At 43.1% G+C, this 115,343-nt stretch carries 97 protein-coding genes, 1 tRNA gene, 2 pseudogenes and 1 riboswitch (2 of these 101 cut by a window edge); of the genes and pseudogenes, 52 read left to right on the forward strand and 48 right to left on the reverse strand.

All coding sequences use genetic code 11. The annotated features are described in order from the left end of the window. A protein-coding gene (gene serB, locus CZ794_RS00220; RefSeq protein WP_087039651.1) for a phosphoserine phosphatase SerB crosses the window boundary here: on the reverse strand, positions 1 to 619 show its 5' portion. The gene continues 572 nt to the left of window position 1, outside the view; 619 of the gene's 1,191 nt are visible here — the first part of the coding sequence; the start codon lies at positions 617 to 619; the stop codon falls past the left edge of the window. 452 nt (positions 620 to 1,071) lie between these two features. Between serB and CZ794_RS00225 the strand changes: the two genes are divergently transcribed. From CZ794_RS00225 to CZ794_RS14140, 8 genes and pseudogenes are all read left to right on the forward strand, one after another. After that, entirely contained in the window at positions 1,072 to 2,550 is a 1,479-nt protein-coding gene (locus tag CZ794_RS00225) for a hypothetical protein (RefSeq protein ID WP_087039652.1), read from the forward strand. Positions 2,551 to 2,717: 167 nt separating this feature from the next. Beyond that, positions 2,718 to 2,951, forward strand: coding sequence for a PA3496 family putative envelope integrity protein (locus CZ794_RS00230; RefSeq protein ID WP_062845472.1), 234 nt, complete (start codon positions 2,718 to 2,720; stop codon positions 2,949 to 2,951). A 278-nt stretch (positions 2,952 to 3,229) separates the two neighbouring features. Further along, the gene (locus tag CZ794_RS00235; protein ID WP_087039653.1) at positions 3,230 to 3,787 is read left to right on the forward strand and encodes a YecA family protein; all 558 of its coding nucleotides are present in this window, start codon (positions 3,230 to 3,232) and stop codon (positions 3,785 to 3,787) included. A 106-nt stretch (positions 3,788 to 3,893) separates the two neighbouring features. Next, entirely contained in the window at positions 3,894 to 4,331 is a 438-nt protein-coding gene (locus CZ794_RS00240; RefSeq protein ID WP_087039654.1) for a YbjQ family protein, read from the forward strand. Between the two features lie 53 nt (positions 4,332 to 4,384). Further along, on the forward strand, positions 4,385 to 4,861 hold the full coding sequence (locus CZ794_RS00245; RefSeq protein ID WP_087039655.1) for a YbjQ family protein: 477 nt from the start codon (positions 4,385 to 4,387) through the stop codon (positions 4,859 to 4,861). 323 nt (positions 4,862 to 5,184) lie between these two features. After that, positions 5,185 to 6,120: a hypothetical protein gene (locus tag CZ794_RS00250; protein ID WP_087039656.1), complete on the forward strand. Its 936-nt coding sequence runs from the start codon at positions 5,185 to 5,187 to the stop codon at positions 6,118 to 6,120. 429 nt (positions 6,121 to 6,549) lie between these two features. Further along, a pseudogene (locus tag CZ794_RS14135) lies at positions 6,550 to 7,100 on the forward strand (bile acid:sodium symporter family protein). Continuing rightward, positions 7,097 to 7,384 carry a hypothetical protein gene (locus CZ794_RS14140; protein WP_256958797.1) on the forward strand — a complete coding sequence of 96 codons (288 nt, stop codon included), beginning with the start codon at positions 7,097 to 7,099 and terminating at the stop codon, positions 7,382 to 7,384. Before CZ794_RS14135 ends, CZ794_RS14140 begins: the two are co-directional and overlap by 4 nt. A gap of 156 nt (positions 7,385 to 7,540) precedes the next feature. Here the strand turns inward: CZ794_RS14140 and CZ794_RS00260 are convergent, their stop codons facing one another. After that, the gene (locus CZ794_RS00260) at positions 7,541 to 8,626 is read right to left on the reverse strand and encodes a formate/nitrite transporter family protein (RefSeq protein WP_087039657.1); all 1,086 of its coding nucleotides are present in this window, start codon (positions 8,624 to 8,626) and stop codon (positions 7,541 to 7,543) included. Positions 8,627 to 8,898: 272 nt separating this feature from the next. On the opposite strand from CZ794_RS00260, the gene CZ794_RS00265 reads away from it, so the two are divergent. The 5 genes from CZ794_RS00265 (at position 8,899) to CZ794_RS00285 (ending at position 16,903) form a co-directional block, all read left to right on the forward strand. Then, positions 8,899 to 11,853: a valine--tRNA ligase gene (locus tag CZ794_RS00265; RefSeq protein WP_087039658.1), complete on the forward strand. Its 2,955-nt coding sequence runs from the start codon at positions 8,899 to 8,901 to the stop codon at positions 11,851 to 11,853. A gap of 158 nt (positions 11,854 to 12,011) precedes the next feature. Further along, the gene (locus CZ794_RS00270; RefSeq protein ID WP_087039659.1) at positions 12,012 to 13,475 is read left to right on the forward strand and encodes a Na+/H+ antiporter NhaC family protein; all 1,464 of its coding nucleotides are present in this window, start codon (positions 12,012 to 12,014) and stop codon (positions 13,473 to 13,475) included. Positions 13,476 to 13,590: 115 nt separating this feature from the next. Next, positions 13,591 to 13,794, forward strand: coding sequence for a hypothetical protein (locus tag CZ794_RS00275; protein WP_087039660.1), 204 nt, complete (start codon positions 13,591 to 13,593; stop codon positions 13,792 to 13,794). Positions 13,795 to 13,845: 51 nt separating this feature from the next. Further along, on the forward strand, positions 13,846 to 15,591 hold the full coding sequence (locus tag CZ794_RS00280; protein WP_087039661.1) for a hypothetical protein: 1,746 nt from the start codon (positions 13,846 to 13,848) through the stop codon (positions 15,589 to 15,591). 19 nt (positions 15,592 to 15,610) lie between these two features. Then, a complete protein-coding gene (locus CZ794_RS00285) occupies positions 15,611 to 16,903 on the forward strand; it encodes a VWA domain-containing protein (RefSeq protein WP_087039662.1) in 1,293 nt (430 codons plus the stop codon). Between the two features lie 71 nt (positions 16,904 to 16,974). Here CZ794_RS00285 and CZ794_RS00290 read toward each other — a convergent pair whose 3' ends face one another. From CZ794_RS00290 to CZ794_RS00300, 3 genes are all read right to left on the reverse strand, one after another. Next, a complete protein-coding gene (locus tag CZ794_RS00290; protein WP_087039663.1) occupies positions 16,975 to 17,661 on the reverse strand; it encodes a DUF255 domain-containing protein in 687 nt (228 codons plus the stop codon). 154 nt (positions 17,662 to 17,815) lie between these two features. Further along, positions 17,816 to 18,946: a sterol desaturase family protein gene (locus CZ794_RS00295; RefSeq protein ID WP_087039664.1), complete on the reverse strand. Its 1,131-nt coding sequence runs from the start codon at positions 18,944 to 18,946 to the stop codon at positions 17,816 to 17,818. Positions 18,947 to 19,375: 429 nt separating this feature from the next. Continuing rightward, positions 19,376 to 19,576: a hypothetical protein gene (locus tag CZ794_RS00300; protein ID WP_087039665.1), complete on the reverse strand. Its 201-nt coding sequence runs from the start codon at positions 19,574 to 19,576 to the stop codon at positions 19,376 to 19,378. Between the two features lie 214 nt (positions 19,577 to 19,790). Here CZ794_RS00300 and CZ794_RS00305 point away from each other — a divergent pair, with 214 nt between their 5' ends. Further along, a complete protein-coding gene (locus tag CZ794_RS00305; RefSeq protein WP_143515681.1) occupies positions 19,791 to 21,239 on the forward strand; it encodes a hypothetical protein in 1,449 nt (482 codons plus the stop codon). 192 nt (positions 21,240 to 21,431) lie between these two features. On the opposite strand, the gene CZ794_RS00310 is transcribed toward CZ794_RS00305, so the two are convergent. Together CZ794_RS00310 and CZ794_RS00315 are read right to left on the reverse strand one after the other, a co-directional pair. Further along, positions 21,432 to 22,328, reverse strand: coding sequence for an ABC transporter substrate-binding protein (locus CZ794_RS00310; RefSeq protein WP_087039667.1), 897 nt, complete (start codon positions 22,326 to 22,328; stop codon positions 21,432 to 21,434). Positions 22,329 to 22,462: 134 nt separating this feature from the next. Beyond that, positions 22,463 to 22,581: riboswitch (TPP riboswitch) on the reverse strand. A gap of 182 nt (positions 22,582 to 22,763) precedes the next feature. Further along, positions 22,764 to 24,836, reverse strand: coding sequence for a carboxypeptidase-like regulatory domain-containing protein (locus tag CZ794_RS00315; RefSeq protein WP_087039668.1), 2,073 nt, complete (start codon positions 24,834 to 24,836; stop codon positions 22,764 to 22,766). Positions 24,837 to 25,270: 434 nt separating this feature from the next. Between CZ794_RS00315 and CZ794_RS00320 the strand changes: the two genes are divergently transcribed. After that, positions 25,271 to 25,693: a YbaN family protein gene (locus tag CZ794_RS00320; RefSeq protein ID WP_087039669.1), complete on the forward strand. Its 423-nt coding sequence runs from the start codon at positions 25,271 to 25,273 to the stop codon at positions 25,691 to 25,693. A 244-nt stretch (positions 25,694 to 25,937) separates the two neighbouring features. Further along, on the forward strand, positions 25,938 to 26,147 hold the full coding sequence (locus CZ794_RS00325) for a cold-shock protein (RefSeq protein WP_010201661.1): 210 nt from the start codon (positions 25,938 to 25,940) through the stop codon (positions 26,145 to 26,147). 298 nt (positions 26,148 to 26,445) lie between these two features. On the opposite strand, the gene CZ794_RS00330 is transcribed toward CZ794_RS00325, so the two are convergent. Next, complete coding sequence (locus CZ794_RS00330; protein ID WP_087039670.1) at positions 26,446 to 27,549, reverse strand: YeiH family protein; 1,104 nt, start codon at positions 27,547 to 27,549, stop codon at positions 26,446 to 26,448. A gap of 257 nt (positions 27,550 to 27,806) precedes the next feature. On the opposite strand from CZ794_RS00330, the gene CZ794_RS00335 reads away from it, so the two are divergent. After that, positions 27,807 to 28,742: a LysR substrate-binding domain-containing protein gene (locus CZ794_RS00335; protein WP_087039671.1), complete on the forward strand. Its 936-nt coding sequence runs from the start codon at positions 27,807 to 27,809 to the stop codon at positions 28,740 to 28,742. A 107-nt stretch (positions 28,743 to 28,849) separates the two neighbouring features. Here CZ794_RS00335 and CZ794_RS00340 read toward each other — a convergent pair whose 3' ends face one another. Both CZ794_RS00340 and CZ794_RS00345 read right to left on the reverse strand, forming a co-directional pair. Next, on the reverse strand, positions 28,850 to 29,311 hold the full coding sequence (locus tag CZ794_RS00340; protein WP_087039672.1) for a universal stress protein: 462 nt from the start codon (positions 29,309 to 29,311) through the stop codon (positions 28,850 to 28,852). Positions 29,312 to 29,448: 137 nt separating this feature from the next. Then, positions 29,449 to 29,910 carry a universal stress protein gene (locus CZ794_RS00345; protein WP_087039673.1) on the reverse strand — a complete coding sequence of 154 codons (462 nt, stop codon included), beginning with the start codon at positions 29,908 to 29,910 and terminating at the stop codon, positions 29,449 to 29,451. Between the two features lie 454 nt (positions 29,911 to 30,364). On the opposite strand from CZ794_RS00345, the gene CZ794_RS00350 reads away from it, so the two are divergent. Beyond that, positions 30,365 to 33,406 carry an insulinase family protein gene (locus tag CZ794_RS00350; protein ID WP_087039674.1) on the forward strand — a complete coding sequence of 1,014 codons (3,042 nt, stop codon included), beginning with the start codon at positions 30,365 to 30,367 and terminating at the stop codon, positions 33,404 to 33,406. 116 nt (positions 33,407 to 33,522) lie between these two features. Here CZ794_RS00350 and CZ794_RS00355 read toward each other — a convergent pair whose 3' ends face one another. The 4 genes from CZ794_RS00355 to CZ794_RS00370 form a co-directional block, all read right to left on the reverse strand. Then, entirely contained in the window at positions 33,523 to 34,863 is a 1,341-nt protein-coding gene (locus CZ794_RS00355) for a serine hydrolase (RefSeq protein WP_087039675.1), read from the reverse strand. A 144-nt stretch (positions 34,864 to 35,007) separates the two neighbouring features. Then, complete coding sequence (locus CZ794_RS00360) at positions 35,008 to 35,571, reverse strand: NUDIX hydrolase (protein WP_087039676.1); 564 nt, start codon at positions 35,569 to 35,571, stop codon at positions 35,008 to 35,010. A gap of 240 nt (positions 35,572 to 35,811) precedes the next feature. Further along, positions 35,812 to 37,092, reverse strand: coding sequence for an AGE family epimerase/isomerase (locus CZ794_RS00365; protein WP_087039677.1), 1,281 nt, complete (start codon positions 37,090 to 37,092; stop codon positions 35,812 to 35,814). Beyond that, positions 37,085 to 37,900, reverse strand: coding sequence for an SDR family oxidoreductase (locus tag CZ794_RS00370; protein ID WP_087039678.1), 816 nt, complete (start codon positions 37,898 to 37,900; stop codon positions 37,085 to 37,087). Before CZ794_RS00370 ends, CZ794_RS00365 begins: the two co-directional genes overlap by 8 nt. A 612-nt stretch (positions 37,901 to 38,512) precedes the next feature. On the opposite strand from CZ794_RS00370, the gene CZ794_RS00375 reads away from it, so the two are divergent. After that, entirely contained in the window at positions 38,513 to 39,250 is a 738-nt protein-coding gene (locus CZ794_RS00375) for a CoA pyrophosphatase (protein ID WP_087039679.1), read from the forward strand. Between the two features lie 130 nt (positions 39,251 to 39,380). On the opposite strand, the gene CZ794_RS00380 is transcribed toward CZ794_RS00375, so the two are convergent. Together CZ794_RS00380 and nhaA are read right to left on the reverse strand one after the other, a co-directional pair. After that, complete coding sequence (locus tag CZ794_RS00380; protein ID WP_087039680.1) at positions 39,381 to 40,733, reverse strand: oxygenase MpaB family protein; 1,353 nt, start codon at positions 40,731 to 40,733, stop codon at positions 39,381 to 39,383. 156 nt (positions 40,734 to 40,889) lie between these two features. Then, complete coding sequence (nhaA, locus tag CZ794_RS00385) at positions 40,890 to 42,092, reverse strand: Na+/H+ antiporter NhaA (RefSeq protein WP_087039681.1); 1,203 nt, start codon at positions 42,090 to 42,092, stop codon at positions 40,890 to 40,892. A gap of 457 nt (positions 42,093 to 42,549) precedes the next feature. On the opposite strand from nhaA, the gene CZ794_RS00390 reads away from it, so the two are divergent. Next, on the forward strand, positions 42,550 to 43,305 hold the full coding sequence (locus CZ794_RS00390; protein WP_087039682.1) for a TSUP family transporter: 756 nt from the start codon (positions 42,550 to 42,552) through the stop codon (positions 43,303 to 43,305). Between the two features lie 130 nt (positions 43,306 to 43,435). Here CZ794_RS00390 and CZ794_RS00395 read toward each other — a convergent pair whose 3' ends face one another. From CZ794_RS00395 to radC, 3 genes are all read right to left on the reverse strand, one after another. Then, positions 43,436 to 44,812 (reverse strand): dicarboxylate/amino acid:cation symporter, encoded by a 1,377-nt coding sequence (locus CZ794_RS00395; RefSeq protein ID WP_087039683.1) that lies wholly within the window; start codon positions 44,810 to 44,812, stop codon positions 43,436 to 43,438. 391 nt (positions 44,813 to 45,203) lie between these two features. After that, a complete protein-coding gene (locus tag CZ794_RS00400; RefSeq protein ID WP_256958798.1) occupies positions 45,204 to 48,233 on the reverse strand; it encodes an acyl-CoA dehydrogenase in 3,030 nt (1,009 codons plus the stop codon). 244 nt (positions 48,234 to 48,477) lie between these two features. Next, on the reverse strand, positions 48,478 to 49,164 hold the full coding sequence (radC, locus tag CZ794_RS00405; protein ID WP_087039684.1) for a DNA repair protein RadC: 687 nt from the start codon (positions 49,162 to 49,164) through the stop codon (positions 48,478 to 48,480). 139 nt (positions 49,165 to 49,303) lie between these two features. On the opposite strand from radC, the gene coaBC reads away from it, so the two are divergent. Together coaBC and CZ794_RS00415 are read left to right on the forward strand one after the other, a co-directional pair. After that, entirely contained in the window at positions 49,304 to 50,689 is a 1,386-nt protein-coding gene (coaBC, locus tag CZ794_RS00410; protein ID WP_087039685.1) for a bifunctional phosphopantothenoylcysteine decarboxylase/phosphopantothenate--cysteine ligase CoaBC, read from the forward strand. 54 nt (positions 50,690 to 50,743) lie between these two features. Continuing rightward, positions 50,744 to 51,526 carry a sulfite exporter TauE/SafE family protein gene (locus tag CZ794_RS00415; protein WP_227681398.1) on the forward strand — a complete coding sequence of 261 codons (783 nt, stop codon included), beginning with the start codon at positions 50,744 to 50,746 and terminating at the stop codon, positions 51,524 to 51,526. Between the two features lie 60 nt (positions 51,527 to 51,586). On the opposite strand, the gene CZ794_RS00420 is transcribed toward CZ794_RS00415, so the two are convergent. The 4 genes from CZ794_RS00420 to CZ794_RS00435 form a co-directional block, all read right to left on the reverse strand. Continuing rightward, positions 51,587 to 51,793, reverse strand: coding sequence for a DUF2905 domain-containing protein (locus tag CZ794_RS00420; RefSeq protein WP_062845444.1), 207 nt, complete (start codon positions 51,791 to 51,793; stop codon positions 51,587 to 51,589). 54 nt (positions 51,794 to 51,847) lie between these two features. Continuing rightward, positions 51,848 to 52,765, reverse strand: a complete 918-nt coding sequence (locus CZ794_RS00425; RefSeq protein WP_087039686.1) for a histone deacetylase — start codon at positions 52,763 to 52,765, stop codon at positions 51,848 to 51,850. A gap of 112 nt (positions 52,766 to 52,877) precedes the next feature. Then, positions 52,878 to 53,693, reverse strand: a complete 816-nt coding sequence (locus tag CZ794_RS00430; protein ID WP_087039687.1) for a YbjN domain-containing protein — start codon at positions 53,691 to 53,693, stop codon at positions 52,878 to 52,880. Positions 53,694 to 53,751: 58 nt separating this feature from the next. Then, positions 53,752 to 54,870: a hypothetical protein gene (locus CZ794_RS00435; protein WP_256958799.1), complete on the reverse strand. Its 1,119-nt coding sequence runs from the start codon at positions 54,868 to 54,870 to the stop codon at positions 53,752 to 53,754. A gap of 133 nt (positions 54,871 to 55,003) precedes the next feature. On the opposite strand from CZ794_RS00435, the gene ccmA reads away from it, so the two are divergent. From ccmA to ccmE, 5 genes are all read left to right on the forward strand, one after another. Beyond that, positions 55,004 to 55,633 (forward strand): heme ABC exporter ATP-binding protein CcmA, encoded by a 630-nt coding sequence (gene ccmA, locus CZ794_RS00440; RefSeq protein ID WP_087039688.1) that lies wholly within the window; start codon positions 55,004 to 55,006, stop codon positions 55,631 to 55,633. A 143-nt stretch (positions 55,634 to 55,776) separates the two neighbouring features. Continuing rightward, complete coding sequence (locus CZ794_RS00445) at positions 55,777 to 56,484, forward strand: heme exporter protein CcmB (protein WP_087039689.1); 708 nt, start codon at positions 55,777 to 55,779, stop codon at positions 56,482 to 56,484. Positions 56,485 to 56,709: 225 nt separating this feature from the next. Next, entirely contained in the window at positions 56,710 to 57,498 is a 789-nt protein-coding gene (ccmC, locus tag CZ794_RS00450) for a heme ABC transporter permease CcmC (RefSeq protein WP_087039690.1), read from the forward strand. 16 nt (positions 57,499 to 57,514) lie between these two features. After that, the gene (gene ccmD / locus CZ794_RS00455) at positions 57,515 to 57,748 is read left to right on the forward strand and encodes a heme exporter protein CcmD (protein ID WP_087039691.1); all 234 of its coding nucleotides are present in this window, start codon (positions 57,515 to 57,517) and stop codon (positions 57,746 to 57,748) included. 207 nt (positions 57,749 to 57,955) lie between these two features. Continuing rightward, entirely contained in the window at positions 57,956 to 58,456 is a 501-nt protein-coding gene (gene ccmE / locus CZ794_RS00460; protein WP_087039692.1) for a cytochrome c maturation protein CcmE, read from the forward strand. Between the two features lie 101 nt (positions 58,457 to 58,557). Here ccmE and CZ794_RS00465 read toward each other — a convergent pair whose 3' ends face one another. The 7 genes from CZ794_RS00465 to CZ794_RS00495 form a co-directional block, all read right to left on the reverse strand. After that, entirely contained in the window at positions 58,558 to 59,406 is an 849-nt protein-coding gene (locus CZ794_RS00465; protein WP_087039693.1) for an aldo/keto reductase, read from the reverse strand. 353 nt (positions 59,407 to 59,759) lie between these two features. After that, positions 59,760 to 60,719: a MetQ/NlpA family ABC transporter substrate-binding protein gene (locus CZ794_RS00470; RefSeq protein ID WP_087039694.1), complete on the reverse strand. Its 960-nt coding sequence runs from the start codon at positions 60,717 to 60,719 to the stop codon at positions 59,760 to 59,762. 218 nt (positions 60,720 to 60,937) lie between these two features. Continuing rightward, positions 60,938 to 61,594 (reverse strand): methionine ABC transporter permease, encoded by a 657-nt coding sequence (locus CZ794_RS00475; RefSeq protein ID WP_373407878.1) that lies wholly within the window; start codon positions 61,592 to 61,594, stop codon positions 60,938 to 60,940. A gap of 49 nt (positions 61,595 to 61,643) precedes the next feature. Then, the gene (locus tag CZ794_RS00480) at positions 61,644 to 62,414 is read right to left on the reverse strand and encodes a methionine ABC transporter ATP-binding protein (RefSeq protein WP_087039696.1); all 771 of its coding nucleotides are present in this window, start codon (positions 62,412 to 62,414) and stop codon (positions 61,644 to 61,646) included. A 256-nt stretch (positions 62,415 to 62,670) separates the two neighbouring features. After that, a complete protein-coding gene (locus CZ794_RS00485) occupies positions 62,671 to 64,788 on the reverse strand; it encodes a sensor histidine kinase (protein WP_087039697.1) in 2,118 nt (705 codons plus the stop codon). A 24-nt stretch (positions 64,789 to 64,812) separates the two neighbouring features. Continuing rightward, the gene (locus CZ794_RS00490; protein WP_062845432.1) at positions 64,813 to 65,535 is read right to left on the reverse strand and encodes a response regulator transcription factor; all 723 of its coding nucleotides are present in this window, start codon (positions 65,533 to 65,535) and stop codon (positions 64,813 to 64,815) included. A gap of 292 nt (positions 65,536 to 65,827) precedes the next feature. Next, positions 65,828 to 67,063 (reverse strand): efflux RND transporter periplasmic adaptor subunit, encoded by a 1,236-nt coding sequence (locus CZ794_RS00495; protein ID WP_087039949.1) that lies wholly within the window; start codon positions 67,061 to 67,063, stop codon positions 65,828 to 65,830. A 700-nt stretch (positions 67,064 to 67,763) separates the two neighbouring features. Here CZ794_RS00495 and pilG point away from each other — a divergent pair. The 9 genes and pseudogenes from pilG to CZ794_RS00540 all read left to right on the forward strand — a co-directional run bounded on the left by pilG (position 67,764) and on the right by CZ794_RS00540 (position 81,143). Beyond that, positions 67,764 to 68,141: a twitching motility response regulator PilG gene (gene pilG, locus CZ794_RS00500; RefSeq protein WP_021813722.1), complete on the forward strand. Its 378-nt coding sequence runs from the start codon at positions 67,764 to 67,766 to the stop codon at positions 68,139 to 68,141. Between the two features lie 253 nt (positions 68,142 to 68,394). Beyond that, the gene (locus CZ794_RS00505) at positions 68,395 to 68,757 is read left to right on the forward strand and encodes a PleD family two-component system response regulator (RefSeq protein WP_062845430.1); all 363 of its coding nucleotides are present in this window, start codon (positions 68,395 to 68,397) and stop codon (positions 68,755 to 68,757) included. Positions 68,758 to 68,760: 3 nt separating this feature from the next. Next, positions 68,761 to 69,291, forward strand: coding sequence for a chemotaxis protein CheW (locus CZ794_RS00510; RefSeq protein WP_087039698.1), 531 nt, complete (start codon positions 68,761 to 68,763; stop codon positions 69,289 to 69,291). A gap of 516 nt (positions 69,292 to 69,807) precedes the next feature. Beyond that, positions 69,808 to 70,878: pseudogene (locus tag CZ794_RS00515) on the forward strand (methyl-accepting chemotaxis protein); the annotation flags it as partial. A gap of 201 nt (positions 70,879 to 71,079) precedes the next feature. Further along, a complete protein-coding gene (locus tag CZ794_RS00520) occupies positions 71,080 to 71,961 on the forward strand; it encodes a protein-glutamate O-methyltransferase CheR (protein WP_256958800.1) in 882 nt (293 codons plus the stop codon). Between the two features lie 30 nt (positions 71,962 to 71,991). Then, the gene (locus CZ794_RS00525; protein WP_087039701.1) at positions 71,992 to 78,945 is read left to right on the forward strand and encodes an Hpt domain-containing protein; all 6,954 of its coding nucleotides are present in this window, start codon (positions 71,992 to 71,994) and stop codon (positions 78,943 to 78,945) included. Then, positions 78,935 to 79,939 (forward strand): chemotaxis protein CheB, encoded by a 1,005-nt coding sequence (locus tag CZ794_RS00530; RefSeq protein WP_087039702.1) that lies wholly within the window; start codon positions 78,935 to 78,937, stop codon positions 79,937 to 79,939. Before CZ794_RS00525 ends, CZ794_RS00530 begins: the two co-directional genes overlap by 11 nt. Positions 79,940 to 79,956: 17 nt before the next feature. After that, positions 79,957 to 80,463 carry a hypothetical protein gene (locus tag CZ794_RS00535; RefSeq protein ID WP_087039703.1) on the forward strand — a complete coding sequence of 169 codons (507 nt, stop codon included), beginning with the start codon at positions 79,957 to 79,959 and terminating at the stop codon, positions 80,461 to 80,463. A gap of 152 nt (positions 80,464 to 80,615) precedes the next feature. Further along, positions 80,616 to 81,143 carry a cytochrome b gene (locus tag CZ794_RS00540; RefSeq protein ID WP_087039704.1) on the forward strand — a complete coding sequence of 176 codons (528 nt, stop codon included), beginning with the start codon at positions 80,616 to 80,618 and terminating at the stop codon, positions 81,141 to 81,143. Between the two features lie 123 nt (positions 81,144 to 81,266). Here CZ794_RS00540 and minE read toward each other — a convergent pair whose 3' ends face one another. The 5 genes from minE to CZ794_RS00565 form a co-directional block, all read right to left on the reverse strand. Further along, positions 81,267 to 81,557 (reverse strand): cell division topological specificity factor MinE, encoded by a 291-nt coding sequence (minE, locus tag CZ794_RS00545; protein WP_062846006.1) that lies wholly within the window; start codon positions 81,555 to 81,557, stop codon positions 81,267 to 81,269. Between the two features lie 2 nt (positions 81,558 to 81,559). After that, positions 81,560 to 82,372 (reverse strand): septum site-determining protein MinD, encoded by an 813-nt coding sequence (minD, locus tag CZ794_RS00550; protein ID WP_087039705.1) that lies wholly within the window; start codon positions 82,370 to 82,372, stop codon positions 81,560 to 81,562. Positions 82,373 to 82,775: 403 nt separating this feature from the next. Then, complete coding sequence (gene minC, locus CZ794_RS00555) at positions 82,776 to 83,603, reverse strand: septum site-determining protein MinC (protein WP_087039706.1); 828 nt, start codon at positions 83,601 to 83,603, stop codon at positions 82,776 to 82,778. 100 nt (positions 83,604 to 83,703) lie between these two features. Beyond that, positions 83,704 to 84,795 carry a hypothetical protein gene (locus tag CZ794_RS00560; protein ID WP_087039707.1) on the reverse strand — a complete coding sequence of 364 codons (1,092 nt, stop codon included), beginning with the start codon at positions 84,793 to 84,795 and terminating at the stop codon, positions 83,704 to 83,706. A 237-nt stretch (positions 84,796 to 85,032) separates the two neighbouring features. Beyond that, entirely contained in the window at positions 85,033 to 85,986 is a 954-nt protein-coding gene (locus CZ794_RS00565) for an acyltransferase (protein ID WP_087039708.1), read from the reverse strand. A 416-nt stretch (positions 85,987 to 86,402) separates the two neighbouring features. Between CZ794_RS00565 and CZ794_RS00570 the strand changes: the two genes are divergently transcribed. The 7 genes from CZ794_RS00570 to CZ794_RS00600 all read left to right on the forward strand — a co-directional run bounded on the left by CZ794_RS00570 (position 86,403) and on the right by CZ794_RS00600 (position 94,970). Next, positions 86,403 to 87,059, forward strand: coding sequence for an OmpA family protein (locus tag CZ794_RS00570; RefSeq protein ID WP_087039709.1), 657 nt, complete (start codon positions 86,403 to 86,405; stop codon positions 87,057 to 87,059). 430 nt (positions 87,060 to 87,489) lie between these two features. Beyond that, the gene (locus CZ794_RS00575; protein WP_087039710.1) at positions 87,490 to 88,950 is read left to right on the forward strand and encodes an imelysin family protein; all 1,461 of its coding nucleotides are present in this window, start codon (positions 87,490 to 87,492) and stop codon (positions 88,948 to 88,950) included. Positions 88,951 to 89,128: 178 nt separating this feature from the next. Further along, positions 89,129 to 90,796, forward strand: coding sequence for a di-heme oxidoredictase family protein (locus CZ794_RS00580; RefSeq protein WP_087039711.1), 1,668 nt, complete (start codon positions 89,129 to 89,131; stop codon positions 90,794 to 90,796). Between the two features lie 33 nt (positions 90,797 to 90,829). Then, entirely contained in the window at positions 90,830 to 91,981 is a 1,152-nt protein-coding gene (locus CZ794_RS00585) for an imelysin family protein (protein ID WP_087039712.1), read from the forward strand. Between the two features lie 3 nt (positions 91,982 to 91,984). Then, positions 91,985 to 93,592: a DUF1513 domain-containing protein gene (locus CZ794_RS00590; RefSeq protein WP_087039713.1), complete on the forward strand. Its 1,608-nt coding sequence runs from the start codon at positions 91,985 to 91,987 to the stop codon at positions 93,590 to 93,592. A gap of 79 nt (positions 93,593 to 93,671) precedes the next feature. Next, entirely contained in the window at positions 93,672 to 94,346 is a 675-nt protein-coding gene (locus tag CZ794_RS00595; protein ID WP_087039714.1) for a M48 family metallopeptidase, read from the forward strand. Between the two features lie 18 nt (positions 94,347 to 94,364). After that, positions 94,365 to 94,970 carry a methyltransferase domain-containing protein gene (locus CZ794_RS00600; protein WP_087039715.1) on the forward strand — a complete coding sequence of 202 codons (606 nt, stop codon included), beginning with the start codon at positions 94,365 to 94,367 and terminating at the stop codon, positions 94,968 to 94,970. Here CZ794_RS00600 and CZ794_RS00605 read toward each other — a convergent pair. Together CZ794_RS00605 and CZ794_RS00610 are read right to left on the reverse strand one after the other, a co-directional pair. Next, positions 94,948 to 95,616, reverse strand: coding sequence for a hypothetical protein (locus CZ794_RS00605; protein ID WP_087039716.1), 669 nt, complete (start codon positions 95,614 to 95,616; stop codon positions 94,948 to 94,950). The genes CZ794_RS00600 and CZ794_RS00605 overlap by 23 nt on opposite strands. A gap of 164 nt (positions 95,617 to 95,780) precedes the next feature. Then, positions 95,781 to 96,713 carry a hydrogen peroxide-inducible genes activator gene (locus tag CZ794_RS00610; RefSeq protein ID WP_087039717.1) on the reverse strand — a complete coding sequence of 311 codons (933 nt, stop codon included), beginning with the start codon at positions 96,711 to 96,713 and terminating at the stop codon, positions 95,781 to 95,783. 329 nt (positions 96,714 to 97,042) lie between these two features. On the opposite strand from CZ794_RS00610, the gene ahpC reads away from it, so the two are divergent. After that, complete coding sequence (gene ahpC, locus CZ794_RS00615) at positions 97,043 to 97,609, forward strand: alkyl hydroperoxide reductase subunit C (RefSeq protein ID WP_057761534.1); 567 nt, start codon at positions 97,043 to 97,045, stop codon at positions 97,607 to 97,609. Between the two features lie 147 nt (positions 97,610 to 97,756). Here ahpC and CZ794_RS00620 read toward each other — a convergent pair whose 3' ends face one another. Then, positions 97,757 to 98,008: a YdcH family protein gene (locus CZ794_RS00620; protein ID WP_087039718.1), complete on the reverse strand. Its 252-nt coding sequence runs from the start codon at positions 98,006 to 98,008 to the stop codon at positions 97,757 to 97,759. Positions 98,009 to 98,474: 466 nt separating this feature from the next. Here CZ794_RS00620 and ahpF point away from each other — a divergent pair, with 466 nt between their 5' ends. Next, complete coding sequence (gene ahpF, locus CZ794_RS00625) at positions 98,475 to 100,052, forward strand: alkyl hydroperoxide reductase subunit F (RefSeq protein ID WP_087039719.1); 1,578 nt, start codon at positions 98,475 to 98,477, stop codon at positions 100,050 to 100,052. Positions 100,053 to 100,111: 59 nt separating this feature from the next. Here ahpF and CZ794_RS00630 read toward each other — a convergent pair whose 3' ends face one another. Beyond that, a complete protein-coding gene (locus CZ794_RS00630) occupies positions 100,112 to 100,975 on the reverse strand; it encodes a bile acid:sodium symporter family protein (RefSeq protein WP_087039720.1) in 864 nt (287 codons plus the stop codon). A 362-nt stretch (positions 100,976 to 101,337) separates the two neighbouring features. Further along, complete coding sequence (locus CZ794_RS00635; RefSeq protein ID WP_087039721.1) at positions 101,338 to 102,081, reverse strand: glutathione S-transferase family protein; 744 nt, start codon at positions 102,079 to 102,081, stop codon at positions 101,338 to 101,340. Between the two features lie 327 nt (positions 102,082 to 102,408). Here CZ794_RS00635 and CZ794_RS00640 point away from each other — a divergent pair, with 327 nt between their 5' ends. Then, positions 102,409 to 104,622, forward strand: a complete 2,214-nt coding sequence (locus CZ794_RS00640; RefSeq protein ID WP_087039722.1) for a tetratricopeptide repeat protein — start codon at positions 102,409 to 102,411, stop codon at positions 104,620 to 104,622. Between the two features lie 97 nt (positions 104,623 to 104,719). On the opposite strand, the gene CZ794_RS00645 is transcribed toward CZ794_RS00640, so the two are convergent. From CZ794_RS00645 to CZ794_RS00660, 4 genes are all read right to left on the reverse strand, one after another. Further along, positions 104,720 to 105,052, reverse strand: coding sequence for a TIGR01244 family sulfur transferase (locus tag CZ794_RS00645; protein WP_087039723.1), 333 nt, complete (start codon positions 105,050 to 105,052; stop codon positions 104,720 to 104,722). 298 nt (positions 105,053 to 105,350) lie between these two features. Further along, a complete protein-coding gene (locus CZ794_RS00650) occupies positions 105,351 to 105,677 on the reverse strand; it encodes a beta-lactamase hydrolase domain-containing protein (protein ID WP_087039724.1) in 327 nt (108 codons plus the stop codon). A gap of 225 nt (positions 105,678 to 105,902) precedes the next feature. Continuing rightward, positions 105,903 to 107,612 carry a SulP family inorganic anion transporter gene (locus CZ794_RS00655; protein WP_087039725.1) on the reverse strand — a complete coding sequence of 570 codons (1,710 nt, stop codon included), beginning with the start codon at positions 107,610 to 107,612 and terminating at the stop codon, positions 105,903 to 105,905. A 51-nt stretch (positions 107,613 to 107,663) separates the two neighbouring features. Then, the gene (locus CZ794_RS00660) at positions 107,664 to 107,954 is read right to left on the reverse strand and encodes a metalloregulator ArsR/SmtB family transcription factor (RefSeq protein ID WP_087039950.1); all 291 of its coding nucleotides are present in this window, start codon (positions 107,952 to 107,954) and stop codon (positions 107,664 to 107,666) included. Positions 107,955 to 108,299: 345 nt separating this feature from the next. Here CZ794_RS00660 and CZ794_RS00665 point away from each other — a divergent pair, with 345 nt between their 5' ends. Continuing rightward, on the forward strand, positions 108,300 to 109,166 hold the full coding sequence (locus CZ794_RS00665) for an MBL fold metallo-hydrolase (protein ID WP_087039726.1): 867 nt from the start codon (positions 108,300 to 108,302) through the stop codon (positions 109,164 to 109,166). A gap of 48 nt (positions 109,167 to 109,214) precedes the next feature. Next, the gene (gene trxC, locus CZ794_RS00670) at positions 109,215 to 109,652 is read left to right on the forward strand and encodes a thioredoxin TrxC (RefSeq protein ID WP_087039727.1); all 438 of its coding nucleotides are present in this window, start codon (positions 109,215 to 109,217) and stop codon (positions 109,650 to 109,652) included. A gap of 206 nt (positions 109,653 to 109,858) precedes the next feature. Here trxC and CZ794_RS00675 read toward each other — a convergent pair whose 3' ends face one another. The 4 genes from CZ794_RS00675 to CZ794_RS00690 form a co-directional block, all read right to left on the reverse strand. Beyond that, positions 109,859 to 110,260: a hypothetical protein gene (locus CZ794_RS00675; protein ID WP_062845396.1), complete on the reverse strand. Its 402-nt coding sequence runs from the start codon at positions 110,258 to 110,260 to the stop codon at positions 109,859 to 109,861. A gap of 164 nt (positions 110,261 to 110,424) precedes the next feature. Beyond that, the gene (locus tag CZ794_RS00680) at positions 110,425 to 110,784 is read right to left on the reverse strand and encodes a SirB2 family protein (protein ID WP_087039728.1); all 360 of its coding nucleotides are present in this window, start codon (positions 110,782 to 110,784) and stop codon (positions 110,425 to 110,427) included. Positions 110,785 to 110,874: 90 nt separating this feature from the next. Then, complete coding sequence (locus tag CZ794_RS00685; RefSeq protein ID WP_087039729.1) at positions 110,875 to 111,198, reverse strand: BolA family transcriptional regulator; 324 nt, start codon at positions 111,196 to 111,198, stop codon at positions 110,875 to 110,877. 202 nt (positions 111,199 to 111,400) lie between these two features. Beyond that, positions 111,401 to 112,213 (reverse strand): M48 family metallopeptidase, encoded by an 813-nt coding sequence (locus CZ794_RS00690; RefSeq protein ID WP_087039730.1) that lies wholly within the window; start codon positions 112,211 to 112,213, stop codon positions 111,401 to 111,403. 421 nt (positions 112,214 to 112,634) lie between these two features. Between CZ794_RS00690 and CZ794_RS00695 the strand changes: the two genes are divergently transcribed. From CZ794_RS00695 to CZ794_RS00710, 4 genes are all read left to right on the forward strand, one after another. After that, positions 112,635 to 112,709, forward strand: a tRNA-Gly gene (locus CZ794_RS00695). Between the two features lie 845 nt (positions 112,710 to 113,554). Further along, positions 113,555 to 113,914: a hypothetical protein gene (locus tag CZ794_RS00700; RefSeq protein WP_087039731.1), complete on the forward strand. Its 360-nt coding sequence runs from the start codon at positions 113,555 to 113,557 to the stop codon at positions 113,912 to 113,914. 184 nt (positions 113,915 to 114,098) lie between these two features. Then, positions 114,099 to 114,827 (forward strand): BLUF domain-containing protein, encoded by a 729-nt coding sequence (locus CZ794_RS00705; protein WP_087039732.1) that lies wholly within the window; start codon positions 114,099 to 114,101, stop codon positions 114,825 to 114,827. A gap of 4 nt (positions 114,828 to 114,831) precedes the next feature. Then, a protein-coding gene (locus CZ794_RS00710) for an ATP/GTP-binding protein (RefSeq protein WP_087039733.1) crosses the window boundary here: on the forward strand, positions 114,832 to 115,343 show its 5' portion. Its footprint extends 22 nt past the window's final position; only the first 512 of its 534 coding nucleotides appear in the window; it begins with the start codon at positions 114,832 to 114,834; its stop codon lies beyond the right edge, outside the window.

Raw genomic sequence — 115,343 nt, forward strand, 5'->3', positions numbered from 1 at the left:
CAGCCGCTTTTGCAAGCTCGACGATGACTTCTTGCTCAATCAAGGTTGAATCCATATCAAAGCAAGCAAGCTTATGTGTGCGTAGCATATGACCGACAGATAAGATATGGCAATCGACGACGTCTAATGAGTCGGCACTGTCTGTATGGTAAGTATTCTTATAATCTTCGGTCAAATCGCGACGTAAGCGGGTCGTCAGCTGATCATCGATGATGTGAGCGGCAGCGGTTTTTTTGGCAGGGTGCATCAGCGTGTCGCTTACTGGTACTAACAGATAGCGAAAGACTTGGGATTGTGTAAAGGGTAGGCGCTGTGCATTTCCTGCCATCGGCTCGGTATCAGACACAGTGATATTGACAAAACTTGCATCTGCATCTTCGGCAACGGTGACCAAATGCCAGTTTGGCTGCTCATCGACCCATGACTGTACATATTGATGAATATCAAGCGTGGATACTCTGGCAGGCAATACAACAATGAGGGCAAACACAGGGAGAGACTGTAGCGCATCAAAATCTTGCAAATTGGTATCGTTTGGTAATAACGACGCAACAGAGTCGACGGCTTGCTGCCATGCTTTGCTGTCTTTTGGTAACGAATAAGATGTATTGTTTGGCATGCCTCAATTGTCCCTTGTATGCTCATATAAGATTAGGAATAATACCAGTTTTACTAAGCAGCGCCTATAGAGGGCACGCAAAGTATCATAGTGTTCCAAAAATGACTATTGTCACTCAAAAAGTAGAAGAAGTAACAGGCTCATGTTGTAATAAATTTCTCAAGCCGCTAACGCTATAAGACTGATTATGGTGATATAGTAGCGAATATTCGCTGAGTATGTGACGGCTATTGTGACCAGTATGAACGAGCCAAGATAGCATCCGTTGATGCGAAGTGTGGATGCCCAAAACCGTTGTTTTCAGTAATGGTGTCTTAGCAGGTTTAAAGGGTGTTACTTGATTTTAGTCACGAGTGATAAAGACACACGCAGTACCATTTTTTTAAATTAGCCAAAAAATGAGCGATAGCCTTGTTTTTTAATTTCTTTTATCCAAAAAAGTTTACCATATCATGACGTATTTAGCGCCGCGGCAAGGGTTGTTTGCCATAATTCTTCTGGTTAGTTTTTGTTTGCAGACTCTGTTATTGGTCATCAGTACGGACCAACAGCTGAGCAATAGTCGTACGTTAAAAGGCGAGCAGATGGTCGCCCAGCTGATTGATGAAGCGAGGTTGTCTTTAGAGAATAAAGACCGTGTCAGCCTAAGCGTCATTGCCAATCGCTATACCAGCGAGCAAGATGTCACACGGATTCTGATTAAAGACAATAAAGATGAGATTTTAGTACCGGTGGGTAATGCGCCCATGCAACAAGGCGATACTATTCGTCAGATTGCAACCAAAGGGGATGCAGTCATTGGTAGTGTGGCATTGACCTTAAAAGATGTGAGTAAAGGCGAGATTATCGCCATGCAATGGCCATTTGTCATTGGAACTATGCTGCTGCACCTATTGCTTTGGGTGATTTATGGCTATCTTGCGCGCCCGACCAAAGAACAAATCAATGCCCTTAGCCGCGAAATCCAAAATCTGCATCGTGAGCAGTATATGCAAATGGATCCGAGGAATTATGATCGCGATTTCGACCGTCGCTCATCAGATAGAGACGCTACTGGCACTGAGCGCTCAGATGAAACGGTGATGGGTAGTGAAACAACCACCGTAAAAAAACGTGACATCCATAACGAAGTCAATCAGTACTTAAGAAAGCAGCAGAGCCAAGGCAATGCAAGCGAAACGGTCGATATGACCGCAAGTAAAATGGGCGAGACAACAGAAGCAGGTGCAGAGCATCAAGCGAGCGATGAGGCGCAGAGCGATGCAGGTAGCACCAGTCAGACCTCTGCCAAACTTGCTGGTGCTTCTAGGTTGTCTGCCACACGATCGTTCGATAGTGTGCGTGTACAGCTGGTCTTTCACGATGAGTTCAATATGCTTGAGCGTTTGGCACCGTCTCAGCGCTTGCCGTATTTGGCATTGTGTACGCAACTATTGAACCAAGCGATAACCGAATTGCTCAAACAGCCTTTATTGCTGGGAGTCAGTTTAGTAAATGAGCCACGATTTGAAGACAAGGGCGCAAGTGTCTTGTTAAAGGCTGATAACAGTCACGCAAAAGTGGCGCTGGCAGGCGTGATGCTTGGTAAGCTCTACTTAATGCTCAATAAAATCATCCACGATAAGCATATTGAGCTATCACGTTTTGCATTACCTGCAAAAGCAGGGGTGAGCGATGATGCTCAGTCAGAAGCAATGACACAGTTATTGCACAGCGTTGGTCGCAAAGAGCAAATGTTGATCTTGTTACCCAACGCAGGTATCAAACAAATCAATCACCATGTGCAAGTGCATAGCATCATGCGCCCAACAACGGTCTATGAGCGCGAGTGCGCGATATTCGACGGTGGCAATGATGCCATGATACAGCGCCTAGCTGATGTTCGTAATGCGGTACTCATGATCGAAAACGACAGCGACTCTGCTACGTAATTGCTGTTATATTTATATACAATTGTCTATTATGGCGTTATCTTAGTATTGGCTATTAAATCTGCCATCATGATAAAAAGGATTGACAACATTCAATAGAGACTTTATAAGGCATATATATATTGATATGTTTTTAATCCCCTTGCTAAAAACGATAGGAGCTTGTCATGAGTGACACAGATATTGACGACGATTTTGATGATGATTTTGTCGACGATGATGATGCAAAGATGGTGGAAGAGGCCGAGACGAGTGTACGTACACGCCTAAGCAGTCTTGAAAAGCGTCGACTAATCGACAATTTGTTAGAAGAGAAGCGTTTGGCAAAAGAGCTCAAAGATGATCTAGATGATATCGACAACTTCGATGAAGATGGCGATGACTGGGATGATGATCTTTAGTTGTTAGCGTCAAACAACGGTTTAGAGCCAAAAAATAGTGCCATTTAAGCCGACTAAAGCCTTTTAATCAAGTGTGTATATTTGGTTGCACTTAGCCGATGATATCTCGTTTGTGGTTTTTGCGGTGCTCAATCCCCATTTTTATAACCGTTTTTATTTTATTATGGTTGTTTGGTGATTTATCCAGACAACCTTCGTCTTCAGATTATCCGCTATCCTGCGTTTACCCAATCAGCGATTGCAATTGACGCAACCCCTCTCTTAAGGACCATGACATCATGAGTAACCCACTAAGTTTCGATGAATTACTAGACTATTTGGACAATCAAGAGAGCCAGTTTGTGCTCGATAGTGTTGCCGCGCATGGTTTTTTGACCGCGACCGTGATAGGTCGTCCATTGCCAAATTGGATAGACGCGTTGTTTGAAGGCCACACCAGTGAAGTGCCTGAAAATGTCATTGACGGTATCAAGCGCTGGCGCGATGCTATCATGGCTGAGTTAAAAAACGAGACACCGATTGAGTTGCCGTTTGGAGAAGACGCTGGTAACGAAGAAGTGGCCGTTGATTTTTCGGATGAGTCAGACATTGTTGCTTGGTCGATTGGCTTTGTAGATGCCATGTATGCGGATGAAGCAAGTGACTGGTTCGAAGATGAAGAGACAGCAGAAGATGTGGCGGTATTGACCTTGCCGATGATCGTGTTAAGCGGTATCGATGACGAAGATCCAGAGCTTGCTGAGATGCGCCGCGATGAGGATAAGCTGGTACAAATGGCCAATAGCATTGAAGGCAATTTGACGGAATTGTTCTTATTGTTCCATACCAACGATTAAGCGTACCATTAAAAATAGCCATAAGCAGTACAGATGAATGTCCCTTGTTGTCAGTACTGCTTAGCGTTTTTGTTCCATCCTATTAAGTCACCGATAAGGTCGTCCTATGACTGTGCAACTCTCCAATCTTGAGCACTTACCCAATTACCAAATCACTGAGCGCCTAGATGTGGTGTATGGCAGTACGGTGCGCTCAAAGCATGTCGGTAAAGACTTGTTTGCTGGGTTAAAAAATATCGTTGGTGGTGAATTAACCGCTTATACCGAGTTGCTCGAAGAGTCGCGTCAAGAGGCGATAGATCGAATGGTGCTCAAAGCCGAAGCTTTGGGCGCTGATGCAGTTGTGGGTTTGCGTTTTTCGACCTCTAGTATCGCACAGGGTGCCTCTGAACTATTCGTCTATGGTACCGCAGTTAAAGCCATTCCCATCCAGCAGCAAACTGCTCAGCAGCCATCAAATGACGCTTATGGACAGACTACGCAAGCTCAAAATCCTGCCTCTGTCCCAACAGATGATTTGCCACGTTTTAATCCCTTTGGTTAATTAGCCAACGCTCAAAGCATTTTTTTGATGCTTTTTATATTAAGAGACGTGCCATGAATAACTCTCTCACTCAATTTCTTATCAACTACGCACCGTTTATTTTATTATTCGCGGCTGGGTGGTTTTTTGGGTCGCGTCATGAGCGTCAGCATCTAGCGCAGCTGCGCGTGTCGGAGCAAGCGTTGGGTCATATTATTGTCTCAAGCGAGCGCTTTTATTGTCCCAAACTGGCAACTGGTAGCGAGGGCGAGTTGGTACTGGGTAGTGTTGTCATTGCTCAAGATTACTTTAAAATGATCATCGCGCGTGTGTTAAGCCTATTTGGCAAAAACTTGACTACTTACGAGACATTGCTGGATCGTGCTCGCCGTGAGGCCATCGTACGTATGCGTACCGAAGCCAATGCCAAAGGCTATAACCATATCTATGGCTTACGTATGGAAGTGACTAACATCAATCAATTGGGCAGTATGGTAGAAGCCATTGCTTATGGTACAGCGGTCATTAGCATTGAAAATCCTAAAATTTAGCTATAATTGTCTAGCAGACAATTAACGATAGCTCTAGTTCTTTATTTGTCAAATCACTCATTGATTTATTCTGGAATGTATCACTTTAACATCCATTATTTTATTTTGAGACTTCTAAAACTAACTAAGCTAATCAAGCAAACTCTAGCATCCTATCATCTATAATAAGCAAGCAATAGCAACTGTTATTGAATTTTAGCAAACAAAATTCTTGCAGACGTGGTATAAGTTAACGATAATACTGATATCTGAATCAGAAACGTAACAATTGGTATAATTATATTGAAGCGTACTGCTACCTTAATACATTTTAGGAACCATGCATGAAAAATACCTTTGCGTTTAGTGCATTTCTAGTTGCTTCTTTAGGGCTTGTCGCTTGTGGCGACGATGATAACTCTTCTTATAACAGTATACCATCCACTGATAATCCAGTAGAAACTGCCGATGAGATACAGTTTTCGATAGTAGAAGGCAGTTACAGTGATAGAGGTTCAGAATATGCAGAACGCATAGATGTAGTCCTTCGTGATGGTCAAAATCAAACAACATCTAAGGTCTTTAAAGGGGTTAAAAGCGAACCTGACTATGAGTCTTCTTATACTTATATTGCACCTAACTATTATCGTACTTTTGAAGCTAATGACGAAGCGTTCGAAGCACTTATTAGTCCAACAATAGATGTATTAACGCCTACTTCATACTCATATACCTTGAGTTCTGCAAGCAATAATAAACCATTGACCTTTACACGGATTTTAAAAAGTTATGATATATCTGGTATAACAACAGCAGACGAACAACGATTCTTCACGCCTTTGTCTATCTATAGACTTAATAACGCGCAGTTACCAACTAATTCAATTTGTTATGCAGATATTGTTGAAAAACCTTCTTTTCCAGTGTTTAAAGTTGGACATGCATTCTTAAATGAAAATACTATCGAAGAATGGCTAAATGTAGCCAATATGAGCAATTCAAATAATTATGATTATGAAACTGTTCAGGTTGGCGAGAATAATGAATACCGTGCAATACGTTTAGTAGATCCTGATAATTATCAAGGTAACATTTTCTATGAAGCAGCCGTAGAGATGAATGGCAGTGTTTATACCGCTAATTATATCGACAATGGTTATACCCGAAATACAGATCCTGACGCAGATACTGTAGACTGTACCTATTTTAATGATACAGCCGCTGATTATTTAGAAACTCAAATTTTAGCAGACGGTTATCTAGCTGTGCCTTTTAGTTGATATATAGGTCTATAGAAAATCTAATGACTTAGTACGCAGTAGCTGTAGCTGTAGCTGTAGCTGTAGCTGTTATAAATAGCAAATCAGACATCACTTGAAACCGTCATGCAGCTGAACTACTTATAGCATAGCGACTATCAGCGTTTAGACGTGAATAACTCATAAAAACAAACCCCCTGACATTCTCTATAGTAAGAGTATCAGGGGGTTATTATTTGCAGAATTATAAAAGGCGTTAAGCTTTTGAGAATGGCTCAAACATCTAAAAACCATAGATAGCTCATTAAGCTTATAGTATCGCCATACAGCAAGGCAACAAAGGTTTTAGTATTAGCAACGACACTGTGATGCAATCCTAAAAAGCCAATGCTCCTCACGTTTGTCAATTCAGTCGTTATTCCTATTTGCTTGTTTTTGATTATGATGGGTATGGGTCTAACCCTAGTCACCAGTGATTTTAAATGCGTCTTAAAATACCCAAAAGCCTTCGGTATTGGCTTGACCAATCAGCTGTTATTACTCCCATCATCAGTTTTGCGTTGGCAAAAATCATACCACTTGAGCCTGAATATGCGGTTGGCGTCATGCTACTGGTATTATGTCCAGGAAGCACAGCTTCAAACTTATTTACGTATTTTGCCAAAGGGGGTGTGGCGCTCTCTGTGACGTTGACGGCGATTGCCAGTATCATCACAGTGTTTAGTATTCCGATCATTCTGAGTTTTTCATTGATTCACTTTATGGGGGTAGGCAGTGTGTTTCAATTGCCTGTGTTAAAAACAGTATTGACTTTGGTCTTGCTAACAATATTACCCATCAGTGTAGGCATGCTAATCAAACGCTTTGCGCCTAGGGTTGAGGACAACTCTCGGCGATATGTGTCTAGATTTGGCGTGATATTTTTGGCGTTTTTGAGCTATGTGCAAAGAGACATCATCGTTGAGGCATTTTTGCCACGGGGCCGGTGTCTTTATTGTTGAACTTGTCTACCATGGCGCTTGGTTATTATACTAGTAAATGGTTTGGACTGAATTTGGCACAAAGAGCGTCAGTGACACTAGAGGTTGGTTTGCAAAACAGCACCTTGTCGATATTTATGGCGCTGACACTGTTGGCCAATTACAAAATGCCGCTGATGCCTACCATTTATACCTTGATCATGTTTTTGACCGCTGGGATTTTGGTCAGAATCTTTAGTGCAAAGTATTATAAGCTTAAAAAATCTGATGTAAAAAGTGGTGCTTTGGCAGCATCTAGAGCTTAGATAAAATCTATAAAGCAAAGCGCAGTACGTTGATGAGTGAGGTATCAATGCCCATAAGCAGTTTAATGTTGTTAAATGGCTTATGGGAGGCAAGTGTGTTGGTTACTGCTTTATTGGGCGCTTTAATCATGCAATATAATCTACGAATCACTAAGGCTAACCGATGTTTGTGTGTCGTCTAGCATCTTCTCTGTCATCAGCGGTTTGCTCTTTTACTTTTTCGATATCAAATAAAAACGTGCGGTTTTTGAGTACGGCGACAAACACCACGCCACCGACCGTATTGCCAACCAATACCAGTGCTAAAAATTCCAAATAGCGTACTAAGCTGACCGTGTTGCCATATAGTAAAGCAGAGAAGACTTCGATATTGCCAACGATACTGTGATGCAAACCCAAAAACCCGATACTGCCTGTGATCATGGTAACCAACACAATGCGGCTAAGTGTGTCGCGCGCTGAGGTCACAAGCCATGCAGTCACGCCCATCATCCAGCCTGCCAAGATGGCGCTACCAAATATGACCCACCATTTAAAGTCCAGAATATGCTCAGCATAAGTGTCGATACTACTGGCGCTAAACAGCTCCATATTCAAACCCAAACCGATCATTAAAGCGGCAAACAAGCAGCCACCGACCACATTGCCTGCAATGACAATGCCCCAAAGTCGCAAAAGTTTGCTTAAAGGCTCAAAACCATTTAATACAGGTAGGCTCAAGAGCGAGGTTTGTTCGGTAAATAACAATGACTGACCAATGACCACAATGATAAAGCCAATCGGATAAAGCAGCGAAGCAAGGACGAGCGCATAGTGACTTTGCAGCACTTCGCTAAGAAGGGCAAAAGCAGATAAAATCATAAAAAAGCTGATGCCAATCTCAAGTCCTGCGGTAAAAGCGCTAGTGAATAATGAGCCAAGCGAACGTTCAAAGGTTTTTTGAGCATCCATGGATTGCTCAACCAAGATACTGGCGTGGCTTTTTGCCTGACTGGCGTTGTCATCATTGGCGACTTTTTTGATGGTTTCTTTGTCTTCGTTACTGAGGTCTTCAGAAAAGTCTTCATCTTCTAACTGTTCAGTCGCTTCAAGCTCATTACCGGATGCAGTATGATCGCTATCATCCTTTGGCTCGTCTTTGGTATCGTACGTAGGATGAGTGTCACCATCAATGATAGGCGCACTATCGGTGTGAGCATCATCGGTATGAGCATTGTTTTTATACTTGGTATCTTGGGACACGGTCAGCTCGCTATTTCCAAATTGCTATTAATAAAAAGACATGGCTATATTCTACAGCGTTGCTTTGCCTTATAGCAGTGTTATATGGTATCGCGTGCGATGATTGATGATGGTAAGCGTTCAGCCGATTGAGGTGCTTTAAGCTTCGATAAATTGTCTTAGCATCTAACAAAATCTGGCTATCTGCGTTAAAATCACGGTATAAATCATTTTCCTCATTTATTCACTTATGTGTTTGCCCACATTTATTATTAACAAAAGACCATTCCATTATGAGCAATCCTGAAAGCACAAATACCAAAACCAATCTCACCCAATCTATCCAAGCGGCTCTGCATCAACTAGAAAACGCCTATAATCCCAGTGAGGTGGAAGCAGGCATGTATCAAGGCTGGGAAGAAAGCGGCTATTTTCAGCCGACTTTTGACAAAGACGAGTCATTTTCTATCGCGCTGCCGCCTCCGAATGTCACTGGCTCGCTGCATATGGGGCATGGTTTTAACAATGCAATCATGGATGCGCTCACCCGTTATCATCGCATGGATGGCGACAACACGCTTTGGCAGCCAGGTACGGATCATGCGGGTATTGCGACGCAAATGGTTGTGGAGCGTCGCTTAGAAGCGCAAGGACTCAAGCGCCGTGATATGACGCGTGAAGACTTCATCGATAAAGTATGGGAATGGAAAGAAGAATCAGGCGGCAATATCACTAGCCAGATTCGTCGTTTGGGCAGTTCGGTTGACTGGTCGCGTGAACGCTTTACCATGGATGATGGGTTATCCAATGCGGTAAAAGAAGTATTCGTACGCCTGTTCGACGATGGTCTTATTTATCGTGGTAAGCGTCTGGTGAACTGGGATCCAAAGTTCCAAACCGCGCTGTCTGATTTAGAAGTCGAAAACCACGACGAAAAAGGTAGCTTGTGGCATTTCCGCTATCATTTCACGGATGCAGACTTAACCACCCAAGATGGTAAAAACTATCTGGTCGTCGCCACCACGCGTCCTGAGACTTTGCTTGGTGATACCGCTGTTGCAGTCAACCCTAGCGATGAGCGTTACGCGCATTTGGTCGGCAAAACTATTACCTTGCCAATCACGGGTCGTGTCGTGCCTATCGTCGCTGATGACTATGTCGAAAAAGACTTCGGGACGGGTTGTGTCAAAATCACCCCAGCTCATGATTTTAACGATTATGAGTTAGGTCGTCGTCATAGCTTGCCATTGATTAATATTCTCGATGAGCGCGCCAATATTTTGCCAGCGATGGAAGTCTATCCTGATTTGCAGACGCGTGAGCCAGAGTTAGAGACCACGCCTAGCGACTATGCAGGACTTGAGCGTTTTGCGGCGCGTAAGTTCCTTGTTGAGCAAGCAAAGGATCAGGGCTGGCTAGAAGATATCGAAGACTACGCACTCAAAGCCCCGCGCGCTGAGCGTGGCGGTACGATCGTTGAGCCGTGGTTGACCGATCAGTGGTATGTCGCGGTCAAAGAGCTTGCCAAGCCTGCGATTGACGCAGTAGAAGACGGCAGCATTGAGTTCGTCCCTGCGCAATATAAAAACATGTATATGGCGTGGATGACCGATCTACAAGACTGGTGCATCAGCCGCCAGCTGTGGTGGGGACATCGTATCCCTGCATGGTATGACGATGCGACAGGTGAAATCTATGTCGCCCGTGACGAAAGCGAGGTGCGCACTAAATACAACCTAAGCGACGATGTAAAACTGCGCCAAGATAATGACGTGCTCGATACATGGTTCAGCGCTGGTCTATGGACGTTCAGTACGCTTGACTGGGCAGACGTCAACGCCGATCCACGCGTGATGGACACCTTTCACCCAACCAGCGTGCTCGTGACAGGTTTTGACATTATCTTCTTTTGGGTTGCCCGCATGATCATGATGACCATGCACTTTGTGAAAAACGAAGATGGCACGCCGCAAGTACCGTTTAAGACCGTCTATGTGCATGGTCTGGTACGTGATGGCAATGGTCAAAAAATGTCAAAATCAAAAGGTAACGTCTTAGATCCGATTGATCTGATTGACGGTATTGAGCTAGAAGCGCTGGTCGAAAAACGCACCAGCAATATGATGAATCCAAAAGACGCGGCCAAAATCGAAAAGCAAACGCGCAAAGAGTTCCCAGAAGGCATCCCAGCCTATGGTACCGATGCACTACGCTTTACCTTTACATCCCTTGCTAGTACTGGTCGCGATATCAACTTTGATCTAAAGCGTGTCGAGGGCTATCGTAACTTCTGTAATAAAATCTGGAACGCCAGCCGTTTTGTACTGATGAACTGTGTCGATGGTGATAGCAATGCTAAGCCTATCGACCAAACGGCGAATCCTGATGTATGGGAATTACCAGAAAAATGGATCATGAGTCGTCTGAACTCTAGTATCAAAGACATTCATCAGCATTTCGCTCAGTATCGTCTCGATATGGTCAGCCAAGATATCTATGAATTTATCTGGAATGAGTACTGTGATTGGTACGTTGAGCTTGCCAAAGCCAGCCTAAATGATGACTCGGTATCGGATGAGCGCAAAGCGCAAATTCGCTATGTGCTACTGCACGTGCTTGAAACCGCGCTACGCTTTACGCATCCAATCATGCCGTATCTGACCGAGCAAATCTGGCAGACCATCGCGCCGCTACTGGGTCGTAAAAACAATGACAGCATCGTGGTCGCTGACTATCCACAGACTGATGCCAGCCAAATCAGTGAGCAGACGGAAGCGGATATGGCGTGGCTACAGGAGCTCATCGCGAGCGTCCGTAACATCCGTGGTGAGATGAAACTGGGTAACGCGATACGTCTGCCAGTGCTACTACAAAACGTCTCTAGTGATGAAGAGGCACGTCTATCCCGTATCAAAAACCAGTTCAAAGCGCTTGCTAAAGTCGAGAGCTTGGATATCGTCAAAGAAGGCGATGAGGTGCCACTGTCGTCATCAAGTATGGTCGGTCAGCTACGCGTACTCGTACCGATGAAAGGTCTGATTGATCCAACGGCTGAGCTGGCGCGTTTGGGTAAGTCATATGATAAGTTGAAAGGTCAAGCCGAAGGCATCGCACGCAAGCTCGGTAATGAAGGCTTCGTCAGTAAAGCACCTGCGGAAGTGGTCGATGCTGAGAAGGCGAAACTGGCTGAGCTACAAGGGCAGTTAACGTCGATGACGGCGCAGATGGAGCAGTTGAAAGCGTTGTAATTTAAAAATAGATATCTGTATAAGTAGAAAACGCCGTCACGATTGTGATGGTGTTTTTTATTGTCTGTATGGCAATATATCTATCGCTCATAACTTCTTAAATTTTTAAGCTCGCTAAATTAAGCCCCTCTATTTGAAATAACATTTTAAGGAATACTATGTTATCTGCTTATCGTCAGGATCCTTTTTTTCTTAACCGTGCGTTGCCTATCCTAATCGGCTTGGCTGCTATCTATGGCGCGTTGTGGCTGTTTGCGATTCCAGTCAATGCTGTGGTGCTGGCTATTACGCTGATGGTTGTGTTTTGTCTGATTAAAATCCCTGTAGCCGTTTCATTAGTATCGGCGGCTTTGCTTGGTGGTCTACACGCAAGAATGACAATGCCAGACATCTTACAAGTATTAAATGATAACTTGCTGAGCGGCGCACAAGTCGGGATGACCTACATCATGGTTGGCGCGTTTGCCGTCGCGCTGGCGAGAAGCGGCATTCTGGATTGGGTCGCACAAAAGATGGCGAGTAGTCTTAATCGTGAAGGCGCTCATGTACGACAGCAGGTCAAATGGATGCTGTTTGCCCTATTTATCGTGGCCTCATTGCTCTCACAAAACCTCATTCCTGTACATATTGCATTTATCCCTGTGCTTATCCCGCCACTGCTTGGTCTAATGAACCGCTTACGACTTGATCGCCGTGCCGTCGCTTGTATTTTGGCTTGTGGTATTAGCGCGTCTTATCTGCTGCTACCGTTTGGGTTTGGCGCGATTTATCTAAATGAAATTTTGTTAGAGAATTTTAATAGTGTTGGCGCTGCATCTGGGTATGCAGCGACTGCCAGTATGGCACCAAAAGCGATGTTCTTTCCCGTCATGGGGCTACTCGCTGGCATGCTGTGTGCCGTATTCATCACGTATCGTAAACCGCGTGACTATTTGCAAGTGACAAAAGTAGAAACAGAAAATGCTGACATGATCGCTACTGACGAAAAAATTGAGATTGGTTTACAGCCGCTGCTGTTTACCGCATTGGCAGTGGTTGAGGTGTTGTTATTTCAAATATATTTTGATTCGCTATTTATTGGCGCGATGATCGGTTTTATGATTCTTGGTTTTTCTGGTATTTACCGCTGGCAAGCGCAAGATGATGTGTTTACGCAAGGCGTGCGCTTAATGGCAGAAATTGCCGTCATTATTACCATCGCATCAAGCTTTGGTGCGCTGCTGACCGCTACTGGCGACATTGACTCACTCGTGGCATCTGCTACTCAGTTCTTTGGCGACAATAAGCTGTTTGGTGCAGCGGTGATGCTGGTTGTTGGCTTGTTTATTACTATTGGGTTTGGCGATTCGTTTGCGTCTGTCCCTATTTTAGCGCCCATTTATATTCCGCTAGCATTTGCGCTTGGATTCTCACCACTGGCAGCGTTAGCGATGCTTGGTGCTGCGGCTGCATTAGGTGATGCGGGTTCGCCAGCGTCTACGATTACACTTGGTGCCACGGCTGGTCTGAATGCTGATGGACAGCATGACCATATTAAAGATAGTGTGATTCCAACCTTTTTCCACGCCAATGTTGGGATGTTATTGTTTACGTGGGTGGCGGTGGTGTGGTTGTTGGGGTAGGTTGATTATTCAAGATATGTTTTACTATCCATTCATCAGATGATATTTATATGATATGACTAAAAATTTGTGTATTATTAATTGAAATACAGTAAGTTGAGCTGTCTCGCGCAATTTGGGTAATGAAGGCTTTGTGAGTAAAGCATATGGGGAAGTAATCGAAGCTGAGAAAGCAAAACTGGCTGAGCTAGCAGGGCAGTTGACGACGATAATGGAGCAGTTAAAAGCATTAGTAATAGAAAGCGCTGTCACAATTGTGATGGCGTTTTTTACATCGCTTGTTTCTTTACTTCATATTTCATCTCTATACTATGACTAAATATTTGTGTGCTACTATCTTTATTTTAAATGTCTATAAAGGTAAATATATATGGAATGTGATGTTGATGGCTGTGATAACCAGGCATTTAAAGGTAATAATGAATGCGCTTTGCATTGTACAAAGAATAACTACCAAGTAGATCGAAATAGTGGATTATTAAGTAATTTTAATAGGCTTCTAAAGGGGTTTGTAAGTAAAGAAATTATTGATGGAGCTAGCGCTACAGAAGTTCCTCATATAATGCTGTTTCTAAAATTTATTGATGGAAAATTGTCTCACGAGGAAATGCAAGAAGAAAGTTTTAGTTTATATAAAAATCAAAAAGATGAAGAGATGACTGATATTGATGAGATTATTTCTAATCAAATATTTAATTTTTCTGGATTCCATTTTCCTACAAGAGATTCTCGGGATTCTTACGACTATTTGAAATGGCTCAAGCATGTTGGTGGCATCCACTTTATAAACTGTTTTTTCTATCTAAGAACTTTAGATTTGGAAAATACGAGGATTTTCTTTGATAGTTGTACATTTGAGGAAGAATTTTCTTTCTCTCCAATGTCTTTAGTTGAAAATTTTTATAACAGTATATTTTCTCACTGTAATTTCCTTAAAAATTTTGAAATAGCTCCTATTACTGATCGGCTAGAAAATAACATATATAATTATAGTGTTTTATACAATTGTAACTATTTGGGCAATGTGACTCTTAGAAATAGCGTTTTTAACGAAGAAGTTTTTTATCGAGAAAAAGATAGTGATGATAATTATTCTATAGAGATTAGTAATTTAGAGGTTATAGATTGTATATTTGAAAATAGGTTTAAGATTAATTACTCTAAAATGACTAACTTAAAAATATCTAATTCACATTTTAAATCTAAATTTGAGATTAAAAATAGTGAGGTTGATTCTTTTGAATTTGAAAACTCTAACGTGGATGGTATTTTTGATGCATATAAAAGCTTCTTTGTAAAAGCTAAATTCTATAAAAGTATCTTTAAAGATTTCGCTGCATTTGAATATGTCATATTTGGTGATGAGAAAAAAGAAAATATAACAGATTTTATTTACACGACTTTTAAAGATTTTTCAAATTTTAGGAATACAAAATTTAAATCAGGTCTAAATTTTTCTAGTGCCAATATAAAGCAAGAACCTAATTTTTTGAATACTGATATTAACCTAGTAGGAACAGATAGAGAGACTTTGAGAATAATAAAAAATTCATTTGAAAAAGTAAACAATAAGATAGAGTCAAACAGATTTTTTATATATGAGATGATGAGATATAAAAGAGAGGTAAATAATGATTCTAAGGAAAGTATATATTTTTTAAAATTATTTATCGCCGCAGTTTTTTCTTGCAATGAATATGTATTAAATATAATAGGTGCGAGTCAAGTTTTCAAAAATGTAATGAGTGCTTTTTCCAAAAAAATTGTACTTAGTGCAAACTATTATATCTCTAGATTTGGTGAGAGCTATATCCAACCTTTGATGATATTTTTATTTTCAATAGGTCTTTATACCTATATCTTGGAAGTGCATAAAGATATTTTTAGCGAGGAACCTGTAGCACAGTATGTTGTATTACTTAGAAACTTCGTAACACAAGACTGGTTTATATCTCTATCAAAATTTTTAAACACCTGTGCCGCTAATGTACCTCTATTTAGTAAAGCACTTGAAAAGAAAAGTGGTATAGAATTTATCAGTATAATGTTTTTTATATGGTTTGGCATACTCACATGGCAAATCATCATTGCCGTTAAACGAAACACGCAACATTAAATAAGATTGGGATAATTTCATGAACCATCTCACCGTCGGACAACGCGCACCTTTAAGCAACCTTGCTATTGACGACAGCGCACCAATCACGCTTAAGTTTACTCGCCAAAGCCCAATAGAGATGGACATCAGCTGCTTTGCCTTAGATGCAGCGGGCAAACTGATCAACGATGATTACATGGTGTTTTATAATCAGCCAACCTCACCTTGCAGGCAAATCAAGCTCACCCATTACGAGTCGCAGCCAACGGCCAGTAAAGGCATCCAAGCCGAGTTTGAAGTTAATTTATCCAAACTGGCGACTAATATAGACAGCTTGTTTTTTGTGTTGTCAGCCGGCACGCCGCTTAATCAAATCCAATCGTTAGAGATTGGCATTTGGCAGCAATCGCAAAAAGCACAGGCAGAATATCAAGCAGCAGACTTTGCCCAGCAGCAAGCCAGTATGTTGATGCAGCTGTATCGTAAGGGTGGCGTTTGGCGAGTATCTAATGTCGCGCAAGGCTTTAATGGTGGACTTGCCGCCATCGTGCAGCATTTTGGTGGCGATGTAGAAGAGGGTAGCTCGACAGCAGCAGACGTAACGGCAACGCCAGTTCAAGCAAAACCATCGCTAGAAAAGGTCATGCTAGACAAAGCCCCAAAACTGGTAAATCTGGCCAAAAAAGCCACGATATCGCTTGAAAAACGCCAATTGCAGCAATTAACCGCAAAAGTGGCGCTTGTGCTCGATGCCTCAGGTTCAATGAATAGACAGTACAAAAAAGGTCGCGTGCAGGAGGTGGTCAATCGCATATTGCCATTGGCAGTGAACTTCGATGACGACCAAGCGCTAGACTGCTGGGCATTTGCCCGAGATCCGCAATATCTGGGTGAAATTGGGCTGAGCAACTATGACGGTTTCATTGACAACGCTCATGGCGGCTGGCGCAAATGGGCACTTGGTCCACGCGTTAATAACGAAGCAGAGGTCATGAAAGCAGTCACTGAGTTTTATCAAAAGGACGGCTTGGATGTACCTGTCTATATTTTGTTTATCAGTGATGGCGGGGTGAGTGACAATCGCGGTATCACCAGAGTCATGACGGAAGCCGCGAAACTACCGATATTTTGGCAGTTCGTGGGCTTGGGTGGTCGTGGTTATGGCATCCTAAAAAAACTAGACGACATGACAGGGCGCGTGATTGATAATTGCGACTTTTTTGAATTAGATGATTTAGATGACATTAGCGAAGAAGCCTTGTATGAAAACATGCTAGAAGAGTTCCCAAGTTGGCTCAAAGAAGCCAAGCAACTCGGTATTGTGCAGTAATCACCTTGTCAGTCTATTAACCATAAAAAACCGCCATAGTGTTTGATGTGGCGGTTTTTTATGGTTCTGTATTACTGGTTATCAGCTTTAACAGAAGCATCCGCTTTGAGCTTTTTCAGCTGGGTAAGCAGTATACGCCTATCATAACCACGAAACTCTTCACCGCCACTTTCGCGTACTTCAAAGCCTTTGATAGCACTGGTGGATACCATGTTGCTTGCGTATTTACCATTACTATCTAGCGCTACGATAAAGGGATAGTAATAAATATTGTCGGGGTCAAAGCCAGTAAGTTCTACCGCCTCATCACCATTGGCATACACGTTTTCGATATGCGCTACTACAAAGTTTTTGGCAACATATTCATTCAATGCCTGAGCATCTTCTATATCTGTTGGTGAGATTCGCTCACGCATATCCCACGCTTGAATGTTACCGTAATCATCTCGCCATTCGTAATCAAAAGTTCTAAAGTTACCCTTAAAGTAATTATCTAAAACATGACACCAGATACACCACTCACCGCCATAGACAATCAGTACTTTTTTGTTCTCTGTACGCGCATCACTGATAGCATCCTTTAAAATGCTGACTTGGTCAGCGCATTCGTCATAGAGCTTTGCCGCGCCATCATTGCAGTCTTTCGGCAGCGAGGCAGGGAAGTGAGTAATAGGAAGTGTATGCGGCGTAGCTGGCTGATTTTTAGTAGTAGTAACCAAATCTATAGCATTGTTTTTGATTGGTTTATCAGGACTCATGCAACTCACTATCAATGGAGTCAGCGTACTTAGCGTTAGCAAAGTTATAAATCTGGATTTCATGAATCATCTCACTGTCGGAAAATTCGCGCCTTTAAGCAATCTTGCTATTGACTATAAAAGCGCCCATAACGGATAACAACCTAAACTTAGGTCAATTTTTTTTGCGTCTTTTGTGTTGCAGCGGATATACCAACTGCGCCACAAAGCCCTTTGGTACTTTTGTATTTGCTGTCGTGCCATATTTTTTAGGTAGATGCTCTGGCAGATGAGCGGTTTTAAATATCACATCATAAATGGGCAAAAACGCAGCAAAGTTTTTGTCCCATGCCTCTTTTTCTGACGAATGATGCCAATGATGGAACTCTGGCGTTGCGAGCACCCAGCGAAAATACGGAAAACGAAAACGTACATTGGCATGAATAAAAATGGCGTGAAAAGAGATAAACACCAAGTAAGCATAAGTTGCCGCTGGAGAGAAGTCCATAAACAATAATGGAATATAACCGACAAAACGATTCACAATCAGCTCAAATACATGCACCCGACTTGCCGCCAGCCAGTCCATGTGATGCGAAGAATGATGTACAGCATGTATGTGCCACAGAGACGGGACTTTGTGCATACTGCGATGAATCCAGTAACTAAAAAAATCCACCAAGATCAAAATCTCTATAAATTGCAGCACTAAAGGCTGACCACTGACCATCTGAGGCCATGAGGGATTGAGCCATTGGTTAAATAAAATCTGCGCAGGGATGATAGTAAAAAAACTCAGTAACTGAATACCCAAATGGCTAAACATGAAGTATTTAATATCGGTTACCCAGCCAGATCGTAACAGTTTTTGTTCTTTATATTTGGCATAAAACCGCTCCATAGGAATAAACACCAGCGCGGAAATTAACAGCGTTAAAATAAAATAGTCCAAGCCTGCATATATACTACGGTCATAGTAATTGGGCTCGATCTGCCCTGATGCGAGTAGCGCTGCAAAGGCATTGAGTAATATCCCCGCCATTCCCCAGCGCTTAGACGGATTGCGTAGTAGGCTAATAAAACCCGACATAAAGCCAATGATCATACTTGCAAACAACATACCTCGTAAAATATGTGCATTATATAGTGGTCTAAAATCTGGCGTGGTGAGCAGGTTAGGGAATAAAAAACATAAAGCAGCAAGCGTGGTAAGTATGCCCAAAGATACCGCAATAAAGGCGGACACTTGCCCTGATCCTTTTTTTATTTCACGGTCTTCTAAGTGTTTTCGGAGTAATGTGCTCATAGTTTTAATGTATTAATGCCATTTGGCTCTAATTTAGCATTGTTCGGTACAGATCACTATATTAATTACTCAACATTATTGGATAAATACTGTAGATTGTGATGGTACCTGTAAAGTAGCTATCGTTAGCTTACAACTCACCCTTAGTACATAAGATTTATCTCTCATCTTACCTAAAAGCAGACTGCTAACCATAAGTGACAGACAGGTTCTGCTACAGTGAACGTCACTTTAATTAGCCCAAAAAACGTCCACTTAAAGGAAAGGGTGTTTGACCATCGCTATACGGTTACCCTGCGATCATTATGTGACTGATGGCTAAAGCAAGTGAAGTAGGTAGGGTCACTTTTAGACTGATCGTTGAACCACGACGATGCCAAAACTATGCTAATGAAAGTCCTGCTGCTGCTAATCGTAATTTTATTCTTCTTAAAAAAATACTGCTGGATAGCAATTTATGACTGATTTGACAACCCACTCTATATGCAATCGTGCAACCGTTTTGGCTTCTTTACCATTGAGTATTTTACTGGCGTTACCTATCAGTGGCTGCTCTTTGGAATCATCTGTTGATAATAACAGGGACTCGGTAGACACAGACGCGGTAGATAGAACCGGATCATCGAGCATGCATTCAGATACCAATAATATGAGTAGTCACAAGCCCAACTATGCTTTAAAGCAAATTCAAGCGCTTCCCTTTACTAAAAATACATCACAAAACGGTCAACAAAGGCCGTTATCAACGTTTCCAGTTGAGACAAATAATAAACAGCTCCAAGAGCTGCTATCGCGTAATTATATGAAGCGCGCAGGATTCTATCAGCTCCCTGATAAAGATGATATGCAAGTCTTTGTCATATTCCATGCTTATGAGAGCGAGTCTCTTGAGCTTGAAGATACATCTGGCTTAACCATTGACCAACTTGAAGACCAAGACAGCTATCTTGTGACTATTAAAAAAGCGCATACTCCAAATACCAATGACACTGTTGATATATTTGAACTGGCTCAAAATAACTTTTTAATAGCAAAAGACTATCAACAGATCATTAACTACTATTATGAGTTTAACCGCCAACCCATTCATTATCAGTTAACTGATGATGGCTCAGTGCGAGCAGACCGAAGTATCACCAATGTCACTACACTGCCTTTTAGTAGTTATAACGTTGATGATGCCATTCAACTCGATACTAATCTGGTCACTGATAAATTTTTGATAGGTGATCAAATACTTACTAAACAAGTTACTAATAAGCTCAAGCCTGTTCTGGGTGGTTCCTCTGACCAAGGTTTCTTTAGACTACCCAGCATTGGTAAAATTGAAGTGTTTTTAGCCTACGGGTTATTCGAGGATAGTAGCGCGGACTATATTACTGATGATAATCCTGAAGGCATGTTTGTAGACCCTGAATATTACCTCATTACTATTAAAAACGACAATATCGCCATTACCCATTTAGGTAGCAAATTCACTACTGAAAAGGATTACCAAGAAATATCAGCAGTTGACAAGTATTTCCAAATCACAGTCACAGGAAAGATTATTCCTGTTGATAGACGTCCTAAACTGACACTAGCAAAGGCTAAGATCACGCAAGCAAACTATAAACAGTTTTTTCCCAGTCCTTTATTTGCCAGTTTTCATTTCGATATTAATAATGATGGCAAGCGTGACCTAATAGTGGCTAAAGATAAGTCTAATGGCGATAGCCAAGATGATGAGTTACACGTTTATTTATCAAAAGGTAAATATTATGAGTTAGATTTGTCTTCTATTACATTTGCTGATGCCCCTGCTACTCTTTTTTCTACCGTCACCCCTAGACATAACCATAAGGGCTTCATTGTAAGTACATACCAGGCAAATAGTGAAAAAGACTACATCAAAGAGTACTTGTTTGAACAGGTTGGTGCTGAATGGTGGGTGACCTATGGCGTTTTAAAAAGCACAGTAGATACGGGCGCGGCATATTATTGTCAAAGCAGAACGCAATATAATGCCACGACGGATTTTGCTCGATTTGATTTAGATAAAGAGATCGACGATGACTACAAATTGAAAAATTGCCCCATACCGCCTACCAGATATAAAGTAATCAGTGAAAAAGCAGAAATTCTAAATGAGGATTTTATGCCTAATAAACTCCCAAGCTATTTTATAAAAGGCGATATCATACAACAACCCGACATTTTTTACGGACAAAATCAGGATTGGGTTAGAGTAAGCTATAAAGATGATTCAAAGTCAGGGTGGGTGCGTAAGCGTGATTTGATAGGTATGAAATAAGGTCTTTGATTGTTTAAATACTAAGACTGCTGATAACTAGGGCGTGTTGAGCATTCACAAATAGGCACTGCTGATTGCTGCTAGTTTATCAAAGCAGAAATCAAGTTTTTAGCTTGTCTAGGGCTAAAAACCGCCATAGCAAACACGATGGCGGTTTTTTTATGATTCAAAATATCTTAATTTCTAAAATATCTACAGCGCCCACAGCGACTGATATTGCTCATCGGTCAACGTCACGATGTCGATTTCGGCTAGCATCTCGCGCAGTTCTTCCCACTTACTTGCATTAGGCTTGATAGGTGTGATCAATCTACCCAGCGTATTATCAATGATGGCATCCATCAGCGTATCCGCCTCAGTTTTACTATAGTTGTAATACATATGGTGGGTAGTCTCTGGATCATTTTTACACAGCTCCGTCATTTGATTGGTCACTTGGATGAAAGTATCTATCGCATCTTTTTTTGCGCTATAAATTTCCTCAGTCGTGAGGATTTCTAACGCCGAAAAGTTCGGATAGGGTGACAGATGCTGATCGATAAACGTAAAGTCCAACCCTTCATGCGTCGCCTCAACGCCCTCAAAGTTATAAAAGCATAACCATGCACCATCGAGGCTTGGGTCTTCTTGCAGATTTTTTATATGATAAAAGTCTTTTTGCACAAAGGTCACATTATCACGGCTGATGCTAAAGCCGTTTTTCTTGGCATAGCGCGCCAATATCTCAAAGCCAATACGATTGGTTTTTTCTTCAGCGGCAGGGGTGCAAATGCGAATCGGCTGATTGCTTTTTAGCATATCCATACTGGACTGCTGCATCAATATGCCGCCATCGGTTTCAAAAAAGCAGCCCAGCGCGCGCAAGTTAGGCGCGTAATGCTCAAACAAATGAATCGGCTCATTGACATGCAGATCGATGCTTTGATTTTGCAATTCAGCAAAGCCATCATAATGATCGTCAGGCTCGATAATGGTGATATCAAGCCCTGCCTGCTCATACGCGCCCGTCGTCACACCCGCGATAAAGGGGAGGTGATCAGGGTTCAAAAACCATTCGAGAGTGAGGGTAAGCTTGGTGGTCGACTGCATGGTTGTTTCCTTTTTAATGATAGAAAACAATCAGACTGATGCTGTTTAAGTAAAACAAGCAAGGTAAAACAAGAAAGGCAAAGTCTCGAGATTAGATATGCTATTACGAGCACACATCACTAAGAGATGCATTAAAACGTGTCATGCTTGTTTCCTACGTCAGTGCTAACTGCTTCAGGTTCACGGGTGTCTCTCAGCAATGGTTTTTGATCGTCTTTAAAACATCAAAAGCAAAGCACCCCGACAAGATGGATTGGTACTGCGTCATCATAGACGACTTGTGAGACATGATGCAAGGCTTCGAGTGGGTTGGCAATGGGGGGTTAATCTCTAGTGCCTGTATTATCAATTTTTTATATCATTAAAAGTAAAAAAGCCGCTCATAGCTTAATGATGAGCGGCTAATAAACGAGAATTGAAGATTTCTACATAATATTAAAGCGTAGGATAGGCCGTACGTAAAGCATTCAGGATTTGATTTTTAGCAGCTTCGTTATAAAAAGCGCAATCATCCTTTTCAAACTCCTTCAAGTTCTCAGACTCTGCGTCAACGAAAGAAGCTGCATAAACTTCATTGTTATAATTCACAAAAGCAGTAGACGAATCGTCGTCGCTATTTACATTTTTTACTTCGGCAATCCAAGGTATACCAGCCCATGTTCCGCGTCTAGCATTACCGAAACCTGTTACTGCTTGGTCAAAGCTTAAGCCCGGTAGTTTATAGTTAAGGCTAATATAATTGACATTAACGCTACCAGTTAAGGCTTTTTTACAACTGGTGCCGTTACTAAATATGCTTAGTGAGCTTGGTAGGTTATTTAACTTATCAATCACGCTATCAGGAATGTCATTATAAAAGTCGTTATTGTTTTCAAGCGCTAATACCGTCCCTATTTTTTGACCAGCAAGTTGAACATCAGTATAAGTGCCCGTCGATACAAATCCATTACTTAAACGTTGTGTATATCTGTTATTAGCAAAAATGGTATTAAGCTGCTCTGTCTTAATCGCATTGTCTGTGGTCAAAGAGAATCTGAATTGCGGACTGATGCCCATGGTCGTTAATAAAAGTTGCTCTTGGGCTTCAAAATCATCGTAGTCTTGCTCGACATCGTACAGTGAATTTTCAACGATGTTAGTCGAATTATCGTTATTAGTGCTTAAAGTACTAATAAAGACATTCTCAAGTCCCGTTGCAGTATCAGAGTCAGTATCAAAACTGAAATTATAACCAATTAGACCTGCTGTATTTTGTTCTGTTGGCGGTATAAATGGCGCATCTGGTATCGATGGTACGGGTGTTACAGGAACAGGTGCAAGCGGTAACTCATCAAATATTGTACTTATATCACTGTTATTCAGATCAATTTCACCATTACTCTCGTTAACAGTGTCCACTTCTATACAATTGCCATTATTGATTTGATAAGTCCCATTTTGTGCCAATGCAGGAATCTGAATAGTGCTAAATTTAACTGAATATGAGTAAGAAAATAAGGTTAAAGGCGTGTTGAAAGGCACTTTGATACTGAACTTACCATCGTTGTCAGTACCACCAGAGTTAGAAAAACTGCCTCGTCCCTTGATGGCTGCAAAATAATCTTTGACATAGGGTTTTTTGGTTTTGCTATCGATCATACAGCCTGTTAATACGGCGTAATACTCGTTGAGAGGGATGTCTAAATTCCATAAGGTAAAGTGCGATACTTGTCCTTTATAACTACCATCTGGTTGACGAGTAGCGACCCCATCTTTAACCCAAATGGTTTTTTCTTCATCGTAATACCAAAGTGGAATAGAGGGTAGGTTTTGATCGGTTGTTACTTCAGGATAGACTAAAGTAGCTTGAGCACCTTCTTTTAAGTTAAGCGTTGCCCCTGTAGCAGGGTCAGTCAATTTGACATCGAGCACACCAACAGTCACAAGGTTTGTTTGCTGGCTACCATCCTCATTTTGACCAGTAAAGGGTTGCGCGAATGACCGAGCGCCCTCTATAGAGTCAGGATTGTAGTAGTTGGCAGCAATATTTACAGTACCTGTATAGTCATTACCATCTGCGTTGACGATACTATTTGCAGGAATACTAACTTCAGCACCAGACACCTGTAAGTTATTCACACCAGCATTAGCAGCAAATGCGCTAGTGATCTGGTCAGGTGTCAATGTAATATCAAGATGATGCGCACGTTTAGATTCAATTTTTACTTCCCGCGCCATCGTCAAATAGCCCAATTTACGCACTAAAATTACCGCATTAGACGCTTTATTGTCTAAATTCAATGAGTAGGTGCCAGCGTTGTCAGTAAGTACAGATCGTTTGCCCACTTTGACATCAGCACCGACTATAGGGTTACCGTTTGCATCTATTACCGTACCACTAATGAGCTGCTGTTGATCATTTATCTCAGTTTCGTTGGGCTGAATAACCGTATCATTGTCGTTATTGCAAGCAGTTAGACTTAATGCCGTGACTAACATGCTGGCAGTTAAAGTATTGAATTTATTCATAATAGAATCTCTAGTATTAAGCGGTATTGTAATTTAAATAAATCATTAAGTAATGTGGGCGAAACCTACAATGTAGGTAATTTGTCGAATAAAAAATTCTTGTAATAGCTTTTGAGTAGAAATGGGAATGACGTACGCTGTTTACTTTTGTACACATTTTAGAAACATTAGGATTATGCATTATAGTTAAACAATAGTCTATTAAAAATATTTGGGTATTTACTGTTTGTTGTTGCGAGAAATTAAGATGACTCTGCTACTGTTTGAGGGACAAAAATGGTAGATACTAAAAATATGACATAAAGATGCAAAATTCACCTTGTACCGTTTTTAGCGATATTGCATGATTATTCACCTATATAGGCAGCTATCTTTTGAGAAAGAGTTGTAGCTGCTCAACTCCTATATCCTCATTAGCACGCGACATCACTTATATGACCCATAACAAAAAAGCGTTTTATTATCGTCCAAAGACTAATCAATCCAAAAGTCCAGCGGTGCGTTGGACATTCGTAATATTGGGCTGGGTGTTCTTTGTACTGGGGATTATTGGCGCGCTTTTACCCGTGATGCCGACCGCTCCTTTTATACTGCTGGCGGCAGGCTGCTGGGCGCGTAGCTCTAGGCGCTTTCACTTTTGGCTCATCAACCATAAGTACTTTGGTAAGTTTGTTCGTGATTGGGAAAACAATCACGCCGTACCTTTATATGCCAAATGGCTTGCAACAATCATGATGGCCATTTCGACCAGTATGTTATTTTATCGTCTGCCTGCCGATATGCTATGGGTCGCATGGATTGTAGCTGCCGTTTGTAGTGGAGTAGCGATCTATTTATTTCGCTTACCAAATGCCTAAAATAGCTGCAATGAGAGGTAAAAACACTGATAAATGGGGGCCAGTTACACGAAATATGAGATAAGACTTGCGATGCCAGAATGTTCCCCTTATAATACGTCCAAGCTTAAGAGCAGTTCTGCACCAAATCATTACCTCGTAGTATTAGTTATAATCCTTCGTTTTAATATTTATCGTTCAGTAGCTATTTGCAAGCGTTATCGGTCACTAGACCATTAATAAATTTAAAAGTAGGATTATCAATATGTCAGATACTCAAAAAGGTACAGTTAAGTGGTTCAACGAAGCTAAAGGCTTTGGTTTTATCGCTCCAGAAACTGGCGCAGACGTTTTTGCTCATTACAGCGAAATCACTGGTTCAGGTTTCAAAACTTTGGCTGAAGGCCAAGAAGTTGAGTTCACTGTAACTCAAGGCCAAAAAGGCCCACAAGCACATAACATCGTTGCTATCTAATTTTTATTAGAGCAAGATGATTAAAAAAACGAACCCTCGGGTTCGTTTTTTTTTCGTCTGCATTTTAGAGTAACGATACACAAAACCAAAAATGCCTACAACCATTGCGATGGTTGTAGGCATTTTAAATGTTGGATAATGATAAATAGATCAGACGCAGTGATTTAATGTAGTAAGTTTAATATCAAAATGAAATAGCGTGCTGGAATAAATTTTTCGCAGCCTCTGTCTGCGAAGGCACAGTAAGCAAGAAAAATTTATACCAGTTCAGCATTAGAATATAATCTATCTATTTTATTTAGAATCGACTATACATTAAGCTGACCAAAATATTAATCAAGCCACCACCAGCGATGAGCCAAACAAACATGATCGCACCCAAAATAAGGGGCTTGATGCCAGCTTGTTTGATAGCGCTCAAATGAGTGGTTAGACCAAGCGCAAACATGGCCATCGTGAGTAGCACATCATCGAGCATGACCATACTACGCTCAAAACCTGTACTCATCGGTACCCAGGTATGTAATAAGACGATTGCAATAAAGATAAAGGCAAACCAAGGAACTTGGACTTCTTTTAGGCGATTTACGATGGATGGTTGCTTGGTACGGTCAGTGTTATCGCTTTTATTTTTGGTTAAAGCAAAAGATAAAATAAGTAAAAAAGGCGCAAGCATCATCACCCGTATCATCTTGGTGACAACCGCCATATTACCAACGTCGGCACTGATAGCATTACCAGCCACCACTACTTGTGCCACTTCATGAATGGTTGAGCCCGTATAAATTCCATATTGCTCAGTGCTGAGCCAAGGTTGCAGCCAGCCTAGGTGATGCAGCAGAGGGTAGAGGATCATAGCGACCGTACCGAAGACCACGACGGTAGCCACAGCGATAGTGACTTTATGTGCTTCGGCCTTGACGACGGGTTCTGCGGCGATGACTGCTGCTGCGCCGCAAATACTTGCCCCTGACCCAATCAGTAAGGTGGTTTGTCTATCAACCTTTAACCATCTTGTACCGATCCAATACGTGAGTAAAAATGTCGATGTCAATACCAGAGCATCTGTCATGACGGCAGGCATACCCACACCCGATACTTGCGTCAAGGTTAGCTTAAAACCATAAAACATAATGGCAAGGCGCAGTATTTGACCTTTGGCAAAGCCCACGCCCACACTTAAGCGATCAGCCACACTGGGATAAACAGTATTGCCCAACACCATACCCAGCAAAATCGCTAGGGTTAAAGATGACAGTCCAACCACACGTCCAGCCGTCCAAGTATCGAGACTGGTATCAAGCCACAAACAAAACAAACTGCCGACCAATACCACCACCAGTCCTGCCAAATGGCGATTGGTTGGGCAATAATGGTCAACGGTTTGAGCTAAAGCATGCATGACTGACTGTCCTATTATCTATAATCAAAATAAGCATAAACTTATGATTGGTCAGTATAAAACAGGTCAATCTATAATAAAAACAGATTAATAAGATAGAAACTATCGATTTTTTGGGTTAATAATATATAATCATGGTGCTGACTCCGCTATCAGTGATTTGGCTCAAAAAATGAAATGACGCTATTTGCTCAAATATTTAAAAAATAAATAGTGCAGTGACCATGACTCTCATCAATTAAAACCGTATCGAAACTATGAAAAAGCCGCTACAGACATTACCAAAGATCACGCTCAAACAGCTGTCTGTCTTTGTCAGTATTTATCAGACGGGCAGTACCAGCCGCGCCAGTGAAGAGTTGCACTTATCACAGTCAGCGGTCAGCAGCGCACTGAGTGAATTGGAGTCAAGGTTACAAATGCCATTGTTCGAGCGTGTTGGTCGCAGCCTTAATCACCATCCCAATGCGCATCCCATCTATGTACAGGCGCAAGCAATCTTAGGTCAAGCCTTGACGTTAGAGCATTATCATAAGCACCAAGCTGGGCAAATTCGTATTGGAACAAGCACCACGATTGGGAATTATGTACTGCCATCGCTGCTTGCTAAGCTCTATGAGGTGTTACCAGATGCCAACGTAGACATGTATATTGCCAATACCCAAGAAGTGGTTAGCGAGATTGAGCAGTTAAATATCGATATCGCGCTGGTGGAGGGCGTGCCGCGTCCAACCGACATGAAAACCATTGAGCAGCGCGCTTGGCGTACGGATACCTTAAAGGTTTTTGCCAAGCGCGACAGCCAATGGCTGATAGAGCTAGCAGCCTATAATGATGACAGTGGGTGTTATGAGCTGAGTCTGGAGCAGTTGGCACGACTACCATTATTGGTACGTGAGGCAGGCTCAGGCACACGGCAAATTATCGATGAGCAGTTACTAAAGCATTTGCCCAATGCTGAGATTGTCATGGCGATTCAACAATCAGAAGCGATCAAGCACATGGTGATGGCAGATATCGGTCTTGGTTGTTTGTCTCAGCATGTGATTGAGACAGAACTGGCAACAGGAACGCTCGTACAGGTAAGCGTAGCGGGCATTGATCTGTCGCGGACATGGTGGCTGGTGTGGCACAAAGCCCGTCATCAAAGCCCCATTTGGCAGACCTTTATTGATATTTTGGCAACCGTATAAGTACCAAAAAACCTGCAATAAAAAACGTCCCATAGCAGATGTGCTATGGAACGCTTTATAAAGTCATATTTTTTATTTAACTGATTAATATAACTTACTGGTTTAAACTACTTATGGTCGGGTTTGTCCAATCTTACCACCAAGCTGTCGCAAGGTACGTTTGGTAGGATGTTGTCTGCGGTAGCGCCGCTGAGCCATGCGGCAATACCATGTCGGTTATGACGACCAATGACCAATAAATCCACCTCATGTTTATGGCAATAATTAACGATGCCTTCACTATTCGAGATGGCCGTTGTTACCTCAGAATTGACGGCGTGTAGCTCATTGCGATCCAAAAACTGTGCCAGCTTAGCACGCGCTTCTTGGCAACGCTCGTCATCAATCTGATCGTATAAGCTTGAGGCGGGCACCAGCTCATAGCCGAAGCCAACCATGGTGTCTTTCACAATATGCAATACCGATAACTTGGCATTAGGACGATTCTCCACGATGCGTTTGGCTTTTTGGGCGACTATATCGGCATCAGGAAGCAAGTCAGTGACCAATAGAATATGTTCGTAACTCATGTGCTTCTCCTTGTGACAGATGATTCTAACTATAGCACTACGGCAAGGTGCTGTGAAGTAAAGCTTGACTGTCTTTAGTCTGTCAAAGCGACAGCATTCATAAACGACAGACTTAGTTACCTAGTGAGCAGTACCAATTATTTTTCTACAGGCTTATTAAGCTTAACAACTAAGCTATCGCAAGGAACATTTGGCAATATACTATCCGCAGTGGCAGTCACTAACCAAGCGGCGATACCATGACGCTCATGACGTCCAATAATAAGTAAATCAACGTTTTTTTTATGACAGTAATTAACGATACCTTTACTGTTAGAGATGGCAGCAGTTACCTCAGAATTAACGGCTTCTAGCTCATTGCGCTCAAGAAAGCGCGCAAGTTTAGCACGTGCTTCTTGCCACTTTTCGCCATCAACGTCGCCTGTGAGGCTGGACGCAGGGACAAGCTCATAACCGAAACGTACCATGTCATCTTCAACGATATGCAGCACAGACAGTTTGGCATTGGGAGCGCCAGCGAGGATACGTTTGGCCTTTTGGGCAACCAAATCAGCGTCGGACATTAAGTCAGTGACCAATAAAATATGTTGGTAACTCATGAGCAGCTCCTTGTGACAGATGATTTTCACTATAACACTACTAATGCCCGCTGTTAAGTAACATCATTTAATCAGATAAATCCGCTAAAAATATTTGGGTTTAATATCTAGCGACTTTGATACCATGGCTTTCTACCTTATCTTTTAGAGCGTGTCTTGACTTCTCAAACGCTTAGCCCCATCTAATACCGTTAGGGAAATTCCTATTAATGGATTAACCATGCCATGACATATACTGCTATGACATACGAATATTACCCAAAATTTTTGCATTGATTGATATCAATGACAGATAAAACGATTTATCTTGTAACCATTATTTTTTATTCATTATCTGGTACATATAATTTTTATTCATGATTGGTTTTTATTCAAGTAAAGTAAAAGACGTGCAATGTTGACTCGAATCTCACGCTGACATTTACTCAGATAAAAACACTCTATAAGGAACACTATGACTGACACGCTATTCACTGCTGACTTGACCCTGCATCCAGCGTTTGAGCTGATTGAGCATCGCCATATTGAGGCGCTTTCGATGGATGTGTTGATCAGTCAACATGTCAAAACGGGCGCGATGCATTATCATTTGGCACACCCAAGTGACGAAAACGCGTTTTTGGTGGGCTTTCGTACTCAGCCGATGGACTCTAAGGGTGAGGCGCATATCTTAGAACATGTTGCCTTATGTGGCTCTGAAAAGTTCCCAGTCCGCGATCCGTTCTTTTCGATGATTAAGCGCTCGCTCAATACGTTTATGAATGCGATGACTGCCGCTGATTGGACGGCATATCCGTATGCCACCCAAAATAAAAATGACTATTTCAACTTGCTTGCGGTCTATCTTGACGCGTCATTTTTCCCCAATATTCATCCGCTTGATTTCGCCCAAGAAGGCATTCGTGTTGAGTTAGACAGTGAAGACAGGCCGCATTTTAAAGGGATTGTATTCAATGAGATGAAAGGGGCGATGAGTGGTGAGATTGATCAGCTTTATCATGCTGTCGCGCATCACTTATTCCCAACGACGACGTATCATTATAATTCAGGCGGTGATCCTGCTGATATTCCTGATTTGACACATCCTGAATTGGTGGCGTTTCATCAAAGCCATTATCACCCATCGAACAGCGTGATTATGAGCTTTGGTAATATTCCTGTTGCTGAGACACAGACCAAGATTCATGAAGATGCGTTGATTCAGTTTGAAGCAGGCAAAAAGCACGTCTCACGTCCAGAGCAGCGTCTATCTGCGCCAATTAGCGCCACCGATACGTATACCGCTGATGAAGCTGGCCCAGACCAAACGCATCATGTGGTGGCTTGGCTGCTACCCTCTATTACTGATCCAAAGCAGCGTTTGGCGCTCCGTTTATTAGAAGGCGTGTTGGTAGAACATTCAGGCTCACCGCTGCGTGCGTATCTGGACAGCCATCCTCTAGGCAAAGCACCAAGTCCATTACTGGGACTCGATGACAGTCATTATGAAATGGTCTTTTATACCGGTCTACGTGGCTCAAACCCAGAGCACGCCGAAGCGGTCGAGCAAGGCATCATAGATTTGCTGACCCAGGTTGCCAGCGCACCAATCGATGATGAAACCATCGAAACCATTTTGCATCAGATAGAGATTGATCAGCGTCATATCGGCGGTGATAGTGTTCCTTACGGTTTAAACCTCATGTTAGAGGGCTTTAGTACGGCTATCCACGATGGCAATCCTATCGATGTGTGGGAAGTGGATGAGCATCTACAATGGTTACGTGAGCAGGTAAAAGATAAAGCGTGGTTGCCAAACTTAATCAAAACCCATTTGCTTGACAACAATCACCGTGTACGTGTGACCTTGACGCCAGACAGTGAAAAAACGGCTCGTCTTGCCGCCGCTGAGCAGGTACGTTTGGATACCATCGCGATGGATTTGACTGCCGATGATAAAGATATTTTGCATAAGCAAGCGCTGGATTTGGCTGCGCGCCAAGCTGCGCCTGATGATTTAAGCTTATTGCCAAAAGTGGGTCTAGAAGATGTGCCAACAGACATCAGCTTCAAGCAAGGCACACAAAAAACAGTACGGTTAAGTGGACAAGACAGCACTTTATTTGAATATGAAGCAGGAACCAACGGTATCTACTATTATCAAGTCATCGTGCCATTGACCGATGCCATTGGTGGCGTCAATAGTGATCAGTTACCAGTGAATGAGGTGATTAATCATCCACTGCTGCCTATTTATTTAAGCTTATTGTCAGAGCTTGGCACCGACTCGATCAGCGCTCATGACATGCAAGCCAAGCAAGCGGCGCATTCTTCTGGAGTGACTGCGCGTATCAGTCAACGTACTGATATTGCCGATAGTCAGTCTATCAGCAGCTATTTTGTGGTCGCAACGCGTGCGCTAAACCGTAAGCCTGAAGCGATTGATCTGCTCAAAGAAGTCATGGAGCATAGTGTCTTTAGTGAGCACGACCGTATTAAAGAGATTTTGCAGCAGCGTCAAGCGAGCTGGCAGTCAAATCTTGCAGGTTCTGGACACTCGTATGCCATGCAAACCGCCAGTCGCGGCATGAGTCGTCAAGCGCAGCTGGAGTATGTGCGCAGTGGTCTCCCTGCGTTGAACGCACTAAAAGAGTTCTTAACACATGCTGGTACTGACGATGCGCAATGGGATAAGCTTGCGACCAGTTTAATGGACTTGCATCAGCGTTTGATTAGCTTGCCCAAACATGCGGTTATTATCTGTGAAGCTGAGCAAACTGAGCGTTTGAGCAATTTAATTGTCGACAGTTGGCAAGACAGTCAAGCCCCAGCGTTGGCAGAAAAATTAAGCCACTCTGATCGCAGTATTGACGATAGTGTTCCAAGCGAATTTGCAGATTTGCAGCTAAATGATGTTGAAGGTAAATCAGTAGCAGTTGAAGATGTGGCATGGTTGGTTCCGACCAACGTTTATCATAATGCCAGTGCTTATACAGCACCTGCGGCCGATCATCCTGATACCGCTGCATTGATGGTATTAGCACCTTATTTACGTAATGGCTATTTGCACAGCGCCATTCGTGAGCGCGGCGGAGCTTATGGCGGCGGTGCTGGTTATGATGCCAATGCCTGTGCCTTTAAGTTCTTTAGCTACCGTGATCCTCAGTGTGCTGAGACCTTTGCCCATTTTGAGGCCAGTATCGAATGGCTGTTAAATGAGCCGCAAACAGATGAGCAGTTAGAAGAAGCCATCCTCGGTATCATCTCTGGTATGGATAAACCGGGCTCTCCTGCCGGGGAGGCTATCAAAGCCTGCTTTGCTGACTTGCATCGCCGCGGCGCAGACTGGCAGCGCAAAATGCGTGCGGCAATCTTGTCCGTGACCGTGGCTGATTTGCAGCGTGTTGCCAAACAATACTTGCAAGGGCAAGAGCATGTACGTGCGGTGTTAGCGCCTTATGACAAAGAAAGTCAGGTAAAAGCATTGGGTTTTACTGTGTGCAAAATTAAAAGCTAATAGCACTGTGCTCCTATAAAGTGAATGTGATTTACTAAAAACTGCCGCTTTCGATGTATGATGAAAGCGGCGGTTTTTTATGGTGTTTAATTTTTATAGCGTTGACTTCTAAGTCGTTACTTCTGGATTAAGTAATTGGCAACTGCTTTAAAAGCAGGAATGGTAGTCGGGTCATTTTTGCTATTGCTGGCATCAGGATGCGAGGCAAAACGGACAATGACCATGTCGGCTGCTGGATCAACATAGATTCTTTGACCATGGACACCGCGAGCTGAGTAGACGGGTGTGGGATTGTCATATGACCACCACATGCTTTTATAGCTGCCATTTTTGAGTTGTTTGTAATTTGCCTTGGCAAAAGCAGCTTTGTCGCCGCCAGCTTCGATATGCTCTACTACCGCTGCTGGAAACAGACGCTTACCGCCGATCTCTCCTTTATTTAGCATGAGGCTACCAATGCGTGCCATATCATGCAAGCCTGCACTGATACCACCGCCTGCAAATGGCGTACCTTTGGCATCAACCGTCATATAGGCACTTTGTTCAGCGCCGATTTTTTGCCACAGGCGCTCAGAGAGTAGGTCGTTGACGGCCTTACCAGTGGTACGCGCAATGATCCAACCCAGCGTATCGCTGTTAATGGTTTGATAGTTAAAGGCATTCCCATGCTCGCCTTTTTTCTTGACCGTTTGAAGATATTCAAAATAGCCATTAGGCCCGTTATAATCTTTGGGTTTTGGTAGTGGGCTGGCTGCTTCTGAATATTTCCAAATATCCGCATTGGGATCGGCGTAGTCCTCGCTGTAGTCCAGCGCCGTGGTCATGTCCATGACTTTACGTACGGTTGCATCTCCAAAACCGCTGTTTGCCAGCTCGGGAATAATCGAGGCAACCGACGCGCCATCGTCAAGCTTTCCTTCGGTGACGAGAATCTCTGCCAGTAGCCCTGTCATCGATTTGGTCATCGACATCGCAGCATGTTGGCCCAGCTCATTGAGACAGCCATTTTGACGCTCATACACTACCTTGCCGTGATGCAAGATCATGATACCGTCCGTATAATTGGCGTCCAATGATTCTTGCCATGTCATCGGGCGATTACTACCAGTGGGAGTAAAGGTGATAGCGTCGATATTTTTGTCCAGCTCATAGTTGAGCTTGGAAGGCGCACCGATACCGCGACTGACTTCGGTGGTCGGCATCAGCTCACGAATGTGACACACGGTCCAACGCAGCTTTGGAAAACTAAAAAAGTTGGAGGATGGCTGCGCTATCAGTTTGTCATTGGGCGGCGGAAAACCTTGCATCCAACCAAGCGCTTGTGGATCTGATTGTTTGGCAGTGAGTGGTGTTTCATTTGCATAACTGGTTGTACTAATCACTGTCATGGCGATGGTGAGTGGCAACAAAGGAGTGAGTGATAGCAATGATAAGGAGCGTGGCAATAAGGTCAGCATAATAATCTCGCAAGTCAGATAAAGCAGTTAACAGCAGACAATAAAAAACCATTGATAAGAGTTTATACTAATGGCTTAGCATAATTCTTATCAATGGTTTTTACCAACAACTTTTGTAGGGTATTTTGTGCTTATATTCAGAGGCTAGTAGCGTTTAATACTTTGGTCTTTGCCAATATAGTCTTGATGAACCGGAAATTGATCGTTGCTATCGAATGTTTTACGGTCTTCAAAGTAGCTGTTTAGCGTGCGACGCACTGCTTCAAAAGCAATCTCGTCCCATGGAATATCCTCTTCTTTGAACAACGCACAGTCAAGGCTCTCAGAGCCGATACCATACGCGCCGTCCTTTAACTCTGTTAGATAGATACTATAGATTTGACCGATATCAGGGATGTCATACAGACAATATAAGCGCGGGTTGATAACCACTGCATCTGCCTCTTCATAGCTCTCACGTGCCGCGCCTTCAGCCATGGTTTCGCCATTTTCCATGAATCCGGCGGGCAATGTCCAAAGTCCATATTGCGGTTCGATGGCACGGCGACACAGAAGCACTCGGTTTTCATGAATCACAAGTGAGCCGCAAATCACTTTTGGGTTTTCATAATGAATATAGTGGCAGTTGGGACATACCAGACGCGGTACATTGTCCGTGGGTGGTATTTTGCGTTCTGCTTTATGACCGCATTGTAGACAATAGCCCATATTACCTGCCTCATTTTTTGTAGATATCGTGTATCCACTTATCTTAAAAGGTTTTTGATAATTCTGATGTTTGCTTTTGTATATGAAATTCTTTGCGATAAACAGTATTTTATATAATACCAAGCGTTTCATTCCTACCGATACCAAGTAACGTTAGTACCATATTAAGCTGTTTTGCCTAAAAACCCTTAATAGTGTATGTCAGTTACTATCAAGGGCGCTCAAGTAATGGATTATAGGTTACCAATGACGATCAGAGCTCAGCACCTGTGTGCGTAGTCCACCAGCTACCGACGCAGAGAGTGGAATCAATGATGTTACAGTGGCTTGAAAGTCATGATAAAGATCTTCGCGCGTCGGATACACGACCGTACTTAAGTTGCCATCTGCATCCACCTCATGACGCCAGCCGCCGTGCTCAAGATCAATCAAAGTACTGGCGATATAATCCCAAGCTAAGCGGTAGTAATGTTCAAAGCGCGGATCACCCGTACGGCGCGATAGCATCAGCGCGGTATTAGCCATCTCAGCCTGTACCCAGTAAGGACGATTTGGTATTGAAATCTCATCATCCCAGCCAATGGTATAAACCATGCCGGGCTGACCGTCAGGTGCCCAGCCGCGATCGATAGCGCTATCAAACAATGCGACGGCATCAGGTAGCAGCCAATCAGGTGCGTCATAATCATGCGCGATACAAGCAGACTCAACCTTGATTAGCAGTCCTGCCCATTCTGCAAAGTGACCGGGTGTGAGCCCCCAAGGCCGCAGGTCGTCAGAAGGCTCGTTGGCATCGTAGTCGGGCAACAGATTCCACTCACTATCAAAATGTTCAGGTAGGCGGCCATCGTAAGTACTAGGAATATCATGGCCGAAACGCTTGGCTAAGTGTAGCGCGCGGTCTAGCCAACGCGTTTCACCCGTAGCATCTGCCAGTGCTAAGCAGGCTTCGGTCGTATGCATGTTGCAATTGGCACCGCGATAATCTTCAGGATCAGACCAGTCAGCCGCAAAGGAAGGTAGCATCGATTGTTCGTCTTCTAGCCAGAAATGCTGATCGATAATGGTTATTGCAGCTTGCATGAGCTCTGGACCGCGTGGGCGACCAGCAATGCTAGCAGACGCGCCAGCCAGCGCGACAAAGGCATGCAAATAGGCGTTTTTGCGTGATGGGTTTTCATGAGTTGAAGAAGCATCACTGAACCAACCGCCATGCACCGAGTCGCGTAATGGGCCATCAAGCAACGCGTTTATGCCATGGTCAGCAAGTGTCGCTGCACCCGGTATACCCATTAGTGCCGCTAGCGCATAGCAATGCACCATCCTTGCAGTGATGATGCTCTTTGCTGTGTCATCTACCATGCTCCCGTCGTGACCGAGAGTTGCAAACCCTGAGAGCACGCGCGCTTTGGCATAATGATCAAGTAGACGCTGTCCTTCGTTAAGTAGCCAATGACGATGCATACGGCGATCTGCCCAGCAAATAGATAAGAGATCGGAATGATCAGCAGTATTAGCCATTGGTAATCATCCCGCCATTGATATGTAGCGTCTGCCCAGTGACAAAGCTGCTGTCTTGGCAAGCAAGAAAGACATAGGCAGCGCCCATCTCACGTGGCTGACCCATCCGCCCCATTGGAGAGGACATGGATTCTAAAATATCTTTATCAAAGTCTTTAAATACCAGTTGAATCTCACTGACTACAGGGCCTGGTGCCACCTGATTAACGCGAATACCGCGACTAAGGAGTTGTTGCGATAACGCGCGGGTGTAGCCAACGATAGCGCCTTTGGTTGCGGTGTACGGCACCAAGACATCATTGCCGACATACGCATTCACTGAGGTGGTATTGATGATGCTATCACCTTCTTTCATATGCTCAAGGGCGGCGCGGGTTGCATAAAACATCCCTGCCATATTGACATCAAAATGCTGTTGCCAGTCTTCATCACTGACCTCAGACAAATCATGATACGGCTTTTGCATACCAGCATTGTTGACTAGCACATCAATGCCGCCCCATTGTGCCACCACGGCTTCTACTGCCTCTTTGCAACTACTGCTATCTGCCGTATCACCCTGCAATACCAACGCGTCTGCGCCTTCTGCTTCAATACCTTCACGTGTCTCATTCGCGCTTTCTTCATCAGAGTGATAAAGGATGGCAACTTTGGCTCCTTCACGTGCCATATGAAAAGCCACTGCGCGGCCGATACCGCTGTCTCCGCCAGTGATTAAAACGCGCTTATCAGCTAATTTTCCTGAACCTTTATAATTGTCATTGATATATTCAGCAGGTGGCATCATGTTGTCGATTTGGTCTGTCATAACTTTTATCCTTTATCTTATTTATAGTTAATTTATTGTTTGTATAACAAGGCTGCGAGACGTCATTTTTAGATGAGTATGTCAAAATTGATATCCCAAAATAGATATTCTATATTTATCACAGTCTGTCGGAACTCATCATAATATCCAGACATCTATTTTGGAATATTGCTAAGTTGAGGTTTGGTAATTTAAAAATGTCGTCGTGTTAACTGATAAGCTAAGCAAAAGCTGCATAAAATGGTATAGACAAATGAAAATATGTCGACTAAAAGGCAGTTGTTATAGGGCATACAGGGGGAAAAAGAGTGGGCTCATTGATAGACAATCGACACTGAGTCTAAGATGTCGTCCAGATATGAATACAACTGATGCCACAAAAGTTGTACACAATTAGGATAGGTATTCGTATCTATCCTTACTGCTGTATTTATCAAAAGAAGGTATGTCATACAGAAATAGGTTGTATGTTGATCAACATGGCACAATCATTGTATATAGCGATAAGCTGATGAATAAGAAACGCTGCCACACCATCGACAGGTTATACTGGCATGCTGAGATAGGCGCCATCGTACATGATATGATGTTGACCACCCATAGGATTTGATAATGACCATACCCAACAATCTTGATGTTTTTGATCAATTTAGCGTGGCTATACCAACGTTTATTCGCTATCCCACACTCAGAAAGCTGGCCGAACGCGTACAGCAAGAAACCGTCAATGCTGTCAATCGTCCAATACGCCACAACGAACACAACGCTTCTTATAGTGCGCGTGTTTTAGATAGCCTGTACCAGACACCGATTGCAGATGCTTCGGTATTGGTGGCAATCACTCATGAGCGTCATCCAAAACTGCTACTCACGCGCCGCGCTGCCCACATGAATAGTCATGCTGGTGAAGTGTCTTGTGTGGGCGGTAAGCACGATGAGGGTGATGGCAATAATGTCATTACAGCTTTGCGTGAAGCATGCGAAGAAACCGCTTTACCGCCTAACAAGGTGCAATTGCTCGGACAGCTGCCTATACAAACCTCCAAAAGTGGTCTGACGGTACGGCCAATTGTGGCGTTGATTGCACCAGATTTGGTATTGGTGCCTGAACTTGGAGAAATCTCTCGTATATTTTGGGCAGATTTTGAGTCGCTACTCACTCAGCCCACTGTGGAGTATGCGGTTGAATATACCATGCAAGAGCAAACGTCGACCCTGCTTACGCCAAGCTGGCAAGTAGATGGAGAGACTGTTTGGGGGTTGACAGGACGTGTCATCGCCAGTCTATTAGAAATGGGTTTTGATCGGCAGCTTGATTGGTATTACCGTATCCAGAATACACGATTGTAGGCGCATTAATGGCTAGCCTGTCATGGCACAAAGATTGGCGATACAGTGGGTCAAGTTAAAACAGTGACATAAAAAAATCTGTTTTGTCTTAGTGTCTATTTAGCGTTTCAGCGTTTCAGCGTTTTAGCGTTTATTTATAGTAGTCATCGTTTTTCTTGAGCCACCAATTCATATTGTCTTGACGCTTGGCACGAAAAGCTTCTAGTTTTTTATCAATGCTTTGATTGTGCTGGCGTGCGGTATCAAGCGCAAATAAAATAGGCACTGAGGACAGGACACCAAACCGTATCTTTGATTTTGGTAAATCCAGCCCATCACCGATGTCATCACCAACCAAGGTGCGCGTCACGCTGGCATTGACCATCTCAACGAAGCGTCCTCGACGGTTGTCTTCACCCATAAGCTGACGCGGCAGATCATGCAAGGCTTTTGCCAATGGCTGTCCCATTTTAAAATCAAGCTGCTGGATCGATAGATACGTATACAGCCACTCCCAGCAAGCCGCCTCATCTTTCGGCAAACGCTGCAAATCAACGCCCATCCAATAGCTGGCTAAATTCCATAGATGCAGAATACCTGCCGCTTCCTCTTTACTAATTCGCGCACCAAGCAGACGCAGGCCGCGCATAATCAATAGCGAAAACTGTAAATGGGTGGCAATCATATCGGTTTGATTAATCGGCACGCCCCAATATGCCGTGTTCCAGCTACCATCAGGATTATGATGTTGGTCGGCGTTTGGTATCACGCCAGCTGCCGCATTACCTTTACCTTTGAGCAGGTTTTGGCGTACCAAGGTATGAATCTGTCGCACTTGGATAGATTGCCGCCAACCTTCAGAACCAATGCCCAGTACTTGCTCAATTGGTGCATGCTTAGAGTGCGCGCTCATGTTTGATTGAGGATGTTCAGAGACTGCTAAAATATAAGCGTAGGTGCGCATCAATCGCGGAAGCGCATCATGCATCAGTGCGCCAGTTTGAATCAGAGGGAGGGAGAGGGCAGGGATGCTATAGCCTGCCATCAGGGCAACATTACGCAGTAGCCAAATCAGCATCAAGGGATAACGTCGATAGGCAACCGCACCGATTTGCGCGAGTTTGGGATCGAACCAATCAGGATGACTGCTAAATTGCTCTGTCAATGCACAAAAAGCGACGTTGTCTTTGAGCGCATCACCGCTGTTGTTACTGAGGATGTGCTGTTGTAATGGCTTGGCAAAGCGAATGCCATCAGCGGCTAGTGCATCTGCGAGCGGATCACCAATATCATAACCGGCAACCATTTCCTCTAGTAAATCGTGTGAGATGATAAAGTTTTTTGGTAATAAATAGCGTTTGACGCGTTTTAAGACTTGTAGATCGCTATGGTCATCAATAGCTGTTGTACGTCCGTGCCGCTGATAAGAGTCTGCCGAGCTCTTTTGTTTTGAAGAGTGGGTAGACGCACGATTTGCTTTATCACTGAAGTCTGTAGAATCCATATTTATCCATTGCCTTTATGATGAAATCTCTCACAATGCCAACGATATCAATATCTATTCCTGTAATGGCACCAATTTGGTATGACATGTTTCTATGACGATAATAAAAATGAGCCACTCATTCGCCAAATGGCATTTAAGTGGCTCATTCTGTCATCAATGTGGACGGGTTAAATCTACAGAGGTTCCACTTACATTGTCTTTTAAGCTGAATTTGAGCATGAGGTAACCTGCGACACCAGAAACGATTGAACCCATGATAATACCTAGGCGCTCATCGAACATGGTCGTGTCGCCTGCGAATGCCAGACCACCGATAAATAAGCTCATTGTAAAGCCAACCCCGCACAATAAAGCGGCGCCGTAGATTTGCTTGAAGTTCATGCCTCTTGGCATGGTTGAGATACCAAGTTTAAAGATTAACCAGCACATAATCATCACGCCCAGCTGTTTTCCGATGAACAGACCAGCAGCAATACCAAGTGGAACAGAATGGAACAATTCCTCAAAACCTGCACCTTGGAGTGAGATGCCAGAGTTGGCAAAAGCAAATATAGGTAAAATACCGAAGGCAACGGTGTTGTGTAAATCGTGCTCTAGCTCTTCTAGTGGAGAATGCTCAGGGTCGGTGCGGTCAAACATCGGAATGAAGAGCGCTAAAACTACCCCAGCCAAGGTTGCATGGATGCCAGACTTGAGCACGGCAATCCACATAATCACACCAATAAGTAAATAAGGCGTGATTCTAGTGACATTACGACGATTCAAAAAGTATAAAGCAGGCAGACATAAACCAGCTACCGCTAACGATTGTAATGACAACTCACTGGTATAAAATAGCGCGATGATTAAGATGGCACCAATATCATCAAAGATTGCAATAGACACCAAAAATACTTTTAAAGAGTTGGGTACGCGACTGCCCAGAAGACTCAAAATACCTAGGGCAAAAGCAATATCCGTTGCCGCTGGAATGGCCCAGCCTTTCCAAAACTCAGGCTCGTGGTAGTTAAAGAGGAAATAAACAATGGCTGGGAAAATCATACCGCCTATAGCAGCACCAGCTGGTAGTATGATTTGTTTGACATTAGATAGCTCACCGATTAAGACTTCACGCTTAAGTTCAAGTCCAACTAAAAAAAAGAAAATCGCCATCAGACCATCGTTGATCCAGTGATGGGCATCTTTGGCAATACCGAATTCACCGATCTGAATGGCGACAGGTGCGTGTATAAATCCTTCGTACCAAACACTCAGAGGGGAGTTGGCAATGATCATTGCAGCAATGGCAGCCAATGCCAAAACAATCCCGCCTGCCGCTTCAAACTCAAAAAATGCCTTAATCCTTCGTATTGCCATATCATCCTCATCTACTAAGTACAATGTATTAAATAACTTCAAGTATCTATCCTGCTACGCAGTTCCACGTCACAGATAAAAAGGAGTAGTTTCTCATACTCTTATTCATATAAACAACAAAATGCGCTAACCAAAAGTTATGAGTGCTTCCTGCTATATTCATAATAACGATATTATAAAGGGCATATGACAGACAAAGTAGTTGCAACTCGTTAAATCTTTTTAGGTTGACGCCGCTTGTGTCGAATATTTACTGAGTAATGAGACAAATTTAGCAGACTTTTTTATGTTTTTGGTTTTTTTTATGGTTTTATCCTTATAATGATTGACGTTGTATAAAGCGCAGTGAGCGCTCTAGCACCTATCAGTAATGCCATTGCTTATCTAATAGCAATTTTTTTTAGCCGAATCTTTTGGGTTATCTTCTTTTTTACTATATGTTTTGAAGGTCAGTGTCATGGACGTATCCCTCTCTTTAGAGATTATCTTAATGCTTACTGCTGTGGCGGTGCTTGCAGGTTTTATCGATGCGATTGCTGGCGGCGGCGGTCTGTTAACCATACCTGCTATGTTACTCGCTAATATTCCACCCGTCTTGACGCTTGGCACCAATAAGCTACAAGCTGCCTCTGGCGCGCTAGCTGCTTCTATGACGATGATTAAAAAGGGAGTGGTTAAGCCTCAACGCATCAAAGTTGCTATCATTGCCGCCTTTATCGGTTCAGTGATTGGTACTATTGCCGTCCAAATGTCACCGCCAGATTTGCTTGAAAAATTGATTCCATTTTTGATTGCTGCTATCGGTATTTATACGCTATTTGCGCCAAAGCTTGGTGAGGTGGAAGCGGCACCGCGCATCTCAGAGGGCAAATGGCAAAAAATAGTAGCACCATTGATTGGATTTTATGATGGTTATATTGGACCTGGAACTGGCATGTTTTTTGCGCTTGGTAATGTGGCACTACGTGGCCGTCAGATCATTGAGGCCACTGGGACGGCCAAAGTGTTGAACCTATCTACCAATATTGGCTCGTTAATATTTTTTATCTTGGGCGGCAATGTCTTGTGGAAAGTAGGATTGGCGATGATGGTTGGACAAGCGGTAGGTGCGTATTTTGGTTCTCATATGGTGGTCAAAGGTGGCAGTAAGTTAATTCGACCTTTGATTGTCTTGGTCTGTTTGGCGATGATAACCAAATACGTGATGGGATAATGCCGTTGGGCATGAAATTACGATGAGCGGTAGCAATAAGCAATACGTCCATCCGATTGCTCACAAAAAAACCTCAGCCCATAAGATGATGTGCTGAGGTTTTTTATGATGACTTATTCAATATAGATGATTAACGACGACGATCAACATCATCGTACTCACTACCCATTACTCCATCATGAAAGACTTCAGAGAATTCACGCTCGTTGTTTTCATCAATGTGACCATCGAATACATCTTTGGTGCCTGCATCAGGGTCGTTATAAGTCACTAAGTCCATCTTGCCTTCTGATTTTGCCACGATTGCAGTCACTGCTGCATCACCACCGACGTTGACAGCAGTACGTAACATATCAAGGATACGATCCACACCTAGGATCAAGCCGATACCTTCGATAGGCAAGCCCACTTGAGCAAATACCATAGATAACATAATCAGCCCCACGCCAGGCACACCTGCGGTTCCGATAGAGGCCAGTACCGACATGAGAATCACGACCAGATAGTCGGTCACACCCAAATCAATACCATAGATATTGGCAATAAAAATGGTCGCCGTACCTTGCATGATAGCCGTACCATCCATGTTGATGGTCGCACCAAAAGGAACAGTAAAGGAAGCAACGGAGTTATCCACGCCCATACGTTTGGTGACGGTACGCAAGGTAATCGGAATGGTCGCGTTTGAGCTTGAGGTACTAAACGCAAAGATTTGTACTTCGCGCATTTTTGCCAAAAAAGTTCTGATAGATAAGCCTGAAGTGACTTTGAGGACGATCATCATAGTGATAAAGAAATGGAAGGCGAGCGACCCTACCAACACTGCCATATAGCTCACTAGTGCGCCGATCAACTCAAAGCCCAGCTCTGACATGGCTTTGGCCAGTAGTGCAAATACACCATAGGGTGCTAGATTCATAATGATGGTCACCATTTTTAGGATGACTTCATTGATAAGCTCTAGGCTTTGAACCAAGCCTTTGGCAGGTTTGCCCACCATCAAAATACTGATACCAATAAGAATGGCAAAGAAAATAATCGATAACATGTCGCCGTTAGCCATCGCACTGATGGGATTCGATGGGACAATGTTAGAGAATACATCAAGTAGCGGCGGCGCTGACTGAGCTTCAAAGGCGGCTTCAGTTTCGACATTCATGCCTTTACCGATACCAAATAAAAGACCAAGTCCAATGGCTGTTGCGATCGCAAGGGCAGTGGTCATCATATAAATCATAAAGGTTTTGGTACCAATACGGCCAAGCAAACGTATATCACCAATGCCGCAAACCCCGCAAATCAGTGAGATAAGCACTAAGGGTACGACCAGCATTTTTAGTGAGTTAACAAACAGCTTACCAATGATGGCGAAAAAACCATTTGTGATATACGTATGAACAAAACCACCTTCAGTGTTCAGTCCTGAATAGTTTATAAATAAACCCAGTATAATACCGAGCACCATGGCAACAATGATCTTGCCTGTCAGTCCCATATTTTTCCACATAAACTCTATCCTTTTATACACAGCACCCAGCATCAGGAAGCAAACAAGATATTATTGATTCACATGCCTTTACCTGAATTCTCTGAGTTTGTAAATTTCACATCTGTGACTTCATGTCAATTTCCCGCACAATATAAATTAATTGTTCAGGTAACTGCAACTTTTTTTATAAATTAAGACGTACTTATTTTTTTAACTAAGGATTAATAGGATTAAATGATGGCTAAGAGAGCGGGACGGGTTACTAGATTTATGGTTATCAAGGATAGCGATATGGAGACAAAAACAAAAAAGACCGTTCAAGCTGAACGGTCTTTTTTGATTCAAATTATAGTAAGCACTGATACGTTATATTAAGCTAAGGCTCATGTTTCTCAGCACTTATTATTTCTTAAGTTTTATCATTTTCGTCACGACGTAGACCATCTTGCCACTTGGTATCTAAATTATCTGCGTTATCTATCTTGTCGGCGGTGTCTATGCTACTCGCATTGTCAGTAGCATCATTTGTACTGGCAGTATCGATAACAGTCGGCTCGTCGACACCCTGCTTTATCACTTCTGATTGTTCAGGCGTATCGGTTTGCGTTACAGGTTCGATATCATCGATGCTGCGCTGATGACTACTATGATTATTACTCATGCGCTCATTTAGATGAGAGGCGGCATCACGATGGCGATGATCCAATGCTTCTGCGTCGGGATTGGTGTCACCAAAGTCAGTTTGAGTACGCACTTCTTTCACGGTGTTTTGTTCAGAAACCATCTCTACATCACCATCACTCTCATAGCCATGGTTGGGATTGGCATCACCTGTCTTTTCATCGACACTCTCACTACCAGACACTGCCAAATTGTCTGAGGCAACCTCGCTATCAGCAATAATACCATTTCTGGCCTGAGCGTCTTTCTTTAACTGAGCATAATCAGTGAGTTGATGTACGGCGTTATCGAGACTGTGGGGGTTACGACGTACTTGCGCTTTTAATAGATGTTTATCAAATACATCCGTCAATAGCGAGTCAAAGCGCAAAGCATTGTATTGAATCAGCACTTCTGCTTCTTCTTCCGTGATATCACCTTTTTGGCTGGCATAAACCACATGGTCTTCAAACGTAAGACCTTCAAAGCTGTCCTTATGTTCGGCTTTCTTAAATTTCTGCCATAAGGGTTCTATGCCGACAAGAGCTTGATAAGCATTTTCCATGCGGCCAGTCACATCGTCTGCATCAGTATTGTAGTAGACCATTGTTTTGAGGTAGTCACGGAAAGGGTTGGCCTCAAAATCATCCATGAATACATCCCCCAACTGACGTTTGAGCTCATCACTTGGTGGCGTAAAGATACGACCACTTGGGAAGGTCACAAAACTTACCACGCTTGCTGCCATACGATTTGGGAAGTTGTCAAAGAGCGATAAGAAAGCTTCTTGAATGGTATATAAGCTGTTTTGTAGTGCCACTTCAGCATGCAAACGTTCAGCTTCTGACATAGTACCATGCTGGTAAAACTGCAAGATAGCGGTGCTGATAAATAAATGCCCATGAATATCAGCCAATCGACCAGACAGCATCTCTTTACGTTTTAGATCACCTGCAAGTAAACCCAATGCCATATCAGCGGTCAAAGCAAATCCTGCACTCAAGCGATTGATGTGCTTGTAATAAGGACGGGTAAAGTTATCAGCGAAACTTGGCGCATCATTGCTACCACCAACATAACCTGCGACAAAAGCTTTGGCGCCGCGATTGAAGGTATAGCCCAAATGCTTAAAGAATAAATTGTCGAATTGCTTAAGCGCGCCTTCTTTATCTTCACTCTGCAATAGTTGCAGCTCATCAAACAAATAAGGATGGCAGCGCATGGCGCCTTGACCAAAAATCATCAATGAGCGTGTTAAGATATTGGCACCCTCAACCGTGATGGAGACAGGAATTGCTTGATAAGGCGTCGCCAAAAAGTTGCGCGGACCCATCTGTACGGCGCGACCACCGACGACATCCATACCATCATTGACCACACCGCGCATGGTTTCAGTGGCATAATATTTTGCCATGGCTGTCATAACAGATGGCGTACCACCTTGGTTAAGACCACACGTGACCAAATGACGAAACGCCTCTAGCATATAAGTATTACTAGCCATGCGACTAGTCGCGTCTTGCACCCCTTCGAATTTACCAACCGAGATTTTAAACTGTTCGCGCACCTTGGCAAACGCACCGACAGACAGATACGTCATTTCACTGGCAGATGTGGATAGGGCAGGCAAGGAGATACCACGCCCAACGCCCAAGCATTCCATCAACATACGCCAGCCGCGACCAGCATTTTCAACGCCACCAATGATGTAATCCAGTGGGATAAAGACATCTTTACCATCGACCGTACCGTTCATAAAAGGCGAGCCGATGGGATTATGGCGCGGGCCTATCATGACACCTTTATGCTTGGCGGGTACCAGCGCACAAGTAATACCATAATCGGTCTTTTTCGGATTACCCAATAAACCTTCTGGATCATGCATTTTAAATGCCAAGCCCACAACTGTTGCGATAGGGGCCAAGGTAATCCAGCGTTTTGAGAAATTCATACGCAGACCCAGCACTTGCTCGCCTTCATGTATGCCATAGCAGACCACGCCCGTATCAGGAATGGCGCCCGCATCAGAACCTGCCTCAGGACCAGTCAGACCAAAACAAGGTACTTCATCCCCTTTTGCCAAACCTGGCAGCCAGCGCTGTTTTTGCTCATCCGTACCATAATGCATCAAAAGCTCACCAGGACCGAGTGAGTTTGGCACCATACAGGTCACCGCCGCTGTTGGTGAGCGCGAAGCGATTTTACTCATCACACGGCTTTGAGCGTAAGAACTAAATTCTAAACCACCGAACTCTTTTGGAATGATGAGACCTAAAAAGCCATTACTCTTAATGAATTGCCAAGCTTCAGGTGATAGCTCTTTATCCTCTTGCTGAATTTTCCACTCGTCCAGCATGGCGCACAGCGTTTCCACCTCATTATCAATGAAGCTTTGCTCTCTTTCTGAGAGGGTCGGATACGGATATTGGGCAAACGTCTCCCAATTGGGTGCGCCCATAAATAGCTCTTTTTCCCACCAGCTGGTACCTGCATCTAGGGCTTCACGCTCCGTGTCACTCATACTTGGCATGGCACCGCCCAAGGTTTTATAGACACGCTTGGTAATCAAGGACTGTCGAAGCGGCGTCACAAGCAGAACCAAGCAAAGCAGCGCAATTGGTATACCCAAAAGGAGCGACCAAGGACTGATGATCGCAGTCACAATAACCGTTACGAGTGCAGCAACACTGCCAGTCACTCGCGATAAAGACAACAAAAAGATGGCCAGAACCACGGCTAATTGAATGATGATTGCCAAAATAAATAAGCCAATGGCCATGACTGTCTCCTTGATGACGCTGAACTAAAAGCGTGAAAAATATATGAATGAGGTTTTTAGATCACGATAGTTGTTGTTTTATCCGCTGCTTTTCTTCTTTTTAATCAGTAAAAGATACGATTGGTTAACAATATGAAACAGTTACTTATAACTATCAATAGGTGAAATGCTACGCTGTGTCGATAATATGTATCATATTTCAATGAATGAGAGGAATCATTTATAGGTATAAATTGTGAGAATTCTATTCATCAAATGGTGTCAAGCCGCTTTCGGCATAAGATAAGGTATCGTTTCGTCCAACAATGATGTGATCGACAAGCGCTATATCCAATAAATCACACGCCTTTTTGAGCTCATAAGTCAATAAATTGTCAGCCGTTGAAGGTTTGGCATCCGTATGTGGATGATTATGAGCGATAATCAATTGACTGGCAGCATGGCTCAAAGCATGACGTAATACATGTTTGATGCAGACAGAACACGATGAGATACCACCGGTAAACAGTATCTCAAAATTTAACAGGTTCAGGCCATTGTCCAAACACAGAACCGCAAAGACCTCGCGATGCTCACCGCGTAACTGCGTACTAATGTAGTCTTTCACCACTTGAGAGCGTCCCAATGCTTGACCGGTTTTGAGCTTACTGTCTAAGTAGCGTGTACCCATCTCAAGCGAAGCCATTATTTGGGCATATTTGGCAGGGCCTATACCATGACAAGCCAAAACGATGTCTTGAGGCGCTGCCAATAATTCAGCCAAGCTGCCAAATTTTTCAATCAAATGGCGAGCCAGCTCAATGGCAGATTGTGACTGTGTTCCTGTGCGCAAAAATATGGCCAAAATCTCAGCATCGGTAAGGTGCGCGGCACCAAATTTAAGTAGTTTTTCGCGTGGTCTGTCTTCTTCATGCCAGTCTTTAATGGCCATTATCTCTCCTTAAGTGGGTTGGTCACAAATAGCTTGAACAAATACTACCGTTAAATACGCAAAATCTTACCTAACTTATCTCATAATTGTTACTATAAGCGCAATTTTATCTTTTCACTTTTATATTGATGCCACGCTTATGTCCAATATTGTGCTTGCTATCACGGGCGGTATCGCCGCTTACAAATCTGCTATTTTTGCTCGCTTATTAATTAAGTCGGGCTTTGATGTGCGCGTTATTATGACCACGGGCGCGCAAGCTTTTATCACTCCTTTGACACTGCAAGCGCTGACTGGTAATGAGGTACATGTCTCATTGCTTGATGAAAAAGCAGAAGCAGGTATGGGGCATATTGAATTGGCAAAATGGGCCGATTTGGTCGTTATTGCTCCTGCTTCTGCCAATACGCTTGCTCGCCTTTCAATGGGTATGGCCGATGATTTGTTGACCACGGTGTGCCTTGCCACGACGGCACCTGTTCTGATTGCACCTGCCATGAATCAGCAGATGTGGGCGCATCCAGCAGTGAATCTGAACGTACAAACATTGCGCGATATGAATTATCACATTATCCAACCAGCAAGTGGTGAGCAAGCTTGTGGGGATGTGGGCGCAGGGCGTTTGCCTGAGCCTGAGCAACTACTGGCTGAAGTGCTTTTATTTACAGCCATGCAGACGACGCCGCAGCTATTGGCAGGCAAAAGAGTCGTGATTACCGCAGGCGCAACGGTAGAAGCGATTGATCCAGTACGTTACTTATCGAACCATTCTACTGGCAAGATGGGTTTTGCATTGGCACGCGCTTGTGTCATTGCTGGCGCTGAGGTGATTTTGATTGCTGGTGGTAAAGTGGCCCTGCCGACACCATTAAATGTCAAACGTATCGATGTGTTGTCTGCCGAGGAGATGTTGCTTGCTGCACAGCAGTGCGTTGATGGCACCCATCATGAGCTTCAATTTATGTTTGAAGAGGAGCATGACCACGATCACGACCATCATCACCACCACGAGCATGAACATCATGACGACTGCGATTGTGATGACGAGCACAGTGAGCATGATAGCGAAGCACATGCAGTTGCTAGCAATGAGCATGTCAGGGCCACTGATGTCTTTATTGCGACTGCGGCCGTGGCAGATTATCGCACTGAAGAAGCCGCGCCACAAAAAATCAAAAAGACACAAGAGGCGATGACACTCAGTCTCGTCAAAAACCCTGATATATTAGCGACCATTTCGCTTGCTCATCCTGAGCTGTTTGTCGTGGGCTTTGCAGCAGAAACGCAGGACGTTGAGCGTTATGCGCGTGGTAAATTAATCTCTAAAGACTTAGATTTGATTGCTTGTAATGATGTGTCACGAGCGGATATTGGCTTTGCCAGTGATGACAATGCCATGCAGGTGTTTTTCTCTGAGCACTATAAACGCGCGCCAGTCACCCTAGACAAGGCAAGCAAAGATCACATTGCTGAGCAATTAGTGACTATCATTGGTGAAGCAATCTGGCAACGTCAACATGATTAACCATGGTGCCATAGCCCTTATTGCTACGGAAAAGGATATTAAACCTTGAATGAGATGACCAACATGGCGTCTGACGATAATATGCAGATGCTATTGCTGGGGGCAATCTTTGCGTTTGCGTCCTTGCTACACGGTATCAGCGGGCTGGGTGCGACTTTGGTGACGACCACTGCGCTTGCTAGTATTTATCCGTTGCAACATGCCATTGTCTTGGTTATTTTCCCCTCTTTAGTGGTCAATGTAATGACTTGGTTGGCGGGTGGCGGTCGCACACTTTGGCAAAATTTCATCTATTATGGCAGACGTTATTGGTTGCTTGCGTTAACCAGCTTGATTGGCAGTATTTTGGGTGCAAAGCTTCTATTGTGGGTAGACAGTGCTTACATTTTGCTGGCATTAGCCGCTGTTATTGGCTTTTATGTCATCAGTACCTTATTGGGTAAGCAATTTCGTTTACCCGATACTAAGCCCGTACTGATCATTGTTGGGTTTAGTGCAGGTGTCATCGGCGGGGCCACCAATGCCATGTCTACTGTGCTGATGATGTACTTATTGTCTGCCAGTGATGATAAAAACACGATCGCCAAAGTGGGCAATATGTGCTATTTTTTGGGCAAAGTTGCTCAAATCATCGTCCTACGCGAGCCTCTCATGGCATTAAATAGTGGGGAATGGCAGCTGATTACAGTCCTAAGCATATTGTCTATTGTCGCGCTTTTGATTGGTATTCGTCTGCGTCGTTATCTGCCGCAAGCGCGCTTTCGTCAGCTTATTTTGTTGATTTTAACGGTACTTGGCATACGCGTAGGCTGGCAAGGAATCACCGCTTTTTTATAAGTATATATGTGCTCAATCGATACATCGTAGTGGGCCAACATTCATATATAAATAGTTTGTTTAGCGGTTAAAAATATTCAATAAAATAGTAGCGACGATACTGATCACGATCATGGTCACCACAGGAAAATATACGCGCGTGTTGCCTGACGTGTGTTTAATATCGCCTGGCAGGTTGCCTATCCACGAAAATGCATTGGGAAATAATAGCCAAATAACGCCGATAATCACCAGTAGTATGCCCAAACCTATCAGTATCTTTGCCATGTCATCTTGCCTCATGCCGTTATCAGTTAAGCTTTTAGACTTTATTTCCCAATCCTAATCCGTTGTTTGCTCAAAATAAATCTGCTGCGCCAAACGAAACGTATTGCAGTGCGCTTCTACCACATCTTCGATGTCTTCTGAATAGCCGCCGCCCATGACAATGGCAATCGGAATATTGGCTGACTTTGCTTGATGCAATACGTACTCGTCACGCGCCTTACATCCCTCTATCGTTAGCCCCAGTTTCCCAAGTTTGTCAGTTGCGAGCACATCGACAGCAGACTGATAAAATATCAGGTCTGGCGCAAACTCATTGATGAGGCGCGGTAGCGTATCTTTTAAAATCCGTAAATACGCTTCATCATCTGTCTCATTATCCAGTTCAATATCTAAGTCAGATACCTGCTTGCGGAAGGGGTAGTTTTTGGCACCATGCATGCTAAAGACAAAAACGCGTGACTCGTTTGCCATGATACTTGCGTTGCCATTACCTTGATGCACATCCAAATCTACCACCAAAATTCTTTGCGCCTGTCCGCGATTGAGTAATAAATTGCTGGCGATACAGACGTCGTTGAATACACAAAATCCTTCACCATGATCGGCAAATGCATGATGCGTGCCGCCCGCCACATTCATCGCGACACCATATTGCTGTGCATACAAGGCACACTCATAAGTTGCATGGGCGATATAGCGGCCGCGCTCTACCAGCGTGGGCGTCATCTCAAAACCAATGGCGCGCGCTTCTTTTCGTGGTAATGTTTGGGTTTTGAGCTGCTGCCAGTAGCCTTGCGTGTGAGTGGTCAAAATCTCATCTTCACTCAGCCGGGCAGGCGCAAAAAAATTATCGGTAGTAATGGTGCCCTCAGCCAATAGACGTTCAGGAATGAGCGTATATTTTTGCATCGGAAAACGGTGTTTATCCGGAACGGAATAACGAAAAATGTCAGAATAAGCAATTTTTAGCATAATATTATAGTTGTTCTTATAGAATGAGAATGAAGAAGTTTTGAGCGTAAAGTGCGGGTAACAACACCTCTATACATGAGTTTAAATACCAATGGTGAACGGTCACAGAGCTTTATTGTACGAACTGAGTGGGCAAAAAAAACGTGCGTGAATCTATGTCTTGGCGCAATGTCATCAATAAGGCTTGTAAGTCTTCTTCTGGATCTTGATTGTTGATTAAGTTGCTAAATAACTCATGAGCGACCGTCGTCATGGCAACCACGCTTTGTAGTAAATGATCGACCACTTTTTCATTAATGCCCACTGCTTCAACATCGATAGCGTTTTTGTAGCGTATCTCGCCATCATTGACATCCATTTCTATATTGCCAATCAGCATATCGTAATTAAGCTGCGTGATTAATAACATCGCAGCGCTCTGATGACTCTCTGGTATCAAAAACGGCAAGACACCATAGACGGCCAACAATTTACTCTCTTCTTGAGCGCGAAACAGGTAGCCACAGTTGAGGTCTTTATGGCGCATTCGCAGTGACAAATGATGCGATTGCTGACCATCATGGGTTTTGGGTCGATAGTACGTATAGTGCCATTGCTTGTCATTAAAATAGGTTTTTAAGAAATCAACAATTGGCGTATGGTGAGGCTCATGTTGGTCAGCAGAGGAGTCAGGAATTATCGCTTGTGAGCGTCCATGATCAGTGTTGATATCAGAAGCAGCGTCCATCTCGCTGCGGTCATTTTTGACTTTTTCAGCTTCATCACGCTTATTACTGCGGGGTATCTCATGGCTTTTTGAATCAGCCACATTCTCTTTGACGGTAGAAGTCGTTGGTTTACTTGCACCATCAATGACAGATTGCGGTGCGGACGTCGTCAAAAACCGTTTGATTTTTTGCCATAAGCTGAGTTTGTTACGTTGGCTCATAATAGGGTGCTAAACAGTAGATGAGATAAAATATGGATAAATACCTTCAAACAGCAAATTAGTCGTTATTTAGTATTAATCGCTCTTTGATTGTTGGTTGATCATAAAACGCTTGCAGCATATCGCGAGTATGCGCTCTAAACCATGGGCTTTCTAAGGCATCATATACCACAGGTAATAACGCTGTGCTAAATTCTGCCATGGCTTGCTCATCAATATATAAGCTGGCGGCGACAGTGGCAATGGTATCCGTCTGATGATTGGCGTACCACGTATCAATACTCGCTGCTATCAGACTGTGCAAATAAGGCGACAGTCGCAAACGGTTATAGCTTTGTTGAATGCCAGCTTCGATATGATCGATACTACTGTTAGCAGGCTCATCACGCAGGTAGGTTTGTAGATGGCTGACCGGTTGCTCCTTAATACGTGCCCAACCCGTGATAAGCAAACGCGCTACTTCTTCGTTGGATAAATGTGCTTGCGCGTTGGCTTCTGCTCGGTGCGCCAAATCCTTGATGTTGCGATGCAAATACGCTTGTAGTTTTTCATCAAGGTTTCTATTGGTGGCTTTTTCAAAAGAGCTGCGTCCAAGCTTCATCAGTTTACCAACGCCGCCCGCTTTTTCTAGCGTGGTCTCCATAAAGTCATTGATAGCGTGATAGAGCGTTTGCGTCAATAAATCTGTGAAAGTTTCATTACCAACTAACGTATGAATTAAGACATTACGCTGCTGCTCATGACTACCGACATAATTGGCAAGCGTCTCAACTTGCGTATCATCTATCAATTCTGACAACGGTACATTGTCATTGACGGGATGATAAATAACCGTATGTAAAATATCGCGAATATCAGCACGCATGGCCTCACTCATTGGCTGATTAAGAAGCCAATCATTAATCAAATGCTGCAAATGGTCACGGGTAATGTATTTGTTTAAGGGCTGTGCCCCAAACCATTGCCACGCCTCTAAGCTCAGCGGCTGAGCTTGGCTACGTAGCCACTGCTGTATAAAATCCACTTGAGCATCGATCAAGCTATCTATAGTTAAGCTTGTCTTTGATAGGCTTTCTTGAGACTGATTAAGCCCAGTATATATCTGATGCTCGGTGTCTACCTTGTGTTCAGTATCCACTTGGGGCGTTTGGTTTTGGCTATCTTTTGAAGTCTGCATAGGTTTTGAGGTCATAGTAATCGACAATTTGTTATACTGTGAGTTTGTGATAAGCATAAAGTATTATGCCACGAACATCGTACTTGTTTGTGATGAATATTGACTGCCGCTTGATAAATAACGAGAGGTTTTGATGACGGCTTTGGATACGCCCTTACTTGTGCTTGATGAGCTAACCGTTCAGCGTGGTGAGATTCCGCTATGCGAAGCGGTTACGCTTCAGTTATCTGAGGGCAGCATTTGTCATCTGATTGGTGCCAATGGAACAGGGAAAACGACGCTACTGATGCAGCTGGCAGGATTATTGCCAGTACTGACGGGTGAGATCAGTTACCAAGGCATGGCAAGCTTACCTGTCCAGCCGCTGTATGTATCGCATCAATTGGGTATTCATCCCAATCTCACTGTGGCACAAAACCTGACGTTTTTACTGAATTTGTATGGTATCACACCAAGCGCTGCCGACATTGATGCTGCCCTTACGTGGGTGGGATTACAAGGGTTTGAAACGATCAGCTCAAGCCATTTATCCGCTGGTCAAACTCGCCGTATCACCCTTGCAAGGCTGTATCTTTTGACGCCTGAGGTGACACAGCTGTGGCTGCTTGATGAGCCTTTTACCGCGCTCGATGTCGATATGGTAGCGCGGATGGAAGAGAGACTGTGCGACTTTGCTCATGCAGGCGGCGCGATTTTGATGACCAGCCATCAATCAGTTGGCGTTGCCAATCAAGTGCTCGACTTGACAGAGTATATAGTTTAGGCGCTTTATCAGAAGTCTGTCATGTTAAAGGCCTATCATGAGATAGCACTTTCATACTGACCTATCAATACGGTTTTATCCCACTATAATATAAGCGCGATGAGCAAAGAGCCAATAATGCCACAGACAGGACGATACATGCGATGAAGAAAAGCGCCAATACTATCGAGAACACGTCGCATGGTATCAGCTTTACGCAGCTATGGGCACGCGAGTGGCAAGTAAAGCAGCAAGGGGCAGTGCAGTGGTTGTATCCTCTGGTGCTGTTTTTGGTGATTATTACCTTGTTTCCGCTGGCGGTCGGTAGCGAGCCTGCGCTATTACAGCGACTTGGCGTGTCCGCTGTATGGATTGCGGCATTGTTGTCACTGGTCATGGGTGTTGATGGCTTGTTCAAACCAGCCCTTGATAATGGTACCTTGGCACAATTGGTCGTTGCCAACGCGTCATTGCCATTATGGGTACTGATTCGCTTGGCGATTCACTGGGTATTTAGCAGCGGCATTGTGGCCATACTCAGTTTATTGGCGGTACCGTTGTTTCAACTGGACTGGTTTGAAACCACAATATTGATGGCCTCTATCATCGCGGGCAGCCCAATGCTGTTGATGCTGTCTGCCATCGCCAGTAGCTTGACGCTATCATTAAAGAATGGCGCGGTGCTGGTACCATTGATTGCTTTACCGATGCAGTTGCCTGTTTTGATTTTTGCGACGGGCGCTGTCGATCTGTATGCCACAGGTCTCAATGGTCTACCCATATTGGCTTTGTTATTAGCAGGCAGCATCATCTCAATCTTAGTCATGCCGTGGGTGATTGCAATGACTCTAAAAATGGCATGGTTGAACTAAACTGGAAATTGTACGGCTCAGATATTGTCACAACCTTTGATATTGTCGCTCCGTGTATTAACATCATGGTGAAAACTGGCAATTTTGTTATAATAGTCAATTAAGTACATAAGCCGTTCTTTGTAGATTCTATCCAGTGTTTAACGCCAGCAGGTTGGCAGATGATAATGCTCATAAGGTGTTATATCGGTCGTCACCAGTAAGCTGTGTAATAGGTTTATCCCCATGCCCAACCTGAATAATGTCTCATCTCCTAGCCTGTGGCAACGCATGTGGCAGGGCTTCTTAACGACTGTGGGTACCAAACAGTTTTTTCGTATTTTTGCGCCTTGGGTTAAGTGGTTGGCGATATTAGCCAGTATCTGTTTGCTCGTTGGCAGTATTTGGGGACTGGCGTTTGCGCCCCCTGATTACTTGCAAGGCAATAGCTATCGTATCATCTTCATACATGTACCCGCCGCCAGTCTTGCTATTTCTATCTATTTTACCCTTGCCGTATTGGGTGTGATTTATCTGGTCTGGAAAATCAAGACGGCCAGTTTGGTCGCTCAAGCCCTCGCTCCGATAGGGTTTTTGTTATGTGTGATTAGCTTATTGACGGGTTCTATTTGGGCAAAGCCTACGTGGGGTACTTACTGGGTTTGGGATGCGCGTTTGACCTCGATGCTGATTTTGGCCTTTTTATATGCAGGTGTTATGGCACTATTTGCCGCTTTTGAACACACAGCCAACCGAGGCAAAGCCGCTGCCATTTTATCTATCGTTGGTGCGGTCAATCTACCCATTATCAAGTACTCAGTTGAGTGGTGGAATACCTTACATCAAGGGGCTACCTTTACCTTGACGGCTGCCCCAAAAATGTCGGCAGACATGTGGATGCCGTTGCTACTGATGATAATTGGCAGTTATTTACTGGTCGCAACATTGACAATCTATCGTACGAACACCTTAATCTTGTATCGCGATCAGGGTAAAGCGTGGGTGAAAGAATACATCCGTGGTCAACACAAATAACGGCTAGGAAATCATTATGCAGCCCTATTTTTATAGCGTGTCTGAATTTATTGCCATGGGTAAGCATGGGGTCTTTGTGTGGTCTTGTTGGGCAATCACAATTGGCGTAATGCTCGTATTTATCATTTATAGTCGTCGTCAAAGACAAGCCCTGATTAAGCAATTGACCATTCAGCAAGCGCGTCAAGCGCAGCGTACACCCAAAGTATCCGCAACTGTGACAAACACACCATTAGAGTCTGACAAGTAAGAAAATCTTCCTAATATCATGAAGATATGTCTTTATAAGTCCTCACAAGGCTTATGGACTTGAGCGAAAAATGCTACTATAGAGCCACTAGAAGAGTAAGATTAGAAAGACATTTTTGACACGTTTTTCTAATGGTAGTTTCTTCAACATTTTTTGTTTTATAGATTGGTAGTTTGTAAAACAATGAGTCATCAATGAGGTAGTGGTATGAACGCAGTTCGTCGCAAAAAACTGATGTGGGTTATGTTTACACTTGCTGGGGCGGCGATAGCCGTGGTGTTGGTGCTTTATGCCATTGGTCAGCAAACCGACTACTACTTTGACGCGACAGCCATTGCACAAGGCGAAGCACCGCAAGACAAACGTATTCGCGCAGGGGGCATGGTGGTGGCAGGTAGCGTTCAGCGGGCGCCAAATGATCCCTTAAGTATTGAGTTTGCGATTACAGATTTTAAATCGACTGTGCCCGTGACTTATCAAGGTATTTTGCCAGATTTATTTGCTGAAAACTCAGGGGTTGTTGCCACGGGTAAAATGCAGGGTGATACATTTGTTGCAGGCGAGGTATTGGCCAAGCATGATGAAAACTATATGCCACCTGAGGTTGCCAAATCAATGAAAGAAGACAATCGTAGTGGCGCCATTCCTTCTTCTGAACAATATAATCCTGCTGAAAAAGTGCATGAAACTCAAACGCTCCAGCAATAAGGACAGAGGTATTGTCTCAATAAAAAAAGCCACCAAGACTATCGGTGGCTTTTTTGTGACTTATCAGGTTTTACAAGTCATCGTTTGATAGCAAGGCGCTATTAGTCATCCCAAACAGGGCTATAGTCAGGATGTTCAATTTTGCGGCCATCAGAACGCGCTAAGCTGCCAAGCTTATCTAGTTCCTCTGCACTCAGCGCTACCTTAATAGCGTCTAGGTTTCCTTGCAAGTGATCAGGATTAGATGTTTTTGGAATAGCAACGCGATGCTTGTCAGACAAAATCCAAGCGAGCGATATCTGTGCAGGTGTTACGTTATGCTTATCGGCTATCTCTTTAATGATGTCATTATCAAAGACATCGCCACGAGCTAGTGGAGAGTAAGCTTCTAACAAAATATGATGGTTATTCAAAAAAGTCTGCAACGTATTTTGTTTGATAAACGGATGGAACTCAACTTGGTTGACGACAATAGGGACATCAGCATATTTTTCTGCTTCAATGATATCGGCAATATTAAAATTAGAAACGCCAATATGTCGAGTCAAACCTTGCTTTTGTAGCTCGCATAAAGCAGGAATGGTCTCAGATAATGGAACACGATCATCAGGCCAATGCAGTAGTAATAAGTCTACATAATCTGTATCTAGGTCTTCTAAAGAACGCTTTGCCGCTTCTACCAATTTTTCTGGCTGAAACTTCATATCATCAGGAAAAATCTTAGTCGTCAAAAAGAATTTATCGCGAGCCACACCTGACTGCTTAATACCTTGTCCGACTTCTTTTTCATTGCCATACGCTTGAGCGGTATCAATGTGCTCATAGCCCATCTCTAACGCTTTTTTTACAACGGTAACGCAGTCTTGGCCAGTTGATTGCCAAGTACCCAAGCCCAGTACAGGGATGTTTGCTTTTCCAGCAGTACGCATATTATAAGTTTTAGCACTCATATTATTATCCTTATTTATTGTGGTTATATAGTGTTTAATCTGCCTTAAACATGTGACTGATTAAATTCATCAGTAATTTTAATGTTCACAATGGCTTAACTTGGTTAAGCCATTGTTTGGCATAGCTACTTATTTAGCCTGTCCACTATAGGAAAAAATCACTTAAAGTAAAAGAGTAGGTGACGGTTTCCTACAAAGGATAAACAGGTTGTAACGTCATTTTTGGTATCGGGTTAGCTCGTTTATAAATACAATGTCAAAGTCCGCACCATAAAAAACGCCCATCGCGTTGAGCAATGGGCGTTCAGACTCTAAAAGCTATGATGGCTTCTAGCAGACTCTAAAATAAAAAATTACTGTGCAGGCGCTTCTGCTGGTGCTGTGCTTGCAGCGGTGTCTGTATGAGCGCTATGATCCGTGCCCCAAATTTTTGGATACTTATAACCTGGGAAAGTTTCGTGAGCATACTTTTTGAATGCTTCTGAGTTATAAGCGTTGGTCACGTCCTCAACCCACTTTTTGCCCACGTCAGCAGACTTGATGGCTGACCAGTTAACATAAGCAAAGCTTGGCTCTTGGAATAACGCACTTGATAAATCAATACCAGAGTCAGTGGCATAGTTACCATTGATAATAGCGAAATCGACTTCATCACGAGCACGCGGCAACTGAGCTGCTTCTAACTCAACGATATTGATGTCATATTTGCTGTTGTCAGCGATATCCGTTTTTGATGCTGTCAATGGGTCGATATTGTCTTTTAGTTTGATCCAGCCAAGATCGTTCATCATAACAAGGGCACGAGCAAAGTTACTTGGATCATTTGGTGCAGAAACACTCATGCCTTTATAGGCTTCATTAAGACTGGTCTTTTTACCAGAGTAGATACCAAGTGGCGCAGTTGGTACTTGGAAAGCTTCGACCAAATCAAGATTGTTTTCTCTTTTGAAATTATCAAGATACGGTTTGTGCTGGAAAATGTTGATGTCCAAATCACCTTCTGCCAAGGCAAGGTTCGGGCGCACATAATCAGTAAAAGCGACCAACTCAACTTCATAACCTTGTGCTTCAAGCGAGCTCTTAACTTGATTACGTACCATATCAGCAAAGTCGCCTTCGGTCGTGCCGATAACGATTTTTGTATGCTCAGGATCGATATCGCTCGCAGCAGTTTCGGCAGTAGCGCCTTCTGTCACAGGCTCTTTGGTGGCTTCTGGTGCTGATGAGTTGCTGCAACCAACCAAGACTAGGCCTGATACGCCAACGGCAGCAAAAGCAGTCGCCAACTGACGGCTGATATCTGTTAATTTCATGGAACTTCCTTAATAAGAGAATAGAAGACAAAACCTGCCCATTAAAAAAGCAACATTATCATAATGCTGCTAAGTTAACGGATGTTAAATTAGTGACAAAATTAAAGGGTCTCAGTAACAAAGTCAAGCGTTTTGCTTAGGACAAATGCGCATTAAACCCTCGTATTTATTCATAATAAGAGTACATGATGCCTTCTTATTATTTTTTATAAAGGAGGTTATCGTTTGTCCATACGGTTAGCCAACCAGTTGCCAGAGGCTTGAATCGAGATGACCATGATGGATAGCACAAGAACGATAAAAACCATAACTTCTGTTTGATAACGATAATAGCCATAACGAATGGCCAAGTCACCTAGACCGCCGCCCCCAATCATACCTGCTGCGGCAGAATAAGATAGCAAGCTGATACAAAGGATCGTCACAGACAATATCAGACCAGAACGGGCTTCATTCAACAAAACTTTAATGATGGTCAAAGGACGTGCGCCCATTGATTCGGTCGCCTCAATAATCCCGCGCGGTACTTCACGCAAGTTTTGCTCGACCAGACGGGCAAAATAAAACGAACCTGCGATGGCCAAAACTAAAGAGGCTGCGATTGGTCCGATACCAGTACCTACGATAGCTTTGGTAAAAGGACTCATGGCAATCATCAAGATGACAAAAGGGAAGGCACGCATAAAGTTGGTGATACCGCCAAGCACACCGTATAAGGTTCTGTTTTGCAAAAACTGACGATCGCTTGATAAAAACAAAAACACACCAAACAAACCACCGATGACGATAGCGACTGTTGTAGAAATGCCGAGCATAATGAATGTATCAATAAAAGCATCCACAATCTCTTTGCGCAGCGCAAGCAACTTGTCTATAGAGGCGGATAATTCAGTACCAGTTAACATATTTATTTCTCCTGCCTCATTAGTCCTCAACGACTAAGCCTTTGCCAATCTGGGTATTTGCCTGTATCAGACCGTCTTTTACTTCTGCCACTTCTAGCAACTTGCCTTGATGCAGTAAGGCGGCGCGATCACACAATCTACGAATCACGCTCATCTCATGGGTCACAATCACAATCGTCACGCCAAGTTGTTCATTGATATCGCGTAAACAGGTCAATAGACTGCGGGTCGTTGATGGATCAAGTGCGCTGGTTGGCTCATCAGCCAATAAGACTTTTGGGCTTGGTGCAATGGCTCGGGCAATACCAACGCGCTGCTTTTGTCCCCCTGACAGCTGTGCAGGATAATGACCAGCACGATCTGTCAAATCGACAATCTCAAGGCATTCCATGACGCGCTTATGAATATCACGACTGGGATAGCCTGACACAGTTAAATTAAAAGCTACGTTATCAAAAACGGTACGATTCGACATAAGGTTAAACTGCTGAAAAATCATACCAATATTGTGCCGAGCAAGACGTAAGTCTTTGGCAGACAATGTCGTCAAATCCGTCCCATCAATGATGACTTGACCTGAATCTGGACGTTCAAGCATATTAATCAAGCGTAATAGGGTCGATTTACCTGCGCCCGAATATCCCATTAGACCAAAGATTTCCCCTTGTTTTACAGCGAGAGACGTCGGCTCAACAGCAGTAAACCAATGTGGTTTGCCATCTTCGTTTTTGATTGATCGGTCGCTTAAAAAACTTTTGGTCACATCGTTTAAGACAATCATGTCATTCATGGAGGGCTCAAAATTCAATAATTTTTTTAATAGTCATGAACGTATTGCTATGCCTCTTGAACCATATAAGAAGCCAACTCAATAACAATCGTCAATAACCCTATAATAAGGGGCGTTAATATAGCATATTATTCGGTGTTTTGGATATGCACATCCGCAACTGGCTTATGACCAATCGCTATTAGTGAGGAATGTTTTGAAAAGAGTAGGTGGTGGTGACAGCGTTAACGAACCATAGGTTTGATAACGCTACCCATTAGTTATGCTGATGATAATGTGGGTCGTGTTTGACAGGGATGATAACCAAAAATCTTGTATGACCATTAACCGTGTCAGTAAGAATACGCCCTTGATGGGCGGTCACAATTTGTGAAACTAAGGACAAACCTAAGCCTGAGCCTTTGTTTTTTTGCTGCAACCGTACAAACGGACTGAACACTTCTTCACGTTTGTCCTCAGGAATACCTGTGCCTTCATCAATAACGGCCAGCACCGCATAATTTGGCATGGGACGTACTGGCTCGGTTTTAGATTTTTTCAAATGCTTAGAAAATAAGCCTTCTTTGCGCGGTGCACTAGATGCTTCTTCGCCATTTTGAGCGCCATTCTTAGTCTCATTTTTGATGACTGCTGAATCAGCGATTGATTTGTTCGATTTGGGCGTAATATCGTTATTCTTTACAGTCGCATCTTTAGACGTAGCAATCGCTTTATCTTCAGTGACAATTGTCATTTGGCTGTGCGCAGATGTTTTGTCTTCAGGAACCGCTTTCCACATGACCTTTTTAATTTTACCAGTCAAATCGTTGGTGAAGTTATGATAGTCCGCAATCAATGACGATGTGCTATTGGACTTGAGTGAGTCCTTGGCTAAAGGTTTTGATGAATCTATATCAGACAGATTATCTTGAATAGAATCTCCTGAAACGGTACTGGCATCAGAGCTATTAGAGCTACTGTCTACGCTCACATCGGCACTGGCATCCTCTTCTAGTACAAGACTTTCGCCATTCTTATAAAGAAGTGGTGCTGGCAATATTGCCATGGCTTCTGTTGTTTCAGCCTTCACTTTCTCAGTCGTGCTAGGTGTACCGTTGTGTTCTACAGTTTCATTGAGTTGATTTGGTTGTTCATAAGTGTCAAAGTCAGAACTGTTGTAATCTACAAAGCTGCTGCAAAGCACCGTTTGCAATAGATAGTCAGGAATAACATCTGCTTCATCGATGCTCTGAACGCCATACAACAATACCGTGACAGGCGGTTTGCCATGAAGCATGGCATTGGTCAACAAGTTACGAATCAAATGAGTCAGCATCGATGGTTGACCATCGATCATGATGTGCTCACCAATCAAAGTGGCTTCAGGATAATGTTGACGCTCTTGATTCATCAGGTCATATAAATCTAAGCGCTCAACTTGTTGCAAGGCATGACCAGCATCCAAACGGCTAACCAGCAAAATGCTTTCTACCAAATCATTAAGTCCTGATAAATCCCGATTGATTGCTTGGGCACGTTTATCGAACTTTGCTTTGATATCGGTGGGCAATGGATCGGTCAGCATATCCATCATCTCTATTTGCAAGCGGATACGAGTGATGGGTGTACGCAATTCATGCGAGGCATGCGCCAACAGTAAATTATTGGCATCGATAAGGTGTTCAATCTTTTGAGCGGCTTGGTTGAAACCACGTGCTAGCGAAGCAATCTCGTCATTGCCCTGCGCGTTTACTCGTACGGTAAAATCACCATCTCCCAATTGTGCCATCTGCTGACTCATCTGATTGATACGCCAAGTGATGGTTCGTGCAATCACCCACAGGACGCCTGCCATAATGATGAGCAAGAGTAGCGTACCCGTAAATAAATTTAGAGCAGCGGACAGTACAGGTTTTTTGGGCGGCAAACGTGATTCATAGAGAAGCGTATAACCAGTGCTGCTATATACTTGAGCTTGCTTAGTAGGAGAGGTATCGGCAAACGAAGGAAAAACACGAGATAATAAAGAAGGCGGTGCTGGCAATTCAAGTGGTAGGTCACTATTGTCTGTTTGCATCAACAAATGACCTTCACTGTCATACAAACCCATCTTTGCTTGCAATGATTCATCAAAAATATCAAAGCTCTTTTTGACCACCGCCAACATGAAGCGTGACTGTAAGCGGTTGTCTTTACTAACAGAAATATTCAGCTCATGCAAAAATGGGTCAATTTGACCCAAAATCTGCGTGGCAAGGACTTCAGAGCGAATACCTGCATCTTTGTCATGGACAAGTTGTGTCAATAACACCATAGCAACGGCAAACAAGATAAGAGCCAGCATGACACTGGCAAATAGCTTGGCAAATACGGAACGAAATCCCAACTGCTGCATTAAACCATCTCTTTTATCAGATGCTTATACCTGATCTGTTGCAAATTGATAACCAACGCCACGTACGGTGATGATGCGTTTTGGCTGACGTGGATTGTCTTCAATCAAAGCACGCAAGCGCGAAATGTGTACGTCAATGGCACGATCAATATTGTCTGAGCTGTCATCGTTTGGCATGGCTTGCCAAAGTTGCTCACGATTTAGTACTTTACCAGAATGTGTGGCAAAGTAATGCAATAATTGAAACTGATGTGTCGTTAGACGAACAGGTTCATCATCGATGGTGACTTCATGGCTATCAGGGAACACGCTTAGGCGGCCAAATGTCAAACTGTCTGATTGACTATCTGCTTGATTGGGCTGCTCGTGTCGACGAATAACCGCACGAATACGTGCTAATAGCTCACGTGGCTCAAACGGTTTAGCGATATAATCGTCAGCACCCATTTCAAGACCCAAGACGCGATCTGTCGTATCACCTTTCGCTGTTAACATGATGATTGGTACTTTATTGGTCATGTTGTTTTTGTTGCCACGAATTTTTTGACACACTTGCATGCCGTCCATATCAGGCAGCATCAAATCAAGTACGACCAAATCAATTTCACGTTCTTTGGCATCTAATAAATCAAGCCCTTCCTGACCAAGTCCTGCATGATGGACGTCGTAGTAATTCATGGTGAGATAGTCGCTGATGAGTTCAGCCAAATCAGGATCGTCTTCAATTAATAAAATTTGCTTGCTCATGGGTTATCCTCTAGTTGTTATAGTTACCAAAAGTGTCATATATCTGATGCGTTATATACCAAGTATTTCATAAAGATAATTTTAATCAATCAATCTTTAAATTTTAAAATATGCAATAGGTATTAACACCCTAAAGTTAAACTCTCAAATAAGTATCAAAACATACAAAATGAGAAATCTAAATACTCGGTTAATGACATATATAATACCGTTATATTGCCTAATTAGGCTGTTACAAAACAAGAGTGGGTTTGTTAATGTTTCTGTGTAATGTAACTGTCGATGCTATTAATCAAGAAACGATAACTTTTTTACCATTAGAATCAATAGGTAAGTCGGCCAAACAAATCAGACTGTCATTACTAATCCCTGCAATTAAATATTGTTTTGTCGTGGGATTATATTCTACTACCTCAATAGGTCGACGCATCAAACGCTGATCTTGCCCAATAATCCATACATTGGCTGTCAAAGGTATCAATGGCTTATATGGTGGCTTGTGTAATTCTGCTAAGTCAACGTCATGAAGCGCCCGCTCGGGTACTATCGTACCCACATCTATTTGGCCATAATCCACGCGGCCTATGACTTTCATGTTTGGTAGTAATGTGGCACGACTGGCTTTATTTTCAATCACATCCACATGCACTAAAAGCTTTTTTGGTTGACTGGTTACGGTCAGCTTGCTGATTTGACCCGTAAAATTGTCGGATTGTCCATCCACTGAAAAATTGACAGTCTGACCAATCGAAAGCTGAGGCTTTGCTTGAATGGGCAATGTTGAGACAAAGTACAACTGCGTTTCATCATTTAGCTGCAAAAGAGGCATACGAGCGGCGAGCTGTTCTCCAGCTTTGATGCTTAATCCTTGTACGCGCCCTTTAAAGCTCGCCCGTATTGTGACCAAGTTATACGGTGATTTTGAGTCGGATTCATTATCGCCATTATTGATTACATCATCTTTAACAGAGGTATTGTCATCGTTATCAGACACAGAGGCATCTGATTCTTGTACATCAGACGACTTATCTTTAGCAGTCACAGATTTAGAGTTGTCACTATTCTCTGACTTTTCTGTATCAGTGGCCTCGCTCATCAGCTCGCGTTCTTGAGGGCGCTTTGCTGCTGTGGTGGCGTTATTGTCGGTAGGGTTGGGTGAGGTTGCTTCACTGTCGTCTGAACGTACCCGTCGAACAATGAGCAAGGGCATATCTTTTTCTACTAACTGGCCTTCAGTGACCAATACGTCCTCAATATTCATAGGATGCACAGTCATGAGCTTGATTTGTTTAACAGGTTCAAGATTGCCTTGTAGTCCAATACTAGGCTGATAACGTGAGGGTTTTATACTTAATATATGGTCTAGAGCCATGGTGACGCTATCATCGGTAATCACAAGAGGCGTATCTACAGTAGTACTGTCATCGCTCATCACAGATGCATCGGTAGGTGCAGAGGGCTGACAGGCAGCTAGTATCAAAGCACTCAGTAAGTAGGTGCTGTTTTTTAAAATTTGAGAAGCTGTCATTGCAGTCACCATCGTAGTCGTCATTCTATTATATAGTAAATAGCGATGAGGGAATACGACTGCCAAACCCTTATGCCGCCTACGAAGATAGCGTTTTCCGCACCAAGGCGCAATCGAAATAATCATGCTGCTATATTGGCTTCGCGGCTTTTATTACTGATGAGTATCAATATTAGATTGCTAATGTCTGGAAAAAAATGAATAACTGTGCTAAAACAAGCTTAATGAAATATTACGATACATTTGTATTACAAAATAAAATTATTCAGCAATGTATTTTTCGTTTCTATATAATGCAAAAATATCATAAAGTTGTTATTTTTCTGATGTAAGCTTGTCGTCTTAGACGGAAGTAATAGTGAGAGATGATAGTGATGCAATGTAGAGTGCGCTACAAGGTGTCAACAAATACGGTTGCTAGCGGCATGAATCAAAACGCCATTACTCCTCTAAAAAGCGAATAATCTGCTTCAATTTAGTAAGCTTCTTCAGAAAAAAGTGCGTATAGTAACCTATGTTGAAGCCGTATTTTAGAGGCAGACACTGACAGGGAATAAGTTCGCTGTCATAACTCATGGTAATGCAAGTTTGGCGGTTCACCGTTGCCTAATAATAAGTAGTAAGGCAGGTGGAAATAACCGTTGATATTTTGTATTGATAGATAGCATTACGAATAAACAGTCGTTTATAGGACAATATGATGGAAAATAATTTTGATGGCTTAAAAGTAATGGTGATTGATGATTCAAAAACCATTCGCCGTACCGCAGAAACCTTGTTACAAAAAGCAGGTTGTGAAGTAGTGACCGCGATTGACGGTTTTGACGCTTTAGCAAAAATTGTTGATAACAATCCAGATATTATTTTTGTCGACATCATGATGCCGCGATTAGATGGCTATCAAACGTGTGCGTTAATAAAGAACAATCCAGATTATGCTAACAAACCCGTCATTATGTTGTCGTCTAAAGATGGTTTGTTTGACAAAGCCAGAGGCCGTATTGTTGGGTCTGATGAATATTTGACTAAGCCATTTAGTAAAGATGAGTTGTTTGAGGCAATTAATCAGTACCGCTAGTTTGAGTACCTGCAAGTAGCGGCGGTCTGACTGGATATTTGCAGATGGGTATGTAGATACCTATTCATATTGGTAAGGTTGTAGGGTCAAGTATTTGGTAGTACTTAACCTGATTTATGATTGCTTAGTATTTAGTCGCAACTGTAAAAAATAACGTCACCATTCATTTTTGGCCTGTTATTTCTATGCAGTTTGTCTCAATAAATCTATTAATATATCCCAAAGGATATCATTGAAAACAAAGGAAAATCCCATGACTACTGTCTTAGTCATTGATGACTCACCATCTGAAATGGCAAAATTCCGCGACATGCTTGCCAGACATAATTTTAAAGTACTAGAAGCGATAAATGGCGAGCAGGGCTGTCAAATGGCAGCAGAACATTTACCAGATGTTATCTTAATGGATGTGGTCATGCCTGAGATGAATGGCTTTCAGGCAACTCGAAAAATAACTCGTGGTAAAACCACCGCTCATATTCCTGTGATTATGATCAGTACCAAAAACCAAGAGACCGATAGGGTTTGGGGTAAGCGTCAGGGTGCCAAAGAGTACATGGCAAAGCCAATTGATGAGAATGGTTTGGTGAATATCATTCATAAAGTAATGGGGTAGCTTGTGGCTTCCAAAGGGTTCATTGAGCTTCTGCGTCTAGCCGATTTGGCACGTGCTCGTAAAAGCGGGCGCCGCGGTGGGCAAGCGTATGACTGGCAAGGCGTGGTCTTTGAGATTGGTGGGCAGCGTTTGGTCGCGCCAATGGGTCAAGTCTCAGAAGTATTGGCTATGCCAGAATATACAAGCTTGCCTTTAGTCAAGCCTTGGATGCTGGGTATCGCCAATATTCGTGGTCGTTTGTTACCCATAACAGATTTGTCTCAGTTTTTACAAGTGCCGAGCCGCTTAGCACAAATGAGCCAGCGTAAAGTCATGGTTATAGATCACGGGGATTTTTTCTCAGGATTATTGGTAGATCAGGTTATTGGTATTGAACAGTTTACTCAGGATCAATACCGCCCAGAAGCCATTGAATCAAGTTCGCCCTTTGCTCCCTATAACCATGGCAAGTTCTTTAAAAATGAGCAGGACTGGTATGTCTTTATGCCAAGTCTGCTCGCGCAAGACCCGCAGTACGCCGATGCTGCAATATAGCTGTCGATAATAGCCTAATTGGCTGTTAGCTCGATGACAAAATAATAGCGAATGACATGATGCGCTTGGATGTCAGCATTCATACAGACTTTGTTGATCACTGTTTCTTTTATAACAGTAAGATTGTCAAAGTCACGATAAGACTTTGACAATTGTCTGAAAGGAATACGTACGATGAGTGATGTTATAAATAAATCTGCAACTGGTACGACCAAAACAGCAGTAGATAGCAAAGATGCGAATGGTATGTGGAGAGTATTATTAGGCGTTTTTGTGATAGTAAGCGTGGCTTGTTTGATCTGGCTGGTTAATTCGTTGTCGTCGGTAAGTGAGCATATGGTGGATTTTAATCAATCCGTTGTGTTGCCTGTGGCGATATTTGTCGTAGGGGTACTGGGAACTCTATTTGCTCTTTATAATTTGCTTAAGCAACGTGGTGGCTCAGAGCGATTACTCATCGAAAAAGAAACCTTACGTCGTCGTCAAGAAGCAGAAGCAGAGTCTGAGCGCGCTCGTCAAATCCAAGAGGAAAACGAACGTAACCAGATAGCTATTCTACGCTTGCTAGATGAATTGGGAGATTTGGCAGAAGGGGACTTGACCGTCAATGCAACGGTATCAGAGGATTTTACAGGGGCGATTGCCGACTCTGTTAACTTTGCCATTGACCAGTTGCGCCAGTTGGTACTGGTTATTAACAATACCGCTGTTCGCGTCTCGCAATCTTCAGAGCAAACGCAGATGAATGCAGTTGAGCTTGCTGAAGCTTCTGAACACCAAGCTCAAGAAATTGCAGGGGTATCAGCAGCCATTAATGAGATGACTGTGTCGATTGACCAAGTTTCAAACAACGCGGCAGAATCTGCAACCGTTGCTCAGCGTTCAGTCGCAATCTCTCATAATGGAGCAGCGGTTGTACAGCGCTCTATTGAGGGTATGAACGTCATTCGAGACCAGATTCAAGAAACGTCTAAGCGTATCAAACGTCTTGGTGAGTCTTCGCAAGAAATTGGTGATATCGTTGGTCTGATCAATGATATTGCTGACCAAACCAACGTTTTGGCATTGAACGCGGCTATTCAGGCCTCGATGGCTGGTGAAGCAGGTCGAGGGTTTGCCGTTGTTGCTGATGAGGTTCAACGTCTTGCTGAACGCTCTGCCAATGCCACCAAGCAGATCGAAACATTGGTCAAAACGATTCAGGCGGATACCAATGAAGCAGTAATGTCGATGGAGTCAACCACCTCTGAAGTAGTACGTGGTGCGCGTTTGGCAAAAGATGCGGGTGAAGCACTAGAGGAGGTTCAGAGTGTTTCTAACACCTTGGCTGATTTGATTCAGAACATCTCAAATGCCGCCATGCAACAGGCCGAATCTGCTGGGCACATCTCTCACACGATGAATATTATTCAAGACATCACCTCACAAACCTCCTCTGGTACGCTGGCAACAGCCCGTTCTATTGGCGAGTTGAGTGAAATGGCTGCTGCACTTCAAGAGTCAGTGACAGGCTTTAAGGTATCGAATGATGATGATCTTCTGGACACTGAATTACTTGAGAGAGATATGTATTCAGAAAGTATTTAAGGCTAATATTTTGACTTAGATATGTACGTGACTTAAGTATATATAAGAGGACAAAGCCTTTTACATACCAATCTGTTCATCAGCAAGCTGTGCGAGTAGGAATAACGTGCAGCGACAAGCATAGTAGGTGACATGGATAATCTGACTCGACCAAACAGCTGCCGACCCCAAACATCAGAACCCGTATTGACGAGAGCTTTAATGTCAGAAGACTATGTTGATGTGCAGCAATGGCAAAAATATATAGAACAAGAGATTGGCTTTGTTTTACCAGATGTGCAATTGCAGTGGTTGACCAATGCAATTAACCATACAGCGTCGTTGCACGGGTTGAGCATTACTAAGCTGTGGGAGCAACTACCAAATAATAGCGCAATACGACAGCGATTATTGGATAAAGTATTGATTCACGAAAGTCGTTTTTTTCGTCATATGCCGTCGGTAGAGTTTGTTATAAAGTGCGCTTTAGAGCATCAGCAATTGCTTATTGACTCCCGCACTGATGGGGTCTCTGACGAATTGTTTCGAATTTGGAGTGTGGGATGTGCTCGTGGCCAAGAAGCGTGGTCACTTGCAATGAGCTTGGCATCGGAGCAGTTGATGAACTATTCAATCTTGGGTACTGATGTCAGCCAGCAAGCAATTGTAAAAGCAAGATTGGGACGGTATGACAGTCGACAGCAATTATTGATACCAAAGCGATACCAGCAGTTTGTTCGACCGTTGAGCGCTAGCAGTACGATTGGTAATCTGAATCCAGATGATTCTACTACCATCAAAATAGGCACTGAGTCCCAATGGCAAATTGCACCAGTTTTACAGCCTTATGTAGATTTTGTTTTACACAATGTTATTGAAAAACAACCACCCACCTCACATCTTCAACATGTGATTATCTGTCAAAATATGCTGCTCTACTTTCGTAAATTTGATCAGCGAGATATTTTAACCAGACTATCAGAGCAATGCGTGTTAGGTGGATATATTATATTGGCTCCCGGTGAGGCGTTATTTTGGCGTCCTTCAAATATGCGCCGCATTGCACACCCGCAAGTGAATGTGTGGCAAAAAACCAGTGCCTAAATTAGCGTCTAAACAAGTTAGGATCAATCTATGAAAAACCAGCCCAATAACATAGTGACGCTTGAGTGGTTGTTACCACTGTTTAATCAACAATTATCACAGATATCTGCTGGCTGGCAATCAGGGACTGACGACATTAGTCAAGATCAAATAGTAGAGTGTTATCACCAAGTCAGCGGTGCCCTTATAATGGCGCGTCTTCCTTTGCTTGGCAATCTTGCCAGTCATTTAGGCTGGCTGGCACAATCTATTAGCCATGACGGCATCTCTACCTATCACAGTCGCATTGGTCATTTCTCTCATGAGTTGTTGCAGCGCGAGCTAAACCAATATTCGCAGACAGGTAGTTATCACAGCGATTTGATTCAGAAAACAGTGGAAGGGCTTGCCCAAGCATTATCAAAATTGGGTGTAACAACAAACTTGCCTTTGAGTCGTATTGGGAGCCAATACCAATACGAAAAACCACACACTCACATTGACGATACTATTTTCGATAGTATTGCGGCCATAATACCAGTAAGTAGCGTGACCACTGATCTGACGGATCATCATTATCAACAGTTGCTTTTAGTCTGGCGAAAGCAAGTACAAACCTTATTGGTGACCAATATCAATCAGCCTTCTTTATTGGCTGTTTTAGAAAAAGTGAGTCAGTACTTGTGGCAGACCACACAGAATAGAGAGGTAAAACACCTCTGGTATCTGACTGAGATATGGTTGAGAGATCTTGCGCGCAATAATACACCGCTACCTGAGCACTATGCCGCGTTATTGAGTCAGCTTGAGCAAGCCATTGCCCCTGCCAATCAAGACTCTGATGAGAGCTTGTCTGTTGTGATCAAAAATTTGATCATAAATGTCTACATCGAGTTAAGTGGTCTGACAACAAGTAGTGAGCGTACTCAATCAGTATTAAGTCACTTATCGCAAAATACATCGACAGCGTCACGCTTTTTACCGCGGATACTCAGCGCACTTGAGACCCTTATTTTTAATATCGATGAACCTCAAACGCTCTTACCTGCTTTGCAAAAAATAAAGCATCAGCTCGAAGGCCGAGGCTGGACGTATTATGGATTGCAAGTTGAGACACTCATCACAGAGATAGAGCAGGCCTTATCTTCCAAGACAGGGTTTGTACAAGCGCAGTGGCAAATTGAGCAAAAGCTACAAGCGCTATATAGCGCTATTTATAACACAGAGCAGACGATCTCTTTGAAGATAGGAGATGCTGTCTCTTTTGTACCGTCATCTGAATTGTCTCATGGAGTCGATACGCAAGCGACAGACAGTTATGACGGCCATGCTGCTGGTAAAGACTTACGTGAGTTGCGCATTGCGGTAGAGGAAGTAAAGCAATGCTTCAATGAATACCTGCAGCGTCAAGAGATCCATTTATTACCAGATGAGACTGAATTTGCTCGCATTGGTGAATCTTTTGCTGATATGGGTTTGCCTATCGTGCGTCAAACCATAGAGGACATGGCCAGTATATTTACGCAGTTGGTCGCTTATAATATTGAGGTGCTTAGCTGGGATGTCACACAGGCATTGGCGGAAGCTTTGACCTCTATTGAGCTATTGCTCGATTATCTTGCCCAACAAGTTTTTGACGAAACAGTATTAACACAAGCAAATGAACATACGGCTAGAGCCGCAAAGTTACTAGCGCTTTACATTGACGCGCCAGAGAAGATTAACGACACTTATTTGACTCAAAAACCTGTCGCAACTGATGTCCTTCGTTATGATGATAATGGCGAGATCTCTCCAGCTAGTCATCTGAATTTAACTACGCAGATTTCAACCGATACAGACAATCAGAGTGTAGAAGCGCAAAACACATCTGATACCAGTGATAAGACAGAAAGTGCAGCTTTAGCACAAGTTCGCGCAGACATTAAAGCGGACAGTTTTGAGATGGACGCAGAAATTCGCGATATTTTTATTGAAGAAGTCACGGATGTCATCACTGACCTTACAGATTTTTTACCGATTTGGCAGCAAGACAAGCAAGATTTGACCCCACTTATCGAAGTGCGCCGAGGCTTCCATACCTTAAAAGGCTCAGGTCGTATGGTTGGTGCCTTTAGTATTAGTGAAATGGCGTGGTCGATTGAAAGTTTACTCAACCGTTTGTTAGATCATACCTTGGCTGTCACAGATGACGTGGTTAATCTGGTCACAGACACGGTAAATAGTCTGCCTGTATTGCTCGCAGATTTTGAGGCACAACAGTCTCCAAGCCTAGATCCAGCAGTCATCGTTTTAAAAAGTCAAAATTTAATGGCAATGCAGCCCATTAATACGGGTCTTGCCATATCAGATACGGTTTTAACCGATCAACAAGCAGAGTCAGATGACACTGATTTTGGGTTAGAAGACGATCTGGAGTTTGAATTCGCGGATCCAAGTGACCGTATAGAAACGTCTGCTGCCATGCTTGGTTCAGCTAGCGAATCGCACATGATAAATCATGATAATAAAAGGGGGATATTGAAGCCTTTATCGCTTTCTGAGATTCCAGCAGGACTCATGCCTTTTGTGCAAGAAGCCGAACAATTACCAGCCGATGCAAATGATGCAGATCCTGATATTAAAGAGATATTCATAGAAGAAGCCAATGAAGTATTGGCTGATATCATTCCTTTATATGAGTCTTGGCAACTGTTTCCTACAGACTTAAGTGGGCTGACAGACATCCGCCGAGGGTTCCATACTTTAAAGGGATCAGGTCGCATGGTAGGTGCTCACTATAGCGCTGAATTGGCGTGGGCCATAGAAAACATGCTCAATCGTCTCTTGGATCGTAGTATCGTCGTCACCGACGATATGTGTCAGCTGATTGCAGATGTACTGGCTGCTTACCCCACCATGTTGAATGTATTTGAAAATAATGAGCAGAACTATCCTGTTATGGTGCCTCTATGGGTTGCTTGTGCAAATGCCTACAGTAAACAGCAAGGTGATGCCTTTAGTTATACTGAGTTATCCACCAAGCAATGGGCGCAAGCAACGAACGATCTTGAAGATGAAGATGGTAAAGATTCTATCTTGTTCACTGAGTCAAACGATACTCCTTCTTCGCCAACAGAGAATGATGAAGAAATAGACATCACACTGCAAAACATCAATTCTGTCAATGAAATGATCGCAGAAGCCCCTATCGTTTTGACTGCCCAAAGTGAGCAAGAAAAAGCATTTTGTGAGATTTTTATCGATGAAGCAGAAGGGTTGTTACGCGATATCGATCGATTCGTTGATGTACATCAAGATCAAACTTATATTGAAGTGACAGATGATATTGTACGGGCATTTCATACGTTGAGAGGCGCATCCGGCTCTAGCGCATTGGCTGCGATCAGCGAAGTGAGTGCAACCATTGAGCAGAGCTTAGAGCAGTTGCAGCAACAAGACATAGCCATGAACGCCCAACATTTAGAGGCGCTGGCTAAATCGTCTACTTTGATGAACGGTTATTTGCATAGCTATGAACAAAACTTTCAGATACAAGACATGCAGATGCAAGACACGCAAAGCCAGCAAGACATAGCGTCATTGCAATCTATGCTTGATAAACAAGACTCTGTTAACGACATAGAAGATATAGCTGATAATAAGCCGACGATAGCACAGCTGTTAGACAACAATATTGACGAGTTGTTAGACGCTGAGTGGGAGTTGGATAATGCACTGAATCAATCTGAAACAGAGCAAGTTCAAGATTATATAGAGCAGCAAATATCACAAATAAAGCATTTATTTGACAAGGCAAAAAACTTTCCAAAATTCACAGCTATTTTAACTGAGCTTGGTCATGCTTACACCTATTTGCGCGATCATCTTGATAAAGCAAAGGAGACAGACACTCAAGCCATACTCCATTCGGGGCATGCGCAGTTAGTGGGGTTGTTTGATGCCTTAGCTGGCAGTACCTCACTGAAAATAGATAAAAAAGTACTTGAGGATCTGCAAAGTATCTATCAAGCAGACGAGCACCACGAAGAAGAAACCTTTATCGTTCGTACTGTGTCAGTACCAGACATACAACTTGAATCTATTGATACCGATGCTGAGCTACTAGAGATCTTTTTGGAAGAGGCGCAGGAGCTGGATACAGCGCTAGATGAAAGCTTTAATAAGTGGCGTACAGATATTAGCAATATCAACGCATTAAAGGTATTACAGCGTCATTTGCACACCATCAAAGGTGGTGCACGAATGGCAGGTATCCGCAGTATTGGCGATCTGACGCATGAAGCGGAAAGTATCTATGAAGCCTTCGTAGAAAACAGAAAAGCACCAACTGTACAGTGGTTAGAGATCATGCAACGAGTGCAAGATACGATATCTTTGCAAGTCATGCATATGGTGAATCACAAAAAATCGTTCTTTACTTCGGAGTTGATTGACCAGCTCCAGCAGTTTGAAAAAGCAAAAGTGTTGCCAGAAATAGTAGAGCTCATCATACCAAACCCAAAAAACAATCTTGAAGCAGACACTTATGATACAGCGGCTAACCCCGTTCTAGATATCGATAACCTGTCTGATACTATTAGCTTAGATAGAATGATTAAGCAATCATGGGCGAATGGTTTGCCTGACCCTGATATTTTGGCGGTATTTTTAGAAGAAGCAGAAGAGCTAACCAATCGTAACAAGTATCTGCCTATATTCTTAAAAGACACCAGTAATACCACCGTGATACAAGCACTCCAGCGTGACCTTCATACCATCAAGGGTGGTGCGCGAATGGTGACAGCGACAGGTATTGCTGATTTGGCACACGAAATGGAGGCAGTTTACAAAGATTTTGTAGACGGTCGCCGCCCTGCCACTAAAAAAGTGATTGAATTGTTGGTGGTAAGTCATGATTGGCTTGCAGATGCAGTGTCTGTTCTTAGACAAAATGTCAATCCGCCCGTACCAGGTTTGTTAATCGAAGCATTGCAGCAGTTCAGCAAAAATCCTGATGGGTTAAAGCATATCCCGAAAGAATCGTTACAGGCACAGCGCGAAGCCATCCTGATCGCTAAAGAGCAGCAGGACTCACAGTATTTGGCAAAAGATATTAGTGAGATGCCCTCTATGCTCAGCAGTAGTGTTGCTGAAGAAGATCAGAGTGTGAGCAGTAACGAGATGATTCGTATCTCAGGCGGTTTGATTGAGCATATGATCAACTTATCTGGAGAGTCAGCGATTAACCGCGCCCGTATCGATATGGGTATCAGTAGCTTGACCAACAGTATTGAGGATATGGGCATCACTGTACAGCGACTGGCTGATCAGTTACGCCGAATGGAGATTGAACTAGAAGCACAGATATTATCGCAAATAGATGATGAGCTGATCAATAATGAAGATTTTGACCCGCTAGAAATGGATCAATATTCCTCATTGAATCAGCTGTCGAAATCTTTGACAGAGTCTGCCTCAGATTTGATTGATATCAATCACACGTTATTAGAAAAGACCCGTGATAGCGAAAGTTTATTATTACAGCTATCGCGTACGCAAACTGAGTTGCAAGACGGTCTGATGAATTCGCGTATGGTGCCGTTTACGCGCTTAACGCCGCGCCTTGAGCGTATCGTACGTCAGACTGCCAATGAGCTTAATAAGTCTGTTGAATTAACAATCATCAATGCCGATGACGAAATGGATAGAACCATTCTAGAGCGTATTACCTCGCCACTTGAGCATATGCTACGTAATGCGGTTGACCATGGTATCGAAAACACTTCAACGCGCCTAAAAGCAGGCAAGGAGCGCAGCGGGCACATTACGCTTGAAGTGCATCGCGAAGGCAGCGAGATTGTCATTCAGCTGATAGATGATGGTCGTGGAATCGATGTAGAAGCGGTACGTAGCAAGGCGATTGCTCAAGGGCTTATTGATGCAAATGATAATAGCCTTACTGACCTTGATGTCATGCAGTACATCTTTAATGCAGGCCTAAGTACCAGTACACAAGTGACCCAGATTTCAGGTCGCGGCGTAGGTATGGATGTGGTTATTAGTGAAATTCGTCAATTGGGCGGCGTTGTATCAGTTGTCTCAGAGCTTGGTAAAGGGTCGCATTTTACAATGCGCCTGCCCCTAACAGTTGCGGTTTCTGATGCGTTGGTGGTTCGAGCAGCGGATCGTTATTACGCCATACCTTTGGTGCAAATTGAGCGTGTGGTACGTGTCAACCCAGAGAAACTGTATGATTATTATCAGTCAAATGAAGCCACATTAAGCTTTGAGGATGTTGATTATCGAGTGCGCTACTTAAACGAGATTTTATCTGGCAATAAACTCAATGAGCTGGTCGTCAATACCAATACCAGCCTACCACTGATTCTTATTAAGAACCGTACTGGTCATAATATTGCTCTACAAGTCGATCAAATCGCAGGCTCTCGTATCGAAGTGGTGGTAAAACCCTTAGGACAACAGTTGTCTCATATACCGGGGATTTCTGCTGCAACTATTATGGGTGATGGCTCAGTCATGCTGATCTTGGATTTAATTGCCTTGATGCGTAATGTGCAATTAGGAAGAAACCTATCCAACGCTGATGACTTTAAGCGCGGGCGTATAGAGTCTAAGTCAACCATCTTAGTGGTTGATGATTCAGTGACTGTACGCAAAGTAACGTCGCGGTTCTTAGAGCGTCAAGGGTTCAATGTGGTGGTTGCAAAAGATGGTATCGATGCGATTGATATATTACAAGACACGACGCCAGATATGATACTACTAGATATTGAGATGCCGCGTATGGATGGTTTTGAGGTGGCAACTCAGGTCAGACATAACAAGCATTTGAAACACATCCCAATCATCATGATCACATCGCGTACGGGTGAGAAGCATCGTGAGCGTGCTTTCGAGATTGGCGTAAACGACTATATGGGTAAACCTTTCCAAGAACAAGAGCTACTGAATAAGATCCAGAGAATACTGGGTAAAGAGGTCAGCTTGGCTCATGAGGGATAGTGACAGTACGTTAGGATCAAAAGATAAAAATAAAGCAAGCGTTAAGGTGATGGTCATTGCAGAAGATCATCATCAGCGCATGGCGTTTTCGGATACCGTACGCAGTTTTGGCCTGATTCTTGTGGGCTGTATGTCACAAGAACAGTTACGAAAAAAAAGCGAGACCATAGATCCAGCAATTGACATATGGTTGATAGACAGTGACTACGATGACAACATAGTTACGGCAACGACGGGCTCCAAAGCGGCGGCTATTTTGATAGGGTTTAGCCAAGCGCCTTATTTGAACGAGGTATGTCAATATGCCAAATGGCAGCGTAAGCTCAAACGCAAACTGGCGCATACATTGGCCTTACCCACCTTACTCGAAGTCCCAGCTCAAAAAACTGAAAATAGAGATAGAGAGTGGCAATACGTGGTATTTTTGGGTGCATCTATGGGTGGGCCTAGTGCGATCAAAGAATTCTTAGATAATTTGTCTCCCACGCTGCCCGTTTGTCTGTTGTTAGCCCATCATTTTAATAGCGCCATGATTGGCACATTACCACGCGTGTTGAATCGTCACAATGATTGGCCTTGTCATCTCATTACTTCTTCACAGCGCCTGCGAGCAGGGCAATGTCTTATCGCGCCAATCAATCGACAGATTGTCTGTGATTCGACGGGCCGGGTGATATTACTAGAACAAGACTGGATTGGTGAGTACAAACCAGCCATTGGACAGATCCTCAAAAATACCAGCGATGTATATGGTAGTGAGCTTATCAATATTATATTTTCTGGCATGGGCAACGATGGCTCTCAATACTTAGATCTTATTCAAGACAATCATAGCCAGTTATGGGTGCAAGATCCAAGCTTGAGTGCTTGTCCCAGTCAACCTCAAGCTATTATTGATTCAGGATATTGCGATTTTATCGGTAGTCCAGCAGATCTAGCAAAAAAATTGACAGATTATATTAGTGAACGGGCAGTGACTGCCTCTTCGTTTTAACTTATGGTGAGCAATATATGAAAAAAATCTTGAAACATTCGTTTGAAGCAGTGAGTTTACTGACCACCAATAATGGGATGCTTGATGTCACAATTGTCCCTGCATCTAACCAACCTGACTGGCTGATTCCCAGTAGTTTAATCTTGAGTGTCGATGATTACGACAAGCGTACTTCTCTGTATGAATGGCAGCAGCAGGATGTGGTTGTGTTTCATTTATTACCAGAGAGTGAGACACCAGATAAGATGATTGTCTTAGAGGGCAATACATCGAGTCATCGCTTGGCATTACAAACGGCAGGCGAGCTTCAGCAATTACAAGCCCGTATTGCTGAAGTCAAAGATATTGAGCTGCCTGAATCATTCAATGACACAAAGATTGCAGATAACTCAGAAGCGATGATACCGCTTGACGAAAACGTTGTGCTATCCTATCTTTTTCAAGCCGTTATGATTGATGATAAAGTGTACTTGGTGCCAGACTTAGATAATATCGCTTATCAGTTGATTGATTTGGACAGCTAGTTTCTTATATCGGTTTGAAATGGTCTTTGCAGTGGAGATCATAGCGTAATCCATTCAACTGTCCTTCGCTGTTGAATAAATAAACAATAAGCCGCTGTTTGGTCTATATCATCTATAATAGATAACGAATGATGAGAATAATAGGACAGCTCATGAGAAACACAAAGGTAAGTTTGTCAAAGTGGTCAGTCAGTAGTCGTATTTTTCATTGGATCAGTGCGGTCTTACTACTGGTCACGTGGTCCATGATACTGTTATACGAAAATCTCGATAATAGTTTTTATATCGGATTACACAAAGCGTTTGGCATCAGTTTACTGTGTTGGATGATAGCGCGGGTGATTAACCGCTTAGTAACCAAAGCGCCACCATCTGTGCCAATGCCGAAGTGGCAAGCGTTGTTGGCTCACTTAACACATTTTGGACTGTACGCTCTATTGATTGCGATGCCAATTGCAGGGTTGTTGATGTCAGTTTATGGCGGTCGACCAGTGGATATTTTTGGTTTGTTCCAAATCCCTGTATTTGTCACGCCAGATCGAGGTTTGGCGCGCTTTTATAATGATTTACATACAGGTATTATTTGGCCTGCGATCATTGTGTTTACGCTTGCTCATATTGGGGCAGCTTTATATCATCAGTTTATTAAAAAAGACAACTTAATCGCACGCATGAAGTAGTAAATGATTTATTAGTAATTAATTGATAATGATACTAAACCCATATTAAAAAAGCCCCCAGTATCATACTGGGGGCTTTTTTAATACGTTATCGAAGCATTAATGATAGATACTTTAATAAGCTTATTTTTTGTGTTCAGGTAAGCTGATGTTCATCTCTAAAACATCCAAGCTGTCTTCAGAACGATGATTGATATTGACATCATCTATCTGGACGCCATTCACGTACTTGTTGACCACTTCGAGTATTTCACGTTTCATTTTTTCGATGCGATCAGCAGTGAGGCGATTGTTTAACCGATTTTCGCTAGCAACGATAACCTTAAGACGTTCAGTGGCCAAATTAGCACTGCCTGCGCTATTGCTGTCGTCAGTACCAAATAGGCTACTCCAAAATCCTTTTTTCTTAGTCATCATTAACCTCCAAACCAGCGCTGCAATAAAGTCTTTTTCTTCACGTCGATGTGACGCAAAGGACGTTCTTCACCTAAGAAACGGGCAACGATGTCATCATAACACTGACCAGCGACAGAATCGGTATAATGAATGACTGGCTCACCATGGTTAGATGCTTCAAGCACAGAATGGCTTTCAGGAATCACACCCAGTAAAGGCACTTTCAAGATATCATTAGAGATCGTATCAATATCCATCATCTCATTGGCAGCGGCACGTTCCGCGTTATAACGAGTGATGACCAAATGCTCACGAACTGAACCTTGGTTTTCTTCCACCTTTTTTGTCTGGCTTTGCAAGATACCAATGATGCGATCTGAGTCACGCACTGAAGAAATCTCAGGGTTGGTGACAATGATGGCTTCATCAGCATGGTACATCGCCAACTGTGCACCGCGCTCGATACCGGCAGGCGAGTCGCAGATGATATAGTCAAACTGTTTAGACAGCTCTGTCATAACCTCTGCCACCCCTTCATCTGTCAGTGCGTCTTTATCACGCGTTTGACTGGCAGGAAGGATGTATAAGTTTTCTAACTGTTTGTCTTTGACAAGCGCTTGCGACAAACGGGCACTACCAGTGATGACATCAACAAAGTCATAAACAATTCGGTTCTCACAACCCATGATCAAGTCTAGATTACGTAGACCTACATCAAAATCGATAACGACTGTTTTATAGCCACGCAACGCTAAACCGGCAGCAAAAGAGGCACTTGTTGTGGTTTTACCCACACCGCCTTTACCTGAAGTGATTACAACTATCTTCGCCACAATGGCACACTCCTATGAATCAATGGGATATCTTTTATATGAATAGCGCAATTTACTATTGCTCATACATGATGTGATGACACATATCAGGTATGAGCTATCTGCGAAGCTAGCCTAGCATAAATAAACATAAAATTATAGCAAGTCTATACTAAAGCAAAAAACAACTTATAGATAATTTACAAGGCGTTACTGCCCAAAATCGATCTGACGATACGGCCTCTTATAAACAGTAAAATAAACGCTCACGGACTCTGCAAATAGTGGCAGAGCTAGAGATTCATCATAGAACATTTTTGTTAAATAAACTTACTATAATATTGATATAACCACTTAAAAGTTTTTATCGCAGGTTTCTTGCGTATTCTGCTAAAAAATTTGCGATGAAGGACAACTTGTTAGTCTAGGCATTGTCCATGACGGTGAATACCAAGCCTTCACCCTCAACAAACCTGACTTGTACCGATTTATCAATCACGTGTTCAGGTAAGTTGTCTCGCAAGCAGTAAGTACCTGCCACTGAAACCAAGGTCGGGTTAAATACTTGACAGAAAATACGAGCGTCTTTATCGCCTGTTGCGCCTGCCACCAATCGACCTTGAGCACGGCCATAAACGTGTAAGCTATTGTCAGTGATGGCTTCTGCGCCACTATTGACACTATTGGTCAAGATTAAATCGCCACCAACGTGGTTGAGGCTCTGACCTGAGCGTAGCATTTGATCATAGAACAGACTGGTAATATGCTCAGCACTTACTAATGTTTCTGCTGTGACAGTCGAGATGGTTGTTTCAGGGGCTGTGTCACCGGTTGCAGTAGTGTCGTGACTTGTCGTATTGGTATCGGTGCGCTGAGTGTCTGGTGTATCACTGACTTTAACAGGTGGTTTTTTATTAGAGACAATGCGTTCGATACGTTTGCCATCGGCAGGAAAGATGGCCAAACGCTGTGCGCGTGCTTGCTCATCTAGTATGCCTGTGACCACGCCAATAGGCTGTACACCCCATGACCAAAGTAACTCTACCAACGCCGCCAAGTCCTGCTCAACGTCACTATCGATCAAAACGGGAATATTGCTTGATTTGTTACTTAGCGTTTTGGCAAGCTCAGCCTCAATGACACTCAGATCATCTGTACTGAACTGCACACGAGAAAAGGTCAGCATTTTGCCATAAAATGCCAACGCTGGCGTAGCGCTTGACGTCTGCTGGTCATGGGTTTGGATGGTCATATATAAATCCTCAAAAATAATCTTGTCGCTGTATATTCGGTGGTATTTTTATCTGAGTCGACGCTATTATTGGTTTTATGGTCGAGTCATATGGTCAGCATCATAGGTTGAGCATGTCTTGATGCTTCCAATGCTGTACTTTTACTTGTGCTTCAAATTCGGTCAAACTGTCATCAATGATACTAGAGATCAATGTGTTTAGGGCTGTGTTATCTGTGTCTATTTTTGCGACACCACTGGCTATAGCCACCATCAGTGAATCGAGGCGCTCAGGGTCAAGAAGGCGCTTATTCAAGGCATTAACGACGTTTTCGCCTACATTATGACCTATATGCTGCAACTGCGATTCGATCAAGCTGCCAGCGATAGGTATCATGCGTAGATAGCGGCGCAATTCAGGGGTATTGGCCAAGCCTTCCTCAATAGCATTACCCACCTCAGTCGCTAAAACACCACTGCCTGAAGAGGCGGTCAATTCCTGCAGTTTTGGCGCAAGCTCTTGGCGCAGGACAGACAATAATGCCGCTTCTATCTCACCACGATTGCGCGCAATGGTAGATTCAATAAATGATTTATGCGTATTGGGGTCAGTCAATTGCTGCCGAAAATTCTGAATGGTCGTTAATATGACGCGATCAGACAGCTCTTCTAACAAAAGGTTGATGTAGAACTTGATGCGGTTGATCCACGGTTGCGGCAATACTTGATAGCCAAGTTGATACAAGCGTCGACCAATAATCACCGCTCGAAACAAGCGTAAGGCTCGCAGTTGCGGAAAACAGCCCAATACCTCGTACCAATGTACAAAAGGAAAAAAGAACCAGCGATAATAAACCTTTTGTTTAATCGCAACTGCCCAGCGTAGCAGCAGCTCAACAATCAAAAACACAGTAAAAAACCCACCAGCCGTACGTAGAGGCTCATGTAACGTATTTTGGTACCAATCAAGCGCTGTGCCAATAGTCAACCAAGCAGCAGCATTGTGGCTAAAATCACTCATCAAGATGGCATCAATACTAATCAATAACAGATCAATACTGATGGCGATAATCATCACAATATCATAAGTGAGTCGTAACCGACTTGGCTTAGGACGATTTGGTCGTGGCGGCTCATCATCTGACAGATAAGATGATGGATTCGGCACAGTTGCTGAGTCTAGATGCGAGCTAGTAGTAGAGGAGGCGGGCACAGACAAACCTTATAGAGAATGAATAATACAAAAATAGCGATATAGGTAAAAGCATGGCTATTGAGTAATGAGTGGGCAAAAAATCATATGTTTATGACTTCTCACATTATCAATGAATAGGGGCAAAAAACAACCTATCTTTTATGATAATTACACATTAGTCTTGACCCTTTAGGTATCATCATTTCACCCAGCCAGTTTTCCTGTTGTCTAAACCGTCTAGACAGCTCTTAATGATTAAGCAGTAGGCGCTGTTTCAAACTCAGCCAGCATGTCTGTAATCAGTTGGTCTTTTTCGCGCCATACTTGTTCAACCCATTCAAACATTTGAGCTTTAATTTCAGGGTCATTTTCGTAGCCACCGTTCTGAATACCCTCAAATAAAGAATCAGGTATCTTGATGTGTCTGACATCAACGCCCAAACGCTTGATATTTCCTTTCCAGAGATCGCCATAAGTTGGCACGCCATCTGGATAAACAATGGTCATATCTAGCATGCCATCGATATCTGCTCCTAGGGCGTTGATAGCCAGCGATAAACCGCCAGCTCTTGGTTTAAGCAGGTGCGTATAAGGGGATTTTTGTAGATCATGCTTGGTCTGAGTGAAGCGCGTACCCTCTAAGTAGTTTAGCAAGGTAAATGGCTTGTCTTTTAATAATGCGCAAGCTCGTTTGGCTTCTTCAATGTCTTTACCTTTTAGGGCAGGGTTTTTTGCGACGGCTTCTTTAGAATAACGACGCATCATTGGGAAATCTAAAAAGTAAAAAGCTTGACCCACTATTGGTATATAAATCAGCTCAAACTTGGTGAAAAACCGAGTCAATGGCAAGCGCTTTTCGCTAATGTACTGAACGATACTGGTATCGACCCAAGACTGATGGTTGCTGACGAGTAAGTATTTGCCATTGGTATTGACGTCATCGGGTAACTGAATGCGCCAGTCTTTTCGAGGCAACATATTATCGATGAGCGCATTATTGCTACTAATCCAATGATTGGTGATTTTAATCACAGTTTTATCAGCAATTGATGCGCCAGTCAGTATCTTGCCAACGCCCATGAACCATAGGGGGATGCTACAGCTAATACTATTGGCAGCGATGACCCCTGTTGCTGTGGCAAGTGAGACAGCTTTTCCTAGCTTAGGATTACGTTTATGTAGGTTTTTGATAGTAGATGTCAGTCGCATTCTAGGTCCTTTTCGGTCACTCTTATTAGTATATAAATTATCCGTTACTGGCGTGGTACCTTACCGCTTTTTATCATAGCTGATGTTATCGTGTAATTTTAGCAGAAACCTATCCTAGTGTACGAGTGTAAACGTGACTGGTGATAAAAGCGATAAGGTATCAAAAATAAGCTATTTATGTCAGCGTACTTTGAACCACGATGGAATGTTTATATATAGATGTTATACATAGATGTGACAAAATATTACACACGATTAGAATGTAATTGCCATAATAATGACGAGTGCATATATGCACCTAGAAGGAATTAATACCAAATATCTATAAAAAGCACATTTTACTTATAACTTAGTAGCTATTTATTTAATGTTTATCTATTTAGTTGCTATAACTTTTAAGCTTAAGAGGAACGATTATGCGTAATACATTAATGGTCGCAGCAGTAGCATCAGGTCTAGCTCTTAGTGGTTGTTCTACGGATCCAAACACTGGGCAACAACGTCTAAACAAAACCGCACTTGGTACTTTGGCGGGTGCAGTAGGCGGCGCAACGATTTCTAAAGCAACTGGTGGCGATCAAACGGGTCGTGATGCCGCTATCGGTGCCGCTCTAGGCGCAGGTGTTGGTTACTACATGGAACGTCAAGCCAAGCAGCTTGAGCAGCAAATGGCTGGTACTGGTGTATCAGTTGAACAAAACCCAACAACGGGTAATATCGATTTGGTTATGCCAGGTAGCATTACGTTTGCCTTTGATGATGCCACTTTGAACTCATCATTCAAGCCTACGCTTAGCAAGCTTGCACAAACGATGAACCAATATAACAAAACCACAGTAAACATTGCTGGTCATACTGACAGCACAGGTTCGGCATCTTACAACATGGGTCTGTCACGTGATCGTGCTTATTCAGTTGCTAACTACCTAACTGCTCAAGGTGTTGCTTCTAACCGTATCAATGTGATTGCTTATGGTCAAACCCGTCCAATCGCTAGTAACAATACTGAAAGTGGACGTCAGCAAAACCGCCGTGTTGAGCTAACCATCAACTCGCCACAGAGCGTTAACTAATCTTGGTTTTATATAAATAATACTTATATAAATCATTCATAAAAAAAGATCAGCAATTGGCTGGTCTTTTTTTTTGGGTGACGTTTAGCCATCAAATCTGCCTGCCACGTCATTATGTTTTTAACATGATGGAAAATTAAATAATAGCAATGACTCGTAAGGTTATTGATTCATACGTTATGTCTAAAGGTTTTATTCTAAAGAGCGAGAGGAATTTTGAGACAGTTAACAATGCAAAATAATTTGTTGATAATGATTATCAATAAACCTATAATCTATACATATTTTTGTTGATGTAATATAAATTAGCTTATTAGATATGGTAACCAGTTAACCGCTTGCTAAGTGTTTATAAGGTCGCAGTATTCAATATAGCGACTATTATTCAATCAAATCCAACTTATTTTTGCTGTCTTTTTTGAGGATATGTATGACGATTACCACAGTAATGCGCCGTCAGATTTTACCAACAACTTTGGCTGCGACCCTTGCAGGGCTATTGATGGTGTCAGGCTGCACTAAGCAGACCAATGAAGACACGACTGCTGATGTGACCACGCAGTCAAATGTGCAAAGCACAGAGACAACGGATGATACAGCGCTATCAGCGGTCGACAAGGCCTATACTGATAGACTGATGATCAGTTATGCCAATATGGCGCATGCTGCGTTTAAAGACTCACTCGATACAGCAAAAGCACTACAAGTAGCCATTGACACCTACGTGGCAACGCCCACGCAAGCCAATCTAGATGCCGCAAAAGCTGCCTATAAAATGGCGCGTCAGCCATACTCGCAAACGGAGATTTTTCGTTTTGACGAAGGCTTTGTCACACCCAATGATAAACGAGCGATTGCTAGTGTAGATAGCTGGGAGGGGCAGATAAATGCATGGCCACTTGATGAAGCGTTGATTGATTATGTCAGTGACACATACGAAGGTGAGTACAGTAGCAAAGACAATATTATCAATAGCCAGAGCATTACAGTTGGCAGTGTCAAGCAAGATACCAGCACAATCACACCTGAGCTGTTGGCAGAGATGAATGAGATTGGGGGAAGTGAAGCCAATGTGACCACAGGTTACCACGCGATTGAGTTTATGCTGTGGGGACAAGATACCAATGGCGTAAAAGAAGGCGCGGGTAATCGCCCAGTAAGCGATTATGTCACCCAGGCTGGTCAATGTACCAGTGGCGATATGGTCAATGAAGATGCCAGCATCTGTGAGCGTCGCGGTGCGTTCTTAAAAGCGGCTGCGCAGTTATTGGTAAATGACCTCACAGCGATGGAAGCTGAGTGGCAGCCTGAACGTGACAATACGTTACGCAGTGATCTTATGGCGCGTAAGTACGATAACGGTCTGCGCCAAGTGATGTACCAGATGGGCAGCTTGGCATTGGGAGAGCTTGCTTCTGAGCGTATGCAGGTTGCTTTTGTCACAGGGTCTACCGAAGATGAACACGAATGTTTCAGTGATTTAACGCATCTAAGCTATGCCAATAATGCTCGCGGTATTCAAAATGTCTTTAACGGCAGCTACAGGACAGTCGCTGGCAAAACGGTCGGTGGTTATGGTGTAAAAAACTATTTGGCTGATACTGGTAATCAAGAAGCGGCTGAGAAGTTGGCTGCTGATTTTATCAAAGTAGAAAATGCCTTTAACGTCATTGTAGAAAAAGGCGAAAAAGAAGGCATCAAGGTTGATCAAATGATTGCTACTGTGGGTCAAGCGAGCAAACAAGGCATTTCTGCTGAAGAACAAAATATCCGCCGTGGCTGGATTGAAAAAGCTATTACAAGCTTACAAGAGCTCACTGACGGTATCGAAAATGCGGCAAAAGCGGTCGGTATCGAAAATCTAGATGCTGACGCTGGATCGCAATTCTAAAGTGACCAATACTTAGAATCATAAAATGATTGGTAAATAAGCGGGACGCGTTGCCAGCGGCAGTTGGCAGCGTGTTTTTTGCGTAGTATAAAAAACGATTTGGTGTGCCGTGATGAATGACACATTAAAAGCACCATACTTTATAGCACGATTCTAAGCTAGGGCTAAGGTACTCCTCATGAACGCCTCACATATTGTAAAATCTAAACCGTCTGCCTTATTGTATCGACCTGCTGCCACTCATACCTTTCCTGCAAAGCTGATACTTGGTTTGGTATGTGCTTTAGTGATGAGTGGCTGTCAGCCAGCTAATAACGAATCCAAAAGTGCTGATAATAAAAACGTAGCAGCTACTGACGATCAAAACCAAGCGCTTGCACCTGAGCGTATTCAGGTTATAGAGACGCTCTCTGGCGTACCTATGCAGCAGCTGGCAAGCTTCGATCCACAAGAGATTAAGCAGGGCGGCGACACAGGTATCAGTATCAGTAGTGCTGAAAGCTACTCCAAACCTTCCTCGAACTTGACGGCATCGCGTAAAGGGTCGTTTTTTATTGGTAATGCGTTTTTTCGGCAGCCGTGGGTAGTTGCGCCTGCCAGTACAGACAGCCGTGATGGTCTGGGTGCCTTATTTAATGTTGCTGCTTGTCAGTCCTGCCACATAAAAGATGGTCGAGGTCATGCACCAATGAATGCAGATGATGATGCTGATAGCCTGCTCATTCGTCTTGCTATGCCAGCCACCACGGATCAGCAACGACAACAGCTACAAGATTCACTTATCGAAAAAATCGCGCATCCTATGTATGGTGGTCAGTTACAAGACCGCGGTATTCAAGGCGTACCTGCCGAAGCAAAAGTTGCGGTGCAGTGGGCGGACAAACCTATCACGTTCGCTGACGGTCATGTCGAAACGTTGCGCGCACCCACTTTTACCTTGGACAACCCAGGCTATGGAGCATTTGATGCAGAATTGATGCTATCGCCGCGAGTTGCTTTGCCAATGATTGGACTGGGATTATTAGAGCAAATTCCAGATGAAGATATCAAAAAACAAGCAATAGCGCCTAACAAAAATAGCCCAAACGAAGGTATCAGTGGTAAATTCAACTGGGTGCTAGATCCGCAAACAGGCAAGCAGGCGCTTGGGCGCTTTGGCTGGAAAGCAGGTCAAACCAAGCTCATTACGCAAAACCAAAGTGCTTTTAACGAAGACATGGGATTGACGTCGAACATTCGTCCTCACGAGTCTTGTATGCCAGCGCAGACCGCATGCTTAAGTGCGACAACAGGTGCTGATGAGCAAGGCAATGGCAAACCACCTGTGGAAGTGAATGATGAAGTGGCAAAATTTGTGGAATTTTATACCCGCAATTTGGCTGTACCTCATCGACGACGTGCGGATGATAAACAGGTACTGGCAGGCAAAAAACGCTTTTATGACATGGGGTGCCAAAGTTGCCATACGCCACGATATCAGTTGCCAAAAACGGATGACGATCACCTTGAGCAGCATGGGCAAGTGATTTATCCTTATACAGATTTATTGCTGCATGATATGGGTGATGATCTTGCGGATCGTACAGTTGCGGGTAAGCTACCACCAAGAGATGCGCAAGTTGAATTTTTAGCCAACTCTTACGAATGGCGGACGCCTGCATTATGGGGCATTGGTCTTGCCAAAACCGTCGATTCACAAGCGACGTTTTTGCATGATGGTCGCGCTCGTACGTTGATGGAGGCGGTGCTTTGGCATGGCGGAGAAGCCAAAAAACAACAGCAGCAAGTCCTAAAGTTGGACAAACAGGGACGCGATGAATTGAATGCGTTCTTAAAATCATTGTAAAAACTATTATACAAATCACTAACCGAGAACTGTATGAAAATAAACCATGCTTTAGCAATGGCCTTATCTGCCCTAAGTGCTGGGTTATTGATCAGCTGCGTAAAACCTGCTGACGAAAATAAAGCACCAGATGAAAACAGCCAAAAGGTCGCGCAAGACAGTCCTGCGCCTGCCACATCAGAAGAAGGGGCAACTGAAAGCACAACTAAAATTGCTGCCGTAGACATCAGCGCCGACACTGAAAAAACCTACTTGATGCACGTGGCAAACGATATCGTCATTCCAGCATACGCGGATGCAGCCAAACAAAGCGATGTGCTGCATGATTTGGCGCAAAAGCATTGCCAACAAGCACCAGTAAGCGGCGAGAAGCTACAAGAATTGCGAGAGCAATGGTTGCTATTGGCGCAAGCATGGGCACGGGCTGAAATGGTAAATTTTGGTCCAGCAACTGCCAGCATGAGCAATCTGTATATCAACTATTATCCTGATGAGCGTGGATTGGTACATAGTGGCGTTGCTGAGCTTATCGCTGCCAATCCAGAATTGACAGCTGAGCAGCTTGCTAACGAGAGTGCCATCGTCCAAGGCGTACCGGGGTTGGAAGAAGCACTGTATGCCAATGAGCGTTTAGATGCTGGACAATGTGCTTACGTGATTAGTGCGAGTAGTGCATTGAGCACACGCCTAAAGGACATCGAGAAAAACTGGCAGCAAAACGCAACCCAATTATTGGCAATGGATAAAACTGCTGAAAGCGATCAAGGGCTAAATCAATGGTTTAATTCTTTGTTGTCTTTGGTTGAGACCATGAAGTCCAATGCCATTGAACAGCCATTAGGCTTGGCAGGTAAAGCCAAAGGTCATCTGCCAGCTGCTACCGCTGGTCAAAGCCGTGCCATCATCAATGCCAAATTGGCGACATTGAATGACACCATGACTGATCCTGTGTTGACTGCGATTTTAGGTACTAATAATGACAATCAAGTGGCGGATAATCTATCGACTGCGCTTGCTGATGCAACAACATTATTGGCGCAGATGCCAGAAGATTTGGCCACCGCTGATAAGGCTACCCAGCAAGAACTGCTAAATCATATGACGACCATTACTCGCTTGATTAAACGTCAATTGATTCCAGCGCTCGGCATTCGAGTTGGCTTTAATAGTACTGATGGCGATTAACCCATGCATATTATCGAGGCAACGCCAGTGCAGCCTATACCTGAAACATCCGATAAGTCATCTGGGTCTGGTAATAGTCAAGTAAAAGAGGTTACGAAACAGCTGGCGAATGAGTTGCTAGTGACGTCTGCACTGACCTTAATAGGCACAGGGGTACTGGTCGGTATTCATCATCGTTATCGGAAGCAGCAGCATCCAGATGCCAGCCTGCAAGATTATGTGACTGGTATATGCTCACAGTTTCGTGCATTGCCGTCAGTATCTAGGCGGCAATTAAGTCGTTTGGGCAACGCTTGTCAGCAAGCAACGATAGCATGGCAACGTGCTTATTGTAGTGACTCGCTAGCGGATGACGGTAGCGGCAGGGTGGTTAGCTCTGATACCACCAGTGTCAGCGCAGCGCATACCACGACCATACTGCCGCGGCCTGTCTGCTGGGTCAGCGGTGTCGCTTCAATGCTAAAGAGTAATACAGCGCTGCAAGACACAGACGATGCCCAAGCTGAAGGTGATAATAATGTCAACGATTTTGGCGTTGTTGGTATCGATGCCGATAGGCAAATCGTTTGGCAAACCACCATGCCTGAACGTGTCCATGATATTGTGGTGCAGCCAATTATCAATGTCCAAGACAAGCATAATAATGTGGCTCAAAGCCGTGACGTCATAGTAATGGGTCGTCGTCCCAGTGAACGCTTTTGGGTATTAGAGGCTGCAACAGGGCAAGTAAAAGCCGCTATTAATGCTTTAGACAATCGACATTTTTATGGCCATGCTTGCTACAGTCTTGATGGAAAGTGGCTCTATGTGACCGAGAATGACACGGTAAGTTTAAACGGTAAAATCGGTCTTTATGACGCTCAGGAGAATTATAAAAAGATAGCAGAGTTTGACTCGCATGGCATTGGGCCACATGAGTTAATCATGCATCCAGATGGCAAAACGCTGGTCATTGCCAATGGCGGTATCAAAACTGAGCAAGCCTCACGTGAAGAGCTGAATCTAGATAGCATGCGCCCATCGCTGGTTTATCTTGATCGTTATGATGGGTCGTTACTTGAGCAAATCGAACCTGAACACAATCAAATGAGTGTGCGTCACTTGGCGATGCACGATAATGGTACGGTGATGATTGGCATTCAGTTCCAAGGGGATAAGCATGTTAATGTACCATTGGTATTGACGCATAAACGCGGCGATACTGACTTTTGTCCTCTACGCATGCCGCATAACCAGTGGCAGCGCTTTCATCAATATATTGCCAGTGTGGCAGTAGACAGCGCGCGCAATCAGTTATGTGTGACCACACCGATTGGCGGATGTGCCGCACTCTTTGATTTAAATACTTACGCTTTGATCGACAGCATCAGCTTACCAGATTGTGCAGGCGCTGCCCTCATCGCAGATAGCGCAAACATAGTTTCCAAGTCAAACAATCAGCGTGAAGAGTCGGGCTTTATCGTTAGTGATGGACAAGGTCAATTAACCACATTGCATGTGAATCATGTGTCACTGGTCGAATCAGATACCAGTAATGACACTGAGCGTGTATGGGCCACCAGCCAGCTACATAAGATGTCTTTTGATAACCATTTGCAAGCAGTACTATAGCAAACGAAATGGTGATGAATGAGGCTGTGATGACCGAGATGACCAGCGCGGCAGGAGCAGCATAATTAAGGAAAAGATGATGCTACAGGACCACACCTCGATATGGACAGATGCCAAGGCGCGTCTTGCTCAAGCAGGTATCGAGTTACATGTGACCAAGAAGCACGTCAAAAACATCAATTTTCGTCTTAAGCCGCATACATTGACAGTCTCTGTACCAAGAGAAATTCGCAGCGCACAAATTGAACAAGCAATCGCTAAGCGTGTGCCATGGGCGATTGTCAATCATGCACAAGTATTGGAGCAATACAAACGCAACCAACAGCGTCCATCTGATAATTTGAAGAACCTTTCAAATAGCGACAATCCGCTATTGTTATGGGGTTGCGAGCAGCCGTTTTCGTTAAATCACGATGAAAAAATGGCATATTATCGGCAGCAGCTCACCGACGTCATACCAGCCTTATTTGAAAAATGGCAACCAATCGTTGGCGCTACTGCCAATGAGGTACGCTTAAAAAAAATGCACACACGCTGGGGCAGTTGTAACACAAGAGCGCGGCGCGTTTGGCTATCTACCTACTTACCAGCCTATCCGCTTGAATGCACAGAGTACGTGATTGTCCATGAGTTATGCCATTTGCATCAGCCAAATCATAGTCCTGCATTTTGGCAAGTGGTTGCGACAGCGATGCCAGATTACCAGCGCTGGCATAATATATTGGCAGGTAAAACGGGACAGTTAAAATGTTAAATAAGATAAGGAGGTCAGATGGAACCAGTCAGTGAAGCCAAATTTTGGCAGCAGCGTTATGAGACAGACAGTATCGGTTGGGACATGGGCGAGGTATCACCGCCGCTCAAAGCTTATATTGATCAACTACCTAAATCGGCTAAAGACCAAGCCATTTTAGTACCGGGTGCAGGTAATGCTTACGAAGTAGGCTACTTGCACGAGCAAGGATTTACCAATGTAACATTGGTTGATTTTGCGCCAGCACCTATTGCAGCCTTTGCTCAGCGTTATCCTAAGTTTCCCACCAAAAATTTGCTTTGCGCCGACTTTTTTACTTTATCAGCTGAGGACTATCAGTTTGATTGGGTGCTTGAGCAGACGTTTTTTTGTGCGATTGATCCATCGCGCCGTGATGAGTATGTGCAGCAGATGGCAGCGCTACTCAAGCCCAAGGGCAAACTAGTGGGTTTGCTCTTTGATAAAGTGTTTGGGCGAGATGAGCCGCCGTTTGGTGGCACAAAAGCGGAATATGAGCAGCGTTTTGCAGCCAGCTTTGGTATTGATATTATGGAGCCTAGCTATCACTCACATCCAGCACGGCAGGGGAGCGAGTTGTTTGTCAAGATGCATGTAAAAGATTGATTTCATGTGCTAGGTTTGTACGGGCCTGCGTCTCTAGCTGCTGATAATGCTCAGTGAGATACAAGCGCGGGTGCGCCAACAAGGTCTGTAATACTTGCGTGCGCCCCATCTTATAGTCTGCTGTAGGTACATGTGCATACTCTTGACGGACGGCTTGTGCATAGTGCTCATACTCAGGCCAAGGCATGCCTAATATGCTTAAATCCATGTCCAACATATATGCAGCATCGCTGCGTTTATTCTCGTCTGCCAATTCAGTCAATTGGTGAGTGGCCGTCATCATAATCAAGTCGTAGATATGTTGGCATTGCTGGTCATTCAGATGAGAGGACAGCTTATCTGACATATATTCAGCGCTTTTTAGCTCATTGTCTGAACGTCTTGGATTATATATCACATCATGATAATAGAGTGCCAACGCAATGATATGAGGCTCGTGAAGATACTGGCAAATTTGTTCGAATTGAAAGAACAGCTGCTGGATATGACGTAAGCTATGATAAGTACGCTGAGTCTCATTGTAATGCGCAGCAATATTAAGCCACAGAGTGTGTGACTCGGCTGGCGTGATATCGCTATTGAGCGCAAGTAGATGCCGTGCAAAACGATTGCCAAGTTCAATACGCATCTGGGACGACTCTCTCATAATCAACCTGATTGCTTATCCATCACCGTTATATTTAATCCAACATACAATACATAAAGGACTGCCAGCATCATATTTTCTTGCTTGCTGTGCCTTCGCAGACAAAGGCTACGAAAATATATTGCTGGCAATGCCTTATTATGGTCGTACCTTTTTATGTAGGATCAACTATGTTTATCAGCATCTTTCGATCCGCTCTGAGCCGCATCTTCAAACGCTTGCTTAAATAACTTGCCCAATAGATTGACATCGTCGACACGCGCATAGTTTAGGCGAGTGACAAAGGCAATATGACGATGTGGCCCTTCTTCTGCCAATGGTACTGCAACGGCGTTTTGATCTTGTAAATGCAGCTGATCCAGTGCCATCTCAGGCACCAATGTCGTTCCCATATTGGCAAGTGCCATCTGGATAAGGGTATTGAGACTGGCATCTGAAAAACTGGATTTCATTTGTGTACGGTCGAAGTGGCAGACGGACAGCGTTTGGTCAGTTAGGCAATGCCCTTCACCCAATAGCATGAGATTGGCAGTGGCTAGCTCATCAGAATTGATGGTATCAAGTTTGGCATGCGCATCGTTTTTTGGAAAAACAGCAAAGAAATCTTCACTCCAAAACTCAAAACTGTGCAGGCCGTCTACTGCATACGGCAACGCAATGATAGCGGTATCAATATGACCATAACGCACTTGCTCAAGCAAACGCTCTGTTTGCTGCTCGACAATGCTCATACGAAACTCTGGATAATGAGTTCGTAGCGCAGGCAATACTTTTGGCAGTAAATAAGGAGCAATGGTTGGGATAATACCAACTGTCATGGGGTAGGCAAGCGCGGACTGATGGCTGTGCGCTCGTGTGGTCAAATCATTCACTTCAGAGAAGACCCGCTGCGCTCGGGCCAAAATATCTTCACCGATTGGCGTGATCAATACTTGCTTGTTATTACGCTCAAAAATCTGTGTATCCAGTTGTTTTTCTAACTCTGCAATACCCAAGCTCAGCGCAGACTGCGAGATATTACAGTCTTCAGCAGCACGTTTAAAATGTCGGTGTTTGGCCACGGCTAGAGCAAATTCAAGTTGACGTAAAGTAATCATAAGACCTCTTCTATTAATGGGCTTTCGGTGTAGTTTATGATATTGCTTGACTCGACACGATAGTTCGAGACCATTATTCGAAATCATTAGCTCTTCAGGTTCTTAATAAAACTGTCACTTATCTATAGTAAGCTGAGAATAAAAAGTAGAGAGAATAGTTTAACAAGTTTAATAAAACAAAACATCACATTAAAAAGTTTTAACTGGATTAACGATAGAATTCGCGTATAGTTTGTCAGGTAGCCCAGAACGTAGAAGGCTTAATAGAAAAACCAAACAACTATGTTCTATATTATGTTCCACTTAACTTAACAATAAAGGAGCCAATCATGGCGTCTATTATCAACCAAGAAATCCCAGAATTTTCAGCAGATGCGTATGTAAATGGTGAGTTCAAAACCATCACATCAGAAGATGTAAAAGGCAACTGGGCGATTTTCCTATTTTACCCAGCTGATTTCACGTTTGTTTGCCCAACTGAGCTAGAAGACATGGCTGCTCATTATGACGAGCTAAAAGGTTTGGGCGTAGAAGTATACTCAGTATCTACTGACACGCATTTCACGCACAAAGCATGGCATGATTCTTCAGAAGCGATCGGTAAAGTACAGTATCCAATGATCGGCGATCCTACTGGTAAAATCACTCGTGGCTTCAACGTCATGATTGAAGAAGCCGGTTTGGCTGAGCGCGGTACATTCTTAGTGGATCCTGATGGCTTGATTCAAGTCGCTGAAATCCATGCTGGCGGTATCGGCCGTAGTGCAAAAGACATGCTACGTAAAGTAAAAGCAGCTCAGTACGTTCGTGAAAACGACGGCGAAGTTTGCCCAGCAGCTTGGGAACAAGGCGGTGACACATTGAAGCCAAGTCTTGATCTTGTTGGTAAAATCTAATATTTAAACCATTATCTTATAAAGATAATTATTAAATATAGTAAAGGCTCTATCAGCAATGATAGAGCCTTTTTTTAATGGTCTCAATATGGTATGTAACGACAGGGTTTTATAACATTAACGTCGTATTCCAAAATTCAATATGGTTTACTCGCTCAAAGCGTGTGGTTTATTTTTCTCAATCACTCTATAAATCTCATCTTTGAGATGCAATTTTCGTCGCTTCATATGTTCTATTTCTTCTTCGCGACTGGCATGCTGTATCACGTCCTTCTCAAGCTGGTTGATTTGCTGATCCAGCTCAGTATGCTCATCAAAGATACTCGCAAAATGGCTGTCTTTTTGCTTGAGTTCAGCAATAATCTCTTTATTGTCTTGAAATGTTTCCGTCTTTCTCATCTGGTCATCCTTATTATGAGGCGCAAATTTGTGACAAGCGATCGCGCAGTATGGTTAAGATTCTAAGACTTAAATAGTATTAAGGCAGAAAACTATCTGACTCAATATCAGCAAAAAAACTTTTAAAGCGCACATACAAAAGCCAATTTGCTATCGGGGTAGTAAGGCAATTTTCCTGCTACCTTTATTCGATTGTAGCGAAAAAACACCCTTGATACTACGACAATAAATCGTCTGTAGGTTTGTATTTAATTTAATTATTTGATTTATGATTGGTTTTATAAAAGATAAGGTTTGAGTTTCTCAGCTTGCTCATGCTGCCAGAACCTATGATAATAGTGACATCAAAGGGCATTACTCCATTGTCCAAACCGTTTTAAATAAAATAACTCACATTGACTGATTAACATTTAAGTACGCAACGAGACAGTTGCCGTTACATATCCAGTAATAATAAGGAACAAATATGATAGATCAAGGTTTATTAGATGCGGTAAAGAGCTATAGCGAAAACATGACTCGTCCTATTACCTTTGTATTGGGTAGAGGTGAGCATGGTAAACGCGCTGAGCTCATTGATTTTTTGACCAAAATCGCAGGCACGACTGATAAAATTAATTTCGATGCAGAAGCGACTGATGACAGCTTGCCAAGCGCGATCAGTTTTAAAGTAGTAAGTCACATTGATGGCGCATCGACCGATACAGGTATCGTCTTTAGCGGTATTCCTGGCGGGCATGAGTTCACGTCATTGATTTTGGCAATCCTACAAGCGGGTGGTCATACGCTGAAATTGGACGAGGGTATCCAAAAGCTGGTCAAGCGCTTTAATAAGCCGTTACAGTTTCAGACCTACGTATCATTATCGTGCCATAGCTGCCCAGAAGTAGTACAAGCGTTGAATCAATTTGCGCTGTTAAACGATGGCATAAGCAATGAGATGATCGATGGCGCGCTATTCCAAGAGCAAGTAGAAGCAAACAAAATCCAAGGTGTACCGGCCGTATTCTTGAATGGTAAGCCGTTTGCTAATGGGTTAATCGACACGGCCAAACTGATTGGAAAATTACAAGAGCAGTTTCCTGATTTGTTGGCAGACGTGGAAGACGACGCTGAGCAATTAGAGCAGCAAGATGTCACTATCATCGGTGCAGGTCCTGCGGGCGTGGCAGCAGCTATTTATACCGCGCGTAAAGGTCTTAAAGTCACCATGGTCGCTGATCGCATCGGTGGACAGGTCAAAGACACGCAAGATATCGAAAACTTAATCTCTGTGCCTTTAACCAACGGTACTGATTTATCGACCAATTTCGTCAAGCATTTGGCTGAATACAATATCACGTTAAAAGAGCATGTGAGTGTCAAAGATATCGGCGAGACGGAAGAAGAAAACTACAGTATCAACCTAAATACTGGTGAGACGTTTGAGACGCGCAGTATTATCTTGGCGACAGGTGCCCAGTGGCGTAAGCTTGGCGTACCGGGCGAAGAAGAAAATATCGGTAAAGGCGTGGCGTTTTGTGCCCACTGTGACGGCCCATTCTTCAAGGGTAAAGACATCTCAGTCATTGGCGGTGGTAACTCAGGCGTTGAGGCTGCGCTAGATTTGGCTGGTATCGTCAAGCATGTCACGGTTTTAGAGTTCGCTGATGAGTTAAAAGCGGATCAAGTATTGATCAATAAAGCCAAAGAAAAATCCAATATCGAATTCATCACTGGTGCTGCGACTCAAGAGATCAAAGCGACTGATGGCAAAGTATCGTCCATCGTCTATCAAGATCGTAGCACGGGTGAGACGCATGAGCGTGATTTATCAGGCGTGTTTGTACAGATTGGTCTTGTGCCAAATACTGGATTTATCAAAGGCTTTGTCGATTTAAACCGCTTTGGTGAGATTGAGATCGATGAGCGCTGCCGTACTGATCGCAAAGGCATCTTTGCTTGTGGTGACGTGACTACCGTACCGTTTAAGCAAATCAATATTGCAATGGGTGAGGGTAGTAAAGCGGCATTGTCAGCATTTGAATATTTGGTTATGCAGTAAGTTATATAGCTTCAGATAAGAAAAAACCACCTCAAATGAGGTGGTTTTTTTTGGCACGATTATCCGCTCTTGTTTCGAATCAAAGCAATAACGGGTAACGCCACCACATACATCAAAACCCCATACACAGCAGCAGGTAGGGCAATGGCTGGCAGACCTGCTGCTGTACCCATAATAATGGGCGCAAGAGTAATGGCTGTCGTGCTGTTTTGAATACTGGTTTCTATCGAGATGGTTTTGGTATCGAACCAGCTCAGCTTAAATAACTGAGAGGTCAAAATACTTAAGACAAACAAGCCCATAATCATCAATATAAGCTCTACGCCAATATTGGCAAGTTGCGACTGTAGTAGTGCCCAATTAGAGGCAATAGCAGCAAAAACAATCAACACAAAGAAGATACTGGCTAAGCCGTTTAGAGTACCGCTTCTACGTATCATAAAGTTAGTGAACTTATAGCGCGCGAGCATACCCAGCGTAACAGGTAATGTCGTTAGTAAGAACATTACTAATCCAATTTTTACAGCGCTGATGGAGCCTGCTTGATCTTGCATAAAGTGGTCAAAGGCTACGGTGATAAAGATGGGCAACGTCAAGACTGATAACAAACTGACCACGCCTGTGAGTGCAACCGATAGCGCCACATTACCTTTGGCATAATAGGTGAGAATATTACTGGTGACACCGCCTGGACAAAAACTGATTAACATAATGCCAAAAGCCATGGCAGGTGGTGGCACCATGACCAGCACTACCACCAATGCGACTAATGGCACGAATATCACTTGATTGACCAAACCCACAAAAAACGCTTTGGGATGACTGGCGATTACCTTGAAGTCACTGGGTTTTAGCCCTGTGCCTAAAGTAAACATGATGTAGGCAAGTGCCAGTGGAAGTAAAGCGAGGGCCGTATTATCCATAAAACATTCCTTGTAAAATGACACTCCAGTTAGGACGATTTTTATATCGCTCACATTCCTTGTGACGATATTTTTTAGCAGCTATCTGTAAATTATCGGTAGGCTACCTCTAGGCTAGGTAAGGTTACAAAAGACGATAACATACGACAAGAAGGGTCTTCTAATACTAAAACTGTCGTAGTAGTCCATATTGCTATCGTTAATCCTAAATAAAAAGGTGCAACAATGATTATGGACTGCTAACGATAGATATACGTAGCTTCTGTTTGCGAAGGCATAGCAAAAAATTATAACGTTGACAGCACCGTATTTACTTTCTATGGGACTGACTATATCTCATCATTTATGATGTTTTTATCAGGTTAATTTGCCAATACGCCAGACAGCGAAATGATCTCACCTGACTCGTCCTCCGTGATAATCCGTGTCTCTTTTAAGGCAGATGTGATCCAAGCTTGTAGATGCAGATTATTGCGCATCGTTTGGCAGTATTGCTGAGTGGTTGGTTGTAATGCCAGTCCAGAAGCCTTGGCATAGGTTTGTAATCGCAGTACCACTGGTGCAAAGAAAGCATCGGCCACCGTAAAGCATCCAAATAGGTAGCTGTCTGATGAACGCTCTTGCAAGCAATCTGCAAAGATAGCCTCGATACGCGCAACATCAGCTAAGCAAGCGCTACTTAGCTGTATCTTTGCTGTTGCTCTGATATTCATTGGCATCTCATTACGAATACCCGTCAGTCCTGAATGCATCTCTGCCACGATACTTTGGCAGTAAGCGCTGTCTACTCTATGACGATTGTTGTCCTTATTTACCTCAGATTTAAGGTTTCCTGTCCAAATGTCTTTGTCTGTCAAAAAACTATTGGCATACATAGCAATCGCTAACGTGTCCCAAACCGTGACTTTTTGATCGCCTTCACCACTGACAAGGACAGGTACTTTACCCGTTGGTGCATGCGCTTCAAGTATGGGTAGTGCTGATTCATCAAACAGCTCAATGGACTGCTCTTCAAACTCAATCTCAAAGGCTTTCAAGAGTAGCCACGCACGTAGCGACCAAGAAGAGTAGTTTTTGTTGCCGATAATAAGTAAGGGCTTTGACATGATAGTGACCTGTAAACGGAGAAGAATAGAGGGTCAATACGTCAAGAGTTCGACATGTTAACTGATGCAAAATTCTGATGCTGCCTATGAGATATTCAAGGATTTATACTTATTTGTAAAGCAAACATTGTTTTAATCTTGGCAAACAGCCTGATGCGGTATTATTTGTAAGTTAGGAAGGTTGATTGAACCGATAGAAGGTGAAAAGTTAGGTTTTATATTTGCTTGGTATATCCTTGATCTATACTAAAACTAACATAATTTCGCAGCAATTTTTTTTGTTATGATAACCAGACAAATATGAGGCTAGATCAAGGCGTGCTGATAATGAAAAGTTCTGATTATTTATACACAGTGGAAGATTTGGCTCAGTTTATGGACATCTCTAAAAAGGCTGGAAATCCTTTTATATTTATTACAGGGGCGGGATGTTCGGTGACAGCAGATATTCCTTTAGCTAAAGAAATTGTGTCAGAGCTGAATGAAATTTTTGCTTTAGAATTAAAACCCTTATCTGATAAAGACCGTAAAGATTATGGTAAATGCATGGGACGTCTTGAGACTTCTAAACGTCGAGAATATCTACAAAACTACATTGGCAAAGCAAAAATTAATTGGGCGCATATCGCTTTGGCCTGCCTAATGAAAGAGGGATACATTCGCCGTGTCCTAACATTTAATTTTGATAATTTGTTGGCTCGTAGCTGCGGATTACTTGGGCAATATCCACCGACTTATGATTTCACTGCCGCTAACTTAAATCTGCATCGTCTGATTGATGATCCTGCTATCGTGCATTTACATGGACAGGGGCACGGTTTTGTCCAATTAAATACAGAATCTGAGACGGAAGAACATGCGGCGCGTCTCAAAGAATTTGTCGCTCATACTTTGAGTGAATCACCTACACTATTTATTGGCTATAGTGGCAGCAACGACGCATTTCTACCACAAATTGAAGAGCAGTTCAGTGATCAGCATCGGCTTTTTTGGGTCGATATGAATGATAAAGCACCAGAGCATCTACAACAAAAACTTTTAACATCGAGCCTAGCACATTATATGAGCTGTAAAAACGGTGCAGATTTATTCCTTATTGAATTAGCACAAAAGCTGGAGTGTTTTCCACCTACTATATTTGTTGACCCCTATCAACATGTGTTAGATGAGCTAGATGAAGTTGCAGATTATCCAGTGCTAAAGCATGATCACTTAGATGATAGAAAGGAAAGCCAGCTAACTCAATCTGATACCAGCACTCAAGATATTTTGCTAGAAACTAAAAATAGGCTCAAAGAAGTACAGCAGCAAGATAAAGAGAGAGAACATGATTTTTTACAGGAGTATTTGCAAGGTGATTATGAAGGAGCTGTAAAAGCGTTAGAAGAAAAGCAACAGCTCAATATTGAACAGTCTTTGTGGCTAGCACGTTCTTATCTTAGTCTAGCATTGGAAGAGCCGAACGAATTAGAAAAAATAAGAATATATGAAAAATTGATTGATAAGTTTAAGGAAAGTGTTGAAATAGACATACAAGAACAGGTTGGGAGTGCTCTTGTGAATAAAGCCGTCGCATTGGGTGAGCTTCAGCAGCCATATGATGAAATTAAGACCTATGATGAGCTTGTCACACGCTTTTCTGATAGTAATAATCTTGTTTTAAGAGAACATGTAGCAGTAGCATTGTTGAACAAAACCGTAGCACTCTATGAATTTGGACAGTTAGATAAGGCGGTTGAAGTTTGTGATGAGATCATCGCACGATTTTCTGATAGTGATGAAACTATTTTGCAAAAGCAAATAGCCAAAGCACTACTGAACAAAGCTGTTGCATTAGGGAGACTCAAACAATTGAATAAAGCTGTCGAAGTGTGTGATGAGCTTATCGTACGATTTTCTGATAGTGATGAGCTTACTTTCCAAGAACAGGTAGCAAAAGCAGCATTTAACAAAGCTGTTGCAACTGAAAAACTTGGGCAGTTAGATCAGGCTATTGAAATTTACGATGAGCTTATCGTACGATTTTCTGATAGTGATGAGCTTATTTTCCAAGAGCAAGTAGCAAAAGCGCTACTTAACAAAGGCAGTATACTTACCGAACTTGAGCAGTCAGATAAGTCTGTTCAGGTTTATAATGAACTTATTGCAAAATTTGGTGAGAGTAATGAAGTTGGTTTACAAGAATTATTGTCGGTAGCATTTAACAATATAGGCTATTTAAGGTTACTGGCGGCGAAGAAGCACTGGCAAAAAAATCCAAGTATTGCAAAGGATTATCTGGATACAGCACTAAAGTGCTTCTCGAAAGCTATAACAAAATCTTCAAGGGACGACCACGCTTTAATTTTAGGTAATTTAGCTTACACCGAATTTTTACAAGGAGATATGGCTGAATCTGAAATACTTTTACGTAAGGTGTTACAACAAGGTGGACAGTCTCTTTATAACCAAGTATTAGAAGATATTAATAAATACACAATAGATCCTGACATTAATTTTAAAACTTTACTAGAAAAACTTTGGAATGAAATAAATAAGTAAGTATAAAAATATTGCGTACTGCTTAAAGAAAACGCCCATCCAAATTTTGGACGGGCGTTTTCGTTTTTTAAGCCATTAAACATATGTTAGATTCGTATCAGTCGTCTAACATATCCATTCGCTTTGCAGCTTCATAGATACCGTTTGAGCGATTGCCTGTACGGCAAAAGATAAGCATCGGCTGCTCGGCTTGGTTAAAAAAGTCTGCAAATGCTTCAACGTGGGTTTGATTGAGCTCATTACCCGCAAATGATATTTCTTTATAAGCAAGGCCAGCTTCTTTAGCAGCCGCTTCAATCTCAGCGCTGGTCGGTTGATTTGGCTCTTCGCCATCTGGACGGTTATTGATGATGGTTTTAAAACCATTTTCGGCGATCATCGGTACTTGGTCTGGGGTGATTTGTCCAGTAAAACTGACTTGATGACTCATAAGTGATCCTTATTATTTTCTATAGTAGGAAAAGACAGTTGGTATAAAAGCACAATGTCTAAGCATAAGTTAAATGGGTCGCTTTCTAAAGGCAAAGAACGTAAACAACAGCAAACAATGTGACAGCTTTGACCGTAGCCTTTATACTCAACTTTTCTATATACAACCAAGATAAAAGTAGTACGTAAAATTATCATATTCTACCAAGATAAATATCGTTGCTGGCTGCTTGCAAGCATGACAGAGGCGACGCTGACAGTTACCTCAGTAGAACCGTATACTTTTTAAAATAGAATGATTATAGTAACCCTTGCATGAGCGCACTTTGATACAGTAATTTGGCGCGAGCACCGGTGCCACAAAACATCAAGATGGGTTTTGGCATCGAACGATAAAACGCGGCAAACTGCTCGACCGTCGCCATACTTAGACGCTCATCGTCAAATGGCAGATGATGGTAAGTCAAGTTGGCTTCTTTAGTGGCATGACTAAAGTCAACGCTATTTGGCTGAGTTTCTATTTCGGCATCAGGGCGTATGTTCAGTACGGAGCGATAGCCAAGTTCTGCAATTTTGAGACATTGGCTTGGATAAATTTGCTTGTAAATCGTTAAATTATCAGTCATAAGTAAGGTCAGTCGCGTGTATGAAAAGGCGTTTGACTTAAGAATGGGGAGTAGCCAATAGTATTTTTTGAGACTATTAGGTACTGCCTTTTAGTACAATTTTCTTAAGTCCATTATGTCTAAAGCTTATAAGGATTTAGCATAACACAGCTGGCAGGATATCGGTATTTTGTCACAGACAATAATAATTCTTAAGAATGTAACAACATGAGGTTAATAGAGGATCTAAGTGTCTTTAAGCGCATCCACCGCATCCATGGTACTCAAATACACATGGCCTGACAGCTCTGTAATAATGGGGGTATTTTCAATAATGTCCATCACAGGCCCCTTGATAAAACTAAAATTCAGATGCTTATGTTGATTCAGCAGCTCTTTATTGAGGCTGATGAGCATCTCTTGTCCTGTTAAGTCAATGTGATTGACCGCTGACATAATCAGCACAATCTCATGGGCGTCTGGATATTGATGAGTGGCTTGGACGACGCGGTGATGGACAGACTCACTATTACCAAAAAAGATACTCTCATCGATACGTAACATCAAAAGATTGCTAAAAGTCACCACGTTATGACGGTTGATGTTGCGAAAATGACCAGTGCCAGCCAACTGACCAACGATGGCAACGTGTGGCTTGCTTGATTGCCAAATCAAGCTTGCAAAAGACACCATAAGACCGATGACCAAACCTGTATTGAGACCAAATATCAATACTCCCACGAATGCTGACATAAAGCTTGCGGCATCTAGGCGATCACGTTGCCATGCTGCCTGCAACGTCGTTATATCAATCAGACTAATAATAGAAGCCATGATGGTCGCGCCCAATAAAGCATAGGGCAGCGGTGCGAGTGCATTACCAAAAGCAATCAAAGCGGCAATCATGACTAGCACTGTCACAAGACTTGCCACCGGAGTTTTGGCACCTGAATCTGAATTGATGGCCGTTCGTGAAAATCCGCCAGCGACGGCAAAGCTTTGAAAAAAACCGCCTGCCATGTTGGCCAGCCCCAAGCCTGTCAGCTCGCGATTGGCATCGAAGGACTCACCGCGCAGGCGCGCATAGTTGTTGGCAACCGAGCTGCTGGAAACAAAGATAATCAAGGCCATTAGCCCCGCCCCAGGTAACAAGTCGAGCACTTCATCGAAAGTTGGTACATACGGTAAAGTAAAAGTAGGGAGGCCTTGCGGAATACTACCGATAGTGGCCACACCTTTTGTAGTCCAATGTAGGCCGATGCTAAGAATAATGGCAACGACCAATAGAATGAGTGGGAATAAACGCTCAGCCCATTTGGCATAGGAGGAGGACAACCAAGATTGCCACACCCATCTACTGCCGTAGCGATTGGCAACCAACAGCATAAAAGCGATGATTCCAATCAGGAGGGTGAGCGGATGCAGCTGTCGCGCATACATCTGCATACTCGACAAATAACCGATTAAGCCGTTGCCAGCGATCGGAATTGCCGTCACGTATTTTAGCTGACTGATGAAAATCAATACAGCCGCCCCGCTAATAAAGCCAGCAGAGACCCCGCGACTGATGAATTGCATGATCCAGCCAAGCTTGAGCCGACCTGCCAACCACAATAGCGTACCGACCATCAATGACAGCAAACTTGCCATCAGTGCGTATTGCTGAACCCCTTGTGACGCGTAAGGGTGCAAGCTACTGGCAGTCATGATAGCAGTGATCGCAACTGGCCCGACTGCTTGAACGCTACTCGAACCGATCCAAGCATAAACAATCACCGGTACGATTGCCGCATACAACCCATAAACAGGTGGCAATCCTGCCAGTACTGCATAACCTAAGCTTTGTGGAATGACCAACACGCCAACCACCAAGCCTGCGATAATATCAGTTGGCAGGGTAGAGGGCTGGTACTGGCGCAACCAAGCAGGAATCAGACGAGCCAATATAGAAGGCATAATAATATGTCATCACAATAAAAAATGAATGACGCTCAGCCTATAAACAGACTATTCAGCTGTTTTGGCGCAAAAGCGTTCGTATAATAACTGTAGCACTGCAAACGCATCATCACTGGCGATGCTATAGTAAACCTGCTTACCATCGCGGCGAGTCTTGACCAGCTCATCTTTGCGTAAGATACCCAGCTGCTGGGACAAGCTTGGTTGACCAACACCGACTAAGGTCTCAAGCTCACTGACACAAAATTCACCTTGCGTCAGCTGACACAAGAGCAATAAGCGATCAGGGTGCGACAGCGATTTTAATAATTGGCTGGCTTGCATCGAGGCCTTGCGCATTTGTTCAGACAAATCTTTTGGGATGGTATCTGATGCGTTGATCAATACGTTATCACTAGTATCATTAGTGGATGTGCTCAATGCTGAAGTAGAAGTAGACAGAGTGAGCTCCTTATATAGAGTATAAAACGTCAGGTTATGAATAAAATATATTGAATTATCAATGATATTTGGCGTTACATCAAGTTATTGTTTTTTACATTATATAAATTGATAAAATGTTTATTGGTGGCTATATTGGTCTGTACAAAGAAAGAGCAGGGCAGAAAATCTTAATCCAAAGCCCATATCATACATAATACGCTCTTAAAAATTAATATATCGTTTAAAAGTAAAGAGGCTGTCATGCAAGTTCATTCTTTCTTACATAGTGACACAGAAACCTATACTCATGTACTCGCAGATACTCAGCAGCAAGTTTGTGCGCTTATCGATCCTGTATTGGATTTTGATGCAAAATCAGGGCATACCAGCTCTACGAGTGTGGATGAGGTTATCAATTTTGTACGTGAGCAAGGCTGGGCGCTGCTCTACATCATAGAAACCCATGCCCATGCTGATCATTTATCAGCCGCCATACATGTCAAAGCGTCACTCGGTGGACAACTGGTCATCGGTCAGCATATCACTGAAGTACAAAAAACATTCAAGCAAATTTTTAATTTTGATACCAGCTTTCGTACCGATGCGAGCCAATTTGATATTTTAACCAACGATGGTGATACATTAAAGGTTGGTGATATCCTCATCACGGTCATGCACGTGCCTGGACATACACAAGCTGATACTGCTTATATCGCGACTGATAAAGAAAAAACCGTGGTCTTCGTCGGAGACACTTTATTTGCCCCTGACGTCGGAACGGCTCGTTGTGATTTTCCAGGCGGCGATGCCAAAACCCTTTATCAATCTATCCAAAAGCTATTGTCACTGCCAGACGACACGATAATATATCTGTGTCATGACTATCCAAGTGCTGGTCGTAAGCACTGTCCAACGACCACGGTCGCTGCGCAAAAACTGGGGAATATTCATGTCAAAGATGGCATCAATGAAGCAGAGTTTGTACAGATGCGTGAGCGCCGCGATGCGACTTTGGAGATGCCCCGCCTGATTATTCCGGCGGTACAAGTCAATATTGATGCAGGTCATTTACCAAAGCCAGAGTCCAATGGGGTGCGCTATCTCAAAGTACCACTCAACGCCCTTTGATAGGATGTTTGGAGTCAATAGTCATGATATGTGTAGGAAAAACCCCCAATGAGTGAACAAAACGTACATCTGGTATGTCTACATTGCCAAGCAACCAATCGTATCCCTATGGCAAGACTCAGTGCGACACCAAATTGTGGTAAATGTGGTCAACCCTTACTGACAGGCAGTCCTCACGAGTTGAATGCACAAACAGTTAATAAGATCATTCAAAAAAATGAGGTGCTGACGGTCATCGATTTTTGGGCAAGCTGGTGTCAACCTTGTCTCATGATGGCACCGCAGTTCAAAGCCGCTGCCAGCCAATTGCCGCAAGTGGTGTTTGCCAAAATACAAACCGATAAATATGAGCAAGCCGCCGCACCTTATAATATTCGTAGCTTGCCGACTATGGTTGCTTTTAAACAGGGTAAAGAAGTCGCGCGACAGTCAGGCGCACTGCCTAGTGACCAAATCGTTCAATGGATACGCAGTCTGAGGGCTTAGGGTTATATTTATCCTTATAAACCTGAATACTATAAGCCTTGAATACTATAAGCCTTGAATACTATAAGCGTAGACAATAGCCATTAAAAAAGCCAATACACAATCGTTGTATTGGCTTTTTATATATCGGTTCTGCGGTAATAACAGCCAATAGCGCTTGAAATCTTATGGGAAAACGACGCTAGAGTGCCGCATGGTTATAGCAATTACTCACCATAAATCTTAATGCCATTGGCAAAGCTACAGCGTTGAATACGAGCAGATTGAACGATTGCATCGCGCTCACCGTATAGTCTTGATAGTTTGACATCGCGAGCTTTGGTATCGTTACTTTTGCCGACACCAAAGCTGATATTGGGTGAAATGCCCCAACGTCCTGCCGATACCCCAACGCCGACACCTGACGTCGATAGCGTCGAGCGCTCATTATTGGCATCCGCGACATAGCGATTGACGCGAGTGTATTCTTGGTTCAATGCTTGGCAATCATAGTTCTGATACGTACTAGGCGGCACGTATTGGGGCGTGACATTACCTGTAGACGCACAGCCAGAGAGACCGAAAACGCCAGCTATTGCCAGTAATGCCCCTGTAGTAAGAGTTTTCATAGTGCCTCCATTAGGCTTTATGTGTGTTTGCATTCAGTTAAGACAGCAAAAATAATGTGATTAAGACATTGAGAATATATCGATTAGTCGGTGGTTTTCAATTCTATCAGTGTGACGATTTGTGCCGCTTTATGCTACCTCATCCTCAAAATACGGTTTGATTATCAAAATAAGTTTTCAGGTTTGGTAAAAGCCAATATCACGATTCCAATATATGCCACAGCGGCAATGAGAATACCTGTTTTTCTTTGACCAGCGGTGGCATGAGGGTTAAAGGCTTTTACACTAGCGCTAATCGCCGCAATGAGTAGAACGATTTTGGCAAACACCCATTGTATAGGCGCATTGGCACTCATCAACTGCATGAGCATGACTGCCCCTGAGACGATAACGAGCGCATAGACAATATGGTTGGCAATCTTGATTGCTCGCGGCGCTTGTCTGTTGGCACCCAAGACCAAAGCGCTTTGATATAAAAACAACACAATGGCCAGTACCGCCATGAGCATGTGTAAATGTTTCATTGAATAGAATTTCCTCTAAAAGTATGGTGTTCAAGCGTGGCGATAACGTCTTAGAATTATGTGGGTAAAACACCGTTTTTTAAGCTTTCTTTAAGCTTTGTTTTGTCCTGCGCATAATGGACTAATAGGGCTCTGACCTTGCCATTCTGTCGGCGTGTAGGCATGAATAGCTAAAGCATGCACCTGACCACCCTGTGATGTCAAAAGGGCGTTCACCAATCCATATACTAACTGATGACGAGCCACCAAGCGCTTGCCTTCAAACGCCTCGCTAACCACAGTCAGCTTAAAGTGACTCTCTTTACCTTCAAAATAACCAGCATGATTCATAGATTCATTCATCAGCTCTATGTGCTGTGGTTGCAACGCTTGTAATTCAGCGTTAAGGGCATCGGCAGTTGGCGTGGTACTCATAATGGTCCTTCAATATAGTTTGCTAAATAAGGTTAGACAATCTGTGATTGATATATGTCAGTTATTATAACAGACGTCTTACGTATTAGAAGGCGTTGTCATATCTGCTCTATTTTTGAGCGCACACAAGGCATAAAAAAACAGAGCACTATCTATAAATGGCGCTCTGCTAGCATTACTTGACAGTTTTTAAGGGTATCGATTAACGACGCGCCTTTTGATATAACGGCATCACTTTAGGCATGAGTGACTGCAAGTTGGCGATACGATTGCTGCTGGCAGGGTGAGTACTTAAGAACTCTGGTGGCTCGCCTTGGCTCGCGCGCTGCATTTTTTGCCACAAAGTCACAGCCGCTTGTGGGTTGTAGCCTGCACGTGCCATCAGCTCTAGACCGATTTGGTCTGCTTCCGCTTCTTGTGTACGGCTGTGAGGGCGACTTAAGCCCAAGTCACCTGCGACATTTGCCAAATCAGCTTGACCTTGTGATAAACCAAAGATACTTGCGGCAACACCGATACCTGTCTGTGTGGCGTACTGACGTGACAAACGTTCACGTGAGTGCTCACGCAGTGCATGTGACATCTCATGCCCCATGATCGCTGCAATCTCGTCATCAGTCAGATTCAAGCGATCAATGATGCCTGAATAGAACATAATCTTACCGCCTGGTAGTACAAACGCATTTAGCTCATTGGACTTGATGGTATGTACTTCCCATTGCCATTTTGCAGCATCTGGACGATAGACACCAACTTGACCAACCAAGCGATTGGCAATGTTTTTCAAACGATTGAGCTGGGCGGTGTTGGTATCGAGTACACGCTTGGCTCGGGCTTCTTGTATTGTCTTAGCATAGCTCTGTGCTGATAGTTGCAATACTTGCTCACTTGAAACCAATAGCAACTGCTGGCGATCTACGCCCACGGCGCCAGTGCCAGTTGTGCTCGAACACCCTGTTAATGTCAGCGCTGACAATGAGGCGGCCATAACAGTGGTGGTAACTAATCTTTTCATAATAAGAATCCTCGCTATAAATAATAAAATAAGTTAGACAAAAGATGATACAAGCAGTGGATAAAAAAGCAGTGTTTTATTAATGTTTTACCTGCGCTTAGCACTCTACCGATACCATAAAATTTTACCTCAACCGCTATTGCTCATAAGTATAATAATGTTAACAAGCCAAAACCAAGGCAGGAATAGTAACAACGCACCATAGGATTGTAAGTGAGAGATAATAACTTCATTAAAATGCAGTCTCTAATAGATGTCATTAAATCAATGGGTTATGCTGGATGCTCATATAAAGCAGTAATGATATCTAAAACATTTTAAATTAATTTTAAAAAAGGTGTTGACACCCTCAGAATATTTGATAGAATAGCCAGCCTATCGAGACGTAGTAGTTGTTAAAAACACTATGATTTGATATCAAGCGGGAATAGCTCAGTGGTAGAGCATAACCTTGCCAAGGTTGGGGTCGAGAGTTCGAATCTCTTTTCCCGCTCCAAATATGGCTTGAAAAAGCACTAAAATCCTCACTTCTTATATTAGAAGTGAGGATTTTTTTTGCGTAAAATTTGATTGAGCTTGATGAGTAAGTACGAAACCAGTGGCACAATTCTTTGCCTAATCTCTCTAGGTTATTTTCTCCTCACCATATTTATCAGGATTTTCTAAGTTTCATTCCTCTATTCAATGATTTTTCTCAATCCTATCTTTTCTCCGAAAACACCAAATTAGCAGTTGTTAGGTAGATATAAACTGTGTCTGCTTTATAGAAATAAAGTCATTCTGCAGAGCGCTACCTTTGCACTTTATCCTCAAAAATCATGCATCACACGACCAATTTGCTCATCATTCAAACCATCAATAAGTGCTTTTTTACAAGTAATTCACCGCCTATTTTTTGTCTGAGTTAGTCATAACTTATCATCATTATCTGTACGATATTGGCTAAAAAATAGCCTCTTTTAAAACTCAAAAAATTTGCTTTGTATAAGGTAAATCTAAATCACTATTGAAGATATTCGTAAGTTTCCTACTCAGTGGTTGTTATTTGTTCATGAGTGGTCGTGACCCTTCCGCTTTTACGCTATTAAATACAATATAATGACCGTAGCTACAATGAATACGTTTTATTTACGTGCACGATATATTTTTTGTACCAAAAAAAACAATTGAATAAGATTAATTCACTATTATGACTGGCTTACATTTGCAGTAATACTTTTAAGTATAGCTAATAGATACTTGCAAGATTTATTGGATTAGTACCGTGTCAAAATAGTGAAAGACGAGCGTATTCTTACAACAAAAATTTTATTCAAATACAAACCCACTAATAGGAAAGTTATGTCAAATATTAATGAAGCTTTAGAAGAATTGATGACCCTTGATGGCGCGATGGGCGGCTGTATTGTTGACTATATGTCAGGTATGGTATTGGGTATGACTGGCGGCGGTGTTGACTTAGAGTTGGCAGCAGCAGGTAACTCACAAGTGGTAAAGGCAAAAGTAGCTACCATGAAGTCGCTAGATATCAAAGGCGAAATTGAAGACATGTTGATTACGCTAGAGTCTCAATTACACATTATTCGTCCAACAGCCAAGCACGAAGATTTGTTTATTTACTTGGTACTTGATAAATCCAAAGCGAACTTGGCGCTAGCACGTCGTAAAGTACAAGCAGTAGAAAATAAACTAGAAGTATAATCTGCTGGACATTGTTTAAGCTCATGACGAGTCTGTCTAATGAGTACTCCTGATTATTCTCAAAGAAAAGCAGCAATGAAGGTCTATTTGTCATGTATCTATTATACCTGCATGACAATGACCTTACTATGGACAGCTATCGCCGTTTGGTTGCGCTTTAAATGTCTTATTAATTGGTGGCAAAATGAAATGTATTGCATATATCAGCAGAACACCTACAAGTGATCGTAGCGTTCGTATGCCTACTGGATTATCAGACATCATTAGCGTCTCTCGCAAGCATAATCCACAATCGCAAATCACTGGCATTATCTCCTATCGAGAAGGACAGTATCTGCAAATCATTGAAGGACCTCATGTTGAAGTTGACAAGTTGATGGCCAAAATAGCAGCCGATCCTAGGCATGAAGATCTTTGGATTTTTCTTGATGGACCTGTGGCAAAACGTAGCTTTGACAGTTGGGCAGTTAACGTATTTAATTTCGTCGATCAAAGCGTACTGTTCAATACTTTTATTGAAAATAATATCGGGGTTTTAACGGCTTTTGACGAAAATCAAAAGAGTCGCATTCAACCCTTTATCGATATAAAGCAATCTGACGCTGTGCTTGAAAAGCATTATGAAGATAAAGATCTTAGATTGTTGGCTTGGCCTGATTTGAACACAGTCAGCCAGCCTCAAATGGTGATGAATTTGTGCATTAAACTGACCAAAAAACCTTATCCATTTAATGCGTTGAGTAGTAGTGGTGAGTTTGGTACATCGCACCAAGTCACACAAATGATCAGGGCATTCGACCAATTGGGCATACTCAGTGTCACCGAGTCAGCGCCCGTTAAAGAACAAGTCGTTATTGAAAAAAAGCCTAATAAATTTTATGGTGCCATCAAAAAATTCTTAGGGATGAGGTAAAAAATTGAATTATCAAAAGCTAGCTATCATTGGTGAGGTAGGTGCCGGAAAGACACGTCTGGTCAAAACGTTAAGTGAAATCAGCCCTATCGAGACAGAAGCAAAATCCAGCATCGATATTGGTAAAGAGTTCACCACAGTGGGTATTGATTATGGGCGAATCACCCTCTCTGAGGATATGGCATTGGGTATTTATGGCGTCCCAGGTCAAGAACGTTTTTCTTTTTTGTGGGAGTTTGTCAATCAATCGCTATGGGGATTGCTTATTTTAATCAAGCATGGCGAGACACCTGACTATGCCAATTTAGACAAGCTACTGCATTTTTTTGCGCCAGAAAAAAACCAAACCACCTGTATCGTAGGTATCACCCATTGTGAAGGTGCTGATAAACAAAGCGTCGCCGCGCTCGGGCAAGAAATTAGAGTGATGCTGATGCAGCATAATGTGGTCGCACCCGTGATCAACACAGATCCTAGAAGCAAAGAGTCCGCTGTGTCTCTTCTGTCTTTATTCAA

It is taken from the genome of Psychrobacter sp. JB385 (genome assembly GCF_900163785.1).
In the GTDB taxonomy this organism is placed as follows: domain Bacteria; phylum Pseudomonadota; class Gammaproteobacteria; order Pseudomonadales; family Moraxellaceae; genus Psychrobacter.

Coding starts and splice junctions, on each gene's coding strand:
- CZ794_RS00225 (WP_087039652.1), top strand. CDS start 1,072: ATGACGTATTTAGCGCCGCGGCAAGGGTTGTTTGCCATAATTCTTCTG.
- CZ794_RS00230 (WP_062845472.1), top strand. CDS start 2,718: ATGAGTGACACAGATATTGACGACGATTTTGATGATGATTTTGTCGAC.
- CZ794_RS00235 (WP_087039653.1), top strand. CDS start 3,230: ATGAGTAACCCACTAAGTTTCGATGAATTACTAGACTATTTGGACAAT.
- CZ794_RS00240 (WP_087039654.1), top strand. CDS start 3,894: ATGACTGTGCAACTCTCCAATCTTGAGCACTTACCCAATTACCAAATC.
- CZ794_RS00245 (WP_087039655.1), top strand. CDS start 4,385: ATGAATAACTCTCTCACTCAATTTCTTATCAACTACGCACCGTTTATT.
- CZ794_RS00250 (WP_087039656.1), top strand. CDS start 5,185: ATGAAAAATACCTTTGCGTTTAGTGCATTTCTAGTTGCTTCTTTAGGG.
- CZ794_RS00265 (WP_087039658.1), top strand. CDS start 8,899: ATGAGCAATCCTGAAAGCACAAATACCAAAACCAATCTCACCCAATCT.
- CZ794_RS00270 (WP_087039659.1), top strand. CDS start 12,012: ATGTTATCTGCTTATCGTCAGGATCCTTTTTTTCTTAACCGTGCGTTG.
- CZ794_RS00280 (WP_087039661.1), top strand. CDS start 13,846: ATGGAATGTGATGTTGATGGCTGTGATAACCAGGCATTTAAAGGTAAT.
- CZ794_RS00285 (WP_087039662.1), top strand. CDS start 15,611: ATGAACCATCTCACCGTCGGACAACGCGCACCTTTAAGCAACCTTGCT.
- CZ794_RS00290 (WP_087039663.1), bottom strand. CDS start 17,661: ATGAGTCCTGATAAACCAATCAAAAACAATGCTATAGATTTGGTTACT.
- CZ794_RS00295 (WP_087039664.1), bottom strand. CDS start 18,946: ATGAGCACATTACTCCGAAAACACTTAGAAGACCGTGAAATAAAAAAA.
- CZ794_RS00300 (WP_087039665.1), bottom strand. CDS start 19,576: ATGCTCGATGATCCGGTTCTATCTACCGCGTCTGTGTCTACCGAGTCC.
- CZ794_RS00305 (WP_143515681.1), top strand. CDS start 19,791: ATGCAAGTCTTTGTCATATTCCATGCTTATGAGAGCGAGTCTCTTGAG.
- CZ794_RS00310 (WP_087039667.1), bottom strand. CDS start 22,328: ATGCAGTCGACCACCAAGCTTACCCTCACTCTCGAATGGTTTTTGAAC.
- CZ794_RS00315 (WP_087039668.1), bottom strand. CDS start 24,836: ATGAATAAATTCAATACTTTAACTGCCAGCATGTTAGTCACGGCATTA.
- CZ794_RS00320 (WP_087039669.1), top strand. CDS start 25,271: ATGACCCATAACAAAAAAGCGTTTTATTATCGTCCAAAGACTAATCAA.
- CZ794_RS00325 (WP_010201661.1), top strand. CDS start 25,938: ATGTCAGATACTCAAAAAGGTACAGTTAAGTGGTTCAACGAAGCTAAA.
- CZ794_RS00330 (WP_087039670.1), bottom strand. CDS start 27,549: ATGCATGCTTTAGCTCAAACCGTTGACCATTATTGCCCAACCAATCGC.
- CZ794_RS00335 (WP_087039671.1), top strand. CDS start 27,807: ATGAAAAAGCCGCTACAGACATTACCAAAGATCACGCTCAAACAGCTG.
- CZ794_RS00340 (WP_087039672.1), bottom strand. CDS start 29,311: ATGAGTTACGAACATATTCTATTGGTCACTGACTTGCTTCCTGATGCC.
- CZ794_RS00345 (WP_087039673.1), bottom strand. CDS start 29,910: ATGAGTTACCAACATATTTTATTGGTCACTGACTTAATGTCCGACGCT.
- CZ794_RS00350 (WP_087039674.1), top strand. CDS start 30,365: ATGACTGACACGCTATTCACTGCTGACTTGACCCTGCATCCAGCGTTT.
- CZ794_RS00355 (WP_087039675.1), bottom strand. CDS start 34,863: ATGCTGACCTTATTGCCACGCTCCTTATCATTGCTATCACTCACTCCT.
- CZ794_RS00360 (WP_087039676.1), bottom strand. CDS start 35,571: ATGGGCTATTGTCTACAATGCGGTCATAAAGCAGAACGCAAAATACCA.
- CZ794_RS00365 (WP_087039677.1), bottom strand. CDS start 37,092: ATGGCTAATACTGCTGATCATTCCGATCTCTTATCTATTTGCTGGGCA.
- CZ794_RS00370 (WP_087039678.1), bottom strand. CDS start 37,900: ATGACAGACCAAATCGACAACATGATGCCACCTGCTGAATATATCAAT.
- CZ794_RS00375 (WP_087039679.1), top strand. CDS start 38,513: ATGACCATACCCAACAATCTTGATGTTTTTGATCAATTTAGCGTGGCT.
- CZ794_RS00380 (WP_087039680.1), bottom strand. CDS start 40,733: ATGGATTCTACAGACTTCAGTGATAAAGCAAATCGTGCGTCTACCCAC.
- nhaA (WP_087039681.1), bottom strand. CDS start 42,092: ATGGCAATACGAAGGATTAAGGCATTTTTTGAGTTTGAAGCGGCAGGC.
- CZ794_RS00390 (WP_087039682.1), top strand. CDS start 42,550: ATGGACGTATCCCTCTCTTTAGAGATTATCTTAATGCTTACTGCTGTG.
- CZ794_RS00395 (WP_087039683.1), bottom strand. CDS start 44,812: ATGTGGAAAAATATGGGACTGACAGGCAAGATCATTGTTGCCATGGTG.
- CZ794_RS00400 (WP_256958798.1), bottom strand. CDS start 48,233: ATGGCCATTGGCTTATTTATTTTGGCAATCATCATTCAATTAGCCGTG.
- radC (WP_087039684.1), bottom strand. CDS start 49,164: ATGGCCATTAAAGACTGGCATGAAGAAGACAGACCACGCGAAAAACTA.
- coaBC (WP_087039685.1), top strand. CDS start 49,304: ATGTCCAATATTGTGCTTGCTATCACGGGCGGTATCGCCGCTTACAAA.
- CZ794_RS00415 (WP_227681398.1), top strand. CDS start 50,744: ATGACCAACATGGCGTCTGACGATAATATGCAGATGCTATTGCTGGGG.
- CZ794_RS00420 (WP_062845444.1), bottom strand. CDS start 51,793: ATGGCAAAGATACTGATAGGTTTGGGCATACTACTGGTGATTATCGGC.
- CZ794_RS00425 (WP_087039686.1), bottom strand. CDS start 52,765: ATGCTAAAAATTGCTTATTCTGACATTTTTCGTTATTCCGTTCCGGAT.
- CZ794_RS00430 (WP_087039687.1), bottom strand. CDS start 53,693: ATGAGCCAACGTAACAAACTCAGCTTATGGCAAAAAATCAAACGGTTT.
- CZ794_RS00435 (WP_256958799.1), bottom strand. CDS start 54,870: ATGCAGACTTCAAAAGATAGCCAAAACCAAACGCCCCAAGTGGATACT.
- ccmA (WP_087039688.1), top strand. CDS start 55,004: ATGACGGCTTTGGATACGCCCTTACTTGTGCTTGATGAGCTAACCGTT.
- CZ794_RS00445 (WP_087039689.1), top strand. CDS start 55,777: ATGAAGAAAAGCGCCAATACTATCGAGAACACGTCGCATGGTATCAGC.
- ccmC (WP_087039690.1), top strand. CDS start 56,710: ATGCCCAACCTGAATAATGTCTCATCTCCTAGCCTGTGGCAACGCATG.
- ccmD (WP_087039691.1), top strand. CDS start 57,515: ATGCAGCCCTATTTTTATAGCGTGTCTGAATTTATTGCCATGGGTAAG.
- ccmE (WP_087039692.1), top strand. CDS start 57,956: ATGAACGCAGTTCGTCGCAAAAAACTGATGTGGGTTATGTTTACACTT.
- CZ794_RS00465 (WP_087039693.1), bottom strand. CDS start 59,406: ATGAGTGCTAAAACTTATAATATGCGTACTGCTGGAAAAGCAAACATC.
- CZ794_RS00470 (WP_087039694.1), bottom strand. CDS start 60,719: ATGAAATTAACAGATATCAGCCGTCAGTTGGCGACTGCTTTTGCTGCC.
- CZ794_RS00480 (WP_087039696.1), bottom strand. CDS start 62,414: ATGAATGACATGATTGTCTTAAACGATGTGACCAAAAGTTTTTTAAGC.
- CZ794_RS00485 (WP_087039697.1), bottom strand. CDS start 64,788: ATGCAGCAGTTGGGATTTCGTTCCGTATTTGCCAAGCTATTTGCCAGT.
- CZ794_RS00490 (WP_062845432.1), bottom strand. CDS start 65,535: ATGAGCAAGCAAATTTTATTAATTGAAGACGATCCTGATTTGGCTGAA.
- CZ794_RS00495 (WP_087039949.1), bottom strand. CDS start 67,063: ATGACAGCTTCTCAAATTTTAAAAAACAGCACCTACTTACTGAGTGCT.
- pilG (WP_021813722.1), top strand. CDS start 67,764: ATGGAAAATAATTTTGATGGCTTAAAAGTAATGGTGATTGATGATTCA.
- CZ794_RS00505 (WP_062845430.1), top strand. CDS start 68,395: ATGACTACTGTCTTAGTCATTGATGACTCACCATCTGAAATGGCAAAA.
- CZ794_RS00520 (WP_256958800.1), top strand. CDS start 71,080: ATGTCAGAAGACTATGTTGATGTGCAGCAATGGCAAAAATATATAGAA.
- CZ794_RS00525 (WP_087039701.1), top strand. CDS start 71,992: ATGAAAAACCAGCCCAATAACATAGTGACGCTTGAGTGGTTGTTACCA.
- CZ794_RS00530 (WP_087039702.1), top strand. CDS start 78,935: ATGAGGGATAGTGACAGTACGTTAGGATCAAAAGATAAAAATAAAGCA.
- CZ794_RS00535 (WP_087039703.1), top strand. CDS start 79,957: ATGAAAAAAATCTTGAAACATTCGTTTGAAGCAGTGAGTTTACTGACC.
- CZ794_RS00540 (WP_087039704.1), top strand. CDS start 80,616: ATGAGAAACACAAAGGTAAGTTTGTCAAAGTGGTCAGTCAGTAGTCGT.
- minE (WP_062846006.1), bottom strand. CDS start 81,557: ATGACTAAGAAAAAAGGATTTTGGAGTAGCCTATTTGGTACTGACGAC.
- minC (WP_087039706.1), bottom strand. CDS start 83,603: ATGACCATCCAAACCCATGACCAGCAGACGTCAAGCGCTACGCCAGCG.
- CZ794_RS00565 (WP_087039708.1), bottom strand. CDS start 85,986: ATGCGACTGACATCTACTATCAAAAACCTACATAAACGTAATCCTAAG.
- CZ794_RS00570 (WP_087039709.1), top strand. CDS start 86,403: ATGCGTAATACATTAATGGTCGCAGCAGTAGCATCAGGTCTAGCTCTT.
- CZ794_RS00575 (WP_087039710.1), top strand. CDS start 87,490: ATGACGATTACCACAGTAATGCGCCGTCAGATTTTACCAACAACTTTG.
- CZ794_RS00580 (WP_087039711.1), top strand. CDS start 89,129: ATGAACGCCTCACATATTGTAAAATCTAAACCGTCTGCCTTATTGTAT.
- CZ794_RS00585 (WP_087039712.1), top strand. CDS start 90,830: ATGAAAATAAACCATGCTTTAGCAATGGCCTTATCTGCCCTAAGTGCT.
- CZ794_RS00590 (WP_087039713.1), top strand. CDS start 91,985: ATGCATATTATCGAGGCAACGCCAGTGCAGCCTATACCTGAAACATCC.
- CZ794_RS00595 (WP_087039714.1), top strand. CDS start 93,672: ATGCTACAGGACCACACCTCGATATGGACAGATGCCAAGGCGCGTCTT.
- CZ794_RS00600 (WP_087039715.1), top strand. CDS start 94,365: ATGGAACCAGTCAGTGAAGCCAAATTTTGGCAGCAGCGTTATGAGACA.
- CZ794_RS00605 (WP_087039716.1), bottom strand. CDS start 95,616: ATGAGAGAGTCGTCCCAGATGCGTATTGAACTTGGCAATCGTTTTGCA.
- CZ794_RS00610 (WP_087039717.1), bottom strand. CDS start 96,713: ATGATTACTTTACGTCAACTTGAATTTGCTCTAGCCGTGGCCAAACAC.
- ahpC (WP_057761534.1), top strand. CDS start 97,043: ATGGCGTCTATTATCAACCAAGAAATCCCAGAATTTTCAGCAGATGCG.
- CZ794_RS00620 (WP_087039718.1), bottom strand. CDS start 98,008: ATGAGAAAGACGGAAACATTTCAAGACAATAAAGAGATTATTGCTGAA.
- ahpF (WP_087039719.1), top strand. CDS start 98,475: ATGATAGATCAAGGTTTATTAGATGCGGTAAAGAGCTATAGCGAAAAC.
- CZ794_RS00630 (WP_087039720.1), bottom strand. CDS start 100,975: ATGGATAATACGGCCCTCGCTTTACTTCCACTGGCACTTGCCTACATC.
- CZ794_RS00635 (WP_087039721.1), bottom strand. CDS start 102,081: ATGTCAAAGCCCTTACTTATTATCGGCAACAAAAACTACTCTTCTTGG.
- CZ794_RS00640 (WP_087039722.1), top strand. CDS start 102,409: ATGAAAAGTTCTGATTATTTATACACAGTGGAAGATTTGGCTCAGTTT.
- CZ794_RS00645 (WP_087039723.1), bottom strand. CDS start 105,052: ATGAGTCATCAAGTCAGTTTTACTGGACAAATCACCCCAGACCAAGTA.
- CZ794_RS00650 (WP_087039724.1), bottom strand. CDS start 105,677: ATGACTGATAATTTAACGATTTACAAGCAAATTTATCCAAGCCAATGT.
- CZ794_RS00655 (WP_087039725.1), bottom strand. CDS start 107,612: ATGCCTTCTATATTGGCTCGTCTGATTCCTGCTTGGTTGCGCCAGTAC.
- CZ794_RS00660 (WP_087039950.1), bottom strand. CDS start 107,954: ATGCGCAAGGCCTCGATGCAAGCCAGCCAATTATTAAAATCGCTGTCG.
- CZ794_RS00665 (WP_087039726.1), top strand. CDS start 108,300: ATGCAAGTTCATTCTTTCTTACATAGTGACACAGAAACCTATACTCAT.
- trxC (WP_087039727.1), top strand. CDS start 109,215: ATGAGTGAACAAAACGTACATCTGGTATGTCTACATTGCCAAGCAACC.
- CZ794_RS00675 (WP_062845396.1), bottom strand. CDS start 110,260: ATGAAAACTCTTACTACAGGGGCATTACTGGCAATAGCTGGCGTTTTC.
- CZ794_RS00680 (WP_087039728.1), bottom strand. CDS start 110,784: ATGAAACATTTACACATGCTCATGGCGGTACTGGCCATTGTGTTGTTT.
- CZ794_RS00685 (WP_087039729.1), bottom strand. CDS start 111,198: ATGAGTACCACGCCAACTGCCGATGCCCTTAACGCTGAATTACAAGCG.
- CZ794_RS00690 (WP_087039730.1), bottom strand. CDS start 112,213: ATGAAAAGATTAGTTACCACCACTGTTATGGCCGCCTCATTGTCAGCG.
- CZ794_RS00700 (WP_087039731.1), top strand. CDS start 113,555: ATGTCAAATATTAATGAAGCTTTAGAAGAATTGATGACCCTTGATGGC.
- CZ794_RS00705 (WP_087039732.1), top strand. CDS start 114,099: ATGAAATGTATTGCATATATCAGCAGAACACCTACAAGTGATCGTAGC.